Below are 88277 nucleotides of genomic sequence, written 5' to 3'. Positions count from 1 at the left end.
CTACTTATTTTTGGACGAAAAAAGAAAGCTAGGTTTAGTAAAAAGGATTCAAAAGCAAATCACTAAATTTGGTCTGACTAATGAAGATATCAGTTTCGCAACTAGCTGATTGTAAGTAAGAAATAAAAACGTTAGTCAGAAGCTTATAAAAATAACATACATAAGAAAATGGAAATTATATCTAAAATTTTAGAGGATTCTATAAATGAAGATAAATATTTAAGTATTTGGATATATAGTGATGATGAAACATTTTGGTGTGGAAAAATTCTTTCTTTCACAAATGATATTTTAACGTTTCAGCATTTTACGAAATATGGAAAGAAAGATGGTATCATATTTTTCCAACTAGCACAAATAAAAAATATTGATTTTGAAGACCAATACACTAAATCTATTGCATATGTAATTCAACATTCTGAAAAAATTGCAAAAGAAAATTCTATAGAAATTACAATCTTAGATGATGAAAATTGGAAAAATGATATATTAAATCAACTGAATAAAAAAACTGAAATAATAAGTAGCATAAAAGTTTATGGAGAATATTACACAGGTTTTATTTTTGAAGTTGATGAAGATAGCTTTATAATCAGATGCATTGATTCTCTTGGGATGGACCAAGGATTATCTATGTTTAAAACTGAAGATATTACTGATTTCAAATTGAACGACATTGATAACCGTAAACGATTGTTACTTTATAATTGGAGAAAAAGCCTGCAGATAACGTAGTATTTGCAAAAAACGCGATTAACGTTTTCTTTGAGAATTCATTTAATAAAACACGCAAAAATGCTTTGCATCTTTCAATTTTCACTAATATAGAAATCTGAAAAAGCATTCTGCTCCGGGAGGTTTTTCTTTCCACTTTTGGTTTGCAGTAGCCCGCCAACAGAAATATCCTAACGTCAGTATCGGTATTTTTAAAAAGACAATTCTTACAAACAATCATTTAAAAATAAAGCAACAACAAAAATTATATTAACCGATGAGGACAAAACTCTTATTTTTATTTATTTCATTTTTCTTTTCGATGCAAATTAAAGCACAAAAAATGGAACACTATAAATTAGAATTTCCTACAAGTTTTATACTCGGAAAACAGGACTTTTTAAAATCACAGATATTTATTTCAAAAAAAACATTATTAGAAAATGGATATAGTATAAGCAACCCTGGAAAAACAAATGAAAAAGAAAAAATTGCTTTATTTTCTGAAGGGTTCAATACCGATGACATTAATCAAATTTATTATGAGATTTATGCAAACAAACTTTCAGCAACACAAGAATCCTTTTATACAGTAGTTTTAGAATTTAACTCAGAAGAGAAATTGAATATAAATATGCGTATTGTGGATGAAGCCGGTCTATATTATCCAAGTTATTTTACCACTGACAAATACTTAATTATAATTGGTTGCGAGGATAGAAATTTGTTAGAAAATATTTCAAATTTCTACACAGAAAAGGTAGGAGCTCAATATTACTATCCTAAAAAACAACAATAAACTAACGCTAACATCAATTTGGCAATATGTCGGGTTTAGTGATAAATCGAAGATTGTCGTTCCTTCAAGTTCAGTGTTTATGAAAAGTTTTGGCTCCTTTATTCGCCACACCGCCAAGCGGAAAACGTTATCAAACATTTAAAAAAACACTATGAAACGATGGAATTATGAAATAAAAAATAATCCTAAAGATATTAGTGAAAAATCAGAATCTGCACTTAAGCCTGACGTCTATCAAAAACCTTTACTTTTATGCTATGACCAGCAAAAACCTTAAAAAACTTCGCACTATTTTAGTTTGTTTTTCGATGGTGTTCACTATCACAAACTGTTCAGAAAACAAAGCAAAATATATTGAGTTTACAAAAGGAAGACAGATGGATCCTCAAGCTCCGCGATTTGGGATAAAACTATCTGATGATAATCATGTTTATCTATGTGAGGAGAAAATGAATTCAGAAGAGGGATCTCATGCTTTAGGATATCATACGGGAAAATATAGATTTTATAAATCGGAAGGTAAAATCGATTTTTCGAAATATGAAACTTTAGTTTTAGAAAATTTCTCCACGGAAATTCCCAGAAACTTCATCAAAATTGCTGATGCAACTTTTGAACAAATCAATTTCAACTTAGAAAACCAAAACAGGATTCAAAATTTTTATGAGGTACAGCTACATTCAGATCAAGAGAATCTTTACAATCAAATTTGGAAATTAAAAGAAGACTTAAAATTTATGCAAATCGATTCGGTATACTTTCACCAAAAATTATTGCAGGAGAAACTTCCTGAACCGCCACCTCCGCCGCCCGCAAAATAATTTGAGCATCTTAACTTCAAAAATTAATCTATAAAAACCCCTGAAAGTTAAAGGCGAATCGACTTTGGAACACCAAATTATTATCTGTTAATCCTCGGAAATTTGTGTTTCATGAACGTGCTTTTCAACCATATGTTTGTGTCGCTGATGTTTCATTTCTTTACTTTGACGCAGCTCCTGAAAGTGGTGATTCATGGTGTTGACAAAAAATAAAATCAAAATCACACTGGTAAACATATAGAACACATTAAAGATTTTACCCGAATCACTTTCTGGTAAAACGCCCGCATTTCCGGTAGTAACCATTGTTGAAACGGCGTAATTTAAACAGTCGATCCACCGCCAATGTTCAAAATATCGAAATCCAAAAACACCAATCAGTAAAACGCCTAAGGTGGTGTAAATTAAATAGCGGTATCTCTTTTTGTTTAAAAAGCTTCTTGCAGTTGAGAAAATCATTGTATGTAATTTAAAAAGTAAATGTATTAAATCATCCCGAATATTAGTACAAGAACGATTTGTTCTGAAATTTAATTAATTGTTTCAACTTTCTTTAATTTTAATTTACATTTTTAAAAGGATGGGGAACGTTGACAGTTTTTGTTTGGCATAAAAATAATTATTCAATCGAAAAATCTATTATCTTTAATCCTCAAATTATTTTTGAATGTACTCAGGAAGAAATTTATATTTAAAATCTAGAATTTAATGAACACAACAAATTTGTCCAAAAGTGATTTGTCTGATATTGCAATCATCGGTAGCGGACCGACTGCACTGTATTTGCTGAAATATACCAGTGAAAATATTGATATTCTAAAAAAGGAAATTTCTAAAATAACCATTTTTGAAAAAGAGCAAATTTTAGGAATGGGTATGCCCTATTATCCAAAAACGACAGACATTTATAATCTTGCCAATATATCTTCTGAAGAAATTCCCATGCTCCAGGAATCGTTCGGAGACTGGCTTCGTCGCCAGGATTCCGCTTTATTAAAGGAACTGAATGTTACCGATTTACCTATCGATGATTCTGAAGTGTACAGCCGCGTTTCTTTAGGCCATTATTTCGAGGAACAGTTTAAAAAATTGATTTCTGTTCTGGAATCTGCCGGAATTCAAGTATTACAAAAAACAAGTTGTGAAGTTTTAGATATTTCAAAAGAAGATGATGGAAAATTAACCATCACAGACTGCAATGGCGAAGATCACCGCTACTCTACCATCGTCATTGCCAACGGACATGAATGGCGAGAAGAAGACCAGCCTAAATCAGGATATTACGCTTCTCCGTGGCCGATTCATAAATTAATTCCACAAAATAAAGAAGGTTATAATTTCCCGGTCGGAACTCTGGGCGCGTCCTTAAGTGCCTTTGATATCGTGACTTCTTTGGCCCATCGACACGGAACTTTTACTAAAGTTAATGGAAAACTGAGCTTTGAATTAAATAAAGAAAATCCCGATTTTAAAATTGTTTTACATTCCGCTGAAGGTTGGTTGCCTCACTTACAATATGAGCAAAAAGAACCGATCCGGGAGATTTACCGTCATTTTAATCGGCAACAATTATTAGATTTAATTGATGAAAATGGATTGATGCGCATTGAAGATTATTTTGATGAATTATGTCGACCTGCTTTAATAGAGGCTTTCCGCAAAGATCGTTTGACGCATGTGGTTGATCAACTGCAAGATTCAGATTTCAGTTTCAAAGATCTGGTCGAATTGATGTCGGAGAAACATGAGTATGTGAATTCTTTCGAAGGAATGAAGAAGGAAATGATCACCGCTAAAAATTCCATTAATCACAAAATTCCAATCTACTGGATGGAAACTTTGGATGATTTAATGTACAGTTTAAATTATCACGCCGAACTATTACCTGCCGAAGATCATCTGTTTTTTCATAAAGAAATTATGTCGTTTCTAATGAACGTCATTGCAGCTTTGCCTTTGCAGTCTGCCGAAATTCTTTTGGCTCTTTATGATGCAAATTGTATCGAGTTAAAATCTGGATTTGTCAATTTTCCCGAAGATGCTTTCGAGAATAACGAAACTAAAATCATCGTACAATCAGCCGATGGTAGTGAAGAAGAAATCAACTATCAGCTTTTCGTAAATTGTGGTGGCGGCAAAAAACTAGAATTAGCTGATTTTCCATTTCAATTTTTGGTCAAGCAAGGCGTTGTAAGCGTTGCAACTGCAAAATGTGCTGACGAAAAAGTTTGTAGAAAGCAATCTAAAACTTCGGATAAAATAGAATTAGTTAAAAATAAAGACGGTTTAGAAATGAAATTATCCGGTATTCAGATCGACTCAAGTTATCGAACCATCAACAAACAAGGACTTATTAATAATTTCCTTTATGACATCAACTTCACGCATACCAATGGATTAAGACCGTATTCGTATGGCTTACAAGCGTGCAGCGCAACGAGTTTAATTCTGGTAGAATCTTGGCTCGCAGAAATTGTGAATGATAAAAATGTCAGCGAAGAAATAGAAACCATTACCGAGTTGTATGAAGATATTGACGGATTGTAAAATACAGTTAAAAAAAACCAAATTTAAATGACCAACAGAGATTTTTTTAAGATTTTAATTAAAGTCGTCGGGCTTTATTTTTTCATTCAGGTACTTTTCACTTTTCTACCGTCGCAAATTGGATTTTTAAATTTCACCAGCGATTCCAGCAGTATGGTCGGAACGATTATATACGTTGTACTTATCATTCTATTCATTACAGCAATACTTTATTTTCTGATCAGATTTCCCGAAAAAATAATTGATCTATTTAAGTTGGACCAAAACTTTGATCAACAAAAGATTTCGATAAATAACTTCAACCAAAAAAATATTCTAACCATCGCCCTGATCATTATCGGTGGCTTTTTAGTGATTGAAAACATCAACACTTTGCTGTCCGGACTTTATCTGGTTTTCAGAAAAAGTATGAATCCATTATTTCCGGTAAGTGAAAACTCATCGATTGCTCTTATACTTCCTGCATTAAATCTACTGTTAGGAGGAATCCTTCTTACCTTTCGAAAAAATATTACCAATTATTTTGAGAAATAAACCTAATTAGTAATGTATTTAAATTTCACTCCTCAATGAAAAAATTTCTACTATTTATCACCCTTCTTTTCATTACCTATTCTTACGGACAAGCTGATGTAGGGACCAACTTTAAATTACTTTTCGAGCAGGAAAAGTATGATGAGATCATTAATTACAAGCCAAAAGATCACCAGCAACTTACTGCAAACGATTTGTTTTACAAAGGCAAAGCGTTTTACATGATGTCAGCAGATGAACAGGCCAATCAGTATTTTAACCTGGCAATTGAGAAAGGTCCAGTTTTCGGCAGCATGTACTTTCACAAAGGAATGATTCTTTTGTACGCCAAGAAATTCAATGAATCACTTCCTCTTTTTGAAAAAGCCATTTCATTATCTCCAACCGAATCTGATTTCTACGCCGGAAAAGCTGAAGCATTTTCTGCTTTAAAAAAGACAGATTCGGCTCAGGTTTATTTTGAAAAAGCCACTCAACATCCTTCCTGTAAGCCAAGAGCATTCGTCATGCTGGGTCAGATTTATCAAGGTCAAAATAAAAACGAACAAGCGTCAGCTTCTTACAAAAACGCCTTGAGCCAACTAAGCGAAAACGATGAAATGCATCAGAATACTTCTTTCAATCTGGGCCTCACCCAGCAACTTACGGGAAAAATCAATGAGGCAAAAAACACTTTTGAAAAGCATATTATACTCTACCCGACCGATTATCAAGCCGTTGCCAAAATGATCCAGATCTATTATGCGCTGGAACAATTCGAAAAAGCAATGCCTTTGAAAACGATACTCTACGCAGCGCATCAAAACAAGCAACTTAATTCTGATATGGAAAAGCAATTTTGCTTCGATCAGTTTATGTGGAAGGACCGAAGAGTCATGGCTTTCGAAAAATTTGCCGAACCTGATGATTTTCTTTTTGCGAAACATCATTTTTATGTCATGACCGATAATAATGAAATTGACTATCAGATCGATTCAGAATCCAGTGCCGCAATTCGAATGTCAAAATCAAAAAATAAATACGTTTTATGTTTAGTGAAAGATCAGTCGCATCACACGTATTGGCAATATGTATTCAATGATGACTATCAATATCCCGCCCTGAAAGTGGCCGTTTTAAGTATTCTGAACGAAAATATAAAACCTGCCGCCTCTTTTATTCCGGCAAAAAAATAAATGGACCGCAATTGACTTTTCGTTTAAATACCTCCGAAATTTTATTATCTTTATTGCCAATTAGTTCACTCTATTCCGCTACAGATAGCCGTACCGCACCTATTAAAAATTTATGCACCTATTTTATTATCTTTTAATTTCCGTCTGCATTATCTTCAGCATTTTACCCTTGGTTCGAAATCAACACTGGATTTTTCGGGTTTTGGAATTTGCGCGGTTTCAAGTCGCCATTCTTCAGTTGGCAGTTTTGGTTTTAGTACTTCTCTTTTTTACTCCGAAAACACTAATTTTTTGGACGACTGCCGCGGTGACTTTAGCTTTAATCGTTAACCATGTCGTCATTTTAATTCCGTACACCGTTATTTATAAAAGAAAGCCGGTGCAGAAAATTTCTAAAAACTCAGATCTGATCTCGATTATTTCGGTCAATGTTTATCAGTTTAATAAAGATTATCAGCAACTCATTACTTTGATCAATGAAGTTCAGCCCGATATTCTATTAACCATGGAATCTAATCAAGCTTGGGAAGATGCCTTAACCGTCATTGAAAACGACTATCCCAATTTTAAAAAAGTCCCTTTAGAAAACACGTACGGAATACATTTCTACACCAGATTAAGAGTAGAAAACATTAAGGTCAATTATTTTATCTCCGATGACTTACCGAGTATCGAAGCGTCTCTTTTGACAGAAAATGGAGAACGCTTCACGTTTTTTGGCGTTCATCCGCCACCGCCAAGTCCGACCGAAGAAGACACCTCAAAAGAAAGAGATGGTGAATTGCTGGCGGTTGCAAAAGCAGTGCGGGAAGTGAAAAACCCAGTCATCGTAACTGGAGATTTCAACAATGTCGCTTGGGCACGCTCCTCCATTTTATTTCGGAAAACTTCAGAATTAATTGATCCGCGAATCGGACGCGGATTTGTGGCAACCTTTCACGCCAAGTATCGACTGTTGCGCTTTCCCATCGATCTATTTTTCCATTCCACCGATATTTTCATCCAGGATTTCAAGACTTTACGCAATATTGGCAGCGATCATTTGCCGCTTTACTGTAGTTTTTCTATCAATAAAGAGGAAGATCTCCAGGAAGACGAAGTTGAAACCTTGCACGAAGATGACTTAGAACAGGTCGATGAACTTATCGAAAAAGGCATTGAAGAAGATGGCAATCGCCCCACCGTCGCGCAAGAATAGATTCAGTCTGGAATTGTGATCGATGACTCTGATTTTTAGGAGCATCAAGATTGCGACTTCTTTGAAAACCCGTCACGCTGTTCGCTATATCCACTCCCTGCTGTCGCAGAGTCGCGGGATGCCGCTGCCATCGTGGCTAGAACGACATGCAGTTTTTATTTTCACAGAATGATTCGGCAGTAATCTGAATCAAAATTATTTATAAATATATTTGTTAAAATTTAGAGTATGCAGTTAGTAAAAGTAGGAATTTGCGCCTTTGGAATGAGTGGAAAAGTGTTCCACGCTCCGTTTTTAAAAGAACATCCGGGATTTTTTATGTCGGCTATCGTAGAACGGTCCAAAGAAGAATCCAAAAGTAAATATCCAGAAACTGTAATTTTCAGATCGGTAGAAGAAATGCTGCAAAATGCGGACATTGATCTGGTCGTCGTCAATACGCCTGTCCAAACCCATTTTGAATATGTGAAAATGGCTTTAGAAGCAGGAAAAAATGTCATTGTCGAAAAACCATTTACCATCGACGTTTCCGAAGCCGAAGCTTTAGTAAAATTGGCACAGGAAAAAAATCTGTTCTTAAGCGTTTACCAAAATCGCAGATTCGATCGTGATTATCTTCAGGTTCAAAAAATAATCGAAGCAGGAAAACTAGGAAATTTAAAAGAAGTAGAGATCCGCTTCGATCGTTTCCGCACTGAACCAAGTGCGAAGGAACATAAAGAAAATCCGAAACTGAGAGGTTCGGGATCGCTTCATGATTTGGGTTCGCATCTTATCGATCAGGACACCCAACTGTTTGGCTTCCCCGATAAACTTTTTGCCAATGTTTTTTCAATGAAAGGTCCCGATTTCGCCAATGATTATTTTGAACTTCTACTCTATTATAAAAATCATTTACGCGTAAGATTAAAATCTTCCGTCTTCAGCAAAGAAGCACATTACGCCTACATTCTCCATGGCGACAAAGGAAGTTTCTTACAGGAAAGAACCGATGATCAGGAAAAAGAATTGGTTTCCGGTGCCATTCCGAGCTTCAACGAAGACTGGACAAAACCTTTAACCGAACCAGACGGAATCTTAAATTATTTAACTGAAAATTCCGACACCGAAAGAATTCTCACTTCCAGTGAACCGGGAAATTACATGAATTATTATCAGGAAATTTATGAACATATCGTTTTTGGTTATCCATTACCTTCACCTGCAGCAGAAATTATTCAGAATATGAAAATCATTGAAGCCGCTTTGGAAAGTTCGAAAGAAGGAAAGGTTGTTGGTTTAAAAGATTGCTAAATTTCGTTAAATCGAGATAACCATCATCAGATTTTTCTATGTCTCACAAGGTCTCTTTGGAACAATATTTCTATACCTTGCTGTCACTAATTAGGAGATAGAAAATGACGAATAGACAATTAAATTTCAACAAAGGTTTTACGTTCAAAAAATATACGCCCGAAGAAGTTTCCCATTTCGACCGGGTTTTTGACGTTTTTAAAGATTTGCTGACCCACACTTCCGGCGATATCGAAGAAGCTTTCGAATGGCTGGAAATGCTGGATAAAGAATATGATATCTTCACCGACGAATATACGCTGGCAGATTTTGAGGAAGATCTGAAAAAACGCGGTTACATCAAAGAAGAAAAAGAGGATAAAGACGGAAATACCGGCACGGGCAAAGGAAAAAACATATTGACCGCAAAACTGGAAGCAGCGCTGCGTGAATTTGCATTGGACCAGATTTTCGGAAAATTGAAAAAAACAGGAATCGGAAATCACAACACCAAAAAAGTTGGAGTTGGCGATGAGCGAGATGGCGAAAACCGAAACTTTCAATATGGCGATGATCTTTCAACTTTAAATATGACCGAAAGTTTGAAAAATGCGCAAATTAATAATGGCATTTCGGACCTTCGATTAACCGAAGATGACCTCATCGTAGAAGAAACCAAACATAAGGCTCAAATGAGTACAGTGTTGATGATCGACATCAGCCACTCCATGATTTTATACGGCGAAGATCGAATCACGCCCGCCAAAAAAGTTGCCATGGCTTTGGTCGAATTGATCAAACGAAAATATCCAAAAGATTCCATCGACATTATTGTTTTCGGAAATGAAGCCTGGCCGATTAAAATCAAAGATCTTCCTTATCTGCAAGTCGGACCTTATCATACCAACACGGTTGCTGGTTTGGAATTGGCGATGGATATTCTGCGTAGAAAACGAAATACGAATAAGCAGATCTTCATGATCACGGATGGAAAACCGAGTTGCATCAAATTACCGACAGGAGAGTTTTATATGAATAGCAACGGCTTAGATCAAATGATCGTTGATCAATGTTTGAACAAAGCTGCACAAGCACGAAAACTAAAAATTCCCATAACCACTTTTATGATCGCTCAGGATCCCTATTTGCGGAAATTCGTAGATGCTTTTACCGCTCAAAATAAAGGCAAAGCTTTTCTCACCGGACTTTCAGGTTTGGGAGAAATGATTTTTGAAGATTATGAGAAGAATAGAATAAAGAGAATTTAATAATTAGAGACTAAAAGAAGATAGACTGATAGATAATAGACTCTCAAATAGCAGTTTACGAGACTAATGAAAATCTTTGCGCTTATTGCGTTTTTCACTTGGCGTCTTTGCGAGAAAAAAATAAAAATAAATCATAATATATAAATGAAAAAAGATATCACATTTAAAGAATTAAAAGATTCAGGTTATACACACAAAACCATTAATCAAGAAATTCAGGCAAATTTAATTGCCAAGATCAAAGCAAAAGAGCCCGTTTTTGAAGGACTTTGGGGTTATGAAGACACTGTAGTTCCACAGTTGAAAAAAGCCATTTTGGCCGGACATCATATCAATCTTTTAGGATTGCGTGGGCAGGCAAAAACCAAAATTGCCAGAAGTATGGTTAGTTTACTTGATGAATATATGCCGATTGTAAAAGGTTCTGAGATTAACGACAGTCCTTTTAATCCGATCTCCAAATATGCTCGCGATCTAATCGACGAGAGTGGCGACGAAACCATGATCTCGTGGGTTCACCGCTCCAATCGTTTCTTTGAAAAACTGGCAACACCAGACGTCAATGTATCCGATCTGATTGGCGACATCGATCCAATTAAAGCAGCGTCTTTAAAGTTGCCTTATTCTGACGAACGTGTTTTGCATTACGGAATGATTCCAAGAGCCAACCGTTGTATTTTTGTATTGAATGAATTACCCGATTTACAAGCGAGAATTCAGGTTTCTCTATTCAACATTTTACAGGAAGGCGATATTCAGATCCGTGGTTTTCAGTTGAGAATGCCGTTGGATATTCAATTTGTCTTTACGGCAAATCCAGAAGATTATACCAATAGAGGAAGTATTGTAACCCCATTGAAAGACAGGATCGGTTCTCAGATCTTTACGCACTATCCAAGAACCATCGAATTGGCCCGTCAGATCACGGAGCAGGAAGCCCAGATTTCTGCACAGGACAAAGCCCAGATCACCGTGCCGAGTTTGGCAAAAGATCTTTTGGAAGAAGTTGCTTTTGCAGCGCGTGACAGCGAATATGTAGATGCGAAAAGTGGCGTGAGTGCCCGATTAACCATCAGCGCGATGGAAAACTTGATCGCCGCAGCGAAGTTACGTTTGATCGAATCGGATGCTGAAAACACGACGATCCGTTTGGTTGATTTCATGTCGATTATTCCATCGATCACCGGAAAAATTGAACTCGTGTACGAAGGCGAACAGGAAGGTGCAGATCACGTAGCGAAACTGTTGATCGATAAAGCAGTAATGACGCAGTTTGAAATGACTTTCCCACGTGTTCCAAAACTGGAAAAAGACGGCATCAAAACGCCTTATACCGACGTCATTAAATGGTTTAATAAAAATTCTTTAGAATTAAATTATGACGATACCGATGAAGATTTCTACATTAAACTCAATAATGTAACGCCACTTAACGATATTGTGGAAGAGTATGCTGAAAATTTCAGCGATGAAGACAAAGACTTTTCTAAAGAACTTATTTTATGGGCATTAACTCTTAATAAGAAATTGGACAAATCAGAAAATGAAAGCGCTTTTACTTTTGATTCCGCAGGAATTGGAAAATATTACAGCAATTAAGTTTTAGAAAAAAGAAGTCATTATAAAAATAACTTCACTCCATATCAACCTCATTTAAATTCGAATTTAAATGAGGTTTTTTTTTAGGAATAAATAACAAAGCCAATTGAAAATATTTTATCCAAATACAAGTTTATTTAATCAGGTATGGCTTTGAAAGCGGTTGATTGACTTAGATTAACATAATCCTTTTGTTTATTTGCGGTTTAAAGAAATCTGGACGAATCTTACATTTCGATTTCTATATTTTTCAATTCGTATATTTCCTCTATTTCAAACAACTAAAAACAAAATTCAGTTTCTATGTAACAAATATTTGCTTCCCCTACTTACCAAGCAAATCTTTAAAACAAATAAAATGAAACATTTAAAAACGATCATCGCCGTTGTTCTTTTTGCAGCAACTTTTAATTTCTCATCTGCGCAGAAAAAAGAAACCCTCGAAAATTCAACTTTATGGAAAATTGAACATGCCGATCTACAACAACCTTCTTATCTATTAGGAACTTTACATATCCTGTGTGCAACAGACTTTGCAATTCCAAAAAAGGTCATAGAAACTTTAGAAAAAGTAGATGCCTTGGTTTTGGAAGTTAACTTAGCAGATCCGCAGGAAATCAAATTAATGCAGGAATCAATGAGCCAATCAAAAAAGATCTCAGAAGAGCTTTCTCCAAAACAGTATCAGCAACTGGATCAACTGGTCAATAAGGTAATGGGCGCTCCGTTGGTTAACTTTGATTCTTACGGACTATCGATTTTGCAATTCTTAATGATAAGTAAAATGTTGCCTTGTACCGATTTTAAATATTACGAGATGGAACTCCTTGCCTCAGCAACGAAAGGTAAAAAAGAAATATTCAGTTTAGAAAAAGCTGCAGACCAAATTGAAACGATGAGAAAGGCTTATCCGACCGCTTTCGCTCTTGATCAACTGATGCTGTTTGATTCTTATAAAAAGGATTTTAATGAAGCGATTCAAAAGTATAAAAAAGAAGATATTGAAACGACCGTAGATTTAATTACCAAAGATAAGTACATGGATGAAAACGCCACCCAATATATGCAAGTCGATAGAAACAAAGACTGGCTGGAAAAAATGCCTCAAATGATGAAAGAAAGAAGCAATCTATTTGCAGTTGGTGCCGCACATTTAACCGACGATTACGGACTGATCCATCTTTTAAGACAAAAAGGATACACTGTTACGCCAGTTACTCATTAGAAATTGATTTCATGAAATTAACGGAACCAGAATTTTTAGCACTCATCACCGAACACAAAGGGATTCTTTATAAAGTCTCCAGGATGTACTTCGATCAGTTGGAGGATCAGCAGGATTTCTTTCAGGAAATCATTTTGCAACTCTGGAAATCATTAGAATCATTTAAAGGAAACAGTCAGTTTTCTTCCTGGATGTACCGAGTGGCTTTAAACACGGCGATCGTCTTCTTCAAAAAAGAAAAAAGGAAACCCGACAGCTATACTTCGATCAATATTGATCCGGTCGCTTACGACGGTTACAATGATGAAAAAGACCAGCAACTCGTTCATTTTTACAAAGCCGTGCAGGAATTAAATAAAATTGAAAAAGCTTTAATCCTCCAGTTTATAGAAGGTTTTTCCGGAAAAGAGATCGCTGAAAACTTAGGTCTTTCTGAAGTCAATGTTCGCGTAAAGACCAACAGAACAAAAATTAAATTACAGGAAATTATAAAAAATCAAGGATATGAATTTTGATAATCTAAAACAAAAAATGGACGCTGAAAACATGGATAACACTCAGATTCCTACAAACATAAAAGATCTTAAAACCAGCAATATGCCGATTGAAAAAGTACGAAAAAGAATGATCACTGAGATTATCGTCCAGTTGGTCTGCATCATTTTATTTTTTATTTTTCCAAGTTATATTACAATGAATCCCTTAGCAAAAGGCGTTTATTACATTATGATGTTTGTAATTGCACTGATCACTTTCGGCTACTTATCAAAAATGGTTTGGTTTCTAAATAAGACGAGCAAGCTTTCGGGAGACAGTAAAGAAACCGTAGTAGGATTTATATATGATCTAAAATTAACTTTAGAAGTATACAAAACAGCCGGTATTGCGGGAAGTCTTTTACTACCTTTCCCTATGATTGCACTTGCTATGGGACATGCGACTAAGCATGAAACCCTTTTCAATAATCTTATATCATTAAATTTTACACCAATACAGATCCTTACTATCGCGCCTGGATACCTTGTCTTCGCCCTGATCGTTTATTTCGTCACGCAATCCTGGTCGAATTCTCTCTATGTAAAACCAATCAAGGAGTTAGAGAAAACATTACAGGAGTTCGAAGTCGAAAATTAAAATAGTAAGCATTGTTTACAACAATAGCGATTTGGATCTAACCTGAATCGCTTTTGCATTTCCCTTTATCTTGAATAAAAAAATTTGTTAGTTTTCAAGTATTCTATTTTTTATTTGGGCGCCTATTTACATCCGAATTTATACTGAGCCTGCCGAAGGACTCCCACTTTTTTATGGGTAGCTTCGACTCCGCTCAGCCACCAATAAAAAAGAGTTCCGTTCAGGTTGGGGCGTGAGATTTTCGCACCAAACAAGATTCTTTTTAAAACGGAAGCTTCAGTATAATGGAAATCATAAATTTATTGCTAAAAACCCGAAGTTTACGTACTTTTGACAGAGGATCGAATATGCTCATCTATACTTTCAGAAAACCAATCTAAACCAAATCTATGAACAAACATTACTTAATGTCCAAAATGAAATCATCTGGAATCGCCTACTTGTGCTGGTTTTTTGTAGGTTGCCATTATGCCTATTTAGGAAGATGGGGTTTGCAAATTTTATTTTGGATCACAGCGGGCGGATTAGGAGTCTGGTATTTCCTGGATCTATTTCTTATTCCGGGTAAAGTGAACCGGCACAATCAAAGAATTGCCGATCAAATTCAAGACCTCGAATTAAGAGAGGAACAAAATAAATACGGTCGACTGAAAACATTTTAAACTTCTTCATGTTAAAAAAAATAACTAAAGTTGGCACCCTTAGAAAATGCCGGTTTAAAAAGCAATACTGAACATAATTTATATTATAAAGAATTCCAAAAGTTCAGCTGCTAAAAATCCTATGGTATGTTAATCACAACGCAGATTGTGTTAATCTGATGTTAAACTGATCAATTATTTGTTTCAATTTCGGAGTATCTCTTATCTTTAAGAAACGGTACAAAACAATTACCGACTCAACATTTAAAATAATTTTTTTATGGAAATATTAATCAATACCGACAATAATATTTCTGCAAGTGCAGAAATGAGATCTTACCTGACAGCCGATTTAGAAGCTTCATTTGAAAGATTCGCCGAACATTTAACCCGACTGGAAGTGAAAATAAGCGATGAAAACGGAAATAAGGAAGGTGATAAAGACAAAAAATGTGTACTCGAAGCACGCCTTAGAGGTATGCAACCATTAGCAGTTACAGGTCACGGAAATTCAATCGATCAGGCATTGGCTGAAGCTTCTTCAAAAATGAAAACTTCCCTTGACACGACGATGGGGAAATTAAGAAGTTATTAGAACAAACTCGACCTTCATATTATTAAAGACGCTTTTTTTAGAGCGTCTTTTTTATTTTTCTCATTACCGTTTACTACAGTCCAACCTCTCCAGGCTGAATCAAGATCACTTTAAAAAATAGTGCGCATAATTCGTAATCTAAACATTTTTTAAAAATAATTCTCTTTCCGTACCTTTGAAAACTGTGGTCAGCTATTAAAAATAAGTCTGTAAAAATAGGACCCATTAGAAGATCGGCAATTTTATAATGAAGATGGAAAAAGAAAAAACCACTTGGACTTTCTGTCCCGACTGTCAGGGTCTCGGCAAACAAAAACGCAGAATCAAAAAGAGTTTGCGACTTCGTTACCAGTCAGAGTTGGAAGCCTTCGAAAAATCTGATGGTGAAGGCGAAGCTCCGGTTCGACCAGTAGCGCAACTCTATATTTGTCCGACCTGTTCGGGTTCTGGATTAATTCCTGCTGAGAATACACCGATTCCCGATGTTGAAAATTATCCACACGTTGCCATTATTGGTGCTGGAATTGGCGGCGTTGCTTTGGCGATAGCTTGTCTGCATCGTGGAATTCCTTTTACGCTTTATGAACGTGATAATAGTTTTGATGAACGCTCCCAAGGTTACGGCTTGACTTTGCAACAAGCCAGTAAAGCCATTGAAGGTTTTGGAATTTTAAAGTTAAAAAAAGGGGTAGTTTCCACCCGACATTTGGTTCATACACCCGACGGAAAAGTCGTTGGCGAATGGGGAATGCGTAAATGGTTGGAAACAGAAACCGATGCGAAAAGTTCATCAAAGAAAACCAATATTCATATCGCCCGACAAGCTTTGCGTCTGGCTTTACTGGAACAACTTGGCGGAAATGAAGCGGTTAAATGGGGACATCAACTTCTGGATTTTAAAGAAAATACAGAGTACGGAATTGACCTCAATTTTCAAGTTGGTGGAACAATAAAAACTGTCCATGCAGATCTTATCGTTGGTGCAGATGGAATCCGCAGTGCTGTTCGGAACTTATTAATTGGCGAGGAAATTTCGCCTTTACGCTATTTGGGTTGTATTGTCATTCTCGGCATTTGTCCTTTGTCTGCACTTCAAAATATTGAAAGTGATTTACTGGATTCGGCCACCGTATTTCAAACTGCCAATGGTAATGAGCGAATCTACATCATGCCTTTTGATTCACAATCGGTGATGTGGCAATTGAGTTTCCCAATGTCAGAAGATGAAGCCAAAGACTTGAGTGCGAAAGGAACGAAAGCTTTGAAAAAAGAAGCGATTCGCAGAACGCTATGGCATAATCCGATTCCACAGATTTTAGCCGCAACTCAGGAAGCACAGATTTCGGGTTATCCTGTTTACGATCGCGCCCTACTCGCTTCAGAATTATTAGAAAAATTTGGACCTGCAACATTGCTTGGCGATGCAGCGCATCCGATGAGTCCGTTTAAAGGTCAGGGTGCCAATCAAGCTTTGCTGGATGCCCTTTCTTTAGCTCGTGAGATTTTCAAAAATTGCAAACGTCCATCTCACTGGCGCACTGCTGGACTTAGAGAAAGCGTCTTAACAACATTTGAAAAAGAAATGATCATCCGCAGTTCCACGAAAGTCGAAGATTCCGCCGCCGCTGCGGAGTTTTTACATTCAGAAATTGCACTTTATGAAGGTGATGAGCCGAGAGGAAGGGTTTTGAAGAGGAAGAATTTATAGTAATTCGGTATCTTTGATGTACTTGATTACAACTAAAACCATTGACAATAACTTAAAATCCAATGAAAAAAACCATATTTATCCTTTGTTGCTTAGTCGTAAACATTCTATTAGCTCAAACTGAAAAAGGCAGCCAGTTTATCAATTTAGACCCACTCAAAGAAAACGAATTATACAGCTTGCAAAACAACGGTTGGGCGGTAGTAAAAACCACTGAGGATCAATTTTATCTAGCCAATTTTTCAAACAAAGAATATGTTCTTCACCTTTCTCTAACGTGTAAAGATCCTAGTCGGAAACCAAAATATTTAATAGAATACAATAATAATTACGGTGACAAGGCATGGGGCGGACTCGACTTTGCGTCTTCTCAAGTAGATAATGGTAAAAAAGTACAATTTGAAATCGATCAAAAAAACATTGAAAATCCTTTTCAAAAAAATACAACTACCGCTTTTGAAAATTTCAAAGCTGCGTTGAAAAAAAGCAAAAACCTTAGTCTAAAATTTTACAATGAGGAATTTAACCCCGAAACTGGAAAAGACGAACCTCGCTTAAATCGTGAGATTATTTTCAAGTTAGAGAATAGTCATTTACTGGATGTTCCCACGGAATGTGGAGAAGATGAAGAAGACACCACCGAAGTCCCAACAACAATAGTTGTTGAAGCTGCTGAATAAATTTAATTTTAAAATTTCATGCTGAGTTTGTTTAAACATCTCATAATAAAAATAAAGAATTCTCTACAACAAAAAAACACAATCTCCTGCGAAATTGTGCTTTTCAATTTTTAAAAGACAGGAAATTAATCCGCCATTGCTTCACCGTCTTTTCTGTAAATGTAATTGCCATAAATATGACGTCTGGCAAAACGACTTGGCGAATCTGAATTGACCATTTTAATATATGTATTTCTTGGAACACCGATGTATTCGAACATTTTCCCATTCAAATGCTGAACTTTCAAAATAGATTTCTCTAAATAAAAATCCTGGATATTCGATTTTGAAATGGTTTCTGTATATTCTTCTTTGTACTTTTCCTGCGTCTCTGGATTAATGCTCACCAAAAAATGGTAGGCTTCAATGACAGATTTGCTTTTCTCTTCGGCATCTAATTTTCCCTCTTCATCATTCACAAATTTATCAGGATGCGCATCTTTCATCGTGTTCCGGTAAATTGTTTTTAAATCTTTTAATGTCGCGGTTTTGTCAACCCCAAGAAGCTTTCTGTGTTCCCCTACTCTTTTCATATACAAATATTTTCTGATTTCGAAAGGTCTTCTGTAATCATCACCATTATCGATATTTGATAATAGTCAGTCAACTACTTACACCTTTTTTGCGGGTGCAAAATTAGTGAATTAAATTTTAATCACACCATGCAAACGATACTGATTTTGAGGAATTTAAAGATGAAAATTTTGGAGATTCCAAATTTCGTTTATTGAGACCTGATGACAGTGTTTTTAACAAAATCCCGATAGACATCGGTACGCCAAATTTATCCAATACGCTTTTAAATAAAGCATAAAGGTGCTACGTTCAGCAAAGGAGAATTCACATCACCTCCTTTCTAAGGCAGCATTCTCCAACTTTTATAAAATTGATAAAGCAAAAAATATTTGTTGACTTTTGTGGTTGAAAACAACTAATCGCCCATCTTTCGGCTTTCCGTACCCATCCATTTATCCCAAAAAGTAAAGTACAAACCGTAATTGGTATTGAATTCTTTGTGATGATAATGATGATGTGTTGCGTCGATCCACAGTTTTCCGAATGTGCTTTTGCGAAAAGATTCTGGATACACTTCGATATCCAAATGATTGATCATACTGCTGAACGTCATTAAAATCAGGTAACACAGCAAAACATAGATATTAACAGGAACTACCATTAAAATAATGGGAACAATTAAAGCTTCAATAATACTTTCCCACGGATGAAAGGAAAAGGCAGTCCACGGCGTGGTGCTCAAACTTTGATGGTGAACCTTGTGAACGACTTTATAGATCTTCGGGAAATGCATCGCGCGATGAATCCAGTAGTAATAAGTTTCATGCAACAACAGAACAATCAGCAGACTCAAGGGCAGATACCAATATCCGTATTGAGAAGCATCCAGATAAACAGCAGTGAAATCATTTAAATAAAGCCAGTAAGTAACAGCGCCAAAAAAGGCGAAAATCGCCGATGAAACAACGCTCCAATAAATCTCCTTTTTGACCTGTTCCTTTTTTAAAGGTCTTTGACTCAATAATTTTTTGTCGGTTTTGTTATTTTTCACCTTAGAATAGTAGGCATAGAAAAAACCCGCAGTCGTAAAATAACGAATCAGCAGAATCGCAAAGAAAACCAATACATAACCAATAAAATATCCCATTTCTGAATTGACGGTGTGATAAATTTAAATAACTGAATTTAGGTCAAAGCTAATGAATTTCCACTGTTCTTAAAAATGAAATTTAGCGCAGAACACCTTCGGGAAACTGAACTTTATCGGGTGCATCATTTATTAGCGGTAAAGCATATTTTAAAATCCGATTTCTACGTCCGGTCGTGTCAGAGGGCTCTACCGGATACGAAACTACGGCCTCCATCCAGGCGTAAATATTATTTCTGAAATAAACCGCAGGCTCCCATTGCGCATGTTTTTTCATATCGTATTTTGGATATTGCGCCGCGAAATCTTTTCGTGCTGCTTCTAATAAACAATCTTCCACAAATTGAAGATCACTCGTAAATGCAATCTGAATAGCAGTTTCATTCCAGATAAAAGGAATTTGTGGTCCTGAATAATTGATGATCTCTTCACGTAAAATCAAGCTGTTCGGAAAACGAATGGTTCGTCCGCTTCGTCTGTCATTTCCCAGATAATCACCACTACACTCTAGAATAGAAGTATCTAAATAATTAATTTCAATCACATCTCCGCGAAAACCTTTGATTTGAATACGATCGCCTACCAAATAAGAACGGCGCAAAATCAAATAGATCCAGGCGATAAAAGAGGAAATGGGTGCTTGCAAAGCAAAACCTAAAACCAAAGAGATCAAACCAAAACTTACGGCCGCAGCATATAAATTTTGAAACAAAAAAGAAGCTCCGACAATCAAACTAAAAACTATTGCCAAAAATCGCACAATTCGAAGAAGATTGTATCGGTCGCCTTCAAGATGATTTTGACTATTGATTAACCGTTCAATCAGTTTGCTGATCAGGAAAATAATGGATATCAGAAACAAACTTAAACTGAGTTTCCGAACGAAAGGAATGTAACTACTCCAAGATTCAAATAAAGGCAGATTGATGAGATAGTAAATGGCGATAAGCACTACTGCGACGGAGCCGTAGATGATCACCCATTTTTTATTATGTTGGTTTTCCATAGAATGTATTCAAATTTTAAAATAAAAAGGGAAATTGAAACCTCGTTGAGACTTTAAAGTTAAAAAAATATATGAAAAATATAGACCTGCGACAAATCTATAGGCCAATTAATCATTGAAACGTTTTAGAAAGATAGAAAAAGCCGCTATCCTCTGAATAAAAAGAAATCGTTTTTCATATCCTCAATTTGCGAATCTTCATTGGTGATGATGTAGTCAATTGCTCTGGTTGTGAAATCATTTCCTTTTTCAGTTAGAGAAACAATGCCATGTTGGATGGTAAAGAGATTATTTTTCAATCCTAAATTCAGAACAGTTTTGCTGCGAACTTTTTGCCAGTTAATATGTTCGTTGAGATGATTCACATGTCGTTCTTTTACTTCATGATGATTTTTAAGATGCAGAATAAAAGTGATCAACGACACTTCGATCCGCTGTTGTTTTTCCCGATAAAGCACGGCAAATAATCCTTTGCTTGGCGCAAATAAATACACCACTAAAAATACTAGACCTAACATGGTTGCAATACTTCCGGCAATAGACGCATCTAAATAATTAGCCGCCCAATAACCTGCAACCGTGCTGAAAACTCCGAAGAAGCAAGCCAATATAATCATTTTCGTAAGGTTCGTGGTCAGCAAATAAGCAGATGCTGCCGGAGCAATCATCAACGCCACGACCAGAATTGCACCTACGGCATCAAAAGCTCCAACCGTTGTAACCGACGCCACACTCATCAAACCATAATGAATGATCGCTGGAGAAAAACCCAGAGAAGTGGCTAGTCCCGCATCGAAAGTACTCAATTTCAATTCTTTATAAAAAGCCAACAAGAGGGCAATTGTTATCAGTAGAATAATCCCGATGACCCACATTGATTTCGGACCGAGATCCATTCCGTCATAATACAAACGGTCAAAAGGCGTAAAAGCCAATTCGCCCAAAAGGACCGCATCAATATCCAAATGAACATCGTTGGCATATTTAGCGATCATAATAACACCGATACTGAAGAGTGCGGGAAATACCAAACCGATGGCGGTATCTTCTTTGACCAGTTTGGTCTGCTGAATTTTCTCGACCATTACGACCGTGAGTACTCCAGTTAAAGCGGCTAATAAAATCAGTAAAGGTGAATTTAAATCCTGAGTAATAAAAAACCCGATCACCAATCCAGGTAAAATAGAATGACTGATAGCATCACTAATCATGGCCATTTTTCGAAGCACCAAAAAGGTCCCGGGAATGGCGCAGGCAATCGCAACTAAACTCGCGATGATCTGTATTTCTAATTGAGCACTACTCATCATTCAGGTTTTGATTATACATATTGGTGGCAGCTTCAACGCCTGCTGGAGTCAAACTCCACATATTTCCATGCAGCGTCACATAGTTTTTACTGACGAGCTGCCGAAGTCCTTTTCGGCTGTATCCTTGAAAATTATTCAGAATTTTGATTGCGTGCGGATGCGAACTGTCTTCGTGATCTTCAATAATATGATACATAAAGGCGAGCGTCTTTTGAAATTCTAAATCGTTTCTGTTTTTGATCAACCTGATTTGTTTGAATAAAAGTCCGCGCGATGGTGAAAAAATAAAGGAGAATAAAACAAAAACCGAGGCGACTAAAACAATCACTGGTCCGGTTGATAAATTATTTTGAGTGGAACTGATGGCGGTACCAAAAACCCCAGCACTTGCTCCTAAGATGGCGGCGAGAAAAACCATTAATCCTAAACTGTTCGTCCATTGTCTGGCTGCAGCTGCAGGTGCTAAAAGCATCGCGGACATCAAAACTACGCCGACTGTTTGTAAGCCGAGAACGATCGCTAGAACAATAAAACTTGTTATTAAAAGATCAATGAATCTGGTATTAAATCCCAGAGTTTGCGCGTAGTCTTTATCAAAAAGTAAAATTTTAAATTCCTTCCAGAATAATAAGAGAACGATTAAACATAAACCGGTGACAATACTCATTAACCAAACATCGCTTTCTACCAAAGTAGCAGCTTGTCCAAAAAGATATTTATCTAAGCCGGCTTGATTGGCGTTGGGTTGTTTCTGAATAAAAGTCAACAGCAACATCCCGAATCCGAAGAAAACGGAAAGAATTAATCCTAACGCAGTATCTGATTTCAAATGGGTTTTGGTAGTAATTCCACGAATCCACAACGTACCGATAAGTCCACTTATTAAGGCTCCAATTAAAAGGACATTGCTGTCTTTGGAACCTGTAATTAGAAAAGCTATGGCAATTCCTGGCAAGGCTGCATGAGAAATCGCATCACCCAGTAAACTTTGTTTTCGCAACACCGCAAAACTCCCCAACATTCCGGTAACTCCGCCCAAAACAGCAGTTCCCAAAGTAATGGTTCGCAACGTGTAATCGCTAAAAACGAGTTTGATGTATTCTACTATATCCATCTTATTTCTGAATACTTACTTTGTAATTAATGCCGTAGGTCTTAGTCAGATTATCATCATTAAAAATATCTTTTACAGGACCGGTCGCAATTTTCTTCACGTTTAGAAAAGTGACCCAATCGAAATATTCAGGCACCGTTTGCAGATCGTGATGCACTACTACAACGGTCTTATTGGCTTTCCTGAGTTCTTTTAAAATATTGATGATCGCTACTTCAGTTGTTGCATCAACCCCTTGAAAAGGTTCATCCATAAAATAAATTTCAGCATCCTGCACCAAGGCACGCGCTAAAAATATCCGCTGTTGTTGTCCACCAGAAAGCTGGCTGATCTGTCGGTCTTTAAAAGAAAGCATTCCTACTTTTTCTAAAGCTTCCAAGGCTTGTTTTTTTTCTCTTTCTCTGGGGCGCTTTATCCAACCTAAATTACCGTAGGTTCCCATCATAACAACATCAACAGCGGTGGTAGGAAAATCCCAATCTACGCTTCCTTTTTGCGGAACGTAGGCGACCTTTTTTCGTTGGGAATCGTAGGGTTGATCAAATATAGTTACACTTCCGGCGATGGGTTTTAAAATTCCTAAAATGGCTTTAATTAAAGTCGATTTTCCGGCACCATTTGGTCCCACAATCGCCATCAACACGCCTTCTGGAATCTGCAGATCGATATCCCACAAAACGGGTTTGTAATTATAAGCGACCGTAAGATCATCTACTTTAACTGCTATTTTTTCCATTATTTGAGGGCGCTAACGATGGTGTGAACATTAAATTTAAACATGCCGATATAAGTTCCTTCTGGAGTATCTGGATTTCCTAAAGCATCAGAAAATAAAGTTCCGCCAATGACCACGTCGTGATTTTTTGAATTTACCGCAGCTTGCAACGCTTCCACTGTTCGTCTCGGAACAGAACTTTCGATGAAGACAGCTTTTACTTTATGATCGATAATATACGCAGCAGTTTTCTGAACATCCTGCACGCCTGCTTCGGTTGCCGTGGATAATCCTTGCAAACCAACAACGTCAAATTGATACGCTTTTCCAAAATAATTAAAAGCGTCGTGCGCCGTAACCAATCGTCGTTGATCTTCGGGCAGTGCTGCGATTTCCGCCTCGATGTCCAGTTGTAAAGTTTCTAGCTTTTGTAGATATAACTTTGCATTTGTTTCGAAAAACTGTTTGTGTTCGGGCATTGCTGTCGACAGCTGTTTCTCTACAAAGACCGTTATTAGTTTCCAGTTATTAACATCAAACCAGATATGAGGATCATAATTCGAAGCAAATAAAGTAGAACCGATCAAATCTTTTTTATCCAAAGCATCAGAAACTGCTACTGTATTTATATTTTGCTTTTTCATTTTTTCAAAAACTTCTACCAGTTTACCTTCTAAATGAAGACCACTGTATAAGATCATATCAGCATTGGATAGTTTCGAAACGTCGCCTTCACTGGCTTTGTAAAGATGTGGATCAACGCCGGCTCCCATCAAACCTTCCACCACCACTTTGTCACCTCCGATATTTATAACCAGATCTGTAATCATGGAAGTCGTTGTTACAATATGGAATTTTTCATCTTTGGGTTTGGTCTCTTTGCAGCCAATCAGGAAAACGCTTAAAAAAGCGATGAGTATAAATTGTTTCATTAATCTAACATTTGCTGCTAAGGTATAAAAAAAAGCTGGTTTACAATTCATAAAGATAATCAAAGCCAATATATTATAGATAAAAACACGAAAATAATTCAACGCTAAACGAATCGAAATTCAGTATTACGACCAATATTTATTGGGGTTGACCGCTCTGTGTTAAAGTCTTATATTTGCCGCAAAAAAAAATGGACTTCATTTATGAACCATGGCCTTGGTATATTGCCGGACCAATGATTGCCTTAACGATGTTTTTACTTCTCTACATGGGAAAGCATTTTGGAATGTCTTCGAATTTAAGAACGATTTGTTCGATCGGCGGCGCGGGAAAGATATCTTCATTCTTTCAATTTGACTGGAAAAAAGAACGTTGGAATTTGATTGTGATTGTCGGCGCAATCATCGGTGGCTTCCTCGCTTCGAAATATATGTCGAATAATGAAGTGAATATCAATCCAGAAATTGCCACTCAACTTTCTGAAGAATACGGAATTAAAAGTGCTAACACCGCTTATCTGCCTACTGAAATTTTTAACACGGAAAATTTATCCAATCCTTTTACGCTGGGAATTTTAATTCTGGGTGGTTTCTTAGTCGGTTTCGGAGCAAGATATGCGGGCGGCTGCACATCCGGTCATGCCATTTCGGGCTTGAGTAATTTACAAGTTCCTTCATTGATCGCAGTGGTTGGTTTTTTCATCGGTGGTTTAGTGATGATCCATTTATTATATCCATCTATATTCGGTTTATGAAATTTTTAAAATTTTTAATAGTAGGTATATTTTTCGGAATTGTGATGTACAAATCAGAAGCTGCCTCGTGGTTTCGAATTTACGAGATGTTTCATTTTGCCTCTTTTCACATGTACGGAATTATCGGATCTGCCGTAATGATAGGAGTAATTGGTGTTCAAATTATTAAAAGAAGAGATTTGAAAACAGTCGAAAATAAAGAGATGCATTTAAAACCAAAGCATCCAGGGATTTATAGATATCTAATTGGAGGTATCATTTTCGGTTTAGGTTGGGCCTTGACTGGGGCATGTCCGGGACCGATGTTTGTGCTGGCTGGAGCTGGTTTTTATTCCATTTTAGTAGTTATTGCAGGATCAATTTTAGGAACTTTAGCTTATGGAATTTTACATAAAAAACTTCCACATTGATCAATATAAAATGTCAATTGTTAACAGACAACTAATTATTAGAACCTTAAAGATTTAAAAAAGAATAGTTAAATCGTTAATTTACCTTTTAATATTTTCCAAGAATATTGGCTTTACGGATAAATTTCAAGCTTTTCTCGGTATCGGTTGTGGTTACTAAACTAATTCCGACATATAGAATAAATGAAATTGAAATCCCAATGATCGCTTGTTTTGCTGACGCTATTTCCCAAGCAACAGGCAGATCTGCACCCAAAGCAACCGTCAGATTATAAGTGGAAAAAAGCAATCCAAAAATCATGGAAACAAAAGCGGCTTTTGAAGTTCCCCGCGCCCAGAAAAACCCTACGACTAACGGCACAAATGCTCCACTCGTCAGGAAATCTGAGGCGATCCACGAAATGGTCAATACCGATTGAATTTTCAAGCCATCACCAAAGCAATTGCTGCGGTAAGAAACGTGGCAATTCTCGCCACTGTCACGCTGCGTTTTGGACTTGTATTTTTATTTATATATTTCTGATAAACATCTACGGTTAAGATAAAGCGCCCGTATTGATCAGTGAATCCATGGTCGACATAATTGCCGAACATAATCCCACAAACAAAACAGCGCTCAAAATCGGACTTCTCAATTTACTGATTAGATCTGGGATAATTCCGTTTTCCGGAACTGTTTCATATAAAACAGAACTGAACATTCCGGTATAAGTCACCATTAAATAAAGTGGAATAAAAGCCAGGAAACTCATCAGCATCATCTTTTTTGCGTCAGATCCTTTTTTCGCTGCCGAAATGCGCTGCCAAATATTGGCCTGAATCATCCATGAAGTTCCAAAAGTAATAACATACGCCAAGTTATCTGCGACATTAGAGAAGAAGGAAGTATAGCCTTCTTTTGCTTTTACCACTGCGGTCATCTTTACTGCATCAAGGCCGCCAGATTGAGAATACGTAAAATAAAATAAGAAAATTGCGGTAAAAAGAAAAAATACAAACTGTAAAAGATCCGTCAGCACTACTCCTTTGAACCCACCAAAAAGGGAATACGTCAAGACGATCACTGTTCCTAAAATAGCACCATTTGCATATCCGATATCAAAGAAAGCGTGAAAAAACCGACCAATTACGATGACCTGAACCGCAGATGCGATCACCATAAAAATAATAATGAATATCGTTAACATCAATGCAACCTTATCATTAAAGATACATGAGTGCTGTGGCGATCAAAACAGGAACTCCGTAAATCCAAAAAGAACTTAATCCATTTTTATGAGCGTGATCCACCAGATCGATGGCGGATCCTCCTCCCCACCAGGAAGCGATAAAGGTGATCGCAAGCAACCACGCCGGCAATTTTCTAGAAGCCAAAAAGTAATCCTCGCTGCTGTCGTTTTTACTATTCCAGATTCCAATGGCAATAATTGCAATGACATACACGAGCAACAAAATGATGGTAATGGTAGTTCTTGGCATAATGGCTGAATAAGATTTTAAAATCTGCAATAATAACTCTTTCAATTGGATTTCAGAAAACGACTGCAAGTTATCAATGACTTTTTCACCGTTGATGATTTACATCTTTGCGTTTAGTGACCAATATATTTAAAACTATCGCGCCTTAATTTCAATATTACTTTCAGAAAAGTGAAGGTATAAATCCTTTCCTTCAAGGATTATTTCACCACCTCGTTTTAACTTCTTTCCACTAAAAATCCTACCTTTGCCTCTTAAAATTTTTAAGATAATGAACGCTTTTATTGAAGAACTGAAATGGCGCGGGCTTTTTGCCGACATGATGCCAGGAACCGAAGAACAACTGAATAAGGAAATGACCACGGCGTATATAGGCTTTGATCCAACCGCAGATTCGTTGCATATCGGAAGTTTAATCCCTATCAAAGTTCTGGCGCATTATCAGCAACACGGTCATAAACCAATCGCTTTAGTCGGTGGCGCTACGGGAATGATTGGTGATCCATCGGGAAAATCTAATGAGCGAAATGCTTTAGATGAAGATACCTTGAACCATTACGTAGATTGTTTGAAGGGTCAATTGTCTAAGTTTTTAAATTTCGACGGAACGGAGACCAATAACGCAGAACTCGTCAACAATTACGATTGGATGAAAGAAATTTCTTTCCTGGAATTCATTCGTGATATTGGTAAGAATCTTACAGTAAATTATATGATGGCCAAAGAGTCGGTGAAGAAAAGAATCACGGGCGAAGGCGGCGCAGAAGGAATGAGCTTTACAGAATTCTCTTATCAACTGTTGCAAGGATATGATTTCCTTCATTTGTACAAAGAGAAAAATGTAAGACTCCAAATGGGTGGTTCTGATCAGTGGGGAAACATCACGACTGGAACAGAATTGATTCGCCGTAAGGTGCAGGGAGAAGCTTTTGCTTTAACCGTTCCCTTAATCACCAAAGCCGATGGTTCTAAATTCGGAAAATCTGAAGCGGGTGAAAATTACTGGCTCGATCCGAAAAGAACATCACCTTATAAATTCTACCAATTCTGGGTGAATGCTACAGACGCGGATGCTGAACGTTTTATAAAATTCTATACTTTTTTAAGCAAAGAAGAAATCGATGCTTTAATTGAAGATCATAAAGTGGCTCCACACGAAAGAAAACTTCAAAAGAAATTAGCAGAAGAAGTTACGGTTTGGGTTCATAGCCAAGAAGAATTTGAGAAAGCGGTGAAAGCTTCTGAGATATTATTCGGTCGGTCAACAGCTGAAGATTTGGTGAGTTTGGATGAAGCTACTTTTCTGGAAGTTTTTGAAGGAGTTCCGCAAATGGAGATTTCAAAATCTGAAGTGCTTGGAACTAACATAATCGATTTAATCTCTGAGAAATCTGGGTTTCTAAAATCAAAAGGAGAAGCCAAAAGAGAATTAACCGGAAATGCAATTTCCATCAACAAAGAAAAAGTAAGTGAAACTTTCGAAGTGGCTGAAAAAGATTTAATCGATGGTAAATTCCTTTTATTACAAAAAGGGAAAAAGAATTATTTCATCGTGAAAGCAATTTAAAAATAACTGACATTCATCATTATTAACAAAGTATTATGAGAGCCGGAGCATTTCCGGCTTTTATTTTTAAGCTTTTCATTGTATCTTTGTGAAATAATATATACTATGGTTATCATCCTATTTATCATAGTCCTTTGGTATTCTGGGCTATTTTTTCAAACATTTTTCCTGCACCGATATGCAGCACACCAATCTTTTAAAATGTCAAAATTTGGAGAGAAATTGTGTTACGTTCTAACTTGGATTACGCAGGGTTCTAATTACCTTTCTGCTTACGGGTATGGCGTTATGCACAGAATGCACCACGCTTATGCTGATACTGAAAAAGATCCGCATTCTCCGAAATACGACGACAATTTGTTCACCATGATGTGGCGTACTAAAAAAATATATGCTGACATCAACAGTCAGAAAGCGATTATTGAAGAGAAATTCACCAAGAATGTACCTCAATGGGCAGCTTTTGACAAGTTCGCGAGTTCTTGGGGTTCAAGATTAGCTTGGGGGATCGCTTATACGGCATTCTTTTATTTCTTCGCAACCGCTTGGTGGCAGTGGCTTTTATTACCAGTTGCTTACATGATGGCGCCAATTCACGGCGTAATTATTAACTGGTTTGCCCACATTTATGGCTATACAAACTTTAAAGTTTCTGATACTTCTAAAAACTTATTGAGATTCGATTGGTTAATGATGGGTGAAGCGTATCACAACAATCACCACAAACATGGCGGAAGAGCCAACTTTGGTGGCGTAAGATGGCATGAAATGGATGTCACTTATCAGATCATGATTTTGTTAGACAAAATGAAGTTGATTAAACTGAATCCAGTCGCAGTAGTTGTTAAAAGAGAACATTAAAATATAAATCGTCTCGTCATTTTTTTGACGGGACTTTTTTTTTGTGCCTCCTTCATTTTCGTAACGAAAAATTTTCATGCCCGCATTCACGTTAAACTTTAGTTAATGTTTTTATTACCGATCTCGTGGCTTAATTTATGCGCCACTGTTTCAATAAACAATCATTAAATATTCAAATTATGAAAACTAAATTGTTATCCGTTGCCGCAGTGATCTTACTTTCAATTGGAGTTTCTGCCCAAGAAAAAAATACCGTTAAACAAGAAATAAAAAAAGATGCAAATGCAGTAGAAAACGGCGTAAAAGACGGTGCAGAATGGACTGCCACCACTGCGAAAAAAGGAGTGAAAGCTACGAAGAAAGGCGTGAAAAAGAGTACCAAGTGGACGAAAAAAGCCGTAAAAAATACAGGTAAAGCCGTAGATGAAGGTTATAAAGACACCAAAGATTACGTGCGAAAAGAAACGAAGTAATTTTTCGGAAATATATTTATAAAAAAAATTCAACCTTTAATTTTGGTTGAATTTTTTTTGAACTTTAAACGAAGAACATATTATTTTTGAACCTGAATTTCTGGTTGTAGTTGCTGAATAAAGTCGATCAGGAAAGGCAATTCCTCGATATCTTGATCGGTGATAAATCCGTTGTAAGTAAGGACATCCAAATCGATTTCGCGCGGCGCATTTTTGTTGTCAGTTCTCACTCTTCCTAATAAAGCTTCCGTTTGTTTCAAATGCATTTTCAATTCTGACAGACTTTTTTTCGTATGTAAAAGAACGGCTCCATTTAAAAACTCCGGTTGCTCTTCAAACTTCAAAGGCTCTGTTTTAATAAAAGAGGTACGCTGCATAATGAATCCAAATTGCTGCAGATGACCTAAAGCTTTTGAAAAATTCTCTTCTGAATCAATATTAGAACCCATTGCGATAATCGCCGCATTATAACGGTCTTTCCCATCAATTTCAACGAGTACATTATCTGCAAAACGCAAGGCATGCGGTTTTTCAACCCTCACTGTAATTTCCTGTATCGCTGAATCAGCAATTTGGATATGATTGTAAATTTTATTAGCCAAAGCTTCGATGAGGTGAAAGCTTTGCTGGTCCACAAAATCAATAATTCCTTTGGTGATTTTTTTATAATCTACAGCATATTGTACATCGTCGCTTTTCGACGCCATGGCAGTATCATATTTAAAGGAAAAGGAAATAATGACGTCCTGCAATTTTTCAGTTTCCCAGTCGATGAAACCAATGAAGGAACGAAGGCGTAGATTTTCTACCCTGACAATTGATAATTTAGGATTATAGGTTGAGCCCATATTTTTTTTCTATTTGATGTTTGTTTTTGTTTTATTTAAATTCTTAAACTAAATGTTCTCCACCGTCAATATATAAGATCTGTCCGGTGAAAAATTGACTGTCTAAAATAAACTGAACGGCTTTTAAGATCTCTTCTAAATTCCCTATCGTTTTGAGTGGAATATTTTTAGCTAAATCCCATAAATAACTTTCATCTTTCCCTGGAGGAGGAAGAATCAAACCTGGTCCAATTCCATTAACCCTGATATTTGGAGCTAATTCTACCGCAGAAATTTTGGTGAAGTCTTTCAATAATTTTTTACTCAAAATATAATCTAGGTGGACCGTCTTATTTTTTTCAACTTTAGTATCAACGAAGTTAATGATATTTCCTTTCCCATAAACCTTCGCAAATGCTTTGGTTAGAAGATACGGAATTTTAAAATTAATGGTCATTTCTTTGTCATACAATTCGCTTCCCTCATCTTTAAAATTAGATGGAATAAAATCTGAAGCGCAGTTAACCAAAATTTCTATAATGATTTTCTTCTTTTTTAAATCTGTAAAAATTTGATCAAAATTATTTTCTTTCAAAAAATTGATCTGCAACAATTCTACCTTGATATCGCTATAAATGGATTCTATTTCGTCTTTTAATTTTTGAGCTTTGTCTTTAGAAGAGTTATAATGTAAAACTAAATTATAATCCTGCTTCGCAAGATGAACTGCGACTGCTTTTCCGATTCTGTCGGCGCTGCCGGTTACTAAGGCATAATTTTTCATAATTATTTTTTGGGCTAAATAATGCTCAAGTTAAAGGGTCTAACTTGAGCACATTAAATATTTTAAATACTGATTTTAAAAACTTTCTTTCACGATGAAATCTTCGGCAATTCCTAATGAAGCTAAATGACCTTCAACAGCTTCCATCATTGGTGGTGGTCCGCAGAGATAATAATACTTTAGATTTTCTTCAGAATATTTTTTAATTATTTCTGGTGAAATGTATCCATGTTCGTATCCATCCAAATCTTCATTTGACAACACATTGATGAAGTCTTTATCAAGGATAGCATCGAAATAATCTTCTAATATAATATCAGCTTTTCCTTTATTAGCAAAAATTAATTTATTTCCTTCGAGTTTATTTTGCTTTTGTAAATTTTTTAAAATAGCAATAAATGGGGTCACTCCGGCTCCACCTGCTATAAAAATTCCTTGTCCTTTAAAATAAATATCACCGAATGAATCATAAATGATGACCTCATCTCCTGGCTGTGCAGAAAGCAATTCGTTGGTCATCCCGTGATGTTCTGGATAAGTCTTTATGGTAAATTCGATATGGTCATCTTCCGGCAATGAAGTGAAAGTAAAACAATTTTTCTTTTCATTCCAGTCCGGCTTGTTGAGCGCAATATCTGCAGCTTGACCTGGAATATAAGTCAGACCTTCTGGCTTATTGAGAACGACTCGCAAAACATCGTGGGTCAGATGCTCTATTGATTTTATTTTAGTTATTGTTGCCATAATCACTAATTTGTAGTCATAAATGTACGACTAAAAAATTCTGAAAGTAATCTCATATTAAAATGATTCACCAATAGGTAAGATTGATAAAAAGAATCACTGCATCATCAACCATTTTGATGAAAATTACAAAATTGATTTGAATAAAAAAACCGAGCGTTTACTCGGTTCTGTTATTTTAAGGATAAAGGTATTTTACTTAGTAAGAATCTTCGTGAACTGATAAAACTGCTCTTCCACTTGGATCGTTGGCATTTTTAAAAGCTTCGTCCCATTCCAGTGCGATCGGTGTAGAACAGGCTACCGATGGAACAGAAGGAACGGTTGCCGCGGCAGTTTCACTTGGAAAATGTTCTTCAAAAATAGTTCGGTAGCGATACTCTTCTTTGTTCTGAGGCGTGTTTAACGGAAAACGAAATTTAGCATTGATCATCATTTCATCCGTCACCTCGTTCGCCGCAACCTCTTTTAAAGAATCAATCCAGGAATAGCCAACGCCATCAGAGAATTGCTCTTTTTGTCGCCACGTAATCCCTTCCGGCATTAAATCTTCGAAGGCTTTTCTCAAAATCCATTTTTCAATTTTCGGTTCGTGCGCAGTTACCATTTTATCTTTCGGATTCAATCGCATGGCAACATCCATAAATTCTTTATCTAAGAATGGAACGCGACCTTCAATTCCCCAACTCATCAGAGATTTGTTGGCACGTAAACAATCGTATAAGTGTAGCTTGTTGAGTTTTCGGACATTTTCTTCGTGGAATTCTTTTGCATTCGGCGCTTTGTGGAAATACAAATAACCACCAAAGATCTCATCACTTCCTTCGCCTGAAAGAACCATTTTAATTCCCATTGACTTAATAACTCTCGCTAATAAATACATCGGCGTGGAAGCGCGAATCGTAGTCACATCATACGTTTCCAAATGATAGATCACATCGCGAACGGCGTCTAAACCTTCTTGAACAGTGAAATGAACTTCATGATGAATGGATCCAATATGATCAGCGGCTTTTTGAGCAGCGATCAAATCCGGACTACCTTCCAATCCCACTGCAAAACTGTGTAAACGTGGATACCAAGCTTCCTGCGTGTCTCCACTTTCAATTCTGTTTCTGGCATATTTTGCGGTCACTGCAGAAATAATCGAAGAATCCAAACCGCCGGAAAGTAAAACTCCATAAGGAACATCGCTCATTAATTGTCGATGAACCGCTTCTTCCAAAGCTTTTCTAAGTTCAGCAATATCACTGGTATTATCTTTAACATTTTCGAAATCTTCCCAATCTCTTTTGTACCATTGCTGCATTTCATAACCATCAACACTGTATAAAAAATGTCCTGGTAAAAAATTTTCGATGGTTTTACAAACACCTTCCAGCGCTTTTAATTCTGAAGCTACGTAATAACTTCCGTTTTTGTCCCAACCTTGATATAACGGGCAAATTCCCATGTGATCTCTGGCAACAATGTAAATATCGTTTTCAATATCATAAATGGCAAAGGCAAAAATTCCGTTCAGTTTATCAACGAAATCTTTTCCATATTTTTGAAATAAAGGAATAATGACTTCACAGTCCGATTCTGTTTGGAAATTGTAGTCCGGAAATTCTTTTCTTAATTCTCTGTGGTTATAAATCTCGCCATTGACGGCTAAAACTATTTTTTTATCTTTTGAAAACAAAGGTTGTTTCCCAGAAGTCGGATCGACGATCGCCAAACGTTCGTGCGAAAAAATCACTTTATCATTTTGGAAAATTCCACTCCAGTCCGGACCACGATGTCGGATTTTTTTCGACATTTCTAAAACCTGTGGTCTTAAAAGTTCGGTCTTTTGTTTTGCATCAAACAAGCATACAATTCCACACATTATTTTATAGTTATTAAGTTTTTAGTAATAATTGATTAAAATTCTAATGCAAACATATTATAAACCTTTATAAATCGAAAGCAAAAATTAACAAATATGAAAATTTTACTATTATTAATTTAAAAAGAGGAAAAATTTAAGTTTCGATAGATATTTTATCGACTGAAGTTGAATTTATTTTTTAGAAGAGCTCTAATTTGACGAACAAAAGCTTTAAGCAAAATCCTTCTCAATAATCTCCTCCATACAATACTCCGCAATCGCAGTAATCGTCACAAAAGGGTTTACTCCAATCGTGCCGGGAATTAAAGAACCATCAATCACATATAAATTCTGATGACCATTCAATCTTCCAAACTGATCGGTGGCTTTTCCTAAAACAATTCCGCCCAACGGATGATAACAAACATCGGCGCCGAAACCATTATGAAATAGCAGATGAGCACGGGTTCCGCCATTGGCCTTATTCATGGTTCTGAGGAAATATTTCGCATTGTCTTTCATGTGAGCTGTGTGCGATTTGTTCCAGTTTAGATCCAGCTTCTGTTCTTTCACATCGTAAGTTACTTCCCCAAACTTCTTCAATTTATTCACCATCAAATAAAGCGACGTCGCCACATTCATACCCATTGGCAAAGGTGCGATCTCCACAAAGAAGGGATGTTTTTTATCTTCCCAATAATCGATTCCACCCACCGGAATAGTTGACTGCTGAAATCCTGTGCCGCCTGAAAATGCTTTTACCCAATTTCGTCCGGTCATGAAATTACCATTGTTACCCCATTCTTTCCCAATGTTTTCATCAATTGGAAATTGAGTTTTTGCTTTAGACTTTAACAATAATTCCAGTGAACCCATAGTTCCGGCAGCTAAAATTAATTTTTTAGTATTGATGGTTTTATGTTGAATTTCTTCTCCTTTTGTATTGATGACTGAAATATCCATAGTATAACTCTTATCCGGATTTTGTGAGATATGATTCACCTGATGAAGTTCCAGGATTTCTAAATTTCCGGTTGCGGTTGCTTTTTTCAAATAGGTTTTGTCGAGCGTATTTTTGCCGTGATTATTTCCGTAAATCACTTCACCCGCCAAAGCAGAACGCGGAACTTCCTCTTTGTATTCCTTTTCCATGTATTTGAAATCGTAAACATTCGGTACACGGACTGTTTTGAATCCCGCTTTATGCGCTTCTTCTTCTCCGACCCGATTAAATTTATAGAAATCACAATCCGCGAGAAACTCTTCAGAGATCACATTGGTTTTAAGTTCTTTATTGGCCAAAGGAAAATAATGTGAATAAAATTTTTCGGTATCTAAATTTGGAAAAATCTCCTTGAAATACTCCTTCTTCGGAGTTACCGCCATTCCGCCATTGACTAAAGAACCACCGCCAACTCCACGTCCGACCCATATTTTTATATGTTCAAAATCCAGACGGTCGAGTGCGCCGGTAAATTTTTCTAATTTAAAAAGATTGAAAAAGGGCGCAATACTTTTTGTTTTTAACCAAGCTGCCGAATGCCCAGGACTACTCATTGCCGAAAATTTCTCACCAGATTTCTCCCAATCCAAGCCCATTTCTAAAAGCGTCACGGGAACATTTTTTTCACAAAGACGCAATGCCGCCACAGAACCTCCATAACCGGAGCCGATGATGACCACTTCTCTATCAATCATTTCTGTAGGTTTTAACGATGGAGTTTCTAACGGATTTTGTGCTTTTCCAAACAAATTGCCTGATCCTAAAAAGAAAAAGGCAGCGATTCCTAAACTACTCGTCTGGATAAATTCTTTGCGATTCATGATAAATACTAAACAAGAACCGTACTACAATAGAATGTTAGAATAAATTTCACTGTGCAACCCACACTAGTAATTTAAATTGTGTTTTGCTATACGCGAATATTCAAAATTTTCATCCAAAAAACTGAAGTCAATTTTTAGGATTCAATATTAAAGAAACGGAAGATAAAGGAAATTTCATACAAAATGAAAACAACAGCCAGCACATAATGAAAGGTTTTATTTTTGATCAATACCGCCATTATGCATAACAGAATATGAGCAATAATTCTAGGAAAATATTCTGGGGTCGTCGCTAAAAAATAATTATTCCCTTTTAAAAAGGTATCGACAATATCGGCTGTAAAACATAAAGCTAAAACGGAAAAAAACCAGTTCTTCCGAGAGAAGAAATAATCTTCGTAGCCTTTATAATCCTTTAAATCATCAGGATATAAGATGGCGCACAGAAGATAATACAGCATGATATAAGTAATGATAAAAAGGTAATCAGCAAAATTCCACTGGATAATTAATTTCAGATTAAACTCCCACCACCAAAAATGGATGATCAACAGAAAAATATAAACTACCCATAAAAAATGCAGCAGCGAAAATTTCTTTCTGCCCGGATGTTGTATAAAATTGACAGATCCTTTAATAAGATGCGTCAAACTCAAACCCAGAATAATCGCAATAATCGATTTAATATGCATGAATTCTTCCATAGAATAATATTACAAAAAATTCTAACATCAATTAAAAACGAAAGTTAGAAATTCAAGGAATAATATCGAGAAGCGTTTAAAGTGAGTCGATTGGGTACAAAAAAATCTATGAAATGTGTAAACCAAAGATAGCGTTCCGGTGGAACGCTATCAGTATATTAATTTGTAAAAGAAGGCTGCTCTTTATTCTAGCCCGGATCGCAACGACATCCTTTTTTGAGGAGGAACGACGAAGAAAAGGTACAGTGGAGAGCCGGACCAAAAATTCAAAAGAATAGAAAATCGTGTTGCTCCCAAAAACTATTATGCTTTTCTCTCGATCAGCGCCATGTAGAAGCCGTCGAAGCCCGAACTTGGCATTACTTTTTCTTCTTTGATCAAAGTATATCCTTCGTTATTTTTCAGGAAAGTCTCCACTTGCTCATTGTTTTCACTCGGTAATATTGAACAGGTTGCGTATACCATTTTTCCGCCTTTCTTCAATATCTTGGCATAATCCTGAAGGATTTTTTCCTGCTCTTTTCTAATTCGGTCGATGAATTCCTGATCGATCTTCCATTTAGAATCTGGGTTTCTTTTTAAAACTCCTAGTCCTGAACATGGTGAATCGATTAACAAACGGTCTGCTTTTTCGTGCAGTCTTTTGATGACTTTATTATCGTCGATAAAACGAGTTTCGATATTGTGTGCGCCCGCTCTTTTTGCACGGCGTTTCAATTCTGCCAATTTCCATTCGTAAATATCAAGAGCGATGATCTGACCTTTGTTTTTCATCAAAGCCGCTAAGTGCAAGGTTTTTCCACCAGCACCAGCACAAACATCCACCACGCGCATTCCTTCCGAAACATCCAGAAGTTCACCGATTTTTTGAGAAGAAGCATCCTGTACTTCAAACAAACCATCCTTAAAGGCGGACGTAATAAAGACATTTTTCTTTTGCTCCAGCTGCACCGCATCCGGATAATTCTTGATCTGGAAACTTTCTACTCCTTCGTCTTTTAGATCAGAAACCAATTCTTTGGCCGTCGTTTTCAAAGTATTCACGCGTAGGATCGTTGGAGCCTGTTCGTTCAAAGCTACCATTTCTCTTTCCCAACTTGGACCGAGTTCTCGTTCTAAAGTCTCTGCCAACCATTCTGGAATCGAATGTTCGATTGCTTTAGTGGGAACATTATTTTTCTTTAATTTATTGAGGATCTCTGCATTTTTAATACCGTCGAACTCTTCAAATTTCTTATAATGCGTTTTGGTCCAAAGGCAATACGTCAAAATCATTTTATAGATATTGGCTGGTTTTACGCCTTCGCCCATATAATATTCGATCCGTTTTTTCCATCGGATAATGTCGTAAAAGATTTGAGCCACCACTTTTCGGTCTTCGCTGCCCCATTGTTTATGTCCTTTCAAAAGTCTTTCGATTACCTTATCGGCATATTTTCGATCTTCGAAAAAAGTTTCTTGCAAGGCATCGTGAATTCCGATCAGTAAGTTTCTGTGTATGAGTTCCATGTAGGATATTTTAAAAATTTAATTTAGTCTCGAACCTTCGGACTAAAACTTTTGCAAAAATAAGGTTTTTAAACCGAAATATAAGAGGAATATTTTGGGCGCACATTTGACTTCATCGCATAGGAAACATTATTTTCTTGGGCGCACATTTCCAGCTTTTCGTTGCAATCTTTTTTTCCCTCACCCACGTCCATTGCAAAAAAAAGGATTTCCACTGCAATCTGGGGCGCAGATTTCGCTAAAATTTAGAGTAGTTTTTTTGAACTTATCATTATATCTTGATTATAAAAGAAAAAGCGGAAGAAAAAAGTTACAATTCTATTTAAATACTTTTAACAGCATTGTTGACGTGATAGCAACTATCAATAACAGGTTTTGAAAAAGATTCTGATTGATGGCAAATCCTTTGCTGTGATTTACGCTAAATTTGCCGAATGCCTTTGATTCAAGATACTGCTGTTAAAAAATTCCTTCCTTTAATTCTGGCAACGTCCATTTTTATGCAGATGTTGGACTCCACGATCCTGAATACTTCTTTACCGTCCATCGCGAAAGATCTTATGGAATCACCATTAAACATGCAAAATGCCATCATCTCTTACGTTTTAACCTTGGCTTTATTTATGCCGGTAAGTGGATTTTTAGCAGATAAATTCGGAACCCGAAAAGTGTTTATTGCTTCCTTAATTATTTTTAGCCTGGGTTCTATTCTTTGTGCGGCTTCGCAAAACCTTAACCATTTGGTAATTTCCAGAGTGATTCAGGGAATTGGCGGAAGTTTGATGACGCCAGTCGGACGCTTAGCATTAATTAAAACTTTTGAAAAAAAGGAATTGGTAAAAGCCATGAATTACGCAATTATTCCAGCGTTAATTGGACCGATTCTAGGACCGTTAGTCGGTGGCTACATGGTCGATTATTTATCCTGGCACTGGATCTTTTTAATTAATATTCCGTTCGGATTATTAGGAATTGTGCTCAGCTTAAAATACATGCCGGACTATCGATCCAAGGAAATTACCTTTGATCTGAAGGGCTTTTTAATCTTTGCGTCTGCGTCTCTCCTACTTTCTATTTCACTGGAATTGTTTGGAACTGCTAAAAATACCACGCCCGTTTTACTTCTCTTCACTTTAGGGTTTTTAATGATTTATTATTATTACGTTCATGCTAAAAAGACAGAAAAACCTATATTCCCGTTGAATTTATTTCAGGTTAGAACTTTTCGCGTGGGGATTTTAGGAAACCTGGCAACGAGATTAGGAATCAGTGCTATTCCGCTTTTACTGCCTTTGATGATTCAGATCGCGTACGGACAAACCGCTGTTGTTTCTGGTTGGATCGTCGCCCCGATGGCTTTAACCGCCATGTTTGGAAAATCTTTCGTGATTAAAATCCTGGATACTTTTGGTTATCGACGAACTCTGATGACGAACACGTTCATCATCGGATTTTTGATTGCCTGTTTGGGACTTCCAGGAATTAATTCTTCTATTTACTGGTTTGTACCCATTATAGCGGTGCTCGGTTTTTTCAACTCGATTCAATTTACAGCGATGAACACCATTGCGATCGCAGATTTACGCGATACGCACACGAGTAGCGGTAACTCATTACTCGCTGTGAACCAGCAACTGGCGGTAGGATTCGGTATTGCGATTGGTTTAATTACTTTAAAATTATTTGAGAACAACGCTGCCATCACGCACGGAGAAATCCATCTTGCTTTTCGTTATACTTTCTTTTTGGTTGGTTTGCTAACGATTCTTACTGGGTTTGTTTTTAGAAGACTTCATATCAGCGATGGTGAAAATATGAGATCTAAAGCATAACTAAATTAAAACCTTATCGAAACTAACCTTGACAAGGCTTAACTATTCTACTGTTAAGTTAAGCTACTATTACAGTTAAACTTTATTTCAATACACCGTTCAACAGTTTTACAAAACGTAATTAAAAACGCTTAACTTTTTTGCAATCTTCTTCATTTATTTGCCATTCGTCTCTACTGCAGTTTAAAAAATTGCATTTCTATTCCTAACTTATCCTATATCAATGTTTCTGATTGCTTCATGCCGTAAATTTGTATCTGTAAAAAAGAAATACAATGTCAGTTAAAAAAGTAGAAATCATCGTTCAGCCCAGACCTGCGCATTTTGTGGGTGACGGCTTCAGAGTGCATAATTTTATTCCGAGCGGTCAGCGATTGGATATGAAACGAATGGATCCGTTCATCATGTTGGATTACAATTCTAAATTTAATTTCGGTCCTACTTCCACACCAAGAGGCGTTGGCGTTCATCCGCATCGTGGGTTCGAAACGGTGACCATTGCGTACCAGGGAAAAGTAGAACATCATGATTCTGCTGGTGGTGGCGGAATTATCGGACAAGGCGACGTGCAATGGATGACCGCGGCTTCTGGAGTTTTGCATAAAGAATTTCATGAAAGAGAATGGGCGAAAAATGGCGGAATTTTCCAAATGGTTCAGCTTTGGGTAAATCTTCCAGCGAAAGACAAAATGAGTACGCCACAATATCAGGCGATTTCAAATGACAATATGCTTAAAGTTGATTTGGGAGAAAACGGATCTGTTGAAATCATTGCCGGAAATTATCAAGATCAAAAAGGTCCTGCAACAACTTTCAGTCCGGTTCATTTGATGAACGCTAAATTGAAACCAGGTGGAAAAGCAGAGTTCAATTTCCCAGCAAACTTCAATACCGGAGCTTTAGTTATTGAAGGAAGCATCATGATTAATGGAGACGAAAAAGTGTCTACCGATCATTTCGCCTTATTTGAAAACGAAGGTGAAACCTTTACGATCGAAGCCACTGAAGAAAGCATCGTTTTAATTTTAAGTGGTGAACCATTAAATGAACCAATTGTTCCGCATGGTCCATTTGTAATGAATACGAAAGAAGAAATTCATCAGGCATTTGATGATTATAATAATGGAAAATTCGGATTTTTGGAAGATTAACGATTTATCAATTTTATAGTATTGAAACAGCCATTTTGTGGCTGTTTTTTATTTTACCAATATTTAGCGTATAAAATTATAAAATCAATAATTTTCACCTAAATACTTTAAGGCAAATAACCGATTTAGACAGAATAAATAATTATCGTCGATTAAAATTCCTAACTTTATTCCTTTAAATAATATATCATGGAAGAAAAGAAAAAATTGACGAGACAAACTGGAGCACCTGTTCCAGATAATCAGAATACGCAAACCGCTGGGCCAAGAGGACCAATGTTGATGCAGGATTATTGGTTTTTAGAAAAAATGGCCAACTTCGACCGCGAAGTTATTCCCGAAAGAAGAATGCACGCGAAAGGTTCTGGAGCTTTTGGAACCTTTACCGTAACGCACGACATTTCCCAATACACCAAAGCCCATATTTTTAGTGAAATCGGAAAGCAAACAGAAATGTTCGCAAGGTTTTCTACCGTTGCTGGCGAAAGAGGTGCGGCAGATGCGGAACGAGATATTCGCGGTTTTGCTTTGAAGTTTTACACCGACGAAGGAATTTGGGATATGGTTGGAAACAATACGCCCGTTTTCTTTTTCCGTGATCCGATGAAATTTCCAGATTTGAATCACGCCGTTAAACGGGATCCAAAAACCAATATGAGAAGTGCTCAAAACAACTGGGATTTCTGGACTTTGTTACCAGAGTCTTTGCATCAGGTAACCATCATCATGAGTGATCGGGGATTACCGAATGGTTACCGACACATGCACGGCTTCGGAAGTCACACTTACAGTTTTATCAATCACTCGAACGAAAGAAACTGGGTGAAATTCCATTTTAGAACCCAACAGGGAATCGATAATCTAACCGACGAAGAAGCGGGAAAACTTGTTGGAATGGATCGTGAATCTTCCCAACGTGACTTATTCGATAATATCGAAAACGGTAATTTCCCAAAGTGGAAAATGTTTGTTCAAATTATGTCCGAAGCTGAAGCAAAAGCCTATCGTTTCCATCCATTTGATTTAACGAAAGTTTGGTCTAAGAAAGATTTTCCTTTAATTGAAGTGGGAGAATTTGAACTGAATAAGAACGCTGAGAATTATTTTGCTGATGTAGAACAAGCCGCCTTTAATCCAACGAATATTGTGCCTGGAATTGGCTTCTCACCCGACAAAATGTTGCAAGGAAGATTATTCTCTTACGGTGATGCACAGCGTTATCGTTTAGGGGTAAACCATTATCAGATCCCGGTAAACAAACCCAGATGTCCTTACAACGCTTATCACCGAGACGGACAAATGCGCGTTGATGGGAATTACGGTGGCACCAAACATTACGAACCGAACAGTTATGGTGAATGGCAGGAACAACCTTCTGCAAAAGAACCGCCGTTAGAATTGTCAGGTGATGCTTATGCTCATAACTTCCGCGATGATGATGAAGATTATTTCACCCAACCAGGCGATTTATTCAGAATTATCAAAGCTGATGGGAAAACGGAAGCCTTGTTTCAGAATACCGCTGCCAATGTTGGAGGTGCAGAAAAATTCGTGCAGATTCGCCACATTAGGAATTGCTATCAGGCAGATCCTGAATATGGACAAGGCGTAGCAAAAGCTTTAGGCTTGAGTATGGAAGAAGTCAACAGTTTCGATATGACTCCATATGATCAGTGGGCTCCTTCAAAAACAAAATAAAATAAGAACTAGGATTAAGTAAGGTTGATGCAGAGCGGAAATGTTTTTAAAACATTTCCGCTTTTTTATTTCTTAACGAAAAGCTTTTTACCATTGTTTTTTTCAATATTTTAATTGGACAATTTACAGCATTCTTTTCCGCGAAAATTCCCGATTTTTGCGCCTTCAAAATATTAATGCAGAAGTTTTAAATAAAGATGCTTAAAGAAAAGAATAAATTTATTGCGACTTTGCTTGCATTTGCAGTCATTCCGATGTCGGGTTTGGCAACTGATATTTATCTGCCTTCCATGCCGAGTATGGCGCTCGAGCTTCAGCAACCGGAAACTAAAATTCAACTAACGCTCACTTTATTCTTGATCAGTTATGGCGTCACTCAGATTTTTGCGGGAAGTGTCGTAGACTCTTTTGGAAGATATCGTGTTTCGCTCGTTTCGCTGGGATTATTTATGGTAAGTTTTTTAGTGACCGCGGTAACCAAAGATATTATGGTGATCTACGCGATGCGTGTTTTACAAGGCGTATTGGCTGGTTTTGCGGTCGTCGCCAAACGTGCATTTTTTGTTGATGTTTTCGAAGGCGAAAAAAGGAAACATTATTTGAGCGTCATGACCATCGTTTGGTCGGTCGGTCCTATTGTCGCCCCTTTTATTGGTGGTTATCTACAGAAACTTTTCGGTTGGCAGTCCAATTTTTATGTCTTAGCGATTTACAGTTTTCTGTTATTGATTTTTGAGCTTTTATTTTCTGGAGAAACATTAAAAGTAAGAAAGCCATTTGTGATCAAATTTGTTTTAAAAGAATACGATATACTATTCCGAGCGAAAGATTTTTTCTATGGAATGCTGATGTGCGGCGTAAGTTATGCGATGGTTATTTTCTTTAATCTTTGTGGCGCCTTTATTATCGAACACGAAATGGGTTATTCAGAAGTGGTCGCTGGTTACGTTTCTTTAATCCTTGGATTGGCCTGGATGGCGGGAGGATTTTTAGGTAAATTTTTAATAGAGAAAGATTTTATGCCTAAAATTAGATTGGCTAATTATACCCAGTTGTTTTTAATTCTATTGATGATCGTTTCTTCTTTTTATCTGAACACTATTTACAGTTTGGTTGCTTTTGCCTTTGTAATTCATATAACTGCTGGCTTCATTTTTAACAATTATTTCGCCTATTGCCTTGGGAGATTTCCAAACTCAGCCGGAGTTGCCGGTGGACTCACGGGCGGTGTTTCCTATATCATCACTTCTGCAGTAAGTTACAGCATTGTTGCGATCCTTCGACCAACCATGCAGTTCGATGTTGCAACAGGATATTTAATTATGGGAATTTTGGGATTCTTTATTTTAAGCATGACCAAATTTAGAAAGGCGTATAGTTGAAGCGGTAAAGTTTTATCATCTTAATGTTGAATAAAGAAAGGTTGTCTTTTGGAACTTTACAGAAATACTTTTTCGATCTTGAAGGTAAAAATTTCACAATTTAAATTCTATTTAAATTTACCTTGCAGAAAAACACCAGTATTGGTAAAGATGTTATCGGAAATTAGACATTCTTTTTTTCGAATTGGTTTCTGAAGCTTTTTCTTAAAAACTGGCATTATTATAGCTCGATCTGGACAGATCATTACAAACCAATTAAAAATAAAATAAGATGGCGACACAAAATTACGATATGATCAATATCGAACAGAACGACAAAACTTTTGACCTTTTTTATGATGCTGAAAAAGCAGGTTTTCTGGAATACAATAAGAACAAAGAAGGAATTTTAGAAATCACGCATACCGAAGTTGATCCAGAATTTGGTGGAAAAGGCTTAGGAACTGAATTGGTAAAAGCAGCGGTTGAAGATGCCCAAAAGAATAATTTGAAAATAAATTCACTTTGTCCATATGCGAAAAAAGTGATTGAAAAAACACCAGAGTTTAAAGATCTTTTGGTTGAATAAAATTAAAAATTAAAAACCGCTGTCACTCTGAGCCTGTCGAAGAGTTTTTAATTAAAATAGATTTTCGATTGTAAATCCTTCGACAAGCTCAGTCTGACAAATAGCAGAAGAGAAAACCTTTCGGTAGAAGTACGGAAAGGTTTTTTTTGTGTCTGAATTTGAAAACCAGCGAAATCTGCGCCCCGGCTTGAACGGAAATCCTTTTTTTGGTGCCGCGTTTAGCGGTGGCGAAAAAAGATTGGGAGTGGAAGACGGAAATGTGCGCCCCAATAAAATAAAGTACGATTCGAAGTAGTTAGAAAGACGCTTTAATGCTACCAAAAAAAACTATATTTGCTCATAAATTTTCAAAAATGAACACAGGAACTATTTTACTCTTATTTGTTTTCGCCTATTTTATCGGGCTCTTGGTGATCTCTTATATTACGAGTCGGAATGCCGATAATCAGTCTTTTTTCATCGGGAACAAAAAAAGTAAATGGTGGCTGGTTGCCTTCGGGATGATCGGGACGAGCTTGAGTGGCGTGACGTTTATTTCGGTGCCGGGAACAGTCGGGAAAATGACTTCCGGCGATTATGCGTTCGGTGGTTTTGAGTATTATATGCTCGTTATCGGCTTTTTTATCGGCTATTTTATTGTGGCCTTCGTGCTTTTACCGCTTTATTATAAAATGAACCTGACCTCTATTTACACCTATCTCGGTCGGCGTTTTAATGTAGAAGCACATAAAATTGGCTCTATATTTTTTATTATTTCACGGTCGATTGGAGCAACGGCGAGATTGTTTTTGGTGGTGAATGTTCTGCAGATCTTCCTTTTAGAAGGATTAGGAATTCCGTTTTGGTTGACCGCTGCAGTTATTTTAATCATGGTTTTACTTTATACTTTTGAAGGTGGTGTGAAGACGATTGTAATTACCGACACGCTCCAAACTTCGTTTATGATCATCAGCTTGATCGCTTGTATTGTATTTATCTTGTCACAACTGAATCTTTCTGCAGGCGAAGCTTACACCGTTTTAGCTGCAAAAGATTACACCCATTTCATCAATTTTGATGTCAATTCTAAAACCTTTTTCCTGAAAACTATTTTGGGTGGAATGTTTATTACCATTGCTATGACAGGCTTGGATCAGGAAATGATGCAGAAAAATATCTCGGTGGACAATCTTCATAATTCGAAAAAGAACATGCTGACTTTTGCAGTGACCTTGTTAATTGTGAATCTTGCTTTCTTATTTCTAGGTGGACTACTCTATCTTTTCTCCATTGAAAACGGAGCGGTTTATGGTGAGATTGTAAACGTTGTGAACGGTCAGGAAAGTATCACGAACGCTTTTGGATTTAAAGATTCGGCGACGGGTGCGATCAACAATATAATGGGTGATGACTTGTTTCCGGCACTCTCGCTGCAAGGATATTTTCCCTTATTTATTTCTGTCATCTTTATCATTGGTTTAATCTCAGCGCTCTTCCCGTCTGCGGATGGCGCATTGACGGCGGTTACCAGTTCTTACTGTGTCGATTTGTTGAATATGAATGAAAACAAAGAGAAAACGGAAAAGCAAAAGAAGAAAACCAGAATGACCATTCACTTGATATTCACCGTTATTTTCTTTGTTTTGATCATGGTTTTCAAAGCCATCAATGATAAGTCGATTGTCTATCTCATCATGGAAGTTGCAGGTTATACGTACGGACCACTTCTGGGGCTTTTCGCTTTCGGAATCTTAACGAGGTATCAGATTGTAAAGAAATACGGAATTCTGGTAGTGACTTTAGTTTCGCCGGTTTTAACGTATTTGCTTAATTATTTCGTGACGCATAATAGTGATTACAAGATCGGTGTGGAGCTGATCATTATTAATGGATTGTTGACTTTTATTGGGTTGTGGTTGATTAGAAGTAAGGGTTTGAAGTTGGTGAAATAGTTTTAGTTCTTGGCACTTAACCTTGTCAAGGTTCCAAACCTTGTCAAGGTTGTACAACAGTGAAAAATTAAAAATAGATCGAATCGAAATATCTTGAAAAAGTTGTGTAAAACTTTAAAAGCAAACTTATGGATATCAGAATCACTTCAATAGAACCAGATTGTTTTTATCACATCTACAATCGTGGTATCAATGGTGACGTTATCTTCAAGTCGAATAGAAATTATTTATTTTTTCTACAAAAAATAAAAGAGAACCTGCTTCATGTTTGTGATATCTACGCATATTGTCTAATGCCGAATCATTTTCATTTGTTAGTCAAAATTAAATCTGAAACGGATTTATAAAACCTTGTCAAATTTCAGAAGCTTGACAAGGTTGAAGGCCTACATTCTCCCTAGCATATATTTTCAAAAAAAATTTCTAATATTTTTAATTCCTATTCTCAGGCGTTTAATAAAGAGAATAATCGACATGGATCATTAATAGAATCTCCATTTAAAAGAAAATTAATTTCACGGGAAGACTATTTAAGAAATTGCATTATTTACATCCATACAAATCTAGAAAATACAGATTTTTCCACTTTCCCATACTCTTCTTATAGAAGTATCTTAAGTAAATCTGAAACTTCTTTGATGAGAAATGAAGTTGTTGAATTATTTGATGACGTGCAAAATTTTATTCTATGTCATCAAAGAGGAACAGAATATGAGTTTTGAAAACTTCTGGGAAACTAACCTTGTCAAGGTTTTAAACCTTGACAAGGTTCTGAGCACAAATGAAAAATTCACTACTTTATTGGTTAATTCGAGATAAGTATTAGGTTCAATTACTTAAATCAAATCTTTTAGATATACCATCAAACTTTTGAAAATTTTTAAAAACATCCGAGCCAACAAATCGGATTTTTCATTTCCCCAACCATTAAATTATTGTAAATTAATATTATTAAAACTTTAGTTGTTAGGATTTTTACTATCTTTGATTGATCATTTGTAAAATATGAAAAGGCTAAAAGTTGGTGAAGTCATTAAAATGTTGGAAAAGGAGAGTTGGTTTCTCCACAGACAGAAAGGAAGCCATCGACAGTACAAACATCCTGATCAAAAAGGGACAGTAACCGTAAATGGTAAACCGAGTGAAGTATTATCACAGATGCTTTTGAACAGTGTTTTCAAGCAAGCTGGTTGGAAATAAACTAAAATTTAAAAAAATGCAAAAAATAAAAGTAATAATAGATTGGGATGAGAATTTCGGTGCAGTTTCAGAATTAGTGGACGGTTGTGTTGCAACTGGAAAAACATTTGAGCAAGTAAAAGAAAATTATGCTTCTGCTTTGGAGTTTCATCTCGAAGGTTTAGAAAAAGTGGAAATCCCAGCTGAGCTTTCTGGTGATTATGAATTAGAGTTTGAACTTACTGCTCAGGCGTTGTTACATCGATTTGATAAAATCCTTACCCGCGCAACACTATCGCGCATCACAGGAATTAATGAAAGACAATTGGGTCATTATGTTTCAGGATATAGAAATCCCAGAGCAGAACAAAGGAAAAAAATTGTAGATGCATTTCATCAGTTAGGAAAAGAGTTTCTTTCAGTTTCGTAAAATAAATCCTGCAAAAGCAGGATTTTTCATTTCCAAAACTCATCTTAAATTCTTAATTTAGCATTGAAAAACTATCAAACACAATCACCATGAAAAAATTACTAATTCTGAGCATGCTTCTCTTCGGGATGATCCATTCATTCGCACAAGATAACTTCGATATTTCTACTTTACGAATTGGTCCTTTTACCGTTTTCATGAAAGATAAAGCAGCAGAAGCATTCACCAAATCTAAACTGGTTGTATATGATGGCCCCAATGAATACAACAAAGGAAATAAAGTTAATTACAATGGGGAAATTGTTGAAATCATCATAATGGAAATTTGGGATGATGAAGGAAAAAAAGCAAATGGTTATCAGATCTATTCTTTATCGACGAAAAGTAAAAAATTCCGTACCAAAAGCGGGATGGGCGTTGGCAGTACCAAAGATGAATTAATCGATGCTTACAGAAACTACCCCAATTTCTCGGTCAACCAAATGTGGGATGAAAAAACCGAAAAACTATCCACCTCAAAAAGTAGTTTTGTACTCACCGACAATGATGCTGGCACCTATTTATCTTTCACAATGATCAATAATGTAGTGACAGAAGTAAATGTTCATATGAGTGAAGGTTGCTAAATTGCAGCAATTTACAAAATAGACATCCGGGCTAAAAACCCGGATTTTTCATTTCTCAAACCCATCAAAAATTCGTAAATTTGCAACCTAATAAATCAACAATAATGAGTAAATCTACTGAAGAGCTGAAATCTCTTACCACACAGATTAGAAGAGACATTTTAAGAATGGTTCACGCCGTTAATTCAGGACATCCAGGCGGAAGTTTGGGCTGTACCGAATACTTCACCGCCTTGTACGGGAAAGTGATGAACTACAAATTCCCTTTCACCATGGAAGGAAAAAACGAAGATCTTTTCTTTCTTTCCAACGGACACATTTCTCCCGTATTCTACTCCACTTTAGCGAGATTCGATTTTTTCCCGGTTGCAGAATTGGCAACGTTTAGAAAATTGGGAACGAGATTGCAGGGACATCCAACTACGCACGATGATCTTCCAGGAATCAGAGTCGCTTCCGGATCTTTGGGTCAAGGTTTATCGGTTGCGATCGGTGCTGCTTTAGGGAAGAAATTAGACGGTGATGAAAGCTTGGTCTATGTTTTACAAGGCGATGGCGAATTGCAGGAAGGTCAGAACTGGGAAGCATTTATGTATGCCGCTGCGAACAAAGTAGATAATTTAATTACGACTATTGATTATAACGGTCGTCAAATTGATGGCGACACCGACGATGTTTTGGACTTAGGAAATCTACACGCAAAAATGGAAGCTTTCGGTTGGACCGTTTTGAACGAGAAAAACGGAAACGATTTAGAAGCAGTGATCGCGATTCTTGAAAGAGCAAAAACTGAGACCGGTAAAGGAAAACCCGTTTGTATTCTCTTGCATACCGAAATGGGTTATGGGGTAGATTTTATGACCGGCACGCATGCTTGGCACGGAAAAGCGCCTAGCGATGAGCAGTTGGATACGGCTTTCAAACAATTATATTTAGAAGCTCCGGCGGATTACTAAAATAATTTGGGCAGACATTTCCGTCCTCCGTTCCCGCTTTTTTTATTTTTTATTCAAAAAACAAAAAAGAGCTCCACTCAGGCCGGGCTGCAGGTTATTTATAATTAGAAAAGTCGTTATAAAAAGTAATTATCCGTGAAAAGCAATAAATTAAATTCTTTGCGAACTTTGCTAAGTGAAACGCCTTCGCGAACGTAATTATAAGCAAATTAGTAAAGAAAACTTTGCGCCTTTGCGTTAAAAATCTTTTATAAGTTAAAAACGGAAACATCTTAAAATTCGAAGCAATTCGAGAAATCAAAACATCAAAAAAATGAAATATACATATACAGAACAAAAAGATACAAGAAGCGGATTCGGTGCTGGATTAGCAGAATTGGCAGATAAAAACCCAAATGTAGTAGCACTTTGTGCAGACCTTATCGGTTCTTTGAAAATGGAGAAATTCATTGAAAAAGCACCAGAACGTTTTTTCCAAATAGGAATTGCTGAGGCCAACATGATGGGCATCGCAGCAGGTTTAACCATTAACGGAAAAATTCCTTTCACCGGAACTTTCGCTAACTTTTCAACGTCAAGAGTTTATGATCAGATTCGTCAATCAATTGCTTATTCCAATAAAAACGTAAAGATCTGTGCTTCTCACGCAGGATTAACTTTGGGTGAAGATGGCGCAACACACCAGGTTTTAGAAGATATTGGAATGATGAAAATGCTTCCTGGAATGACCGTGATCAACACTTGTGATTACAATCAAACCAAAGCAGCAACTTTAGCCATTGCAGATTTCGAAGGACCGGTTTATTTAAGATTCGGACGACCAGTTGTTCCAGTTTTCATTCCAGAAGATATGCCTTTCGAAATCGGAAAAGGAATTCTGCTTCAGGAAGGAACCGACGTAACGATCGTAGCAACCGGACATTTAGTTTGGGAATCTTTATTGGCTGCAGATGCTTTAGAAAAAGAAGGAATTTCTTGTGAGGTGATTAACATTCACACCATCAAACCGTTGGACGAAGAGATCATCCTGAAATCCGTAGAGAAAACAGGAAGAATAGTAACCGCTGAAGAACACAACTACATCGGAGGTTTAGGAGAATCCGTTGCCGGAATGTTATCCAGAAAAAGACCAACCATCCAGGAATTCGTAGCCGTAAATGACACTTTCGGAGAATCTGCAACTCCAACAGAACTCATGAAAAAATACGGAATTGATTCTGATGCGGTTCAAGCAGCCGTGAAGAGAATTATGAAAAGATAATTTTAAAAGACGAAAAGATCATAGATCGCTGCGCTTTAAGAAAATCGACAAATCCACTGATCATTTCAGTGGATTTTTTTATACCTTAAAAAATTAATGAATGTGTTTTGAGAAAAAACTTATTATTTTAGCTTCGAAATAATTTATTCTATTAGGATAAAGTTTTTTTATCACTTAACAATGAAGAATCAGCTTGAAAATATAATAAATGTAATTTCAAATTACATCGAAATTAGTGATGAAGAATGGGAATCCTACTCTTCTAAGCTTTGCGTAAAAGAAGTTCAGAAAAAGGAAATAATTCTTAAGCAGGGAGAAATTTGCCGGGAGGTGTTTTTTGTGGTAGAGGGACTGTTAAGAGTTTTTTTTGTAGATAACGAGGGAGAAGAAAAGACCTTTCATTTCTCCTTTGAAAATACTTTCTCGGCCGATTATGAAAGTTTTTTGAAAAAGATTCCCTCCAACTATTCAATTCAGGCTTTGGAAGATACGACCATCGTGTTAATGTCTTACGAAATGTTGCATGATGGTTATAAAAGTCTAAAAAACGGAGAGCGACTTGGCCGATTACTCACGGAGGAATATTTCTTTATTTTCAACGATAAAATTCAGGCCCTGTACACGCAAAGTCCGATTGAACGGTATCATAATCTAATTGAAAAATTTCCAAACATTCTACAGCGCATTCCTCAGCATTACATCGCTTCTTATCTCAATATCAGTTCTGTGCATCTCAGCCGCTTGAAAAACTCCAAACCTTAAGGTGAACTGATAACATTTGTTATCGTCATTGGAACATTGGTTTACTAACTTTGTCTTTGCATTAAAAAGTCACATTACGAGATGAAAAATTTAGAAGATAAAACAGTTTTAATTACTGGAGGAGCCTCAGGTATTGGTAAAATAATGGTTCGTTTGATGTTAGAACGAAAAGCCAAAGTTGTAATTTGGGATATTAACCAGGAAAGTATTGATCAAACCTTAGCCGAATTTTCAACCAAAGGAAGTGTTTATGGTTTCAATGTAGATGTTTCTAATGTTGAACAGATACAGGAAACCGCCAATAAAGTGAAGCAGGAAATTGGCGTAGTTGATGTCGTGATCAATAACGCCGGAATCATTATCGGTAAATATTTCAGCGAGCATTCTCTATCAGATATTTCGAAAACAATGGACATTAATGCCAATGCTCCCATGTTGATCACAAAAATATTTCTTGATGATATGCTTGCTCAAAATTCAGGGCACATCTGCAATATTGCTTCCTCCGGCGGACTCGTTTCAAATCCGAAAATGTCGGTCTATGCCGCCAGCAAATGGTCACTCATCGGTTGGTCTGACAGTCTGCGCTTGGAGATGAAACAGATGAACAAAAAAGTAAATGTCACCACCATAATGCCGTACTACATCAACACGGGAATGTTTGACGGTGTACAATCCAAGATCCCTATTTTAGAACCTGAAGCCGCCGCCTTGACCATTGTAAAAGCCATCGAGCAAAACAAAAAGATGTTAAGCATACCCGGATACATCTATAGGTTTACCCGTTTGGGTCAGGCAATAATGTCCATCAATGTTTTTGACTGGTTCGCAGGCGATGTTCTCGGAATTTACAAAACAATGGAACATTTTACAGGTCGCAAATAGTAGGATCACTAAAGGCTTTATTTCAGACGTGAATCAAGTAGTAAAACTGGGCGGCAAGTAATCTTGAAGGTTTTAGAAGTGGATGTAAACCGAAAACGGGTTCAGTTGTCGATGGTTGTTTGATAAGCTACAGATTATAATCAGATGTATTTTTTTACAACACTAATTTTAATATACGTACAATTGTATAAAAACTTGATTTTTTTGTTTTATCAATAACATTATGGTTAGTTTCTCATTAAAATTATTAATTTAGACAAAATTATGTTTTATTGCGATTTTAACAATTGCCATAAAAACTTTTATATTTTTAAATAGATATTTTCATTTAAAATATTAACTATAAAATATTTTGAGACATATGAAAATCAAAAATTTTTATAAATAATTTGGGCACAATGAAGGAAATACTAAGTTTAATGGTTTCTTACCAAAAAAATACTTGGTCAGAAATTTCTGATGAGGTAACAATTGATTCCGTTTTAAATGAAATAAAATCCAACAAATATGAAATACAAATAAATACTTTACGAAATAAACTTGAAAATGGAGACAAAGAATTTTATGATAATTTTAAAAAACAATTACCTGCTGTAACATTTAGTGCTACATTTAATTTAAAAAGAAAAAATGAAAATCTAAAAATTTACAATGAAATTATTGTAATAGATATTGACAAACTAACTAAAGAACAAATAGAATTAATCTATAGCCAACTGAAAAATGATGAATATGTGTTAGCATTTTGGCGTTCTCCATCAAATAATGGATTTAAAGGTTTAGTTGCTGTTGAATATGAAATTAATGAAGAAATAATTGAATTAGAGATATTACACAAAAGAGCATTTAAAAAATTATTTGAATATTTTCAAACAAAATATAGTATAGAACTTGATAAAAGTGGAAGCGATCTAACACGACTTTGTTTTATGTCTTTTGATAGTAATATAGTTATTAAAACTGGTCATAAAAGATTTAAAGTTGTTAGTAGTGATATTAAAAATATTTCTAAAATAGAAAATAGGAAATCAGTTGCTCTGAAATTCTTTAGTAGCAACGATGCATTATTTAATCATAAAGATAAAAACAAACCGATTGATAGAAAAATAATGACTGACATAATTAGAAATCTTACTAACAAAAAACAGTCAATCACTAATTCTTATGAAGATTGGTGCAAAGTTGCAATGGCTATTTCTAATACTTTTACATATGAAATTGGTTTAAAATATTTTTTAAAGTTGTGTTGTTTAGACGGAGAAAAATACAATGAAATTATTTGTACTAATTTTCTAAATAATTGTTTCGAAACCAGAAAAGGAGATGTTAATTTCAGCAGTATTATTTATTTAGCAAATCAAAAAGGTTATAAAACTAAACATCAAAAAAATGGGGTTCTGAAGGAGAAAGGGTAAAACCTACACTCAAGTATCACTCTCAACAACGGTCTAACACTGCCAATTGGCTTAAAACCAGAGAGTCTAAATGGTGTTGACATTATATGTCAGTATCTTTGTCAATATGTGAGAAATCACTGTTTTTACTCGGAACCCCTTATTTTTAATTTAATGAAATCATTTGAAAAACACTTTACAGAAAATGAGATTTTACGACAGATTTGTAAAATTCGTGTGAAAATGGCGAAAAGTAAATCAAAAATTCATTTACTAAATTCATTAACATCCAATCCTAAATATAATTATCATTTAAATTGTTTAAAAGAGCCAACGAATGCATTTGAAGAGTATCAATTTGAATTAACTAAATTTCTTTCAACTATTTTACCACCTCGAAAAAAATGGGTTAAACTTGGCGAAGATTCTAGATTAAAATCCAATGCAATTAATAAAATTAAAGAAGCAAAGGAAAATAATATCAAGTTCAATAAACGAAATTATTTTCTTTCTTCTACCGATAAAAATTTTTGTTCTCTACTTAAGTCTATTAAAATTGAATCTAAAAAGAACCTCAAAGAACAGTGGTATCTTAATTTGCAAAATTTTATTCAGGAAATTATTGATATTTCACAAAGCCAAGAATATATAATTGAAAAACCGATAATTGTACCAAAATTAAAAGAGAAGACGGTAAAAATAGGGAATAATGAATGTCGACCAATCTGTTTGTTTAATCTGAAAGATAGAATACTTTTAAGTTTGACAAATAAATTTTTAACTCGATTATTTGACGGATACTTTCAAGATAGTTCATATGCTTTTAGATCTAAGAAAAATGATGAAAAAATCACTATATCTCATCATGACTGTATTAGAGATATTATAAAATTCAGAAAAGATAATATAGATAAAGATTTATATGTTACTGAATGTGATATGAAAAAGTTCTACGATACTGTAAATCATGAGATTGCTAAATCTTTATTTGACAAATTAATTATAAAAGCAAAAACGACATATCCGCATCTTAAATTTGACAATGCAATTGCAATTTTCGAAAGTTATCTACATTCCTTTGCTTTTAACTTTGATATGCCAAAAACAGTAGATTTAGATTATTGGAATTCTTATAAAATAAAAAATGGTGAGTTCAAGTGGATTTCTGATGATGTATTAAAAATTCAATATGATGATATAAGAAATGAACGAATTGGAGTTCCACAAGGTGGTGCTCTCTCAGGTTTAATTGCGAACATTTATTTAAATGATGTTGATATAGCCTTAATTGATAAAAAAGTTTTATATCAAAGATTTTGTGATGATATGATTATAATTTCAGAAAGTTTAGAAGAATGTAATGATGCAAAAAGTTTATACATAAATGCTTTAGAGAAATTAAAATTATTTCCTCACGAATTTAAAAGTGATTCGGAATTAATAAAAATCAATAATTACAAAATTAATTATAAACCATTTTGGAGTGGTAAATCGAAAGGACCATTTAAATGGGGGAAAGCTAGTAAAAATACGTTTCCTTGGATAGGTTTTATTGGATATGAAATTAATTATTTAGGCGATATTCGAATTAGAAAAAGTTCATTAGAAAAAGAATTACTAAAACAGAAAAAAATAGTAAATGAAATAAAAAATGCAATTGAAACTGACATGAGAAAGCCAAAAGGAGCTGCAACAGAATCTGCAATTAATAGACTAATTGGTATGTCAGTTGGACGAATTGGAATTGATAATTTTGAGGAAGCATCCTCTGACTTATGTTGGAAAAATGGTTTTAAAGAATTGTCGTTGAACGAACACTCTTCAAGACAAATAAAACAATTAGACAGAAATAGATGTAAACAATACTATAAACTACTTCAAGAAATTAAAGATCCAGAAATTGATGCAGGCGAGCAAGAAAACAGACAAATAATTAAGTATAACAAACCTTTCAGTTATTTTTATCAAGTTTTGGAAAGACAAAAAAAAATTGATGATTAAATTTGCTAATCCTGATACCTTTTGATTTGTATCTCGATCGCGCGTATTCGCAATGAGTGACGAAAATAAATGAATAAATATTGCAGTAAAATTTCAAGTTCTAATAAATTAACGATCTTATTAAAAATCAGCTATATCGAATTTAGTAATCGATTGTTAGCCCTTGCTACCACAAGAATCCTTTCGTGTGGTCGTTCTTAAAAAAATAATGATATTCAAATGATCTCAATTTCCAAATCCGCCATGCGAGGCAAAGCAGTTGGATTTTATTTTTTGTAATTTTAGGTCCAACATTTCTGAAATGCGAATAATACTATTTTTAACACTCCTAATTACTTCCTGTATGTCGAATTCAAATAAAAACCCTGAAACTGACCATGCTACAAATGATCACACTGAAAATAAATCCAACACCCAAATGATTTATAATTTTCCCGAACAGGACAAAGGTAAATGGCGGATACAAAATGATGTGGTCATGGGTGGCCGGTCTGAGAGCCAACTTAAAATGACTGAAGACAGTGTTGCGCATTTCTCCGGTCGTGTTTCCCTGGAAAATAATGGTGGTTTTTGCTCTATCCATCAAACTTCAGAGAAAGAACCTTTTATCATTAATGAAAAATCGGAGGCTTTTATATTAAATGTAAAGGGAGACGGAAAAAATTACAATTTTAGGATAAGAACTCCGAAAGGCAGACATTCTTATGCTCAAACATTTTCAACGAACAATAAGGGAGATTGGGAAACCATCACGATTCCATTTAAATCGATGCAGGCCACTTACAGAGGCGAAGTGGTAAACGTCCCGAACTACAACGGAGAAAATGTAGTTGAAATGCAGTTACTCATAGGCAATAAGAAAGAAGAAGACTTTGAAATTTTCGTCAGATCAATTGCGGTGAACTAATTTTACACCGCTTTTCATACATTTTAAAATAAAAGAAAGACCAATCCACTGATCATCTCAGTGGATTTCTTATCCGTCAAAAAACTGATGAATGTTCTTTGGAAAAAAACCTGGGACAAACCACGTATTTAGAGCGTGTTCTTTTAGATGTCAAATTTAAAATCATATTGTAACCCCTATTAGATGATTACCAATAAATTAAATTCCTTTTGATAATGGAGGCAATAATCATTATGCATTTCAAAATACAACGGTCTATTGATTTAATGTATTCTATTATCTTAGCGTAGCCAATTAAAGAATGGAAATCTTTCGTTGGAAGATTATAAAAAATAAGTCCGATGCCCATGAGCCAAAATTCCAATACAGATAACCCGAATGATGGGAGCCATACAGAAAAAACGCCGTTTGAACGCAGTCGCTTCGGGGGCAGCACCAAGTCGCCTAAAGTAAAAAGTGAGATTCCGGTTTCAAAAAGTGATTTGGGGAAAGGCGCTCAAAAACTCTGGCAGAATAAAACCACCCAAATTAACTGGAGTGTTTTAATTATATCTTCAAGTGTAATCGCGGCGTTTTCATTTTGGGCAATTGCGATGCCTGATCAAGCGAGATCAACAATGAAATTAGCCGTTAATTGGATTGCCACCAATTTAGGTTGGTACTACGTTTTGACGATGGCGCTGGTCATTTTCTTTGTCGTTTGGGTGGCAGTATCAAAAGCAGGAAGCTTGCGTTTGGGACCTGATGATTCGCGGCCACAATACGGACTGGCTACCTGGGCCGCAATGCTTTTTGCAGCAGGAGTCGGAATTGATCTGTTGTTTTTCTCGGTGACAGGACCGGTCGTTCAGTATTTGACGCCACCCTCGGGTGAGCCAGCATCTGCCGATGCTTTACAGGATGCGGTCGTTTGGACCATGTTTCACTATGGTATCGCCGGTTGGGCGGTCTATGCATTACTCGGGATGGCCATGGGATATTTTGCGTATCGCTGGAATTTGCCTCTTTCGATCCGGGCAGCGCTGTATCCGCTTTTTGGCAAACGGGTAAAAGGTCCACTGGGTGACGCCATCAGCACCATTGCACTGATAGGAACTGTTTTTGGCGTCGCAACCACCATGGGAATTGGCGTGGTGCTGCTTAACGTGGGTTTCGCAAAACTGTTTGGATTTAACGAAGGTCTGACGTTGCAAATTGCACTGGTTATTGGCGCCGTGATTTTAACTATTGCTGCCACAACATCAGGCGTAGATCGTGGGATCCGCTGGATTTCTGAATTGAATCTGTGGAGCGCCGTGGCCATGATGGCATTTATTCTGATTGCAGGCCAAACGGCATTTTTGCTCAACGGTCTTGTAGAAAACATCGGTCATTTTTTGGTGACGCTGCCTTCAAGAATGTTTAAAACTTTTGCCTATGTTCCGGACAGCAGTGACTGGATGGGCAGTTGGACCCTTTTCTTCTGGGCCTTCTGGCTCGCCTGGGGACCTTTTGTCGGCGTATTTTTGGCTCGGATTTCCCGGGGGCGAACTTTGCGCGAATTTGTAGTTGCAGCGATTACGGTACCGGTACTTTGTGACTTTATTATCGTGTCCTTTTTTGGCAACTCGGCACTGTACGAAGTTTTACAAGGCAACACGGAATTTGCCCAACTGGCAATCGAAAGTCCTGAACATGGTTGGTATGCACTTTTAGGAATGTTCCCGGCACCTATGTTCTTGATCGCTCTTGCCACGTTTTCGGGCTTGTTGTTTTACATTACCAGTGCCAATTCAGGTGCCATGGTAATGTCTAATTTTTCAGCCTCGATTCCTGATCCAAGTGAGGATGGTCCTAAATGGTTGCGAATATTTTGGGCTGTTCTAACGGCAGTGTTGACCATTTCTATGCTTCTGGCGGGCGGCGTTATTACGATGGAATATGCTACGCTAATTTTTGCGCTTCCGGTAACTGTTATTGCTTATCTGGTCATGTTTTCATTTTATAAAGCGTTACGGATAGAGCGTGCAGAACAAGAAGGAAAAGTAATTCGCGATCCAGCAATTACTCCAAGTGGTGGTCATATTCCGGAGCGTTCCTGGAAACAGCGACTTGGGCAAATGCTTACTTTTGCCTCAAAAAAAGAAGGAGTGCAGTATTTAGAGCGCGTGATTCGCCCTGCTCTTGATGACGTGGCGGCGGAATTTAGAGGTCAGGGTTATGATGCCGAGCGTCAGAATGCCGACCACGACGAAACAATCTCAACCATCGATCCTACTCGCCCTTCGGGACCTTTACTAAGGGTGTCAACGGATGGTGTTCATGATTTTTATTATCAGGTGGCAATGGTGGCGACACCGGCACCGACCTTTAGCGGAAAAATGGCGTCCGATACCGATGTTTATTATCGTCTTGAAGTCACTACCCAAACCGGATCAGGTGGCTATGATCTAATGGGATTGAGCCGTCAGCAGGTGATTGATGATGTACTGGAACAATATGATGCCTATATTACCTACATAAGAGCGGCGCGAGAGGAAGAAGAATAAAGCCCTTTAACCTTCACAAGGTTTTAAAGTTTGACAAGGTTTTAAAAATGAACAATTTAGTTTAAGAAATCATCAATCCATTTAAAATTTATAATTGCATTCCACCAAAGAAATATTGATTTTTCAAAATGAATCCAGCAGCAAAACCCATCATTTACACGTCGATCATTCCACCCGTACGATCGACGAGTTTCTGGTATTGTTGAATTCTTTTCATATTAAAATCCTAGCTAATCTTCGCAAAATGCCGCTTGGCGAAACAAATCGACTCGTTCGAGCGGAGAATCTAAAGGAAAAAATCCAAAAATGAAATTAGAAAACTTTTGGACTTAACATGCGGAAGATTAGACAATCGGCTGATCATTTCAGTGGTTTTTTTTGTTTGTATATTTGAATACATTAATGAAAACTTATGAAAAATATTTTATCAGTATTTTTTTCCTTTTTACTGCTTATTGCCTGCTCCAAAAAAAGTGAAAAGATTACAACAGAAAAAATTCATCCTGTTCTCCTTAAAATCAGTTATTACCCAAGTTTTCACCAACCAGCAGAAACGATTGTTAACTTCAACGAAAAGTATCTAATTTTTTATAACCCAAAGGAAAGTATTGTGGAACCTCCTCCACCACCAATTGAAAATGGTAAAGAAAATAAGGAAGAAAGTAATTATAAAAAGTATTTAGCAGAAAGACCAGAACTGGTCGCATTTAAAGTAAATTTAAATGAGGAAGATCTCAACAGCATTCGAAATGTAATTTCTACTTTCAAAGCAGATGATTTTATAGATGATCAGTATATAACTGCAATCGACGGAATGTCAACAAATATGATTATTTTATTGTCAGATGGTAAACTAATACAAATGAACCCTTTCAATAGTCCAAATGAAAAACAAAAAGCACTGTATAAAAAGGTGCTTAGTATTTTAATGGAGAAAAACATGGATAAAAATAACTCCATCATTTTACAGAAAATTGAAAACTATAACTGAACAATATCTCATTTTATTGGCACAAAGAAAAATAAACTCGATGAGAAAGAATCTCTTTAAAACTCAACTAAAATTAATGATGAGAATTTTTATAGTATTTACAGTTCTTTCAGGACTTGCCTCTTGTAGGACTGCATCGGTTCAGCAAGTAAATTCCGATATTAAAACAAAATTTGGGTTTGAAATTACAACACCAAACAAGGCCGTGTTTTTTGTAGAAAATAAAAAAAGCAAAGACCGTGTTTCAGATCATCATTTGGAAATCACAGATCTGTTGTATCAACAATTTGGACCTGCAACAGATAATTTCTTTATTGCCAAAACCAATGCACGGGATTTTAAATTTAATCTGGCAGATAAAACTTATTATATTGATGTTGAGAAATTACCGAAAAGAACTGCGATGATTTTATTTGATGGAAAACACAAGCCAATTATTGAGTATAATCCGAAGAATTACCGCAAACTGATTGAGAAAATAAAGTAAAAGCCACCGATTCGATCTGAATATTGATTGTCGAAAACAATGAAATTTTACTTTAATCTTTTTCTACTTTCTGCAGGTGTTGGCGCGGTCAACATCTTAATTTTCATCTTTTTATTACAATTTCAAATTCTTCACAACAGCAGTTCCATACCAAAGGAGCTGGTTACCGTTGGTATCATTCTCACCGCAATTCCGATACAATTTTATTTTTTTGAACTACTTCAAAAGAATTACGATTTCCTCAAAACCTCTGGATCTGGCGTGTTGCAATGGCGTGATCCGATCGTTATCTGGAATATCCATTTTCGCGCCGGCCTCTTTTAATATTTGGACGATCTGTTGGTAAGTTTCACTGCCATCACCAAGGATTACGGCTTCCATCAAGGCTGTCCATCCCAATCTGTTCACGTGATCGATCGGATAATTTTTGGTGCTGGCTAATAGTTGAACAGTTTCTACATGTCCACGTTCGCAGGCAGGAATTAAAGCCGAACCATTATACCGGTTAAAGACGTTAAAGCGCGCTCCGTTATCTAGAAATAACTTCAAAAGTTCAGTTTGTCCCGTTGCACCTGCGTAAAGAAAAGGACTGTCTAAGTTTTCTGATTGCTGATTGACATCTGCGCCATATTTTACCAGTAAAGCAGCCATTTCTTTCTGCTTTTTAATCGTTGCAAGTAAGATTAAAGATCTTTTTTGCAAATCAGTCGTATTAACGTCCGCGCCATTTTTTAAGGCTTCTTCTACACTTGATCGATCATTCTTTTGAACCAGATTGATAATGTTTGAAACGGTCATAATTTCTTTTTTAGTTTCCATCTTTTCTGAAGATGCACAATTGAACAGCAACAGTAGTAAGAGTGTCATCGTTTTCATAAATTAATTATTTAATAAACGATTGTTCCGTTGTGAACGAGTGATTTTACAGGAGAAATTCGCGAAACGGCTTCGGCTGAGCAACTGGCATCAATCAAAACAAAATTAGCTTGATCACCAACTTTTGGCCACTGCTGAATCCCTTTATCGTCTAACGGAATTGGTCCTGCAGTTGCTAATTTCAGCATTCGTGACAAGTCATACTCTGTTGATTTGCGGTATAATTGCGCGGCAAGATTTGCTTTTTCAAGCACGCTTCCGGTTCCAAACGTATTCCATTGATCGACGATGCTATCGTTGCCTGTCATAACATTTACCCCATATTTCAGCAACATGGGAATCGGCATGATCAATCCGCCAAGCGGAATAGTAGAAACGATGCCAATTTGAGCTTCAGCAAGCTTTTCCGTGATTTCTTCCTGCTTACTTTTATCTATTTTTCCAAGAATAAAACAATGGCTCAAAAAAGTTTTTCCTTTCAAACTCTTGTTTTCATTCACTTTATCAATTAAATATTCAACGGTCTTTAAACCTGATTCTCCGGTTTCGTGAAGATGAATATCAATTCCTTTGTTGTGGTCCAACGCTAGTTGAACGGTGAAATCCATTGTTTTTTCGATCGCCCCGTCAATAGAAAAGGGATCTACTCCACCGATGAAATCAATGTCCATTTGAGCCGCTTCTTTTAAATACGGAACCGAGTCGGTGTAGAAAACGCCGTGTTGTGGAAAAGCGACCAGTTCTGAATCAAAACCAGTCTTCTTATTTTCAAGCGCTATTTGCAGATTTTTTAAAGACTGTAATTTGGAGGTCGGCTCAATATTAACGTGGCTTCGGGCAAAAGTAGTTCCTTTAGATTGTAGTAATTCAATCATTTTCTCCGCTTTATAGGTTGAATTTTTCAGCAGTTCTGGAATAATTTCTTGCTCCAACGCAATCATTCCTTTAATGCCGCCAGTTCTCTTTTTTACCGCTTGCCATTGATCACCATAATAGGTTTTATCGAGGTGAATGTGCATGTCTCTAAAAGCCGGAAGCATCAATAAACCTTTGGCATCAATCGCTTTTTCATTGGGTTTGTTGGCGGAGATCGATTTAATTTTCCCGTCACTTATTTGAACCATAAATAATTCTGTCTTCGTACGGTCCACTTCGCCATCTTTATACTCAAAGCCAGTTTCAAGTCTAACATTCTTTAGCGTAAAATTTCCGCTGATACCCTTTAAATATGGGTCAGTTTCAGGTGAAGCTGCATTGAGAGAATTTAAAATTCCTGACCCAAATGTTAAGCCCGCAACGCCCAAAACAGAATTTCTTAAAAAGTCTTTACGTGAAATACCCGAATTCTTCATATTATTTATCGTTTGTCCAAATCTAGCCCTAAAGATAAGGCGAAGAATAAAGAAAATGTATATTAAATAGTTTTTAAATATTTACATTCCGTTGGTGCAATTATTTCATGTTCTAATTCTAATGTCGTTGAATCAAAAACATTTTAATATTATTTATGAAACCTCCAGACAAACCTACCATTTACACCATCGGTCATTCTACCAGAACGATCGAGGAATTTCTGGACCTGCTCTTTTCATTTGACATTAAAATTTTAGCAGATATTCGAAGACTTCCAGGTTCGAGGAAATATCCGCAGTTTGATCAGGATGCGTTGAAAAAATCATTAGAAGAAAACGGAATTGAATATATTTACATTGAAGATCTAGGTGGCAGAAGACCCGCAAAAAAAGATTCCAAAAATACGACCTGGCGCAATAAATCCTTTCAAGGTTACGCTGATTATATGGAAACCGACTCTTTTGCAAATGGTGCTGCAGAACTGGCAAAGTTCGCTCTGGAAAAACCCACCGCGATGATGTGTTCCGAAGCAGTGTGGTGGCGGTGTCACCGTTCGATGGTTTCAGATTATTTCAAAGCAAAGGGTTGGCAAGTTTTACATATTATGGCACGTGGGAAAGCAACTGAACATCCTTTTACTGCTCCCGCGAGAGTTGTGGGAGATCAGGTTTTATATTCAGAAGAGAATTGTGACTAACCTTGTCACGGTCCTCAAAACAAATACTCTACTAAACTTTGTCAAAGATTTTAACTTTGACAAAGTGGAGAAAAAACTTTAAAAAAAATAGCAATGAAAACAAAATTTAAAATCGGCGATAAAGTAAGCTGGAATTCTGAAGCTGGAAGAGTTTCGGGAACGATAATTAAAGTTCATACCAAGGATTTCGATTACAAAGGTTACACCCATCATTGCACCGAAAATGATCCGCAGTATGAAATTAAAAGCAGCAAAACCGATCATATTGCGGCGCACAAAGGTTCGGCATTGACCAAAGAATAAAAATCATTATTCTACATTTGTACTATGTTTGATTACCGACTGAAAGTTTTTCACACCGTTGCCAATCGTTTGAGTTTTACTAAAGCTGCCAACGAACTGAATATATCGCAACCCGCTGTGACCAAACATATCAAGGAAATTGAAAACCAGCTCAACACCAAATTATTTGACCGAAAAGGAACCACGATTCAACTCACGGAAAGTGGAACAATACTTTTTGTTTATGCTGAAAAAAGTCGGCAACTTTTTCGCGATTTAGAATTTGCAATTTCTCAACTCACCAAACAGGAAAAAGGAAAACTCAAAATTGGCGCCAGTACTACGATCGCTCAATATATTTTACCTGAAATTCTGGCAAAATTTAATTCTTATTATAAAGACATCAATATTGAATTAGTTACTCATAATTCCGAAGACATTGCAGTTTTACTAAAAAATGGAAAGATCGATCTGGGAATTGTCGAAGGAGAATCGAAGTCTTCTTACTTTGATTATCAGAAATTCAAGCGCGATGAAATCGTTTTGGTTGGTAAAGCGAATCATCCTTTGGTAAATAAAAATTTTAAAATAAAAGACTTATACGATATCGATTTAATTGTAAGAGAACAAGGTTCGGGCACGCAGGAATTTATACAAAATCAATTAAAAAAATCTGGAATCGAAGTTCAGAAATTAAATATCATCATGCAATTGGGAAGCAGTGAAAGTATCAAAAATTATTTACTGCATTCTGAGGCGATGGCGTTTCTATCGATCAGTACGATTTTACAAGAACTGAAATACGATCAACTCAGCATCATCGACATAAAAAACTTTAGAATTGAACGGGATTTCAATTTTATTACTTTAAAAGGTGAACAGTCAGATCTCATCGATCTTTTTAGAAAGTTCATCAATTATAACTAATCGTTATAGTCAACAACAAAATGTGATGAAAAATTGAATGATAAATAGCCGAAATTTGTCTTATCAAAATCACTTAGAAAATGCAAACTACTTTAGAGAAAGATCTTCTACGAAAAATATTATTTTTTCTTTTGGTTCTATTCTGTGTTTCTCCCTTCGCAAGTTCTCCCGTCGCTTTAGCTTTAGGGATCGCTTTTACGATCATCATCGGAAATCCTTACGAGCAGAAAGTTCACAAATATATTCACCTTCTACTGCAAATATCGATCGTCGGATTGGGATTCGGATTACAATTGGACGAAGCGCTAAAAGCCGGACGTGAAGGAATTACTTTAACCATTATGAGTATTACTACGGTGATGGTGCTCGGTTATTTCCTGGGAAAATTTCTTAAAATCGAAAGACCTTTATCTTACTTAATATCCGTCGGAACCGCGATTTGTGGTGGAAGTGCCATCGCTGCGGTAACACCGATCATTAAACCAACCACGAAACAAATGTCTTTGGCTTTGGCGATTGTGTTCACCTTAAATTCTGTCGCTTTATTTATTTATCCAGCGATCGGACATTTATTGAATATGACGCAGGAACAGTTCGGCTTGTGGTGCGCCATCGGAATTCACGATACCAGTTCTGTAGTTGGAGCTGCCAATAAATACGGTGATATCGCTTTGAAAGTGGCGACGACCGTTAAATTATCGCGAGCTTTGTGGATTATTCCAATGTCACTTTTAACGATGGTCCTGTTCAAAACCAAAGGAGCGAAAATAAAAATCCCGTGGTTTATTGGCTATTTCATCATCGCTATTCTACTTCATACTTACTTTCCAATTTTTGAGGGATTTAGTCACATCGCAACTACCGCAGCAAAATCTGGATTGAACCTCACTTTATTCTTCATTGGTTCTACAATCTCGATCGCGACTTTGAAAACCATCAGTTGGAAACCTTTATTTCTGGCCATCGTACTTTGGGTCATTATTAGTGTCGGCAGTTTGTTGATGATTTTAAAATAGCTTTTTTACTAAACCTCATCTCTTTAAGATCACTAAGACTTTCGCTGAATTCTATTTTAGCGAAAGTTTTTATAAATTTGCACCACCGCATTTTGCCTGAAATAGTTCTACTTTTAAGAAAATATTCAAATTACGGCAAGTTCATTTCGTCGCTACTCATCTTAAAGCAATCCTTTGGAAAGAAAAAAAATCGTTACCCAACACTATTTCAGACTCATCGTTGCCTCAATGATGGTAGGTTTGGCAAGTGCTTTATTGGCTTTTACCTTAAAACATCTGACCGAATTTTTTGAGCATTATTTCTTTAATTTCGTTCAGAACCGATATACGGTACTTTTTATTATTCTACCTTCAATTGGAATTACGGCCATTTACTTTCTAAGGAAATATCTTTTTCAAAACAGAAAAAATAAAGGAATTACCGAGATCTATAAAACTCTGGATCAGCGAAAAGATCATTTGCCGTTATTCAAAATTCCTTCTCACTTTATCAATGGATTTTTGACCGTAATTTTCGGTGGTTCCACCGGCGTAGAAGTTTCTACAGTCGTTGCTACAGCGACGATTGGAAATTACGCTTACGAAAAAGAATTCTCAGCGAGAATGTACAAACGGGAATTGATTTGTGCCGGAGTGGTAGCCGGAGTTGCCATTTTATTTACAAGTCCACTGGCTGGATTTTTATTTGCCATGGAAGTGATCGCCAGAAAAACAAGAAAATCGCTCATCATCGCCTGTACTGCTTCAGCCTTGATCAGTTGGCTGTTTATTGAACTCTTCGATTCGGCAAGAATTCTTTCGACGAAAGTAGAAGACTGGAACTATAATGCAATTCCATTTTTTCTTGTACTCAGTATTTTGGGTGGAATACTTTCTGTTTATTTTACGCTTTTAGTCACCAGAATGAAAAAGCTTTTTAGTAACATTTCTAATAATTTCATTCGGGTCAATTTAGGAGCAATCGCTGTTGGAACATTGATTTTCTTTTTCCCGACTTTATATGGCGACAGTTATCACGGTTTGCGTGAAGTGCTCACCAATCCTATAGAATCATCATCTGCAGTCCCTGTTTTATTTCTATTGGCCGTGGCGGTTTTAAAACCTTTAGCTTCCTCCTTAACCTTAGGAGCTGGCGGTGATGGCGGTGTTTTTGCGCCAAGTATTGTTGCCGGTGCATTCTTAGGATTAATGGTCGCCTTTATTGGAAACAATTATTTCGGAATGAATTTAATTCCAGTGAATTTTGCCTTGCTTGGTGCGGCTGTTACTTTATCTGCGTCTTTGTACGCGCCTTTTACGTCAGTGATTTTAATTTGTAACCTGCTTCCAGACGGGTATATTTTGTTTGTTCCAATTCTGATCTGCTGTTTTATTTCTCATCAGTTTGCTAAGAAACTGCTGTCTTATAATGTTTACACGCACGACTTTTATCTGAATTCAAAAGCCTCTTCTTAAACCGATTTCTTTTTAACCACAAAAGTCACAAAAGCTTTGACAATAAAAGCCCATAGTATTGCTGCAATAAAGTACACAAAACGTTTATAGATCTATTGACTTTCACTTCATGAACTTCTATTTATAATTTTTGAAGAATATCTTTGTGACTTTGTGGTTTAAGAATTTGTCGTTTTGGTAGTTTAAAAAATTTATCAAAATAGAGATCCACTTCAAAATAAATGAAATGGATCTCAGTAAAAAAACAGAAAATTTAGTTTAGTCTAATTTTGAAAAGTCTTTTCCAGCTCAATTGCTTTAGGGAAAAGAATATTGTTTTCTAAGTGAATGTGCGTGTGCAGATCTTTTTCAAAATCTTCAAGCATTTTATAAGTCACTTGATAGGTTCCGCAAGCATCGTCTGGGAATTGATAACTATTGGTCAAGTCGTCAATCTTTACAAATAGGTCACCTACTACGGTATGCTCATGTTTCATCATGGCAACAGGACTTTCTACCGTACCAAAGCGTGGTGTTTCTAAGGCTTCTCCTTTTTGTTTGGCGTTGACCATTTTTTTAATGAAAGGGAAGAGAATTAGTTCTTCTTTTTTCATGTGTGCTGCTAACTCTCCGGAAATTTCTGTAAAGATGCTGGTGATCTCAAATAGTTCAGGATGTCTGTCGCCATGAACTTTGCACAGTTTATTTAAATACTGAAGAAGTACCGTAGAATTTTCCTCTACATATCGGTGATGCGTTTTCTCAACATAATCCGCCAATAGGTCTAACGGCCAAGAATTGAAATCGATATCGCCGGATTGTAGATTAGCTACATTTGATAATTCATTGTAAATATCTTCTGCCTGGTATTTTTTGTTCTCACAAGCTTCTTCAACAGTTCTGTCGCCTTTACAACAAAAATCGATTTTATATTTGCGAAATACTTGTGCTGCTCTGAAATCTTCTGCTACAAATTCACCGATGGTTTTTTCTTTCGTTAACATGATGTCTTATTTAATATTATGGTACAAATGTAAACAATTTTTTAATTCGGACAAAATTATCTTAATTAAAATTAAAGAAATTTTCAAATTTAATTTAGAGGAAAAATTTAAAGTATAAAAGATGAATTACTTAAGCCAGACCAAACCGTTTTCAGTTCTGATCGCTAAGTCATAGAAAGAATATTTTTGGGTCATCGCCACCAAGTTATCGCGGACAATTTTAAAATCATCATGAACGGGACAAGGATTTACCGACGAACATTTATGCAGACCTAAACCACAATTGGTAAAAATACCGTCGCCGTCAATTAACTGAACAACATCAAAGATCTTGATCTGTTTCTGTTTATCCAGCTGAAAAATAAAACCACCCTGTTTGCCACGGACTGATTCCAGAATATTTGCACGACAAAGTTGCTGCAAAATTTTAGCTGTAAAAGCTTCGGGAGCATTGACTGATTTAGCGACCTCTTTTACATTCGCACGCCGCTCCTGATTGCTTTGTTGCGCAATATAAATGGTTGCTTTTATGGCATATTCACAAGCTTTTGAAAACATGATCTTCTTTAATTATTTAAAAAATTGCCATTTAGGAATAATTGCTAAAAGGCCTACCCCAACGTACAAGAACATATTGGTAACATCGGTGTAAAGAAAGGTGGTCAGAAAGAAACTGTGCGTCAGAAAATGGGTCAAGACCGCCAAAGGAAAAGTATAAGCCGCGATTTTTTTATAAAAGAATATAAAAATAACGGACATAATCATGATTAGATCAACCAGAAAGATAAAGTAAAAGTAAGCGGAAGGAATATTAATTTCCTGATGTTGTGAAAACTCATCTACATCAATACCAACGCCCATCAGCGAAAAAAGCATCAAGGCGGCTAAAGACAGGACAAATCCAAAATCCTTGTTTGGACTTTCATCCTTAAAATTATCATTCATAATGGTAAAAATAAAAAAACTTTTGATAAAAAATCAAAAGTTTTAGATATTGTTGATATAAATCAGTGTTTAGATCGTAACCGCTCGGATTAGTCTGTTTTTATCTGAAATATGTTCTTCCATAGAGATCATACTTTCAGTTCTCATAACATCCTGGATGTCATCAATCTGATAAATGATTCTTTTAGCATCTTCTGTATTCTTCGCTTTTACTTTGCAGAAAATGTTATATTTTCCAGAGATCACACTTGCTTCAATAACGTTAGGAATGGTTCCCAATTCTTTTAAAACATCCTGAGTTCTATTTGACTTGGTCAATAAAATTCCGATAAATGCGGTAAAGTGGTAATCTAATTTAGAGTAATCAATGTTAAGTGAAGAACCTAAAATAATTCCTGCATCTTCCATTTTCTTAACACGTACGTGGATTGTTCCTGCTGAAACGTCCATTTGTTTGGCGATCTCTGTAAAAGGCATTCTGGTATTTTCTACTAAGAAATCCAGAATTTTCTTATCTATTTCGTCGAGTTGATAATTCATTTTTATGTTATTATATATTTAATAATAGTATCCTATATTTTTTGCAAATTTACGAAAAAATCTGAATACACAAAAACTATCTCAAATATTAATACATTTTAACTAAAACCGAAACTTTTACTTAAATATTCTTAATTTTTCACATCGTTTTTAATGGAATCTGTTTTAATTGGCTGTTCCTTCCGATTTTGATTTTTGTTCTTTTTCTTTCTTTTAAAGATTGTATTGAAACTTTTGCTATACACAACACCCACTCCGTAGCTTTGATTGGCTCCAGCGTTGCCAGAAGCTGCACCGTTGAGGCCAATATTGGTTGGTTTCGAATACCCTCGAAGCAATCTTGTTCCATCATTTTTCTTAGACCAGTCATATTCTACAATTCCTTCTCCAGAAAGATAATCACTGCCGGCATTTTCGGACTTAGAAATCGGAATTCCCAAACCGGTCTTCACCGTAACTCTCGGAGATAAGGCAAAACTTAAACTCGCATTGGCGCGATCACCGGTGTTAGAACCGGCATCACCTTTCAAATAATTTAAATCGACCTGAAATTCATTACTGATCGTGTTTAAAACCGATCCTAATTGTTTAAACAATATATTGTAGCCAGAACTTTCGGCAAAATTTCCGATGTTGATATCAAATCCAGAATTGGTATCATTGAAACTGTTAAGTACCAGGATTGACCCAAACTGAATGATCTTCTCATCTTCATTGCTCATTTTTTCAGCAAGAGTCTCCTTCAAACTACTGGAAACATCCTGAGCGGAAACTCCTAATTCGATCTTCGGATTGTTGAGCGTTTGTGTAATTTTAGTAGAAAGAACGACATTAATTGGTTGTAAAGTACCCAGGTTTAAATACTGTCCCGCATTCGTTACCGTACGCAGATAAGTTGCATCAATATTGAGCTGTGGCGCAATCGCATCACCATCCCAACGGATTGAACTGCCTTTTGATATTTGGAAAGTACGGTTAAGAATCGCTTTTGAAACAAAAGTTCCATTATCAACAATATAATTTCCGTTCATCGCAATGGCTCCTGTTCTGCTCATGGTAAAACGCAGTCGCTCGGAATTTCCACGTACGCTGATATCACCAATATCGTCTCCTACCAAAACATTTACGGTTGTTCCTTTATCGACCTCTAAGTTAAAATCGACGTTCATATTAGCACCCGATTTCTTCTTGACTTCCGTTGTAATCGCACCACTGTCGTCGCGGGTTAGAAAACGCAGCATCTTAAATTCCTCCACATTTGAAGTAGAATTCGAGTTAAAGGTAAATACAGAATTATTAAGCGCCTTCATTTCTGGCGTCGAAATACTTAATCCAGAAACTGGTCCATCAACGTAGATGGTTCCGTTTCCATAGACTCTTCCCCAAAATAAATCGTAATCTTTTTGAGTGGTGTTCAACAATAATAAATTATCGGCCCGCATTACTAAGTTGACTCCCATTGATGATAAAGTTTCAAACTGAATCGCTCCAGATATCGACCCACTGGAGTTAGAACGACCATCTTTTACACCAATATCATTCAGAATAGCCAAACCTCTTGATAATGAAACTACAGTGTCATCAAACGAATAATCAACACCCGTAAAGTCCAGCTTTAATCCAAATTTAGTTAAAGCGATATCACCACTATAATCGATATCGTTTAACTGGCCTGTTATTCTTAAATCACCCGAAGCTTTACCACGAATGTTCGAAAATATACCCTGTACAAATTGTTGCGCAAACGCCACATCGAAATTATCCATTTTGGCTAGTAGATCAAGTGACGGCGAAGGCGTATTATTATTGATCGTTCCGGTGAGGTGCAAATCATTATTACCTATAATTCCCGTTGAGATCGCTTTTATATCAACATCAAACACATTAGGAATCGGACTGTTTTTGGTTATAATTTCTATCCTTCCCATTTCCTGGCCGTTCATAAAAATATCGCTGATCTTTAAATCGATGAGTGGTTCCAGATTATTTTTGTCCATTTTGATATTAAAATTACCATTGGCAATTCCATTAATATCCATGTCATTTTTATTCTTAATTAAAGCGAAAACTTTAGCGATATTTAAGTTTCGAACTTCACCTTCTGCAGAGAAATCTTTGGCAGATTTAAAAACAGCATCTTTTAAAAACAATTCACTGTTATCTGAGTATAGCCTCAAATTTTGAATAAGAAAATCACCCATTTTTTTACGATACGTTATTGAGTGATCTAAAACCGGATCAGTATCTACACTCCAGGCTACATCATTAACCGTAACCGTTGTCGGTTCAAAACGGAAGACAAAATCTCCAGCACTATTGGTCGATTGATTTAAATTGATGGCATATTCCTTCATCTCCTGTTTCACCTCATCTTCAGGAGAACCAAGTTTAAATTTTGTGGCAATGTGCAGCAGGTTGTTATTTTCATTATTTCCGCTGAGCGTAATGTCTTTTAATATATTTTGGTTGTACTCTATACGGTCAATTTTCGCAAAGATCTGTTCTTCTAAATTCGCGGTATTGATCCTTACCATCAATCGATCAACCATGGCGCTGTCTTTCGAAACCTGATCTCTCTCATTGACTTTATAAGCTGGATTCGCAAGCGCAAGTGCTTTATCGGCGTCGGTAATATCCTGCTTTTTCGTCATCACATATTTGAGTAATTCTGCATCTACATTTAAAATCAGATTGTTAGAATTGCCATCGTAAGAACCATCTATTTTTGCTCCTTTTGGAATATGAAGTTCTGGCATAAAGTAATTGACAAGACTTTGTTTCACATCGAAATCCATGGTAAAGTTTTGCCCTCGATATAATTTTCTCGGCGGTGGACCAACCAATATTTTTCCGAAACCGTTTTCTACCATTCCGACTAGATCTCCCAAATTAAATTTACCGGAGATTTGTCCATTTACAGCGCCTGGGGCATCTACCGAAACAATACGGTTTCCATTTTCGAAAAATGCTTTTACATTGGCCTGCGGAATATGAAACTTCTGATTATTCGCCGCGAAATTTATATTTTGCAAATCAGCATCGAGTGTTAAATCATTAATATTGGTCATTGAGACTTTTCCATCAACGATACCGCTTACCACTTGAGTTCCTTTTGCACCCGTAAAATAATTGATGTTTAAATAATCAACATTGGCCTTAACATCTGCATAAAGTTTTGAAGTGCTGAAATCAATCAGACCTTTCACATCGGCTTTTGCCTGATCATCGTTAACATTGATAATTCCGTTGTATTTTTTATGATCCAGAATTCCTTCTAAATAAACATTGTTAATGACTTTATCGGTAATCTCGATTTTTGAAATTTGAGATGTCGTGCGAATCACCATGGTGTTGACATCGAAACTTCGACCATCCACATTAAATTTTCCACTGATCAAACCGACTTCTTTACTTTTGGTGATCACCGAAGTATTCAAATCATTGACTTCCGCAAAGCCTCTGTATCTTGGCATATTGGTGCTGTAATCTTCCAGATAAAAATTATTGATTTTCGCCTGCCCGATTCCCGTGATTAAACTGGCTTTCGGAACATAAACCTGCTTTGGTGTTACCCGAGCTGCACCATTATATTTCAAACGTCCGAAATCATCGGCAAAGTTTTTCATTTTTGAGGAAATGAAAGTCGGCATCATGGCTTTTAAATCTTTATAGGTAAAGTCGGCCGCAAGCGTATTGGATTCGATTAAAAAATTCCCTTTTAAAATATTAGAAATCTTCATTGATTTCGTCTTTATATTTACTTGAGGGTTGCGAACCAGGAAATCATCCAATCTGAATCCATTTAAAGGACCCGTCATTTTACCGGAAATATTGATCGGTTTATAATTGTCCCAATCCGTTACGAAATAACTAATATCATAACCACTGATCTGACTTCCTTGTTTTAACTGCATATCCCACTTCACTTTATTAGTAAAATCGGACCAGGAGCCATCATTCAAATTCAATTTTAAATCTCCCTGAAGCAAAGAATGATCGGTATTAAGGGTCAAATCATTTAAAGAAAGAAAATCATGGTTCAATTTAAAATCTGCAGAAAATGTATCCACGAAATGTTTTTTACCCCATCTTTCGGTCGTAAATCTCATATTATTGATTTGTGCAGAAACGTCAGAACCGATTACTTTCAATTCAGGAACGACCAGATTTACATTTTTTGCATCGAGCCATTTTCCAGCTTCACCTTCACTATTTTGATTGATGATGGAGACTTTGGAATTGGTAATAAAAACGCGGGATTTTAATTGGAAAGGTTCTTTCTTAACCGTGGACGATGGCGTATTGAAAAGATCTACAAACCGAATGAAATTTGAAATACTGTCTCCTTTATAAGTAATAACTTTAAGGTCGAGCTCATCTAAAGATAAGGATTGAAACTGCAAATTTCTAGAATTACTGATGATGGTAAACCAGTCAGAATCTGCGTATAATTCTTTCGCCTTTAAAAACCGAAAATTCTTGTGATCTTTAATGGCAACCTTATGAATATGAATATCTCCGAAATAGTTCACATCAACACTTTCAAAAGACATATTGGCATTTAAGTCTTTATTAAGTTTCAAAATTACCTTTTGTGCTGCCCAGTTTTTGGTTGCTGGTAAACTTACAATGACGAAAAAAGAAAGAACGAGAAAAAGAGCGGTCCAAAAGATGACGAGCAATAACTTAGCCCACCATTTATAACTGGTTACATCTTTTGCAGCCTGTTCACCGAATTCTTTCGCTGTTTCAACCGGGTGATTAATGGCATCAGAAGCGAGATTGGCGGCATCTTTTACCGTTTCTTTTACGCTATCCTGAACGCTATCTACGCTTTTCTGCACAGAATCACCAATGTTTTCAGCAATCGATTTTTTGTTTTCGTTATCGTTATTATTCTCTAAATTTGCCATTGTTATGAGTGACTCAATAATTTTAGGGATAGAATCTTCTTGCGACGACACCTCTGCGGCTGTTCTCAAAGGTAATAAAATCCTCTCCAACATCGCTGCCAATCAAGAAATCCACAACGAATATGGTGGTGTGGTTCCCGAATTAGCGTCTCGTGCACATCAACAAAACATCATCCCAGTTGTTGAAAAAGCAGTCAATAAAGCAAATATACACAAAAAAGATATTTCTGCTATTGGTTTTACACGTGGTCCTGGACTTTTAGGATCTTTACTGGTCGGAACTTCTTTTGCTAAATCTTTGGCAATGAGTTTAGAAATTCCTTTGATTGAAGTGAACCATCTGCAAGCACATATTCTGGCGCATTTTATTGATGATGCCAATCCAGAACCTCCGAAATTTCCTTTTCTGTGTTTAACAGTTTCTGGTGGACATACGATGATCATTCTTGTGAAAGATTATTTCGACATGGAAATAATCGGAAAAACCATCGATGATGCTGCTGGTGAAGCATTTGATAAGATTGGTAAGATTTTCGGTTTAGATTATCCTGCGGGACCAATCATTGATAAATTATCAAAAAATGGTGAAGAAAATTCTTTTAAATTTAATAAACCGAGAATAGACAATTACAATTATTCCTTTAGTGGAATTAAGACTTCGGTCCTTTATTTTATTCAGAAAGAAGTTCGCAAGAATCCAGATTTTATCAAAGAAAATTTAGATGATTTATGTGCCTCTGTTCAGCAAACTCTTGTTGAAATTTTGATGGATAAACTGGAGAAGGCCGCCAAAGAACTTAACATCAATGAAGTTGCAATAGCAGGCGGCGTTTCGGCGAATTCAGGTTTACGTGAAGCAATGCAAAAAAATTCAGAAAGATTAGGCTGGAATATTTACATTCCCAAATTTGAATATACTACCGATAATGCGGCGATGATCGCTATGGTTGCCAAGTTGAAATATGACCGTGGCGAATTTGCCGATCTATCGATTTCTGCTACGGCGAGATATGATATTGAGGAGAGTTTTAAGAAAGAAGTTAAAATCATAGATTAAAAATCACCAATCTACACATGAAAATATTATTTGAAGAAAAGACCCTCGTCTCCCACTCTAAAAAAAGTTCCCGGTATTATTGGATTCTAGAAACAGTTACCGGAACAAGAGCCGCTATCGAAAACGACACCGACTCGATGACTGCAAGTTCGGAGAAAGGATACATTCAGGATATTAAAGAAGAGATTTTAGAAAAAATTAATGCCGAACATATTTTCAGTTTTCCTTACACGCCGAAAGAGGGAGATTATCTATCATTGAAAAACAATTTGAGGAAATATGAATATTTAAATTTAATATTCATTAATGGCAAATGGATCGAAGAGATTTATGACTGCAGTTACCGAGAATGTGACACCGATATTTACACCACCATCAAAACGGGTGTAGCCTTTTTAAGTGAAAACATAGTATAAAATCGCATTCATTTGAAATCGCATTTATTCAGTAAAAACGCGATTGCATTTGGCGATAAAAAAAACAATCAGCTTCAAATGAAATTATTTTACGGTGAAATTAATGACAATCAAGTCATTATCGATAATGAAGAACAAACGCATATTGTTAAAGTATTGCGGATGAGATCAGGCGAAGAAATATTTGTCACGGATGGCAAAGGAAATCTGGCCAAAGGAAACCTGGTGTTTGAAGGTAAAAAAGTTTCACTTGACGTAAAAGAAATTAAAGAGAATCTTCCCAATTTCTCGCCGAAACTTCATATTGCGATTGCACCAACTAAGAATATCGACCGTATCGAATTCTTCGTGGAGAAAGCGACCGAAATGGGAATTGCAGAAATTACAATATTGCAAACCGAGAAAACCGAAAGGAAAAATCTGAATATTGATAAACTGCGAAAGCAAAGTATTGCAGCTTCAAAACAGAGTCTGCGTTTTCATTTTCCTGTCATTAATGATCTCACTAAATTTTCCGATTTTTTTAAAGAAGTCAATTCAGAGAATACTTTTGTGGCGCATTGTAATGAAAATCTGGAGCGGATTGATTTGAAGATGCTTCGACAGGCTCAGCATGACAATCCTATCGACAAAGGAGAAAACATCACTTTTTTAATTGGTCCGGAAGGGGATTTCTCTGATAAAGAAATTCAGCTTTTGGCAGAAAAAGGAGTGAAAGCTGTTTCACTTGGAAGCCAGAGATTGCGAACGGAAACGGCGGGAGTTTTTGTTGCAGCTTGGAACTATGCTGAAAATTTAATTGGTTAAATTATTTTTTAGTTAATTCTATCATGTACTCTCTCAAATCGTCATTAACAAAATATTTTTTTTCTTCTACTTCTATGATGGTCGTGCTCATACAAAAATCTATTCTTTTAGAACTTTTGTAAAGAAATCCGTCAATTCTAGCATTAATAGTCCAATCGGAGTCTGCAGGTTTTAGTCGAGACATAAGGTCAAATATTTTCCTAGTTTCCAGTTCTGATAAAACCCGAAGCTTAGTCTGTTGAGATTGTACTAAATCTTCACAACTAATCGATTTTACGGTTGTTGTATATAAGTTCATGTAATGAATTTGAGATCGTTTACGACCACAAGAAAAAGAAATCAACATGATCAAAAACAAACCAACGAAAATTTTTACTTGACTTTTCATTTTAATTATCACCTAAATATTTTGCTAAAATTCGCTCTCCACTTTGTAAGGAATTTACGGCCCAGCGTACTTTCATTTCCCACATTTTTTCTTCGGAAAGTTTATAGTCCAAATTAGATTTCATTAATTTCTGTTTGAGTTCATAGACACAAATCGCAGCAGCGACGGAAACATTAAAACTCCTAGTAAATCCATACATTGGAATGGCTAAAGTCTCGTCCGCAAAATCTAAGATCTCGTCGGTGACTCCGGCTGCTTCCGTTCCGAAAACCAAAGCAACAGGTTCGGTTATTTGAAAATCTGGAAGGAGTGTTGCGTTATTTTCTGGGGAGACCGCGACGATCTTATAACCACGGTTTTTAATTTCTTTGATCGAATCTAAATGGTGTGGAAGCTTTTCTACTTCTACCCAGGTTTCGGCACCTTTGGTTACGCGAAGGTTTGGATTGAATTCATTCTCACTTTCCATGGCCACAATCTTATGAAATCCACATGCTTCCACTGACCTTACAATCGCAGCGGCATTTCGGAACTGAAAAACATCTTCGATCACCGGCAAAACAAAATCTGAACTTTCGGGAGCAAAATGATTGATTTTCTGCAGTCGTTCGTCAGTGAGAAATTGTTGAAGATATTCGAAAGTTTTCTGGTTTTTCATGACGTCAAAAATACTGAATAATTTGGAACATGGAAAGGCTTAAGAAGCTACGAATATTGATGGATGATGTATAAAAATTAATAATTTATTTTTTTACAAAAACAATTTAAGATTAGAATCACAGAAATTACGAAAATAGAATTTCCGCATTCTTTGAAAAATATTTTTAGAGTGGGAGGCGCGAGCGAAGTGAGCGCTAATAGGTCTAAGTATCAAGCGTTCTTCAAGATGTCAAAATTAAATTGATGTGTTGACTCAAATGCGGACTTGCGATAGGGATCGCAGTGGAAATCCCGGAATAAGTGTGGGCAAATATAAGCGGTCATTTTATAAGCGGCTGCATGAGGAATTGCAACGAAGAGCCCGGTTTTTTAGATTTTTTGCGTGGGCATTTGGTTTGGCAAAAATCTAAAAAAATCGCCCAAAAAGGAATTTTTAATATTCTGCGAAATGCTGTATTTTTGGAAGATGAAAAGAAAAGTGCTCCTGATTTATACCGGCGGGACGATCGGCATGGAAAAAGATTACGAAACCGGAAGTTTGATGGCCTTCGATTTTGGAAATATTTTTCAGAAGATTCCGGAAATGAAATTGATCGAGTGTGAAGTTGAAGTTTATCCGTTTGAAAAACCTTTGGATTCGTCGGATATGGGTCCGAAAGAATGGAAAATGATCGCCAATCATATTGGTAAAGAATATGAAAACTACGATGGATTTTTGATTCTTCACGGCACTGACACTATGTCTTACAGCGCTTCGGCGTTGAGTTTCATGTTGAAAAACTTACGAAAACCAGTTATTCTGACAGGTTCGCAACTGCCCATTGGCGATTTGCGAACGGATGCGAAAGAGAATCTTTTGACGAGTCTGTATTATGCCAGTTTGTACGATCATGATGAAGCGGTGATTCAGGAAGTAGCGGTTTATTTTGAGTACAAACTTCTTCGGGGAAACCGAACTCTGAAATATTCTGCAGAATTTTTTGATGCCTATCAAACTCCAAATTATCCTGTTTTAGGACAATCGGGAGTTCATTTAAATATTGAGAAAGATTTTTTGTGGCGCTCGAAAACCAACGAGCCATTTACGGTTGACACTCATATTTCCCAAGATGTTTTATTCTGGCGAATTTTCCCAGGGATGCATTTAAATCATTTTACGGAAATCCCCAATGTGAAGGTTTTGGTGCTTCAGGTTTTCGGATCTGGTACTATTTTCAATACCGCAAAAACAAAGAAACTTTTGCAAACGCTGCGACAGAACGGAACAGAAATCGTTGTAATCTCACAATGTGTGTCGGGTGGAATTAGTTTTGGAAAATACACCAATTCCAATATTTTTAGAGAGATCGGAGCCATAAGCGGAAATGACATTACGGCCGAAAGCGCTATTACGAAAGCGATGCATCTTTTGGACAATCCAAATTACGAAGGAAGTTTTGCGGATAATTTCGTGAAGAATTTGTGTGGTGAGGTTTCTGAAAATTAAACTTTGAAATTTTAGCAAGTTCGATTTTTAGAATTCAATTAATTACGCTATTTTTGCAGTCTTCAATTCAGAGAGGTGTCCGAGTGGTTGAAGGAGCTAGCCTGGAAAGCTAGTGTACGGGCAACTGTACCGTGGGTTCGAATCCCATCCTCTCTACAAACAAGTCTAACAATCAACGACTTAACCAAATCAGGGACTAAATCAGGGACTAACGTTCCTGATTTTTTCTTTTATTGACATTCATCCATGCTGTTCGTTTTTGGAATATTCTTCTAATTCTCTTTTCAAATATTCAAAAATAACCACCATACCGTATGTGTCTCTTTCGCAGTATTTCAACAGATTCTCTCTTAACTCTGCCGTATTTAAATCATTATTTAAAATACTTTCATGAAATAATGAACTTGCACTTCCGCCATCGCTTATTTCCAAATAGCTGTAAGAAAATTCAGGTGCAATTGCTGGAAGTACAGATTTAATGGAAGCAGAATTTCCCATTGCAGGAAGATAAAACCACCGTTTATTGAAAATTACCAATAAATCTACAATTCTGGAAATTAAACCGAAAAGAAAATCAGAATCTTCGGGAAAATCTCGCGCCAATTCTTTTAGTCTTCCAACTTCAAAACTTTGATTATAAGTGACGATACTTCCATTCCCAAGAAAATCCAACTTCATTTGCTCGATCATTTTCTTTCTCGGATCGATCGTTGGATTGTGGAAATCTTTAGGATCTGCAAGAAACTCTCTGTGTATTATTGTAGAATCTGCATTTAAAATATGGAGTGAATACTGAAAAGGAACTTGTTGATAAGGTCTGGTTCCATCTAAAACCGGAATTGCTGCAAATATGGTTTCAAAATCGAAAAAATGCAAAGGAGTTTCCCATGCATTTAAAAAATCCCGAATAGATGCCAAATCTTTGTAGGACTCGTTATTTTTAATTCCATTCACCTGCAATTGTTGCGCAAAAGTTAGATGATAATCTTCTGCAATATCCTCCATTTTCAAAATTCCATTCTCATAAAGTTGCCAAGATTTGTTTCCCGATCTCGTCAATTCAAAGACTGATTTTTCGGGAACATGTTTCCAACAATGATGGCTAAATTCACAACCAAAAGGACTGCTACAATGTGCGCCAATATTAATAATCGGTTCTATACCAGCATCGAGAATGGTCAATAAATTTTGAAAATTTTCTTCCACCCAAGGTTGCATTTCTATAATGGAATTGGTAATATCTTCTAAATGAAAAAACTCAGCAGTAATTTCACCGTTTTTTACATATTGATTATTGATGTGCATTAAAAAAAATCGGTCAGGAACACAGCCAGATTGCGTCATAACGAAATATTGGAAGGCGGCATCCTGATAATGATAGTCTTTTACTGAAGTGCTGCTTTTGACTTCAATCGCCCAAATTTCATCATCTTTTCGGTGCAAAATATCAAGCATCACCAAAGCATTATTTGCGGAAAAAGTAGCTTCATAAATGGTTTCCTCATTTTCAGAAATCCATTGTTTGGTTTGGTTAATCGAGTTTTTAAAGTCGGTAAAATCTTCTGGAGTGGCATCTTTTCCATTTGGAAAACAATTTTGCGCCAAGGCTCCTACCGTATGTCCTAAATCGAAAATCTGTTGAGTGGAAGCACTTACCGGAATTTTTAAATCTTTTCTAAAATATTCAAAATAGATTTTTTTGGAACATTGAACGCCCGAAACAAAGCGTGATTTGGAAATGGACTTCATACTTTTTACCTTAAATTTTATAATTTTTCATCATGTTTTTTACCTCGTTGTTCAAATGTTCTTTAAAACTTTTGGGAGAAATAACCTTTACATTTCCCCCTTGTGAAAGTACTTCGCGCTCAAAATCATAAGTTGGAACTAAGGTTACTTGTACTCTATATTCCTTATCATTATCAATTAAAACTTGTTGGGAATGATGCAGTGAAAGGGTTTTTATGTATTTTCCCTGTTCAGGATTAAAGGAGAGAACAATTTCTTCCGGTTCTTGATTTTCCGTCGCAATAATTCCAAAAGAATTGATGAATATTTCTTCAATATCCACTTTTTCTGGTTTAAAGGTGGAGTTTGAAATTTCCAAATCAGAAATACGATCCAAACCAAAAGTCTTTAGAAAGAAATCTTTGCCATCTCTTTCATTCGCCAACAAATACCAACGGTTTCGAAATTCCTTCAACGCATAAGGTTCGATCGTTCTTTTGTGGGATACACCTTCCCAGAATTTCGTATAGTTTAAAGTAATGATTTTTTGATGCGTAATCGTGTGAACCAAACCGTGTAACCAATGCAACCCGCGGGATTTTCTTTGTTCGAAAAACATGATGTTTTTTCTACCTTTTACTTCGCGATATGCTTCTACAAGCAACAAATTATCAAAAACATCGTCCTGGTTTTCATCGAGTTCATCTGAATCAATGACATACTTTTTCAAGGATCTTTTGTATATTATTTCTACTCCAAAAACTTTCTTAATCGCTTTTTTATCTCGGAGAAAAGTCCGTTGTGCAAATCGTAATTCATCTAAATCAATATCTTTTTCTTGATACTTTCGATGAAGATAATCGCTGATTTCTTCAAAAGAAGCGCCTTTGTCTTTCTTTCTTCTCAAAAATTCTTCAATAAATTTCAATCGAAGCATTTGTTCATTTTTTGCCATTTGGTTTTATTTTGGTGTAAATATAGAAAAGTTAAACGCCAACATATGACGGTTAAAAATTATATTTTCAAACCAGATGATAAATCCAACGGATAAACAAATTCCTTCGGAGCATTCACCAAATTATAATGTTCATCCAACAAACTGCCATTAATAAAAGTAGTATTAATCCCATTTTCTTCGCCGTATGCTTCATGAATATGTCCGAATAAATGAAATTTCGGCTTGAGTTTTTTGATCGTTTTCAGTAAATCTTCGCAACCTACTTCCAAACCTGAGATAGTTCGATCCAGAATTCCAAAAGGCGGACCGTGCGTAATTAAAACATCAGTTTCTTCAGGAATCATTTTCCAAAATTTCTGAATGGGTTTTCCGCGGTCTTCATTAAATGCCCAGTTGAAAAAAGTAGGTGTTATTGGTGAACCCCAGAAACTAATTCCTTCAATCGTAACTCCACTATTACAAAGGTAATGGCATTTTGAGGACAGTTTTTTTCTAATAAAAGCGGCTGACCAATTTTCAAAATAAAAATCATGGTTGCCAGCAATAAAAATTTTATGAGCATAGTCTAGACACTGAAACCAGTTCAGGAAATCCTCTACTTCATGATCTTTACCCATCCTAGAAACATCGCCACCATGAATAATGAGATCTGCTTTCGGAAGTTCTTTCAGTTTTCGGTGTTGTCCGTGGGTGTCTGAAATAAATACTATTTTCATCAACGGAAATTATCTTTAAATTTATTAAAATTATCCAAGAGTTTTTCAATATTTTCTTTTCCCACAGGATTTTGGCTGTGAACATAAAATTCTGGAAGTTTCAAATTTTGATCAAGGCAATAATCTACCAAAAACTTGGCACAATCGTAACCTGTTTTTTCTTCACCAAGATCATGATCAAAGGAAATGAAATTGGGCAAACCCTTATCTGCAATGAACTTTACAAATTCATCAAAATTATAAACCCGCTGGAAATTTTCGGGAGTTGGTCGAACGTCGTCTAAGTAAAGTTTCATGGGTTGATTTTTCAATTGCTCGAAATCCATAACTTTTGTCCAAACTTCTCCATTATTTGAAATAAAATACCCTCGATTGCAACTTAACAAAATCAGATTTTCATCAGATGCAATATCCATAATGGAATTCATTGACATTGATCCATCGTAAAGGAATTGCCACGATTTTCCCCGATCTTCGGATTGAAGTAAATGAGTTGGATCTTCAGGACAGATTCTGATAAATTTTCCTTTAAATTTTATTAATTGAGCCATAATTTTTTTCTATTCAAAAATAAAGATGCACTGAGACAAAATAGGTCGGATAAAAAAAATTCCTTCCGACCTATTTTGTCTTAATCCTACCCTAATTTAGCACGAAAGATTAAGAATATGCTGAACTCCAATAACGAAACAATTTTCTACCGCGAACTTGGGAAATCGCTTTATGACAACCTATTTATTTACAATGAAAAGAGAAAGTTCGGAATTCAAACTTATGATTTTGAAGTGATTATTCCGGCGATTTATAAGGAAATCAAACCAGCATTCAAAAACCATTTCTGGGCGCGAAATTCCCATAAGTGGTTTTTGTACAATTTTAGTAATCAGAGAATTACAGACCAGCCTTTTACTATTGTTAATTCATTTAATATGAAGTTTGCACGTGTAAGTACAGATGGCGAGAACTTTGGTTTTATCAACCGTAATGGAGATGTAGTTATTTCAGAAAAATATCTGGGAGGAATGTTTTTAGGCTTGGATTATTTTGCAGTTTCTATTTTAAAGCAAAATGGCATCCGATTCGGAGTTATAGATTTAGCTGGCAAAATCATTCATCCTTTTACTCTAAAAACAACGCCTACTTTCAGCGAAATTGTTTTGTACGTTTTAAAAAGAAGAAAGCCACTGCGAGAGTGGCTTAGATTATAAATTATTTTCCATATTTCTGACGCCAATCTTTAGTTGCCTCCAAAATCAAATCACAATATGTTTTGTGCTTAATTGCTCGATTGTTTGGGTGATAAGCATTTAAAAGTAAGTGTTTTTCATTCTGATAAATATGTAGTGATTTATTTTCTACGTTTGCTTCCAATTTTCCAAATGATTCAAAAAAATCATCATCAAAAAAGTTATAGGTTCCTCCAAAGATGATAATTTCAGGGTCTATATATTTTATCTGTTCATGCAAAGCACTTTTATTTTCAGTATAATAATTTTTAACTAGGTTCCAATCTGCCTGGCTTCCTCCTGGAACTTTTTTAACATTGATGTAAGCAACTTTTAGCATCACATCAATAATGGACTGATTTTCATTAAAATTTCCCATGGAATCCCAATCTTCACCTGTAAAGATCCCGTTGGTGGTGTATACAATTGAAGTAAATGTGTTCGCCCATCCCTCTTTCAGACCCTTCAGAGATGAATGTTTTAAATTAGCAAGAGCATCCCTCATCGTCCACTCAGAATCCTCACTGTTGGCTTCTTTTAATATCCAAAGTAATTTAGGATTAGCACTTTTGTACTGATCATAATCGACAACCCCGTCATAAATAACATTATCACCTTTAAAAAGTTGATCATTTTTGTCTTGCGTTAAATTGAAACTCTCCAATGTCATTATTTTATTTTTTTAAAAATACAGATATTTAGCCATAATTAGGTTACTACCTGAACAATTATATTGCTAAGTTGGGTATCCGAATATTTACTTTGTGTTAGGATTAGATTAAGCTGCAACCACGCTAGATTGTGCCAATATTTTTGGTCTGTTGGGCACAGTCGGTTCCGATTTCGAAGAATCCTTTTGCCTTGGAAAAATCAATACTGTTGGGATAATTTTATTCATTACGTCGATTTTGCGGCTAATTTTTATTGAGCAGTGCAACAAAGACCGATTCACCAAGGAGATAGCGATGACCTAATTCTGGAATTGCAGTCTGAACAGCCTGTAGGCGAACTCCTGGCCGAACGGTAAGTTGGTCCATTTGTAGCGTTTCCGTACGAATAAAACCACCCTCTTCGAGGTTTTGTAGCAAGTGGTAGTTCCCGATTAGCTCTAGATTAGTAATGCCTAATTCCTGGGCAATATTCGTAAAAGTACACTGTTCGAAAATTCGCTCGGTGTTGCGAATTATCACTGCAGTCAGAATCAACACTTCTTCCTCAGAAAGTTTCCAGATATTGGCTAACATCTTAAGTTCTGACCTATATCGGCAAACTAGCAAACTAAGTGAACATTCATCAAAATTGCTGTTTTTTAGTTTTTCAGCGACAACATTAAGAGCGGTCATTAATTCATTTTTCATCATTTGTATTTTTAATATTGCAAAGATGAAAGAGTTGTCGGCCAAAGTAGGACATAGTAAAAAAAGATCGCAATTTATTTTTCTATCCTTAACACAAAGTACGTTTTTCAACTTTATCAAAGTTCTAAATTTTGACAAAGCATAATTCGTCTTTTCGAATAAACTAAAAACCAAAAAGTGGAAGACCTTTCGGAAAACCACTTCTTGTTTTTCATCATTTGTATTTAATACTGCAAATATAAAAGTGTTGTCGGACAAAATAGGACCGCATAAAAAAGAAGAAAGAAATATTAAATTACAGTTGCAACTTAATTTCCGACTACGCGAAACCGTGCTATCCAACTATTCCCTTATTTCAAAACCCAATCTTTCCCTTTTTCTCCACACTCCATTTTTCATTTTTACAAAGGTTTTTAATCTCCTGAAAAATAGGTTTTTCATCAGAAAGGACCTCCTCCATCGCGCATTTTCTAGCAATATTTTCCATTTCACCGCCTGAAAAACTGTACGTTTCTGCTAATATTTTGCTTTCTTTATCAGAAAGTTGTGGAAGTTTTTCTCGCCAAATTTTAGCGGAATTTTCCGAGGAAGGTTGCGCGAACTTTACTTTAAATAAAAAGCGGCGCTCAAAAGCAGCATCCATATTTTCCACAAGATTTGTGGTGGCGAAAAGGATGCCTTCAAAATTCTCCATCTCTTCTAAAATAATATTTTGAATGGCATTCTCGGTATCTGCAACATTGCTACTTCCGGCAGATTTTCGTTTACCAATAATAGCGTCTGCTTCATTAAACAATAAAATAGGACATAATTCCTCGTTGCGTTTCATGTCTGCATATTCTGTGAAAATTTTCTTCACCAATTTCTGACTTTCCCCAAACCACATGCTTTTGGTTTCGGAAATATCTACTTTAAAAATATTGCGGCTACTTTCCTTCGCGAGTTGATAAACACTTTCTGTTTTACCGGTTCCAGGAACGCCATGAAAAAGGGCGGTAATTCCTAGAGGCATTGCACGTTCTTTTAACCGAACTTGCATTTCCTTGAATTGATTTTCCTTTAAAATATGAGAGATCTGCGTTAATTGTCCTTCTTCATTTTTATTGAGAAAGAGTTTTTTTAGCGGAATATTTTTTGACAAAATTAGTTTCGAATCTTTATTTGGAATAGTATCAAGTTGTAAATCGTCAGGCTGTGAAAAAACTCACTTTTTTCTCCCACTCCCAATATTTTCTCCTGATGAGGAGTAAATAAGAACGTTTAACGACACCCTGTTTTTCAAGCGGTCAACTTAATCCTTTTAAAAACGAGAGCTGATTTCATCTTAAAATGATCGATTATTAGCAAAAACAAGACTTTCCTTTTGTAAGGAGACTTCCAGTTCTTGAGCTTGGCAATCAAGTCCGGTATTCCTAAAATATTCATCGCTCGTTTGATGTTGTAAACCAGCATTATTAAACTGTGTTCGCCATTTACTTTTTCCAGTCCCGATAAATTCGTGTGATTATACCCCCACTGCCTTTTGATGGTGCCGAAAATATGCTCATTGATCTCCTGCCCCTTTCGATATAATTGTCCATTGTCACGATAACGTTGGTTGTTTTCTTCTACCGCTCCCGCATACTGACTGCGCTCAATCTCTCTTCTACCATCTGCACGGCTTGTGCAGAGTGATTGAACAGGACATTCCTTACAAGCGGGTGTCCGGTATTTTTTAAACTCGTAGCTGTCGCGTTCTCGCTTTTTGTTATGCCATCTGCCGGTGGTATTTAAAATTTTTCCCTGTGGACATTGGTACGTATCGGATGCTTCATCGTAAACAAAATTGGTCACCAGATAGTCTTTCGTGGTGCCGCCTTCTTTGGAGCTGACCAAGGTTGGATACGCCACAATAGTGCTGATGTTTTGTTCCCTGCATTTCTCTAATTCTCTTCCGTTGTGATAACCTTTATCTACCAAAGCAGTAAACGTTTCAACACCCAGATTCTCCTTTGTTTCAACGGCAATGGCACTCAGAGCGTTCCTGTCGTTTCGATTAAT

Annotated in this window: 86 protein-coding genes and 1 tRNA gene; 52 read left to right on the top strand and 35 right to left on the bottom strand. The window is 36.3% G+C overall.

The annotated features are described in order from the left end of the window. The first annotated feature begins 168 nt into the window (after positions 1-168). From ACEYOS_RS03745 to ACEYOS_RS03735, 3 genes are all read left to right on the top strand, one after another. Positions 169-735, top strand: a complete 567-nt coding sequence (locus tag ACEYOS_RS03745) for a hypothetical protein (protein ID WP_373710149.1) — start codon at positions 169-171, stop codon at positions 733-735. A 322-nt stretch (positions 736-1057) separates the two neighbouring features. Continuing rightward, positions 1058-1513: a hypothetical protein gene (locus ACEYOS_RS03740; RefSeq protein WP_373710148.1), complete on the top strand. Its 456-nt coding sequence runs from the start codon at positions 1058-1060 to the stop codon at positions 1511-1513. Between the two features lie 197 nt (positions 1514-1710). Then, the gene (locus ACEYOS_RS03735; RefSeq protein ID WP_373797504.1) at positions 1711-2334 is read left to right on the top strand and encodes a hypothetical protein; all 624 of its coding nucleotides are present in this window, start codon (positions 1711-1713) and stop codon (positions 2332-2334) included. An 87-nt stretch (positions 2335-2421) separates the two neighbouring features. Here ACEYOS_RS03735 and ACEYOS_RS03730 read toward each other — a convergent pair whose 3' ends face one another. Further along, positions 2422-2793, bottom strand: a complete 372-nt coding sequence (locus tag ACEYOS_RS03730) for a potassium channel family protein (protein WP_373710146.1) — start codon at positions 2791-2793, stop codon at positions 2422-2424. A 249-nt stretch (positions 2794-3042) separates the two neighbouring features. Between ACEYOS_RS03730 and ACEYOS_RS03725 the strand changes: the two genes are divergently transcribed. The 14 genes from ACEYOS_RS03725 (at position 3043) to ACEYOS_RS03660 (ending at position 17910) form a co-directional block, all read left to right on the top strand. After that, entirely contained in the window at positions 3043-4881 is a 1839-nt protein-coding gene (locus ACEYOS_RS03725; protein ID WP_373710145.1) for an FAD/NAD(P)-binding protein, read from the top strand. 27 nt (positions 4882-4908) lie between these two features. Next, positions 4909-5415, top strand: coding sequence for a hypothetical protein (locus ACEYOS_RS03720; RefSeq protein WP_373710144.1), 507 nt, complete (start codon positions 4909-4911; stop codon positions 5413-5415). Positions 5416-5450: 35 nt separating this feature from the next. After that, positions 5451-6590, top strand: coding sequence for a tetratricopeptide repeat protein (locus tag ACEYOS_RS03715; protein ID WP_373710143.1), 1140 nt, complete (start codon positions 5451-5453; stop codon positions 6588-6590). A 112-nt stretch (positions 6591-6702) separates the two neighbouring features. Further along, positions 6703-7788 carry an endonuclease/exonuclease/phosphatase family protein gene (locus ACEYOS_RS03710; protein WP_373710142.1) on the top strand — a complete coding sequence of 362 codons (1086 nt, stop codon included), beginning with the start codon at positions 6703-6705 and terminating at the stop codon, positions 7786-7788. Between the two features lie 228 nt (positions 7789-8016). Then, positions 8017-9081 carry a Gfo/Idh/MocA family oxidoreductase gene (locus tag ACEYOS_RS03705; RefSeq protein WP_373797503.1) on the top strand — a complete coding sequence of 355 codons (1065 nt, stop codon included), beginning with the start codon at positions 8017-8019 and terminating at the stop codon, positions 9079-9081. Between the two features lie 104 nt (positions 9082-9185). Next, positions 9186-10328, top strand: a complete 1143-nt coding sequence (locus ACEYOS_RS03700; protein ID WP_373710140.1) for a VWA domain-containing protein — start codon at positions 9186-9188, stop codon at positions 10326-10328. Positions 10329-10472: 144 nt separating this feature from the next. Next, positions 10473-11927, top strand: a complete 1455-nt coding sequence (locus ACEYOS_RS03695) for a sigma 54-interacting transcriptional regulator (RefSeq protein ID WP_373710139.1) — start codon at positions 10473-10475, stop codon at positions 11925-11927. A 358-nt stretch (positions 11928-12285) separates the two neighbouring features. Then, positions 12286-13152, top strand: a complete 867-nt coding sequence (locus tag ACEYOS_RS03690; RefSeq protein WP_373710138.1) for a TraB/GumN family protein — start codon at positions 12286-12288, stop codon at positions 13150-13152. An 11-nt stretch (positions 13153-13163) separates the two neighbouring features. Next, positions 13164-13667, top strand: coding sequence for an RNA polymerase sigma factor (locus tag ACEYOS_RS03685; RefSeq protein ID WP_373710137.1), 504 nt, complete (start codon positions 13164-13166; stop codon positions 13665-13667). After that, the gene (locus ACEYOS_RS03680; RefSeq protein WP_373710136.1) at positions 13657-14286 is read left to right on the top strand and encodes a hypothetical protein; all 630 of its coding nucleotides are present in this window, start codon (positions 13657-13659) and stop codon (positions 14284-14286) included. Before ACEYOS_RS03685 ends, ACEYOS_RS03680 begins: the two co-directional genes overlap by 11 nt. Before the next feature lie 389 nt (positions 14287-14675). Further along, on the top strand, positions 14676-14948 hold the full coding sequence (locus ACEYOS_RS03675) for a TM2 domain-containing protein (RefSeq protein ID WP_373710135.1): 273 nt from the start codon (positions 14676-14678) through the stop codon (positions 14946-14948). Between the two features lie 259 nt (positions 14949-15207). Then, positions 15208-15522, top strand: coding sequence for an HPF/RaiA family ribosome-associated protein (locus tag ACEYOS_RS03670; protein ID WP_373710134.1), 315 nt, complete (start codon positions 15208-15210; stop codon positions 15520-15522). Between the two features lie 253 nt (positions 15523-15775). Continuing rightward, the gene (locus ACEYOS_RS03665; protein ID WP_373710133.1) at positions 15776-17230 is read left to right on the top strand and encodes an FAD-dependent oxidoreductase; all 1455 of its coding nucleotides are present in this window, start codon (positions 15776-15778) and stop codon (positions 17228-17230) included. A 62-nt stretch (positions 17231-17292) separates the two neighbouring features. Beyond that, the gene (locus tag ACEYOS_RS03660; RefSeq protein WP_373710132.1) at positions 17293-17910 is read left to right on the top strand and encodes a hypothetical protein; all 618 of its coding nucleotides are present in this window, start codon (positions 17293-17295) and stop codon (positions 17908-17910) included. Between the two features lie 125 nt (positions 17911-18035). On the opposite strand, the gene ACEYOS_RS03655 is transcribed toward ACEYOS_RS03660, so the two are convergent. From ACEYOS_RS03655 to ACEYOS_RS03625, 7 genes are all read right to left on the bottom strand, one after another. Next, positions 18036-18482 carry a KTSC domain-containing protein gene (locus ACEYOS_RS03655; RefSeq protein ID WP_373710131.1) on the bottom strand — a complete coding sequence of 149 codons (447 nt, stop codon included), beginning with the start codon at positions 18480-18482 and terminating at the stop codon, positions 18036-18038. 398 nt (positions 18483-18880) lie between these two features. Further along, the gene (locus tag ACEYOS_RS03650) at positions 18881-19612 is read right to left on the bottom strand and encodes a sterol desaturase family protein (RefSeq protein ID WP_373710130.1); all 732 of its coding nucleotides are present in this window, start codon (positions 19610-19612) and stop codon (positions 18881-18883) included. Between the two features lie 82 nt (positions 19613-19694). Continuing rightward, positions 19695-20618: a mechanosensitive ion channel family protein gene (locus ACEYOS_RS03645; RefSeq protein ID WP_373710129.1), complete on the bottom strand. Its 924-nt coding sequence runs from the start codon at positions 20616-20618 to the stop codon at positions 19695-19697. 146 nt (positions 20619-20764) lie between these two features. Continuing rightward, on the bottom strand, positions 20765-21925 hold the full coding sequence (locus ACEYOS_RS03640; RefSeq protein WP_373710128.1) for a metal ABC transporter permease: 1161 nt from the start codon (positions 21923-21925) through the stop codon (positions 20765-20767). Then, positions 21918-23042, bottom strand: a complete 1125-nt coding sequence (locus ACEYOS_RS03635) for a metal ABC transporter permease (protein WP_373710127.1) — start codon at positions 23040-23042, stop codon at positions 21918-21920. The genes ACEYOS_RS03640 and ACEYOS_RS03635 overlap by 8 nt, the downstream gene beginning before the upstream one ends. Before the next feature lies 1 nt (position 23043). Further along, complete coding sequence (locus tag ACEYOS_RS03630) at positions 23044-23778, bottom strand: metal ABC transporter ATP-binding protein (RefSeq protein WP_373710126.1); 735 nt, start codon at positions 23776-23778, stop codon at positions 23044-23046. Then, positions 23778-24689, bottom strand: coding sequence for a metal ABC transporter solute-binding protein, Zn/Mn family (locus ACEYOS_RS03625; RefSeq protein ID WP_373710125.1), 912 nt, complete (start codon positions 24687-24689; stop codon positions 23778-23780). The genes ACEYOS_RS03630 and ACEYOS_RS03625 overlap by 1 nt, the downstream gene beginning before the upstream one ends. Positions 24690-24880: 191 nt before the next feature. Here ACEYOS_RS03625 and ACEYOS_RS03620 point away from each other — a divergent pair, with 191 nt between their 5' ends. Together ACEYOS_RS03620 and ACEYOS_RS03615 are read left to right on the top strand one after the other, a co-directional pair. After that, on the top strand, positions 24881-25444 hold the full coding sequence (locus ACEYOS_RS03620; protein ID WP_373710124.1) for a YeeE/YedE family protein: 564 nt from the start codon (positions 24881-24883) through the stop codon (positions 25442-25444). Then, positions 25441-25854, top strand: a complete 414-nt coding sequence (locus ACEYOS_RS03615) for a DUF6691 family protein (protein WP_373710123.1) — start codon at positions 25441-25443, stop codon at positions 25852-25854. Before ACEYOS_RS03620 ends, ACEYOS_RS03615 begins: the two co-directional genes overlap by 4 nt. An 88-nt stretch (positions 25855-25942) precedes the next feature. Here the strand turns inward: ACEYOS_RS03615 and ACEYOS_RS03610 are convergent, their stop codons facing one another. The 3 genes from ACEYOS_RS03610 to ACEYOS_RS03600 form a co-directional block, all read right to left on the bottom strand. After that, positions 25943-26281 (bottom strand): hypothetical protein, encoded by a 339-nt coding sequence (locus ACEYOS_RS03610; protein ID WP_373710122.1) that lies wholly within the window; start codon positions 26279-26281, stop codon positions 25943-25945. Between the two features lie 109 nt (positions 26282-26390). Then, on the bottom strand, positions 26391-27041 hold the full coding sequence (locus tag ACEYOS_RS03605; RefSeq protein ID WP_373710121.1) for a hypothetical protein: 651 nt from the start codon (positions 27039-27041) through the stop codon (positions 26391-26393). A gap of 16 nt (positions 27042-27057) precedes the next feature. Next, positions 27058-27378: a hypothetical protein gene (locus ACEYOS_RS03600; RefSeq protein ID WP_373739293.1), complete on the bottom strand. Its 321-nt coding sequence runs from the start codon at positions 27376-27378 to the stop codon at positions 27058-27060. A 226-nt stretch (positions 27379-27604) separates the two neighbouring features. Here ACEYOS_RS03600 and tyrS point away from each other — a divergent pair, with 226 nt between their 5' ends. The 3 genes from tyrS to ACEYOS_RS03585 all read left to right on the top strand — a co-directional run bounded on the left by tyrS (position 27605) and on the right by ACEYOS_RS03585 (position 30234). After that, positions 27605-28900, top strand: a complete 1296-nt coding sequence (gene tyrS / locus ACEYOS_RS03595; RefSeq protein ID WP_373710119.1) for a tyrosine--tRNA ligase — start codon at positions 27605-27607, stop codon at positions 28898-28900. A gap of 105 nt (positions 28901-29005) precedes the next feature. Next, positions 29006-29761 carry an acyl-CoA desaturase gene (locus ACEYOS_RS03590; protein ID WP_373710118.1) on the top strand — a complete coding sequence of 252 codons (756 nt, stop codon included), beginning with the start codon at positions 29006-29008 and terminating at the stop codon, positions 29759-29761. A gap of 179 nt (positions 29762-29940) precedes the next feature. Then, on the top strand, positions 29941-30234 hold the full coding sequence (locus ACEYOS_RS03585; RefSeq protein WP_373710117.1) for a hypothetical protein: 294 nt from the start codon (positions 29941-29943) through the stop codon (positions 30232-30234). Between the two features lie 80 nt (positions 30235-30314). Here the strand turns inward: ACEYOS_RS03585 and folK are convergent, their stop codons facing one another. The 7 genes from folK to ACEYOS_RS03550 form a co-directional block, all read right to left on the bottom strand. Continuing rightward, entirely contained in the window at positions 30315-31082 is a 768-nt protein-coding gene (gene folK / locus ACEYOS_RS03580; RefSeq protein ID WP_373710116.1) for a 2-amino-4-hydroxy-6-hydroxymethyldihydropteridine diphosphokinase, read from the bottom strand. A 43-nt stretch (positions 31083-31125) separates the two neighbouring features. Next, positions 31126-31845 carry an SDR family oxidoreductase gene (locus tag ACEYOS_RS03575; protein ID WP_373710115.1) on the bottom strand — a complete coding sequence of 240 codons (720 nt, stop codon included), beginning with the start codon at positions 31843-31845 and terminating at the stop codon, positions 31126-31128. 75 nt (positions 31846-31920) lie between these two features. Beyond that, entirely contained in the window at positions 31921-32589 is a 669-nt protein-coding gene (locus ACEYOS_RS03570) for a flavodoxin reductase (RefSeq protein ID WP_373710114.1), read from the bottom strand. A 199-nt stretch (positions 32590-32788) separates the two neighbouring features. Next, the gene (asnB, locus tag ACEYOS_RS03565; RefSeq protein ID WP_373710113.1) at positions 32789-34459 is read right to left on the bottom strand and encodes an asparagine synthase B; all 1671 of its coding nucleotides are present in this window, start codon (positions 34457-34459) and stop codon (positions 32789-32791) included. Between the two features lie 213 nt (positions 34460-34672). After that, the gene (locus ACEYOS_RS03560) at positions 34673-36265 is read right to left on the bottom strand and encodes a GMC family oxidoreductase N-terminal domain-containing protein (protein WP_373710112.1); all 1593 of its coding nucleotides are present in this window, start codon (positions 36263-36265) and stop codon (positions 34673-34675) included. A gap of 137 nt (positions 36266-36402) precedes the next feature. Continuing rightward, on the bottom strand, positions 36403-36972 hold the full coding sequence (locus ACEYOS_RS03555; RefSeq protein WP_373710111.1) for a hypothetical protein: 570 nt from the start codon (positions 36970-36972) through the stop codon (positions 36403-36405). A 303-nt stretch (positions 36973-37275) separates the two neighbouring features. Further along, positions 37276-38481, bottom strand: a complete 1206-nt coding sequence (locus ACEYOS_RS03550) for an RsmB/NOP family class I SAM-dependent RNA methyltransferase (protein ID WP_373710110.1) — start codon at positions 38479-38481, stop codon at positions 37276-37278. Positions 38482-38915: 434 nt separating this feature from the next. Here ACEYOS_RS03550 and ACEYOS_RS03545 point away from each other — a divergent pair, with 434 nt between their 5' ends. The 19 genes from ACEYOS_RS03545 to ACEYOS_RS03455 all read left to right on the top strand — a co-directional run bounded on the left by ACEYOS_RS03545 (position 38916) and on the right by ACEYOS_RS03455 (position 61450). Then, a complete protein-coding gene (locus ACEYOS_RS03545; RefSeq protein ID WP_373710109.1) occupies positions 38916-40313 on the top strand; it encodes an MFS transporter in 1398 nt (465 codons plus the stop codon). Between the two features lie 275 nt (positions 40314-40588). Further along, the gene (locus tag ACEYOS_RS03540; RefSeq protein WP_373710108.1) at positions 40589-41464 is read left to right on the top strand and encodes a pirin family protein; all 876 of its coding nucleotides are present in this window, start codon (positions 40589-40591) and stop codon (positions 41462-41464) included. Between the two features lie 189 nt (positions 41465-41653). Then, entirely contained in the window at positions 41654-43162 is a 1509-nt protein-coding gene (locus tag ACEYOS_RS03535) for a catalase (RefSeq protein ID WP_373710107.1), read from the top strand. 197 nt (positions 43163-43359) lie between these two features. After that, positions 43360-44544, top strand: a complete 1185-nt coding sequence (locus ACEYOS_RS03530; protein WP_373710106.1) for an MFS transporter — start codon at positions 43360-43362, stop codon at positions 44542-44544. A gap of 271 nt (positions 44545-44815) precedes the next feature. Further along, complete coding sequence (locus ACEYOS_RS03525) at positions 44816-45112, top strand: GNAT family N-acetyltransferase (protein WP_373710105.1); 297 nt, start codon at positions 44816-44818, stop codon at positions 45110-45112. Positions 45113-45465: 353 nt separating this feature from the next. Beyond that, on the top strand, positions 45466-47043 hold the full coding sequence (locus ACEYOS_RS03520; RefSeq protein ID WP_373710104.1) for a sodium:solute symporter: 1578 nt from the start codon (positions 45466-45468) through the stop codon (positions 47041-47043). Between the two features lie 1005 nt (positions 47044-48048). Next, positions 48049-48243 (top strand): type II toxin-antitoxin system HicA family toxin, encoded by a 195-nt coding sequence (locus ACEYOS_RS03515; protein WP_373710103.1) that lies wholly within the window; start codon positions 48049-48051, stop codon positions 48241-48243. Between the two features lie 16 nt (positions 48244-48259). Next, entirely contained in the window at positions 48260-48652 is a 393-nt protein-coding gene (locus ACEYOS_RS03510) for a type II toxin-antitoxin system HicB family antitoxin (RefSeq protein WP_373710102.1), read from the top strand. Positions 48653-48741: 89 nt separating this feature from the next. Further along, positions 48742-49278 (top strand): hypothetical protein, encoded by a 537-nt coding sequence (locus ACEYOS_RS03505; RefSeq protein WP_373710101.1) that lies wholly within the window; start codon positions 48742-48744, stop codon positions 49276-49278. A gap of 104 nt (positions 49279-49382) precedes the next feature. Beyond that, complete coding sequence (locus ACEYOS_RS03500; protein ID WP_373707733.1) at positions 49383-50234, top strand: transketolase; 852 nt, start codon at positions 49383-49385, stop codon at positions 50232-50234. A 313-nt stretch (positions 50235-50547) separates the two neighbouring features. Beyond that, the gene (locus ACEYOS_RS03495; protein WP_373707706.1) at positions 50548-51495 is read left to right on the top strand and encodes a transketolase family protein; all 948 of its coding nucleotides are present in this window, start codon (positions 50548-50550) and stop codon (positions 51493-51495) included. A 180-nt stretch (positions 51496-51675) separates the two neighbouring features. Further along, on the top strand, positions 51676-52257 hold the full coding sequence (locus ACEYOS_RS03490) for a Crp/Fnr family transcriptional regulator (RefSeq protein WP_373707707.1): 582 nt from the start codon (positions 51676-51678) through the stop codon (positions 52255-52257). An 81-nt stretch (positions 52258-52338) separates the two neighbouring features. After that, positions 52339-53142 (top strand): SDR family oxidoreductase, encoded by an 804-nt coding sequence (locus tag ACEYOS_RS03485; protein ID WP_373707708.1) that lies wholly within the window; start codon positions 52339-52341, stop codon positions 53140-53142. Positions 53143-53540: 398 nt separating this feature from the next. Further along, on the top strand, positions 53541-54557 hold the full coding sequence (locus tag ACEYOS_RS03480) for a BT4734/BF3469 family protein (RefSeq protein ID WP_373707709.1): 1017 nt from the start codon (positions 53541-53543) through the stop codon (positions 54555-54557). A gap of 153 nt (positions 54558-54710) precedes the next feature. Then, positions 54711-56537, top strand: a complete 1827-nt coding sequence (locus ACEYOS_RS03475; protein WP_373707710.1) for a reverse transcriptase domain-containing protein — start codon at positions 54711-54713, stop codon at positions 56535-56537. Positions 56538-56880: 343 nt separating this feature from the next. Continuing rightward, entirely contained in the window at positions 56881-57444 is a 564-nt protein-coding gene (locus ACEYOS_RS03470) for a CIA30 family protein (RefSeq protein ID WP_373707711.1), read from the top strand. Between the two features lie 347 nt (positions 57445-57791). Next, complete coding sequence (gene betT, locus ACEYOS_RS03465) at positions 57792-59972, top strand: choline BCCT transporter BetT (RefSeq protein WP_373707712.1); 2181 nt, start codon at positions 57792-57794, stop codon at positions 59970-59972. A gap of 412 nt (positions 59973-60384) precedes the next feature. Further along, the gene (locus ACEYOS_RS03460; protein ID WP_373707713.1) at positions 60385-60963 is read left to right on the top strand and encodes a hypothetical protein; all 579 of its coding nucleotides are present in this window, start codon (positions 60385-60387) and stop codon (positions 60961-60963) included. A 40-nt stretch (positions 60964-61003) separates the two neighbouring features. After that, positions 61004-61450 carry a hypothetical protein gene (locus ACEYOS_RS03455; protein WP_373707714.1) on the top strand — a complete coding sequence of 149 codons (447 nt, stop codon included), beginning with the start codon at positions 61004-61006 and terminating at the stop codon, positions 61448-61450. A 216-nt stretch (positions 61451-61666) separates the two neighbouring features. On the opposite strand, the gene ACEYOS_RS03450 is transcribed toward ACEYOS_RS03455, so the two are convergent. Next, complete coding sequence (locus tag ACEYOS_RS03450) at positions 61667-62326, bottom strand: ankyrin repeat domain-containing protein (protein ID WP_373748010.1); 660 nt, start codon at positions 62324-62326, stop codon at positions 61667-61669. 11 nt (positions 62327-62337) lie between these two features. Then, a complete protein-coding gene (locus ACEYOS_RS03445; protein ID WP_373707716.1) occupies positions 62338-63678 on the bottom strand; it encodes an amidohydrolase in 1341 nt (446 codons plus the stop codon). A gap of 155 nt (positions 63679-63833) precedes the next feature. On the opposite strand from ACEYOS_RS03445, the gene ACEYOS_RS03440 reads away from it, so the two are divergent. The 5 genes from ACEYOS_RS03440 to ACEYOS_RS03420 all read left to right on the top strand — a co-directional run bounded on the left by ACEYOS_RS03440 (position 63834) and on the right by ACEYOS_RS03420 (position 68056). Beyond that, positions 63834-64376, top strand: a complete 543-nt coding sequence (locus ACEYOS_RS03440; protein ID WP_373707717.1) for a DUF488 family protein — start codon at positions 63834-63836, stop codon at positions 64374-64376. 93 nt (positions 64377-64469) lie between these two features. Then, positions 64470-64679 (top strand): DUF2945 domain-containing protein, encoded by a 210-nt coding sequence (locus ACEYOS_RS03435; protein ID WP_373707718.1) that lies wholly within the window; start codon positions 64470-64472, stop codon positions 64677-64679. 24 nt (positions 64680-64703) lie between these two features. Then, positions 64704-65585, top strand: coding sequence for a LysR substrate-binding domain-containing protein (locus ACEYOS_RS03430; RefSeq protein ID WP_373707719.1), 882 nt, complete (start codon positions 64704-64706; stop codon positions 65583-65585). Positions 65586-65665: 80 nt separating this feature from the next. Further along, a complete protein-coding gene (locus tag ACEYOS_RS03425) occupies positions 65666-66601 on the top strand; it encodes a YeiH family protein (RefSeq protein ID WP_373707720.1) in 936 nt (311 codons plus the stop codon). 174 nt (positions 66602-66775) lie between these two features. Further along, the gene (locus ACEYOS_RS03420; protein WP_373707721.1) at positions 66776-68056 is read left to right on the top strand and encodes a chloride channel protein; all 1281 of its coding nucleotides are present in this window, start codon (positions 66776-66778) and stop codon (positions 68054-68056) included. 263 nt (positions 68057-68319) lie between these two features. Here ACEYOS_RS03420 and ric read toward each other — a convergent pair whose 3' ends face one another. The 5 genes from ric to ACEYOS_RS03395 form a co-directional block, all read right to left on the bottom strand. Continuing rightward, the gene (gene ric / locus ACEYOS_RS03415; protein WP_373707722.1) at positions 68320-69039 is read right to left on the bottom strand and encodes an iron-sulfur cluster repair di-iron protein; all 720 of its coding nucleotides are present in this window, start codon (positions 69037-69039) and stop codon (positions 68320-68322) included. 126 nt (positions 69040-69165) lie between these two features. Beyond that, positions 69166-69597: an Rrf2 family transcriptional regulator gene (locus ACEYOS_RS03410; RefSeq protein WP_373707723.1), complete on the bottom strand. Its 432-nt coding sequence runs from the start codon at positions 69595-69597 to the stop codon at positions 69166-69168. A gap of 12 nt (positions 69598-69609) precedes the next feature. Beyond that, the gene (locus ACEYOS_RS03405) at positions 69610-69984 is read right to left on the bottom strand and encodes a hypothetical protein (RefSeq protein WP_373707724.1); all 375 of its coding nucleotides are present in this window, start codon (positions 69982-69984) and stop codon (positions 69610-69612) included. A 69-nt stretch (positions 69985-70053) separates the two neighbouring features. Further along, complete coding sequence (locus tag ACEYOS_RS03400; RefSeq protein WP_373707725.1) at positions 70054-70524, bottom strand: Lrp/AsnC family transcriptional regulator; 471 nt, start codon at positions 70522-70524, stop codon at positions 70054-70056. A gap of 131 nt (positions 70525-70655) precedes the next feature. Beyond that, positions 70656-75437 (bottom strand): translocation/assembly module TamB, encoded by a 4782-nt coding sequence (locus ACEYOS_RS03395; RefSeq protein WP_373707726.1) that lies wholly within the window; start codon positions 75435-75437, stop codon positions 70656-70658. 4 nt (positions 75438-75441) lie between these two features. Here ACEYOS_RS03395 and tsaD point away from each other — a divergent pair, with 4 nt between their 5' ends. The 3 genes from tsaD to ACEYOS_RS03380 all read left to right on the top strand — a co-directional run bounded on the left by tsaD (position 75442) and on the right by ACEYOS_RS03380 (position 77717). Next, positions 75442-76494: a tRNA (adenosine(37)-N6)-threonylcarbamoyltransferase complex transferase subunit TsaD gene (tsaD, locus tag ACEYOS_RS03390; RefSeq protein ID WP_373707727.1), complete on the top strand. Its 1053-nt coding sequence runs from the start codon at positions 75442-75444 to the stop codon at positions 76492-76494. 17 nt (positions 76495-76511) lie between these two features. Continuing rightward, positions 76512-76910, top strand: coding sequence for a hypothetical protein (locus ACEYOS_RS03385; protein ID WP_373707728.1), 399 nt, complete (start codon positions 76512-76514; stop codon positions 76908-76910). A 78-nt stretch (positions 76911-76988) separates the two neighbouring features. Beyond that, the gene (locus tag ACEYOS_RS03380) at positions 76989-77717 is read left to right on the top strand and encodes a 16S rRNA (uracil(1498)-N(3))-methyltransferase (protein ID WP_373707729.1); all 729 of its coding nucleotides are present in this window, start codon (positions 76989-76991) and stop codon (positions 77715-77717) included. Between the two features lies 1 nt (position 77718). On the opposite strand, the gene ACEYOS_RS03375 is transcribed toward ACEYOS_RS03380, so the two are convergent. Further along, on the bottom strand, positions 77719-78015 hold the full coding sequence (locus ACEYOS_RS03375; RefSeq protein ID WP_373707730.1) for a hypothetical protein: 297 nt from the start codon (positions 78013-78015) through the stop codon (positions 77719-77721). Positions 78016-78106: 91 nt separating this feature from the next. Then, positions 78107-78763 (bottom strand): TrmH family RNA methyltransferase, encoded by a 657-nt coding sequence (locus ACEYOS_RS03370; RefSeq protein WP_373707731.1) that lies wholly within the window; start codon positions 78761-78763, stop codon positions 78107-78109. A gap of 468 nt (positions 78764-79231) precedes the next feature. On the opposite strand from ACEYOS_RS03370, the gene ACEYOS_RS03365 reads away from it, so the two are divergent. Both ACEYOS_RS03365 and ACEYOS_RS03360 read left to right on the top strand, forming a co-directional pair. Further along, positions 79232-80251, top strand: a complete 1020-nt coding sequence (locus tag ACEYOS_RS03365; protein WP_373707732.1) for an asparaginase — start codon at positions 79232-79234, stop codon at positions 80249-80251. A 69-nt stretch (positions 80252-80320) separates the two neighbouring features. Next, positions 80321-80407 (top strand) — tRNA-Ser (locus ACEYOS_RS03360). Between the two features lie 84 nt (positions 80408-80491). Here ACEYOS_RS03360 and ACEYOS_RS03355 read toward each other — a convergent pair. The 4 genes from ACEYOS_RS03355 to ACEYOS_RS03340 are packed head-to-tail and all read right to left on the bottom strand — an operon-like array spanning position 80492 to position 83949. Continuing rightward, entirely contained in the window at positions 80492-82000 is a 1509-nt protein-coding gene (locus ACEYOS_RS03355) for a DUF2779 domain-containing protein (protein WP_373708571.1), read from the bottom strand. Positions 82001-82010: 10 nt separating this feature from the next. Next, complete coding sequence (locus ACEYOS_RS03350) at positions 82011-82934, bottom strand: helix-turn-helix transcriptional regulator (RefSeq protein ID WP_373708570.1); 924 nt, start codon at positions 82932-82934, stop codon at positions 82011-82013. 59 nt (positions 82935-82993) lie between these two features. Next, complete coding sequence (locus ACEYOS_RS03345) at positions 82994-83653, bottom strand: metallophosphoesterase (RefSeq protein WP_373708569.1); 660 nt, start codon at positions 83651-83653, stop codon at positions 82994-82996. Next, the gene (locus tag ACEYOS_RS03340) at positions 83653-83949 is read right to left on the bottom strand and encodes a cyclic-phosphate processing receiver domain-containing protein (protein ID WP_373708572.1); all 297 of its coding nucleotides are present in this window, start codon (positions 83947-83949) and stop codon (positions 83653-83655) included. Before ACEYOS_RS03340 ends, ACEYOS_RS03345 begins: the two co-directional genes overlap by 1 nt. 372 nt (positions 83950-84321) lie before the next feature. Here ACEYOS_RS03340 and ACEYOS_RS03335 point away from each other — a divergent pair, with 372 nt between their 5' ends. Continuing rightward, positions 84322-84861: a WG repeat-containing protein gene (locus tag ACEYOS_RS03335; RefSeq protein ID WP_373708568.1), complete on the top strand. Its 540-nt coding sequence runs from the start codon at positions 84322-84324 to the stop codon at positions 84859-84861. A gap of 1 nt (position 84862) precedes the next feature. Here the strand turns inward: ACEYOS_RS03335 and ACEYOS_RS03330 are convergent, their stop codons facing one another. The 4 genes from ACEYOS_RS03330 to ACEYOS_RS03315 form a co-directional block, all read right to left on the bottom strand. After that, a complete protein-coding gene (locus tag ACEYOS_RS03330) occupies positions 84863-85543 on the bottom strand; it encodes a hypothetical protein (RefSeq protein ID WP_373708567.1) in 681 nt (226 codons plus the stop codon). A gap of 250 nt (positions 85544-85793) precedes the next feature. Beyond that, positions 85794-86237, bottom strand: a complete 444-nt coding sequence (locus tag ACEYOS_RS03325) for a hypothetical protein (RefSeq protein WP_373708566.1) — start codon at positions 86235-86237, stop codon at positions 85794-85796. Positions 86238-86592: 355 nt separating this feature from the next. Continuing rightward, a complete protein-coding gene (locus tag ACEYOS_RS03320) occupies positions 86593-87378 on the bottom strand; it encodes an ATP-binding protein (RefSeq protein ID WP_373708565.1) in 786 nt (261 codons plus the stop codon). A gap of 137 nt (positions 87379-87515) precedes the next feature. After that, positions 87516-88277, bottom strand: a 762-nt coding sequence (locus ACEYOS_RS03315) for a transposase (protein ID WP_373797502.1), incomplete at its 5' end; no start/stop codon positions are given.

It is taken from the genome of Kaistella sp. (assembly GCF_041824135.1).
Taxonomy (GTDB): Bacteria; Bacteroidota; Bacteroidia; order Flavobacteriales; family Weeksellaceae; genus Kaistella.
Note: the sequence above shows the minus strand (reverse complement) of the source record. Positions and strands in the feature narration are given on the sequence as shown.

Excerpts from the sequence above, each read along its gene's own strand:
- ACEYOS_RS03645 (WP_373710129.1), bottom strand. The coding sequence starts at position 20,618 with ATGGAAAACCAACATAATAAAAAATGGGTGATCATCTACGGCTCCGTC.
- ACEYOS_RS03380 (WP_373707729.1), top strand. The coding sequence starts at position 76,989 with ATGAAATTATTTTACGGTGAAATTAATGACAATCAAGTCATTATCGAT.
- ACEYOS_RS03675 (WP_373710135.1), top strand. The coding sequence starts at position 14,676 with ATGAACAAACATTACTTAATGTCCAAAATGAAATCATCTGGAATCGCC.
- ACEYOS_RS03710 (WP_373710142.1), top strand. The coding sequence starts at position 6,703 with ATGCACCTATTTTATTATCTTTTAATTTCCGTCTGCATTATCTTCAGC.
- ACEYOS_RS03550 (WP_373710110.1), bottom strand. The coding sequence starts at position 38,481 with ATGGAACTCATACACAGAAACTTACTGATCGGAATTCACGATGCCTTG.
- ACEYOS_RS03450 (WP_373748010.1), bottom strand. The coding sequence starts at position 62,326 with ATGAAAACGATGACACTCTTACTACTGTTGCTGTTCAATTGTGCATCT.
- ric (WP_373707722.1), bottom strand. The coding sequence starts at position 69,039 with ATGTTAACGAAAGAAAAAACCATCGGTGAATTTGTAGCAGAAGATTTC.
- ACEYOS_RS03410 (WP_373707723.1), bottom strand. The coding sequence starts at position 69,597 with ATGTTTTCAAAAGCTTGTGAATATGCCATAAAAGCAACCATTTATATT.
- ACEYOS_RS03325 (WP_373708566.1), bottom strand. The coding sequence starts at position 86,237 with ATGAAAAATGAATTAATGACCGCTCTTAATGTTGTCGCTGAAAAACTA.
- ACEYOS_RS03405 (WP_373707724.1), bottom strand. The coding sequence starts at position 69,984 with ATGAATGATAATTTTAAGGATGAAAGTCCAAACAAGGATTTTGGATTT.
- ACEYOS_RS03745 (WP_373710149.1), top strand. The coding sequence starts at position 169 with ATGGAAATTATATCTAAAATTTTAGAGGATTCTATAAATGAAGATAAA.
- ACEYOS_RS03490 (WP_373707707.1), top strand. The coding sequence starts at position 51,676 with ATGAAGAATCAGCTTGAAAATATAATAAATGTAATTTCAAATTACATC.
- folK (WP_373710116.1), bottom strand. The coding sequence starts at position 31,082 with ATGGGCTCAACCTATAATCCTAAATTATCAATTGTCAGGGTAGAAAAT.
- ACEYOS_RS03455 (WP_373707714.1), top strand. The coding sequence starts at position 61,004 with ATGAGAAAGAATCTCTTTAAAACTCAACTAAAATTAATGATGAGAATT.
- ACEYOS_RS03650 (WP_373710130.1), bottom strand. The coding sequence starts at position 19,612 with ATGGGATATTTTATTGGTTATGTATTGGTTTTCTTTGCGATTCTGCTG.
- ACEYOS_RS03685 (WP_373710137.1), top strand. The coding sequence starts at position 13,164 with ATGAAATTAACGGAACCAGAATTTTTAGCACTCATCACCGAACACAAA.
- ACEYOS_RS03570 (WP_373710114.1), bottom strand. The coding sequence starts at position 32,589 with ATGGCAACAATAACTAAAATAAAATCAATAGAGCATCTGACCCACGAT.
- ACEYOS_RS03690 (WP_373710138.1), top strand. The coding sequence starts at position 12,286 with ATGAAACATTTAAAAACGATCATCGCCGTTGTTCTTTTTGCAGCAACT.
- ACEYOS_RS03535 (WP_373710107.1), top strand. The coding sequence starts at position 41,654 with ATGGAAGAAAAGAAAAAATTGACGAGACAAACTGGAGCACCTGTTCCA.
- ACEYOS_RS03400 (WP_373707725.1), bottom strand. The coding sequence starts at position 70,524 with ATGAATTATCAACTCGACGAAATAGATAAGAAAATTCTGGATTTCTTA.
- ACEYOS_RS03740 (WP_373710148.1), top strand. The coding sequence starts at position 1,058 with ATGGAACACTATAAATTAGAATTTCCTACAAGTTTTATACTCGGAAAA.
- ACEYOS_RS03345 (WP_373708569.1), bottom strand. The coding sequence starts at position 83,653 with ATGAAAATAGTATTTATTTCAGACACCCACGGACAACACCGAAAACTG.
- ACEYOS_RS03435 (WP_373707718.1), top strand. The coding sequence starts at position 64,470 with ATGAAAACAAAATTTAAAATCGGCGATAAAGTAAGCTGGAATTCTGAA.
- ACEYOS_RS03340 (WP_373708572.1), bottom strand. The coding sequence starts at position 83,949 with ATGAAACTTTACTTAGACGACGTTCGACCAACTCCCGAAAATTTCCAG.
- ACEYOS_RS03545 (WP_373710109.1), top strand. The coding sequence starts at position 38,916 with ATGCCTTTGATTCAAGATACTGCTGTTAAAAAATTCCTTCCTTTAATT.
- ACEYOS_RS03505 (WP_373710101.1), top strand. The coding sequence starts at position 48,742 with ATGAAAAAATTACTAATTCTGAGCATGCTTCTCTTCGGGATGATCCAT.
- ACEYOS_RS03520 (WP_373710104.1), top strand. The coding sequence starts at position 45,466 with ATGAACACAGGAACTATTTTACTCTTATTTGTTTTCGCCTATTTTATC.
- ACEYOS_RS03715 (WP_373710143.1), top strand. The coding sequence starts at position 5,451 with ATGAAAAAATTTCTACTATTTATCACCCTTCTTTTCATTACCTATTCT.
- ACEYOS_RS03440 (WP_373707717.1), top strand. The coding sequence starts at position 63,834 with ATGAAACCTCCAGACAAACCTACCATTTACACCATCGGTCATTCTACC.
- ACEYOS_RS03700 (WP_373710140.1), top strand. The coding sequence starts at position 9,186 with ATGACGAATAGACAATTAAATTTCAACAAAGGTTTTACGTTCAAAAAA.
- ACEYOS_RS03365 (WP_373707732.1), top strand. The coding sequence starts at position 79,232 with ATGAAAAGAAAAGTGCTCCTGATTTATACCGGCGGGACGATCGGCATG.
- ACEYOS_RS03575 (WP_373710115.1), bottom strand. The coding sequence starts at position 31,845 with ATGAAAAATTATGCCTTAGTAACCGGCAGCGCCGACAGAATCGGAAAA.
- betT (WP_373707712.1), top strand. The coding sequence starts at position 57,792 with ATGAGCCAAAATTCCAATACAGATAACCCGAATGATGGGAGCCATACA.
- ACEYOS_RS03605 (WP_373710121.1), bottom strand. The coding sequence starts at position 27,041 with ATGTTAACGATATTCATTATTATTTTTATGGTGATCGCATCTGCGGTT.
- ACEYOS_RS03540 (WP_373710108.1), top strand. The coding sequence starts at position 40,589 with ATGTCAGTTAAAAAAGTAGAAATCATCGTTCAGCCCAGACCTGCGCAT.
- ACEYOS_RS03615 (WP_373710123.1), top strand. The coding sequence starts at position 25,441 with ATGAAATTTTTAAAATTTTTAATAGTAGGTATATTTTTCGGAATTGTG.
- tsaD (WP_373707727.1), top strand. The coding sequence starts at position 75,442 with ATGAGTGACTCAATAATTTTAGGGATAGAATCTTCTTGCGACGACACC.
- ACEYOS_RS03530 (WP_373710106.1), top strand. The coding sequence starts at position 43,360 with ATGCTTAAAGAAAAGAATAAATTTATTGCGACTTTGCTTGCATTTGCA.
- ACEYOS_RS03730 (WP_373710146.1), bottom strand. The coding sequence starts at position 2,793 with ATGATTTTCTCAACTGCAAGAAGCTTTTTAAACAAAAAGAGATACCGC.
- ACEYOS_RS03475 (WP_373707710.1), top strand. The coding sequence starts at position 54,711 with ATGAAATCATTTGAAAAACACTTTACAGAAAATGAGATTTTACGACAG.
- ACEYOS_RS03655 (WP_373710131.1), bottom strand. The coding sequence starts at position 18,482 with ATGAAAAGAGTAGGGGAACACAGAAAGCTTCTTGGGGTTGACAAAACC.
- ACEYOS_RS03395 (WP_373707726.1), bottom strand. The coding sequence starts at position 75,437 with ATGGCAAATTTAGAGAATAATAACGATAACGAAAACAAAAAATCGATT.
- ACEYOS_RS03620 (WP_373710124.1), top strand. The coding sequence starts at position 24,881 with ATGGACTTCATTTATGAACCATGGCCTTGGTATATTGCCGGACCAATG.
- ACEYOS_RS03680 (WP_373710136.1), top strand. The coding sequence starts at position 13,657 with ATGAATTTTGATAATCTAAAACAAAAAATGGACGCTGAAAACATGGAT.
- ACEYOS_RS03425 (WP_373707720.1), top strand. The coding sequence starts at position 65,666 with ATGCAAACTACTTTAGAGAAAGATCTTCTACGAAAAATATTATTTTTT.
- ACEYOS_RS03525 (WP_373710105.1), top strand. The coding sequence starts at position 44,816 with ATGGCGACACAAAATTACGATATGATCAATATCGAACAGAACGACAAA.
- ACEYOS_RS03640 (WP_373710128.1), bottom strand. The coding sequence starts at position 21,925 with ATGAGTAGTGCTCAATTAGAAATACAGATCATCGCGAGTTTAGTTGCG.
- ACEYOS_RS03695 (WP_373710139.1), top strand. The coding sequence starts at position 10,473 with ATGAAAAAAGATATCACATTTAAAGAATTAAAAGATTCAGGTTATACA.
- ACEYOS_RS03515 (WP_373710103.1), top strand. The coding sequence starts at position 48,049 with ATGAAAAGGCTAAAAGTTGGTGAAGTCATTAAAATGTTGGAAAAGGAG.
- ACEYOS_RS03460 (WP_373707713.1), top strand. The coding sequence starts at position 60,385 with ATGAAAAATATTTTATCAGTATTTTTTTCCTTTTTACTGCTTATTGCC.
- tyrS (WP_373710119.1), top strand. The coding sequence starts at position 27,605 with ATGAACGCTTTTATTGAAGAACTGAAATGGCGCGGGCTTTTTGCCGAC.
- ACEYOS_RS03335 (WP_373708568.1), top strand. The coding sequence starts at position 84,322 with ATGCTGAACTCCAATAACGAAACAATTTTCTACCGCGAACTTGGGAAA.
- ACEYOS_RS03470 (WP_373707711.1), top strand. The coding sequence starts at position 56,881 with ATGTCGAATTCAAATAAAAACCCTGAAACTGACCATGCTACAAATGAT.
- ACEYOS_RS03500 (WP_373707733.1), top strand. The coding sequence starts at position 49,383 with ATGAGTAAATCTACTGAAGAGCTGAAATCTCTTACCACACAGATTAGA.
- ACEYOS_RS03485 (WP_373707708.1), top strand. The coding sequence starts at position 52,339 with ATGAAAAATTTAGAAGATAAAACAGTTTTAATTACTGGAGGAGCCTCA.
- ACEYOS_RS03430 (WP_373707719.1), top strand. The coding sequence starts at position 64,704 with ATGTTTGATTACCGACTGAAAGTTTTTCACACCGTTGCCAATCGTTTG.
- ACEYOS_RS03495 (WP_373707706.1), top strand. The coding sequence starts at position 50,548 with ATGAAATATACATATACAGAACAAAAAGATACAAGAAGCGGATTCGGT.
- ACEYOS_RS03370 (WP_373707731.1), bottom strand. The coding sequence starts at position 78,763 with ATGAAAAACCAGAAAACTTTCGAATATCTTCAACAATTTCTCACTGAC.
- ACEYOS_RS03445 (WP_373707716.1), bottom strand. The coding sequence starts at position 63,678 with ATGAAGAATTCGGGTATTTCACGTAAAGACTTTTTAAGAAATTCTGTT.
- ACEYOS_RS03510 (WP_373710102.1), top strand. The coding sequence starts at position 48,260 with ATGCAAAAAATAAAAGTAATAATAGATTGGGATGAGAATTTCGGTGCA.
- ACEYOS_RS03665 (WP_373710133.1), top strand. The coding sequence starts at position 15,776 with ATGGAAAAAGAAAAAACCACTTGGACTTTCTGTCCCGACTGTCAGGGT.
- ACEYOS_RS03635 (WP_373710127.1), bottom strand. The coding sequence starts at position 23,042 with ATGGATATAGTAGAATACATCAAACTCGTTTTTAGCGATTACACGTTG.
- ACEYOS_RS03720 (WP_373710144.1), top strand. The coding sequence starts at position 4,909 with ATGACCAACAGAGATTTTTTTAAGATTTTAATTAAAGTCGTCGGGCTT.
- ACEYOS_RS03705 (WP_373797503.1), top strand. The coding sequence starts at position 8,017 with ATGCAGTTAGTAAAAGTAGGAATTTGCGCCTTTGGAATGAGTGGAAAA.
- ACEYOS_RS03660 (WP_373710132.1), top strand. The coding sequence starts at position 17,293 with ATGAAAAAAACCATATTTATCCTTTGTTGCTTAGTCGTAAACATTCTA.
- ACEYOS_RS03560 (WP_373710112.1), bottom strand. The coding sequence starts at position 36,265 with ATGAATCGCAAAGAATTTATCCAGACGAGTAGTTTAGGAATCGCTGCC.
- asnB (WP_373710113.1), bottom strand. The coding sequence starts at position 34,459 with ATGTGTGGAATTGTATGCTTGTTTGATGCAAAACAAAAGACCGAACTT.
- ACEYOS_RS03725 (WP_373710145.1), top strand. The coding sequence starts at position 3,043 with ATGAACACAACAAATTTGTCCAAAAGTGATTTGTCTGATATTGCAATC.
- ACEYOS_RS03385 (WP_373707728.1), top strand. The coding sequence starts at position 76,512 with ATGAAAATATTATTTGAAGAAAAGACCCTCGTCTCCCACTCTAAAAAA.
- ACEYOS_RS03350 (WP_373708570.1), bottom strand. The coding sequence starts at position 82,934 with ATGGCAAAAAATGAACAAATGCTTCGATTGAAATTTATTGAAGAATTT.
- ACEYOS_RS03585 (WP_373710117.1), top strand. The coding sequence starts at position 29,941 with ATGAAAACTAAATTGTTATCCGTTGCCGCAGTGATCTTACTTTCAATT.
- ACEYOS_RS03670 (WP_373710134.1), top strand. The coding sequence starts at position 15,208 with ATGGAAATATTAATCAATACCGACAATAATATTTCTGCAAGTGCAGAA.
- ACEYOS_RS03630 (WP_373710126.1), bottom strand. The coding sequence starts at position 23,778 with ATGGAAAAAATAGCAGTTAAAGTAGATGATCTTACGGTCGCTTATAAT.
- ACEYOS_RS03355 (WP_373708571.1), bottom strand. The coding sequence starts at position 82,000 with ATGAAGTCCATTTCCAAATCACGCTTTGTTTCGGGCGTTCAATGTTCC.
- ACEYOS_RS03590 (WP_373710118.1), top strand. The coding sequence starts at position 29,006 with ATGGTTATCATCCTATTTATCATAGTCCTTTGGTATTCTGGGCTATTT.
- ACEYOS_RS03375 (WP_373707730.1), bottom strand. The coding sequence starts at position 78,015 with ATGAACTTATATACAACAACCGTAAAATCGATTAGTTGTGAAGATTTA.
- ACEYOS_RS03480 (WP_373707709.1), top strand. The coding sequence starts at position 53,541 with ATGAAGGAAATACTAAGTTTAATGGTTTCTTACCAAAAAAATACTTGG.
- ACEYOS_RS03555 (WP_373710111.1), bottom strand. The coding sequence starts at position 36,972 with ATGGAAGAATTCATGCATATTAAATCGATTATTGCGATTATTCTGGGT.
- ACEYOS_RS03625 (WP_373710125.1), bottom strand. The coding sequence starts at position 24,689 with ATGAAACAATTTATACTCATCGCTTTTTTAAGCGTTTTCCTGATTGGC.